Annotated in this window: 115 protein-coding genes, 1 tRNA gene, 7 pseudogenes and 1 other annotated feature (1 of these 124 only partly in view); of the genes and pseudogenes, 99 read left to right on the top strand and 24 right to left on the bottom strand. The window is 46.5% G+C overall.

Translation table 11 applies throughout. The annotated features are described in order from the left end of the window. From MKY41_RS08860 to MKY41_RS08795, 14 genes are all read left to right on the top strand, one after another. Positions 1-425 carry the 3' end of a phosphotransferase enzyme family protein gene (locus MKY41_RS08860; RefSeq protein ID WP_340744675.1) on the top strand. Its footprint begins 598 nt before the window's first position, so only the last 425 of its 1023 coding nucleotides appear in the window; the start codon falls outside the window, past its left edge; the stop codon is at positions 423-425. A gap of 97 nt (positions 426-522) precedes the next feature. Further along, a complete protein-coding gene (eat, locus tag MKY41_RS08855) occupies positions 523-1923 on the top strand; it encodes an ethanolamine permease (protein ID WP_340744674.1) in 1401 nt (466 codons plus the stop codon). Continuing rightward, positions 1920-2660: an HAD family hydrolase gene (locus MKY41_RS08850; RefSeq protein WP_340744673.1), complete on the top strand. Its 741-nt coding sequence runs from the start codon at positions 1920-1922 to the stop codon at positions 2658-2660. Before eat ends, MKY41_RS08850 begins: the two co-directional genes overlap by 4 nt. 12 nt (positions 2661-2672) lie before the next feature. After that, complete coding sequence (locus tag MKY41_RS08845) at positions 2673-2954, top strand: hypothetical protein (RefSeq protein WP_340744672.1); 282 nt, start codon at positions 2673-2675, stop codon at positions 2952-2954. A 52-nt stretch (positions 2955-3006) separates the two neighbouring features. Further along, positions 3007-4482, top strand: coding sequence for an aldehyde dehydrogenase family protein (locus tag MKY41_RS08840; RefSeq protein ID WP_445683329.1), 1476 nt, complete (start codon positions 3007-3009; stop codon positions 4480-4482). A 12-nt stretch (positions 4483-4494) separates the two neighbouring features. After that, positions 4495-4782 (top strand): BMC domain-containing protein, encoded by a 288-nt coding sequence (locus MKY41_RS08835; RefSeq protein ID WP_041073605.1) that lies wholly within the window; start codon positions 4495-4497, stop codon positions 4780-4782. Between the two features lie 32 nt (positions 4783-4814). Further along, on the top strand, positions 4815-5096 hold the full coding sequence (locus tag MKY41_RS08830) for a EutN/CcmL family microcompartment protein (RefSeq protein WP_340744671.1): 282 nt from the start codon (positions 4815-4817) through the stop codon (positions 5094-5096). Beyond that, entirely contained in the window at positions 5093-5368 is a 276-nt protein-coding gene (locus MKY41_RS08825; RefSeq protein ID WP_340744670.1) for a BMC domain-containing protein, read from the top strand. The genes MKY41_RS08830 and MKY41_RS08825 overlap by 4 nt, the downstream gene beginning before the upstream one ends. A 28-nt stretch (positions 5369-5396) precedes the next feature. After that, positions 5397-5678, top strand: a complete 282-nt coding sequence (gene eutM, locus MKY41_RS08820; RefSeq protein ID WP_340744669.1) for an ethanolamine utilization microcompartment protein EutM — start codon at positions 5397-5399, stop codon at positions 5676-5678. Between the two features lie 22 nt (positions 5679-5700). Beyond that, complete coding sequence (locus tag MKY41_RS08815) at positions 5701-6351, top strand: phosphate propanoyltransferase (RefSeq protein WP_340744668.1); 651 nt, start codon at positions 5701-5703, stop codon at positions 6349-6351. Further along, positions 6348-6953 carry a hypothetical protein gene (locus tag MKY41_RS08810; protein ID WP_340744667.1) on the top strand — a complete coding sequence of 202 codons (606 nt, stop codon included), beginning with the start codon at positions 6348-6350 and terminating at the stop codon, positions 6951-6953. Before MKY41_RS08815 ends, MKY41_RS08810 begins: the two co-directional genes overlap by 4 nt. A gap of 26 nt (positions 6954-6979) precedes the next feature. Beyond that, a complete protein-coding gene (locus tag MKY41_RS08805) occupies positions 6980-7387 on the top strand; it encodes a BMC domain-containing protein (protein WP_340744666.1) in 408 nt (135 codons plus the stop codon). 20 nt (positions 7388-7407) lie between these two features. Next, positions 7408-8343 carry a malate dehydrogenase gene (gene mdh / locus MKY41_RS08800; protein WP_340744665.1) on the top strand — a complete coding sequence of 312 codons (936 nt, stop codon included), beginning with the start codon at positions 7408-7410 and terminating at the stop codon, positions 8341-8343. Between the two features lie 567 nt (positions 8344-8910). Further along, positions 8911-9126 carry a hypothetical protein gene (locus MKY41_RS08795; RefSeq protein WP_340744664.1) on the top strand — a complete coding sequence of 72 codons (216 nt, stop codon included), beginning with the start codon at positions 8911-8913 and terminating at the stop codon, positions 9124-9126. A gap of 319 nt (positions 9127-9445) precedes the next feature. Here the strand turns inward: MKY41_RS08795 and MKY41_RS08790 are convergent. From MKY41_RS08790 to MKY41_RS08780, 3 genes and pseudogenes are all read right to left on the bottom strand, one after another. Beyond that, positions 9446-9732: pseudogene (locus MKY41_RS08790) on the bottom strand (transposase); the annotation flags it as partial. A gap of 449 nt (positions 9733-10181) precedes the next feature. Then, positions 10182-10490, bottom strand: coding sequence for an AzlD domain-containing protein (locus MKY41_RS08785; RefSeq protein WP_340744663.1), 309 nt, complete (start codon positions 10488-10490; stop codon positions 10182-10184). Then, on the bottom strand, positions 10490-11215 hold the full coding sequence (locus MKY41_RS08780; protein ID WP_340744662.1) for an AzlC family ABC transporter permease: 726 nt from the start codon (positions 11213-11215) through the stop codon (positions 10490-10492). The genes MKY41_RS08785 and MKY41_RS08780 overlap by 1 nt, the downstream gene beginning before the upstream one ends. Positions 11216-11346: 131 nt before the next feature. Here MKY41_RS08780 and MKY41_RS08775 point away from each other — a divergent pair, with 131 nt between their 5' ends. The 16 genes from MKY41_RS08775 (at position 11347) to MKY41_RS08700 (ending at position 32342) form a co-directional block, all read left to right on the top strand. Beyond that, on the top strand, positions 11347-11970 hold the full coding sequence (locus MKY41_RS08775) for a TVP38/TMEM64 family protein (protein WP_340744661.1): 624 nt from the start codon (positions 11347-11349) through the stop codon (positions 11968-11970). A 434-nt stretch (positions 11971-12404) separates the two neighbouring features. Continuing rightward, positions 12405-13613: a sialidase gene (locus MKY41_RS08770; RefSeq protein WP_340744660.1), complete on the top strand. Its 1209-nt coding sequence runs from the start codon at positions 12405-12407 to the stop codon at positions 13611-13613. 122 nt (positions 13614-13735) lie between these two features. Further along, positions 13736-14059: a PadR family transcriptional regulator gene (locus MKY41_RS08765; RefSeq protein ID WP_041076548.1), complete on the top strand. Its 324-nt coding sequence runs from the start codon at positions 13736-13738 to the stop codon at positions 14057-14059. Beyond that, positions 14056-14922: a permease prefix domain 1-containing protein gene (locus MKY41_RS08760; protein ID WP_340744659.1), complete on the top strand. Its 867-nt coding sequence runs from the start codon at positions 14056-14058 to the stop codon at positions 14920-14922. Before MKY41_RS08765 ends, MKY41_RS08760 begins: the two co-directional genes overlap by 4 nt. A 15-nt stretch (positions 14923-14937) precedes the next feature. Then, the gene (locus MKY41_RS08755; protein WP_340744658.1) at positions 14938-15954 is read left to right on the top strand and encodes a hypothetical protein; all 1017 of its coding nucleotides are present in this window, start codon (positions 14938-14940) and stop codon (positions 15952-15954) included. Between the two features lie 192 nt (positions 15955-16146). After that, positions 16147-17271 (top strand): GerAB/ArcD/ProY family transporter, encoded by a 1125-nt coding sequence (locus tag MKY41_RS08750; protein ID WP_041073627.1) that lies wholly within the window; start codon positions 16147-16149, stop codon positions 17269-17271. After that, a complete protein-coding gene (locus tag MKY41_RS08745; protein WP_052483954.1) occupies positions 17268-18722 on the top strand; it encodes a spore germination protein in 1455 nt (484 codons plus the stop codon). The genes MKY41_RS08750 and MKY41_RS08745 overlap by 4 nt, the downstream gene beginning before the upstream one ends. Beyond that, complete coding sequence (locus MKY41_RS08740) at positions 18712-19863, top strand: Ger(x)C family spore germination protein (RefSeq protein WP_340744657.1); 1152 nt, start codon at positions 18712-18714, stop codon at positions 19861-19863. The genes MKY41_RS08745 and MKY41_RS08740 overlap by 11 nt, the downstream gene beginning before the upstream one ends. Before the next feature lie 208 nt (positions 19864-20071). Then, positions 20072-23569: a helicase-exonuclease AddAB subunit AddB gene (addB, locus tag MKY41_RS08735; protein ID WP_340744656.1), complete on the top strand. Its 3498-nt coding sequence runs from the start codon at positions 20072-20074 to the stop codon at positions 23567-23569. Continuing rightward, positions 23547-27260 carry a helicase-exonuclease AddAB subunit AddA gene (gene addA, locus MKY41_RS08730; RefSeq protein ID WP_340744655.1) on the top strand — a complete coding sequence of 1238 codons (3714 nt, stop codon included), beginning with the start codon at positions 23547-23549 and terminating at the stop codon, positions 27258-27260. Before addB ends, addA begins: the two co-directional genes overlap by 23 nt. Beyond that, positions 27257-28435, top strand: a complete 1179-nt coding sequence (locus MKY41_RS08725; RefSeq protein ID WP_340744654.1) for a DUF418 domain-containing protein — start codon at positions 27257-27259, stop codon at positions 28433-28435. The genes addA and MKY41_RS08725 overlap by 4 nt, the downstream gene beginning before the upstream one ends. A gap of 110 nt (positions 28436-28545) precedes the next feature. Next, positions 28546-29445 carry a fumarylacetoacetate hydrolase family protein gene (locus MKY41_RS08720; protein WP_340744653.1) on the top strand — a complete coding sequence of 300 codons (900 nt, stop codon included), beginning with the start codon at positions 28546-28548 and terminating at the stop codon, positions 29443-29445. A gap of 77 nt (positions 29446-29522) precedes the next feature. Beyond that, on the top strand, positions 29523-29921 hold the full coding sequence (locus MKY41_RS08715; RefSeq protein ID WP_445683304.1) for a YisL family protein: 399 nt from the start codon (positions 29523-29525) through the stop codon (positions 29919-29921). Positions 29922-30194: 273 nt separating this feature from the next. Continuing rightward, positions 30195-30380 carry a hypothetical protein gene (locus MKY41_RS08710; RefSeq protein WP_340744651.1) on the top strand — a complete coding sequence of 62 codons (186 nt, stop codon included), beginning with the start codon at positions 30195-30197 and terminating at the stop codon, positions 30378-30380. 142 nt (positions 30381-30522) lie between these two features. Next, positions 30523-30708, top strand: a complete 186-nt coding sequence (locus tag MKY41_RS08705) for a hypothetical protein (RefSeq protein WP_340744650.1) — start codon at positions 30523-30525, stop codon at positions 30706-30708. Between the two features lie 194 nt (positions 30709-30902). Continuing rightward, positions 30903-32342: an alpha-amylase family glycosyl hydrolase gene (locus MKY41_RS08700; RefSeq protein ID WP_340745666.1), complete on the top strand. Its 1440-nt coding sequence runs from the start codon at positions 30903-30905 to the stop codon at positions 32340-32342. A 936-nt stretch (positions 32343-33278) separates the two neighbouring features. Here the strand turns inward: MKY41_RS08700 and MKY41_RS08695 are convergent. Genes MKY41_RS08695 through MKY41_RS08685 form a run of 3 tightly spaced genes read right to left on the bottom strand, consistent with a single transcriptional unit; the run spans position 33279 to position 36309 of the window. Next, entirely contained in the window at positions 33279-34601 is a 1323-nt protein-coding gene (locus MKY41_RS08695) for an FAD-dependent oxidoreductase (RefSeq protein WP_340744649.1), read from the bottom strand. An 18-nt stretch (positions 34602-34619) separates the two neighbouring features. Then, a complete protein-coding gene (locus MKY41_RS08690; RefSeq protein ID WP_340744648.1) occupies positions 34620-35477 on the bottom strand; it encodes a DegV family protein in 858 nt (285 codons plus the stop codon). Between the two features lie 22 nt (positions 35478-35499). Beyond that, positions 35500-36309: a Cof-type HAD-IIB family hydrolase gene (locus tag MKY41_RS08685; RefSeq protein WP_340744647.1), complete on the bottom strand. Its 810-nt coding sequence runs from the start codon at positions 36307-36309 to the stop codon at positions 35500-35502. A gap of 363 nt (positions 36310-36672) precedes the next feature. Between MKY41_RS08685 and MKY41_RS08680 the strand changes: the two genes are divergently transcribed. The 3 genes from MKY41_RS08680 (at position 36673) to MKY41_RS08670 (ending at position 38739) form a co-directional block, all read left to right on the top strand. Further along, positions 36673-37446 (top strand): prolyl oligopeptidase family serine peptidase, encoded by a 774-nt coding sequence (locus MKY41_RS08680; protein WP_340744646.1) that lies wholly within the window; start codon positions 36673-36675, stop codon positions 37444-37446. A 44-nt stretch (positions 37447-37490) separates the two neighbouring features. After that, complete coding sequence (locus MKY41_RS08675) at positions 37491-37799, top strand: metal-sulfur cluster assembly factor (protein WP_041073647.1); 309 nt, start codon at positions 37491-37493, stop codon at positions 37797-37799. Between the two features lie 226 nt (positions 37800-38025). Beyond that, positions 38026-38739 carry a helix-turn-helix transcriptional regulator gene (locus tag MKY41_RS08670; RefSeq protein WP_340744645.1) on the top strand — a complete coding sequence of 238 codons (714 nt, stop codon included), beginning with the start codon at positions 38026-38028 and terminating at the stop codon, positions 38737-38739. Positions 38740-38831: 92 nt separating this feature from the next. Here the strand turns inward: MKY41_RS08670 and MKY41_RS08665 are convergent, their stop codons facing one another. Then, positions 38832-39782 (bottom strand): carbon-nitrogen hydrolase family protein, encoded by a 951-nt coding sequence (locus MKY41_RS08665; RefSeq protein WP_340744644.1) that lies wholly within the window; start codon positions 39780-39782, stop codon positions 38832-38834. 300 nt (positions 39783-40082) lie between these two features. Between MKY41_RS08665 and MKY41_RS08660 the strand changes: the two genes are divergently transcribed. The 3 genes from MKY41_RS08660 (at position 40083) to MKY41_RS08650 (ending at position 43326) form a co-directional block, all read left to right on the top strand. After that, positions 40083-40415 carry a hypothetical protein gene (locus MKY41_RS08660; protein WP_340744643.1) on the top strand — a complete coding sequence of 111 codons (333 nt, stop codon included), beginning with the start codon at positions 40083-40085 and terminating at the stop codon, positions 40413-40415. A gap of 114 nt (positions 40416-40529) precedes the next feature. Next, positions 40530-41012, top strand: coding sequence for a ribonuclease E activity regulator RraA (gene rraA, locus MKY41_RS08655; RefSeq protein WP_340744642.1), 483 nt, complete (start codon positions 40530-40532; stop codon positions 41010-41012). Positions 41013-41190: 178 nt separating this feature from the next. Then, a complete protein-coding gene (locus tag MKY41_RS08650) occupies positions 41191-43326 on the top strand; it encodes an ATP-dependent Clp protease ATP-binding subunit (RefSeq protein WP_340745665.1) in 2136 nt (711 codons plus the stop codon). A 677-nt stretch (positions 43327-44003) separates the two neighbouring features. Here the strand turns inward: MKY41_RS08650 and MKY41_RS08645 are convergent. Continuing rightward, entirely contained in the window at positions 44004-44186 is a 183-nt protein-coding gene (locus MKY41_RS08645) for a DUF2929 family protein (protein WP_340744641.1), read from the bottom strand. 185 nt (positions 44187-44371) lie between these two features. Here MKY41_RS08645 and MKY41_RS08640 point away from each other — a divergent pair, with 185 nt between their 5' ends. Together MKY41_RS08640 and fabF are read left to right on the top strand one after the other, a co-directional pair. After that, on the top strand, positions 44372-45304 hold the full coding sequence (locus tag MKY41_RS08640) for a beta-ketoacyl-ACP synthase III (RefSeq protein ID WP_340744640.1): 933 nt from the start codon (positions 44372-44374) through the stop codon (positions 45302-45304). Between the two features lie 73 nt (positions 45305-45377). Further along, positions 45378-46619, top strand: coding sequence for a beta-ketoacyl-ACP synthase II (fabF, locus tag MKY41_RS08635; protein ID WP_340744639.1), 1242 nt, complete (start codon positions 45378-45380; stop codon positions 46617-46619). Positions 46620-47382: 763 nt separating this feature from the next. Here fabF and trpS read toward each other — a convergent pair. Then, complete coding sequence (gene trpS, locus MKY41_RS08630; protein WP_340744638.1) at positions 47383-48369, bottom strand: tryptophan--tRNA ligase; 987 nt, start codon at positions 48367-48369, stop codon at positions 47383-47385. A gap of 94 nt (positions 48370-48463) precedes the next feature. Continuing rightward, positions 48464-48678 (bottom strand) — a binding site (T-box leader). Between the two features lie 53 nt (positions 48679-48731). Then, on the bottom strand, positions 48732-49076 hold the full coding sequence (locus MKY41_RS08625) for a DUF3899 domain-containing protein (RefSeq protein WP_340744637.1): 345 nt from the start codon (positions 49074-49076) through the stop codon (positions 48732-48734). 191 nt (positions 49077-49267) lie between these two features. Between MKY41_RS08625 and MKY41_RS08620 the strand changes: the two genes are divergently transcribed. The 12 genes from MKY41_RS08620 (at position 49268) to MKY41_RS08565 (ending at position 64232) form a co-directional block, all read left to right on the top strand. Then, complete coding sequence (locus tag MKY41_RS08620; RefSeq protein ID WP_340744636.1) at positions 49268-50986, top strand: peptide ABC transporter substrate-binding protein; 1719 nt, start codon at positions 49268-49270, stop codon at positions 50984-50986. 148 nt (positions 50987-51134) lie between these two features. Beyond that, entirely contained in the window at positions 51135-52067 is a 933-nt protein-coding gene (opp3b, locus tag MKY41_RS08615) for an oligopeptide ABC transporter permease (protein WP_340744635.1), read from the top strand. Beyond that, positions 52064-53083, top strand: a complete 1020-nt coding sequence (gene opp3C, locus MKY41_RS08610) for an oligopeptide ABC transporter permease (RefSeq protein ID WP_340744634.1) — start codon at positions 52064-52066, stop codon at positions 53081-53083. The genes opp3b and opp3C overlap by 4 nt, the downstream gene beginning before the upstream one ends. A 15-nt stretch (positions 53084-53098) precedes the next feature. Continuing rightward, positions 53099-54163, top strand: coding sequence for an ABC transporter ATP-binding protein (locus tag MKY41_RS08605; RefSeq protein WP_340744633.1), 1065 nt, complete (start codon positions 53099-53101; stop codon positions 54161-54163). Beyond that, positions 54163-55092, top strand: coding sequence for an ABC transporter ATP-binding protein (locus MKY41_RS08600; protein ID WP_340744632.1), 930 nt, complete (start codon positions 54163-54165; stop codon positions 55090-55092). The genes MKY41_RS08605 and MKY41_RS08600 overlap by 1 nt, the downstream gene beginning before the upstream one ends. Positions 55093-55490: 398 nt before the next feature. Continuing rightward, positions 55491-56696, top strand: a complete 1206-nt coding sequence (locus tag MKY41_RS08595; RefSeq protein ID WP_340744631.1) for a putative glycoside hydrolase — start codon at positions 55491-55493, stop codon at positions 56694-56696. Between the two features lie 491 nt (positions 56697-57187). Beyond that, on the top strand, positions 57188-57583 hold the full coding sequence (gene spxA, locus MKY41_RS08590; protein ID WP_340745664.1) for a transcriptional regulator SpxA: 396 nt from the start codon (positions 57188-57190) through the stop codon (positions 57581-57583). A gap of 253 nt (positions 57584-57836) precedes the next feature. Next, positions 57837-58496 carry an adaptor protein MecA gene (gene mecA, locus MKY41_RS08585; protein WP_340744630.1) on the top strand — a complete coding sequence of 220 codons (660 nt, stop codon included), beginning with the start codon at positions 57837-57839 and terminating at the stop codon, positions 58494-58496. 250 nt (positions 58497-58746) lie between these two features. Then, entirely contained in the window at positions 58747-59901 is a 1155-nt protein-coding gene (locus tag MKY41_RS08580) for a competence protein CoiA (protein WP_340744629.1), read from the top strand. Between the two features lie 41 nt (positions 59902-59942). After that, entirely contained in the window at positions 59943-61760 is a 1818-nt protein-coding gene (gene pepF, locus MKY41_RS08575; protein ID WP_340744628.1) for an oligoendopeptidase F, read from the top strand. An 845-nt stretch (positions 61761-62605) separates the two neighbouring features. Next, the gene (locus MKY41_RS08570) at positions 62606-63544 is read left to right on the top strand and encodes a nuclease-related domain-containing protein (RefSeq protein ID WP_340744627.1); all 939 of its coding nucleotides are present in this window, start codon (positions 62606-62608) and stop codon (positions 63542-63544) included. A gap of 541 nt (positions 63545-64085) precedes the next feature. Next, positions 64086-64232 carry a hypothetical protein gene (locus MKY41_RS08565; RefSeq protein WP_340744626.1) on the top strand — a complete coding sequence of 49 codons (147 nt, stop codon included), beginning with the start codon at positions 64086-64088 and terminating at the stop codon, positions 64230-64232. A gap of 271 nt (positions 64233-64503) precedes the next feature. Here the strand turns inward: MKY41_RS08565 and MKY41_RS08560 are convergent, their stop codons facing one another. The 3 genes from MKY41_RS08560 to MKY41_RS08550 all read right to left on the bottom strand — a co-directional run bounded on the left by MKY41_RS08560 (position 64504) and on the right by MKY41_RS08550 (position 66547). Next, positions 64504-65319 (bottom strand): DsbA family protein, encoded by an 816-nt coding sequence (locus MKY41_RS08560; protein WP_340744625.1) that lies wholly within the window; start codon positions 65317-65319, stop codon positions 64504-64506. After that, on the bottom strand, positions 65316-65708 hold the full coding sequence (locus MKY41_RS08555; RefSeq protein WP_041073684.1) for a globin domain-containing protein: 393 nt from the start codon (positions 65706-65708) through the stop codon (positions 65316-65318). The genes MKY41_RS08560 and MKY41_RS08555 overlap by 4 nt, the downstream gene beginning before the upstream one ends. A 152-nt stretch (positions 65709-65860) precedes the next feature. Further along, positions 65861-66547 (bottom strand): lytic transglycosylase domain-containing protein, encoded by a 687-nt coding sequence (locus MKY41_RS08550; protein WP_340744624.1) that lies wholly within the window; start codon positions 66545-66547, stop codon positions 65861-65863. A gap of 141 nt (positions 66548-66688) precedes the next feature. Between MKY41_RS08550 and MKY41_RS08545 the strand changes: the two genes are divergently transcribed. The 4 genes from MKY41_RS08545 to MKY41_RS08530 are packed head-to-tail and all read left to right on the top strand — an operon-like array spanning position 66689 to position 69508. Then, positions 66689-67078 (top strand): UPF0738 family protein, encoded by a 390-nt coding sequence (locus tag MKY41_RS08545; RefSeq protein WP_340744623.1) that lies wholly within the window; start codon positions 66689-66691, stop codon positions 67076-67078. An 18-nt stretch (positions 67079-67096) separates the two neighbouring features. Continuing rightward, a complete protein-coding gene (locus tag MKY41_RS08540) occupies positions 67097-67774 on the top strand; it encodes a GTP pyrophosphokinase (protein WP_340744622.1) in 678 nt (225 codons plus the stop codon). Further along, entirely contained in the window at positions 67771-68580 is an 810-nt protein-coding gene (locus tag MKY41_RS08535) for an NAD kinase (RefSeq protein ID WP_340744621.1), read from the top strand. Before MKY41_RS08540 ends, MKY41_RS08535 begins: the two co-directional genes overlap by 4 nt. Next, positions 68573-69508 (top strand): RluA family pseudouridine synthase, encoded by a 936-nt coding sequence (locus tag MKY41_RS08530; RefSeq protein ID WP_340744620.1) that lies wholly within the window; start codon positions 68573-68575, stop codon positions 69506-69508. Before MKY41_RS08535 ends, MKY41_RS08530 begins: the two co-directional genes overlap by 8 nt. On the opposite strand, the gene prpE is transcribed toward MKY41_RS08530, so the two are convergent. Beyond that, positions 69492-70232, bottom strand: coding sequence for a bis(5'-nucleosyl)-tetraphosphatase PrpE (gene prpE, locus MKY41_RS08525; protein ID WP_340744619.1), 741 nt, complete (start codon positions 70230-70232; stop codon positions 69492-69494). The genes MKY41_RS08530 and prpE overlap by 17 nt on opposite strands. A gap of 91 nt (positions 70233-70323) precedes the next feature. On the opposite strand from prpE, the gene mgtE reads away from it, so the two are divergent. Next, positions 70324-71697, top strand: a complete 1374-nt coding sequence (gene mgtE, locus MKY41_RS08520) for a magnesium transporter (RefSeq protein WP_340745663.1) — start codon at positions 70324-70326, stop codon at positions 71695-71697. A 136-nt stretch (positions 71698-71833) separates the two neighbouring features. Next, positions 71834-72268, top strand: a complete 435-nt coding sequence (locus MKY41_RS08515) for a hypothetical protein (RefSeq protein ID WP_340744618.1) — start codon at positions 71834-71836, stop codon at positions 72266-72268. Between the two features lie 101 nt (positions 72269-72369). Here MKY41_RS08515 and MKY41_RS08510 read toward each other — a convergent pair whose 3' ends face one another. Beyond that, entirely contained in the window at positions 72370-72942 is a 573-nt protein-coding gene (locus tag MKY41_RS08510) for a CotY/CotZ family spore coat protein (protein ID WP_340744617.1), read from the bottom strand. Between the two features lie 106 nt (positions 72943-73048). Between MKY41_RS08510 and MKY41_RS08505 the strand changes: the two genes are divergently transcribed. The 7 genes from MKY41_RS08505 to MKY41_RS08475 all read left to right on the top strand — a co-directional run bounded on the left by MKY41_RS08505 (position 73049) and on the right by MKY41_RS08475 (position 76325). After that, complete coding sequence (locus tag MKY41_RS08505; protein ID WP_340744616.1) at positions 73049-73465, top strand: hypothetical protein; 417 nt, start codon at positions 73049-73051, stop codon at positions 73463-73465. After that, positions 73465-73920: a stage V sporulation protein AC gene (gene spoVAC / locus MKY41_RS08500; RefSeq protein WP_340744615.1), complete on the top strand. Its 456-nt coding sequence runs from the start codon at positions 73465-73467 to the stop codon at positions 73918-73920. The genes MKY41_RS08505 and spoVAC overlap by 1 nt, the downstream gene beginning before the upstream one ends. Next, a complete protein-coding gene (locus MKY41_RS08495) occupies positions 73914-74918 on the top strand; it encodes a stage V sporulation protein AD (protein ID WP_340744614.1) in 1005 nt (334 codons plus the stop codon). The genes spoVAC and MKY41_RS08495 overlap by 7 nt, the downstream gene beginning before the upstream one ends. Positions 74919-74927: 9 nt before the next feature. Next, the gene (gene spoVAE, locus MKY41_RS08490; protein ID WP_340744613.1) at positions 74928-75290 is read left to right on the top strand and encodes a stage V sporulation protein AE; all 363 of its coding nucleotides are present in this window, start codon (positions 74928-74930) and stop codon (positions 75288-75290) included. 117 nt (positions 75291-75407) lie between these two features. Continuing rightward, complete coding sequence (locus MKY41_RS08485; RefSeq protein WP_070098200.1) at positions 75408-75539, top strand: YjcZ family sporulation protein; 132 nt, start codon at positions 75408-75410, stop codon at positions 75537-75539. A gap of 116 nt (positions 75540-75655) precedes the next feature. Beyond that, positions 75656-75907, top strand: a complete 252-nt coding sequence (locus tag MKY41_RS08480; RefSeq protein ID WP_041073707.1) for a stage VI sporulation protein F — start codon at positions 75656-75658, stop codon at positions 75905-75907. Between the two features lie 118 nt (positions 75908-76025). After that, on the top strand, positions 76026-76325 hold the full coding sequence (locus MKY41_RS08475; RefSeq protein WP_340744612.1) for a hypothetical protein: 300 nt from the start codon (positions 76026-76028) through the stop codon (positions 76323-76325). Between the two features lie 277 nt (positions 76326-76602). Here the strand turns inward: MKY41_RS08475 and MKY41_RS08470 are convergent, their stop codons facing one another. From MKY41_RS08470 to MKY41_RS08460, 3 genes are all read right to left on the bottom strand, one after another. Continuing rightward, a complete protein-coding gene (locus MKY41_RS08470) occupies positions 76603-77079 on the bottom strand; it encodes a GNAT family N-acetyltransferase (protein ID WP_340744611.1) in 477 nt (158 codons plus the stop codon). Positions 77080-77081: 2 nt separating this feature from the next. Then, a complete protein-coding gene (locus tag MKY41_RS08465) occupies positions 77082-77597 on the bottom strand; it encodes a YjcG family protein (RefSeq protein ID WP_340744610.1) in 516 nt (171 codons plus the stop codon). 86 nt (positions 77598-77683) lie between these two features. After that, positions 77684-78406: an alpha/beta hydrolase gene (locus tag MKY41_RS08460; protein WP_340744609.1), complete on the bottom strand. Its 723-nt coding sequence runs from the start codon at positions 78404-78406 to the stop codon at positions 77684-77686. Between the two features lie 109 nt (positions 78407-78515). Here MKY41_RS08460 and MKY41_RS08455 point away from each other — a divergent pair, with 109 nt between their 5' ends. The 6 genes from MKY41_RS08455 to MKY41_RS08430 all read left to right on the top strand — a co-directional run bounded on the left by MKY41_RS08455 (position 78516) and on the right by MKY41_RS08430 (position 82578). Beyond that, a complete protein-coding gene (locus MKY41_RS08455) occupies positions 78516-79079 on the top strand; it encodes a phosphatidylglycerophosphatase A family protein (RefSeq protein ID WP_340744608.1) in 564 nt (187 codons plus the stop codon). A 224-nt stretch (positions 79080-79303) separates the two neighbouring features. Further along, on the top strand, positions 79304-80032 hold the full coding sequence (locus MKY41_RS08450; protein ID WP_340744607.1) for an amino acid ABC transporter ATP-binding protein: 729 nt from the start codon (positions 79304-79306) through the stop codon (positions 80030-80032). 21 nt (positions 80033-80053) lie between these two features. Next, positions 80054-80899: a transporter substrate-binding domain-containing protein gene (locus MKY41_RS08445; protein WP_340744606.1), complete on the top strand. Its 846-nt coding sequence runs from the start codon at positions 80054-80056 to the stop codon at positions 80897-80899. A gap of 89 nt (positions 80900-80988) precedes the next feature. Further along, on the top strand, positions 80989-81639 hold the full coding sequence (locus MKY41_RS08440; protein ID WP_340744605.1) for an amino acid ABC transporter permease: 651 nt from the start codon (positions 80989-80991) through the stop codon (positions 81637-81639). Positions 81640-81651: 12 nt separating this feature from the next. Beyond that, complete coding sequence (locus MKY41_RS08435; protein WP_340744604.1) at positions 81652-82302, top strand: amino acid ABC transporter permease; 651 nt, start codon at positions 81652-81654, stop codon at positions 82300-82302. 203 nt (positions 82303-82505) lie between these two features. Continuing rightward, positions 82506-82578: transfer RNA gene (locus MKY41_RS08430), tRNA-Val, on the top strand. A gap of 338 nt (positions 82579-82916) precedes the next feature. Here the strand turns inward: MKY41_RS08430 and MKY41_RS08425 are convergent. Beyond that, positions 82917-83579, bottom strand: a pseudogene (locus tag MKY41_RS08425) (phage integrase SAM-like domain-containing protein); the annotation flags it as partial. A gap of 521 nt (positions 83580-84100) precedes the next feature. Between MKY41_RS08425 and MKY41_RS08420 the strand changes: the two are divergent. From MKY41_RS08420 to MKY41_RS08405, 4 genes are all read left to right on the top strand, one after another. Continuing rightward, on the top strand, positions 84101-84277 hold the full coding sequence (locus tag MKY41_RS08420) for a DUF6877 family protein (RefSeq protein ID WP_340744603.1): 177 nt from the start codon (positions 84101-84103) through the stop codon (positions 84275-84277). Beyond that, positions 84270-84542 carry a hypothetical protein gene (locus MKY41_RS08415; RefSeq protein WP_340744602.1) on the top strand — a complete coding sequence of 91 codons (273 nt, stop codon included), beginning with the start codon at positions 84270-84272 and terminating at the stop codon, positions 84540-84542. The genes MKY41_RS08420 and MKY41_RS08415 overlap by 8 nt, the downstream gene beginning before the upstream one ends. Then, complete coding sequence (locus tag MKY41_RS08410; protein WP_340744601.1) at positions 84527-84745, top strand: hypothetical protein; 219 nt, start codon at positions 84527-84529, stop codon at positions 84743-84745. The genes MKY41_RS08415 and MKY41_RS08410 overlap by 16 nt, the downstream gene beginning before the upstream one ends. Positions 84746-84852: 107 nt before the next feature. Then, on the top strand, positions 84853-84975 hold the full coding sequence (locus MKY41_RS08405; RefSeq protein WP_340744600.1) for a hypothetical protein: 123 nt from the start codon (positions 84853-84855) through the stop codon (positions 84973-84975). Positions 84976-85056: 81 nt separating this feature from the next. Here MKY41_RS08405 and MKY41_RS08400 read toward each other — a convergent pair whose 3' ends face one another. Further along, the gene (locus MKY41_RS08400; protein WP_340744599.1) at positions 85057-85917 is read right to left on the bottom strand and encodes a manganese catalase family protein; all 861 of its coding nucleotides are present in this window, start codon (positions 85915-85917) and stop codon (positions 85057-85059) included. A 158-nt stretch (positions 85918-86075) separates the two neighbouring features. On the opposite strand from MKY41_RS08400, the gene MKY41_RS08395 reads away from it, so the two are divergent. The 3 genes from MKY41_RS08395 (at position 86076) to MKY41_RS08385 (ending at position 87128) form a co-directional block, all read left to right on the top strand. Then, on the top strand, positions 86076-86210 hold the full coding sequence (locus MKY41_RS08395) for a hypothetical protein (protein WP_340744598.1): 135 nt from the start codon (positions 86076-86078) through the stop codon (positions 86208-86210). A 5-nt stretch (positions 86211-86215) separates the two neighbouring features. After that, entirely contained in the window at positions 86216-86407 is a 192-nt protein-coding gene (locus tag MKY41_RS08390; RefSeq protein WP_340744597.1) for a hypothetical protein, read from the top strand. A gap of 247 nt (positions 86408-86654) precedes the next feature. Further along, the gene (locus MKY41_RS08385) at positions 86655-87128 is read left to right on the top strand and encodes a hypothetical protein (RefSeq protein WP_340744596.1); all 474 of its coding nucleotides are present in this window, start codon (positions 86655-86657) and stop codon (positions 87126-87128) included. A 185-nt stretch (positions 87129-87313) separates the two neighbouring features. Here MKY41_RS08385 and MKY41_RS08380 read toward each other — a convergent pair. Beyond that, positions 87314-87538 (bottom strand): annotated as a pseudogene (locus MKY41_RS08380) (IS110 family transposase); the annotation flags it as partial. A 15-nt stretch (positions 87539-87553) separates the two neighbouring features. Between MKY41_RS08380 and MKY41_RS08375 the strand changes: the two are divergent. Further along, a pseudogene (locus tag MKY41_RS08375) lies at positions 87554-87703 on the top strand (transposase); the annotation flags it as partial. A gap of 368 nt (positions 87704-88071) precedes the next feature. Here MKY41_RS08375 and MKY41_RS08370 read toward each other — a convergent pair. Continuing rightward, positions 88072-88875 carry a nucleotidyltransferase gene (locus MKY41_RS08370; protein WP_340744594.1) on the bottom strand — a complete coding sequence of 268 codons (804 nt, stop codon included), beginning with the start codon at positions 88873-88875 and terminating at the stop codon, positions 88072-88074. Between the two features lie 328 nt (positions 88876-89203). Between MKY41_RS08370 and MKY41_RS08365 the strand changes: the two are divergent. From MKY41_RS08365 to MKY41_RS08345, 5 genes and pseudogenes are all read left to right on the top strand, one after another. Next, positions 89204-89506: pseudogene (locus MKY41_RS08365) on the top strand (transposase); the annotation flags it as partial. Positions 89507-90067: 561 nt separating this feature from the next. After that, positions 90068-90598 carry a histidine phosphatase family protein gene (locus MKY41_RS08360; protein WP_340744593.1) on the top strand — a complete coding sequence of 177 codons (531 nt, stop codon included), beginning with the start codon at positions 90068-90070 and terminating at the stop codon, positions 90596-90598. Between the two features lie 45 nt (positions 90599-90643). Continuing rightward, positions 90644-91432 carry an alpha/beta fold hydrolase gene (locus MKY41_RS08355; RefSeq protein WP_340745662.1) on the top strand — a complete coding sequence of 263 codons (789 nt, stop codon included), beginning with the start codon at positions 90644-90646 and terminating at the stop codon, positions 91430-91432. A 452-nt stretch (positions 91433-91884) separates the two neighbouring features. After that, complete coding sequence (locus MKY41_RS08350) at positions 91885-92034, top strand: hypothetical protein (protein WP_340744592.1); 150 nt, start codon at positions 91885-91887, stop codon at positions 92032-92034. A gap of 864 nt (positions 92035-92898) precedes the next feature. Further along, positions 92899-94257, top strand: a complete 1359-nt coding sequence (locus MKY41_RS08345) for an IS1182 family transposase (protein WP_340745661.1) — start codon at positions 92899-92901, stop codon at positions 94255-94257. Here MKY41_RS08345 and MKY41_RS08340 read toward each other — a convergent pair. Further along, a pseudogene (locus tag MKY41_RS08340) lies at positions 94162-94452 on the bottom strand (hypothetical protein); the annotation flags it as partial. The gene MKY41_RS08345 and the pseudogene MKY41_RS08340 sit on opposite strands and share 96 nt — an antisense overlap. Between MKY41_RS08340 and MKY41_RS08335 the strand changes: the two are divergent. From MKY41_RS08335 to MKY41_RS08315, 5 genes and pseudogenes are all read left to right on the top strand, one after another. Beyond that, positions 94452-94904 (top strand): annotated as a pseudogene (locus MKY41_RS08335) (DMT family transporter); the annotation flags it as partial. The pseudogenes MKY41_RS08340 and MKY41_RS08335 overlap by 1 nt on opposite strands. 119 nt (positions 94905-95023) lie before the next feature. Further along, a complete protein-coding gene (locus MKY41_RS08330) occupies positions 95024-95794 on the top strand; it encodes a sulfite exporter TauE/SafE family protein (RefSeq protein ID WP_340744591.1) in 771 nt (256 codons plus the stop codon). Between the two features lie 656 nt (positions 95795-96450). Further along, a complete protein-coding gene (locus tag MKY41_RS08325; RefSeq protein ID WP_340744590.1) occupies positions 96451-96654 on the top strand; it encodes a hypothetical protein in 204 nt (67 codons plus the stop codon). Between the two features lie 75 nt (positions 96655-96729). Continuing rightward, positions 96730-97767, top strand: coding sequence for an AbrB family transcriptional regulator (locus tag MKY41_RS08320; RefSeq protein ID WP_340744589.1), 1038 nt, complete (start codon positions 96730-96732; stop codon positions 97765-97767). Between the two features lie 106 nt (positions 97768-97873). Then, on the top strand, positions 97874-98155 hold the full coding sequence (locus tag MKY41_RS08315; RefSeq protein ID WP_340745660.1) for an SDR family oxidoreductase: 282 nt from the start codon (positions 97874-97876) through the stop codon (positions 98153-98155). A 176-nt stretch (positions 98156-98331) separates the two neighbouring features. Here MKY41_RS08315 and MKY41_RS08310 read toward each other — a convergent pair whose 3' ends face one another. Next, a complete protein-coding gene (locus MKY41_RS08310) occupies positions 98332-100437 on the bottom strand; it encodes a sigma 54-interacting transcriptional regulator (protein WP_340744588.1) in 2106 nt (701 codons plus the stop codon). A 338-nt stretch (positions 100438-100775) separates the two neighbouring features. Between MKY41_RS08310 and MKY41_RS08305 the strand changes: the two genes are divergently transcribed. From MKY41_RS08305 to MKY41_RS08250, 12 genes are all read left to right on the top strand, one after another. Continuing rightward, positions 100776-100988 (top strand): acetyl-CoA carboxylase biotin carboxyl carrier protein subunit, encoded by a 213-nt coding sequence (locus tag MKY41_RS08305; protein WP_340745659.1) that lies wholly within the window; start codon positions 100776-100778, stop codon positions 100986-100988. 25 nt (positions 100989-101013) lie between these two features. Then, positions 101014-102582 carry an acyl-CoA carboxylase subunit beta gene (locus MKY41_RS08300; RefSeq protein WP_340744587.1) on the top strand — a complete coding sequence of 523 codons (1569 nt, stop codon included), beginning with the start codon at positions 101014-101016 and terminating at the stop codon, positions 102580-102582. 13 nt (positions 102583-102595) lie between these two features. Then, complete coding sequence (locus tag MKY41_RS08295; protein WP_340744586.1) at positions 102596-103396, top strand: SDR family oxidoreductase; 801 nt, start codon at positions 102596-102598, stop codon at positions 103394-103396. A 19-nt stretch (positions 103397-103415) separates the two neighbouring features. After that, on the top strand, positions 103416-103805 hold the full coding sequence (locus tag MKY41_RS08290) for an AtuA-related protein (RefSeq protein ID WP_340744585.1): 390 nt from the start codon (positions 103416-103418) through the stop codon (positions 103803-103805). A gap of 40 nt (positions 103806-103845) precedes the next feature. Then, complete coding sequence (locus MKY41_RS08285; RefSeq protein WP_340744584.1) at positions 103846-104631, top strand: enoyl-CoA hydratase/isomerase family protein; 786 nt, start codon at positions 103846-103848, stop codon at positions 104629-104631. 18 nt (positions 104632-104649) lie between these two features. Next, positions 104650-106047 (top strand): acyclic terpene utilization AtuA family protein, encoded by a 1398-nt coding sequence (locus MKY41_RS08280; RefSeq protein ID WP_340744583.1) that lies wholly within the window; start codon positions 104650-104652, stop codon positions 106045-106047. A 124-nt stretch (positions 106048-106171) separates the two neighbouring features. Further along, on the top strand, positions 106172-106948 hold the full coding sequence (locus MKY41_RS08275; RefSeq protein WP_340744582.1) for an enoyl-CoA hydratase/isomerase family protein: 777 nt from the start codon (positions 106172-106174) through the stop codon (positions 106946-106948). Positions 106949-106969: 21 nt separating this feature from the next. Then, complete coding sequence (locus MKY41_RS08270) at positions 106970-108127, top strand: acyl-CoA dehydrogenase family protein (RefSeq protein WP_340744581.1); 1158 nt, start codon at positions 106970-106972, stop codon at positions 108125-108127. Positions 108128-108242: 115 nt separating this feature from the next. Continuing rightward, on the top strand, positions 108243-109907 hold the full coding sequence (locus MKY41_RS08265) for an AMP-binding protein (protein WP_340744580.1): 1665 nt from the start codon (positions 108243-108245) through the stop codon (positions 109905-109907). 124 nt (positions 109908-110031) lie between these two features. Further along, a complete protein-coding gene (locus tag MKY41_RS08260) occupies positions 110032-111696 on the top strand; it encodes an AMP-binding protein (protein WP_340744579.1) in 1665 nt (554 codons plus the stop codon). A gap of 82 nt (positions 111697-111778) precedes the next feature. After that, complete coding sequence (locus tag MKY41_RS08255) at positions 111779-113305, top strand: class I adenylate-forming enzyme family protein (protein WP_340744578.1); 1527 nt, start codon at positions 111779-111781, stop codon at positions 113303-113305. 58 nt (positions 113306-113363) lie between these two features. Beyond that, positions 113364-114932, top strand: coding sequence for a long-chain-fatty-acid--CoA ligase (locus MKY41_RS08250; protein ID WP_340744577.1), 1569 nt, complete (start codon positions 113364-113366; stop codon positions 114930-114932). The last annotated feature ends 411 nt before the right edge of the window (positions 114933-115343 follow it).

Genomic DNA, 115343 nt, shown 5'->3' with positions numbered 1-115343 from the left:
TCTCCGATGTCATCAAGGAACGGTTGGAGAAATTCGGCAAGGGACGAGAACGTTTCGGTTTGATCCACGCGGATTTACGTCATGCGAATCTCCTGATAGACAACGAGAAGAAACTCGTCCAGGTCATCGATTTCGACGATAGCGGTTTTGGCTGGTACTTGTATGATCTCGCGGCGTCCCTGACGTTCATCGAGCACCGTTCCTACGTGCCAAAGTTGGTCGAGGCATGGCTGGAAGGATATCAGACTGTCCGCAAGCTGTCCGAAGACGAGTTGAATGAAATCCCGACATTCATCATAATGCGACGGATGCAGCTCATCGCCTGGGTAGGCAGCCGCGACAACGAAACGGCAGCAGAACTCGGGGCTGAGTATTCAGAACAGACTGATCAATTGGCGAAGGACTACTTAAATAAGTTCAAATAAAAAAGTAAGCGCTACCAAATGGGTTGCCATTAGAGAAAGAGGGTTCTCGGAAACTGATGTAAACATAACTAAATAAAACGTGAAAAGGAGCTTTGCCATGAGTGGAAAACAGAACTTGGAACTGAAAAAGACGCTCACGCCCTTTAACTTATGGGTCATCGGTGTAGGTATCGTAATATCCGGAAACTATTTTGGCTGGAATTTCGGTTTGAGCACTTCAGGCTATGTCGGCATGCTGATCGCAGTCGGGGTCATGGCAGTTATGTATACATTCATGGCATTCGGGATTTCTGAGCTGTCGACGGCCTTGCCATTTGCGGGCGGTCCCTATTCCTTCGCCAGGCGGGCGATGGGACCATTTGTCGGATTCATCACCGGGGTGGGCGTCGTCTTGCAATACGTCATTGCCGCACCGGTTGTCGCCATTGGAATCGGGGCCTATATCAACTTCCTGTTCCCTACGGTGAATCCAATCGTCTCCGCAGCTGTCATGTATGTTTTCTTCATGGTTATCCACATCATCGGGGTGAAAGAATACGCTCGATTGGAAGCGATTCTTGTATTCATCGCCCTTGCATTATTAGTCCTTATGTATTTTGTCGGTTTGCCTCAAATCCGGGTGGAGAACCTGTTTGGCGGAGAAGGGGAAGCGATGATCCCGGGGGGCATCAAAGGGATTTGGGCGGCGTTGCCGTTTGCGATGTGGCTCTTCCTCGCGATTGAGATGCTGCCGATGCTTTCGGAAGAAACCCGCGATGCGAAAAAAGACATGCCGAAAGGGATTTTATCCGGGATGTTCACGCTCGTCATTTTGTCTGTCTTGACGACGACAGTGGCGATCGGCCTTAGCGGTTTCAATCAACTGAGCACGGCGGAGGACCCTTTGCCGGCGGCGATCGCCGCAGCGTATGGAAATACGTACTGGTTGGCACAATTGCTTGCGTCCATTGGTCTTGTCGGGTTGATCGCCAGTTTCTCAGGTGTCATTCTCGCGTATTCCAGGCAAGTTTTCTCCTTATCACGTGCAGGGTATTTGCCGGCAGTCTTTTCGAAGCTTCACCCGACTCGGCGGACTCCGTATATGGCAATCATCATCCCAGGTTTCATCGGGTTAATCTTGGTGGCCACTTTCAATCCAGACGATTTGATTTTGATTGCGACGTTTGGTGCGTTGATTTCCTATATTTCCATGAATCTTTCTCTGATCATCCTGCGGAGAAAAGAGCCGAATCTAGCACGTCCTTATAGGGCACCGCTGTTTCCATTCATGCCGATTGTTTCCATGGTCTTGGCGTGTATCGCCTTGTTTGCGAGCTTCTTTGCGAATCTGCCATTCTTCTTTATCAGTATCACGGTGTTCGCAGTTGCCATCATCTATTACTTCGTCTGGGCTCGCCATAATATCAACACAGATGCTCCGGAAGAACAGTTCTCACATGTGGAAGAGTTGGAGATACCTGTGCCGGCACCGGAGCTAGGAAAGGAAATCGTCCGATGAATGTTTGGGAACAAGGCGTGGACACTGTCCTATTTGATAAAGATGGCACATTGATCGATTTTCCTTCCATCTGGATTCCTTGGGTGGAGGATTCAGTCCACTATTTGCGCGAGAGAATATCCGAGATTGAGATATCGCCTGCTGAAGTGAAGCAGGCGATCGGAGTAGACGTTACGGACGGAAGTGTCGATCCGAGAAGCCCGTTGGCGATTGCGTCCATCGAGGAGAGCATCACCATCTTTGCATTCTTGCTTTATCAAAAGGGGCTGTCTTGGGACTCGGCTGTCACTTATGCAAGAGAGTGCGTTGCCTATGCTGATAAAAGACAGAATGATTCGACGAGTCTTCAGGCAGTGGATCAAATATACGATTTGCTCGGCGAGATGAAGGAAAGAGGGATGCGGCTCGGGGTGCTGACAGCGGACGACACGGACAAGGCGAGGAAACAGCTGGAGGGGCTTCAGTTGGGGAGTTATTTCGATTTCGTAATCGGCAGCGACTTGGTTGAGAGAGGAAAGCCTTTTCCGGACATGGCGTACTTGGCCCGTGACCGCTATGGGGTTGATTTGAATAGGGCGGCCATGATCGGGGATACGAATGCGGATATCCAATTGGGTAAACGGGCAGGCGTCAAATTGACGATTGGTATTGCGAGTTACACGAAAGGAAAAACAGGACACTTACAAGAAGCGGATTATAAAATCTGCAAATACAGCGAGTTGTTCGGAAAAGAGTAAGGAGGCGACAAGATGAATCCTGAATTAGTAGCACAAATTACGAAGATGGTACTGGAAAGATTGGGAGGCGACGGAACGGGCCCGAGCACGTCCCTGACCGATGCAGAATTAAGGCGATGGGGCGAAATAAGCGCCTCCATGCAACGGTCGAATGTCGGCATGTCCGACAATGGAATGCGACCTTTACATGCGCAAGATATCGAGAGATGGAATGCCATTACGGAACGATTCGGCAATCCGAATCCGCAATCCATGGAGCCGGCAGGGCAAGTGAGGTTTTATTCACACAACTAAACACTCACAGGAGAAGCAGGAAGGAGTGTTTCCTATTAACGCAGTAGAAGAGATGGAGAAAGCCGTTCAACAGGTCAAGGCGGCTCAGGAAAAATTCAGCACATTCAATCAGAAACAGATCGACGCAATCGTGAAGCATATCGCGGAAACGGCCTTCGCACAAGCCGAGACACTTGCTAGGATGGCTGTCGAAGAAACGGGCATGGGCGTCGTGGAACATAAAAAAATTAAGAACGAGCTTGGATCAATGGGTGTTTATGAATCGATCAAAGATGAAAAGACGGTAGGCGTCATCCATAAGGATCATCGTCTGAAGATGACGGAAGTGGCCTATCCATTCGGAATCATTGCGGCCATTTGCCCGACGACGAATCCGACATCGACCGCTATTTTCAAGACGCTGATCGCCTTAAAGGCGCAAAACGGTATCGTCGTCAGTCCGCATCCGACGGCGAAGCGGTGTACTGTGGAGGCCCTGAAAATCTGTGCGCAGGCGGCAGTGGAAGCAGGAGCGCCGGACGGATTGATCGGCTGGATCACGGATCCGTCGATGGAAGCGACGACACGATTGATGCACCATCCGGCTGTCGATCTGATACTTGCAACGGGGGGCAGCGGACTGGTCAAGGCGGCTTACAGTTCCGGGAAGCCTGCCTACGGAGTCGGACCGGGCAATGGTCCGGTCTATATCGAGAAATCAGCGAATGTGAAAAAAGCGGCACAGCTGATTATGGACAGCAAGACGTTCGATAACGGGACGCTCTGTTCGACGGAGCAATCGATTGTCGTTCATAAGAATATTAAGGAAATGACGATGCGGGAACTGCGCAACAACGGCGCCTATTTCTTGAATGAAGAAGAAAAGATGAAATTAGGCAATGTCATCGCTCCGACGGAAGGGCAGTTGAACGCCAAAATTGTCGGTCGATCTGCGGAGACGATCGCCGGAATGGCGGGCATTGAAGTTCCGGTCGGGACCCGGGTTTTGATTGCCGAAGAAGATCGGATCGGGAAAGATGTACCGTTCTCATTGGAGAAATTGGCTCCGATCTTTCCGCTGTACACGGCGGAAAGCGATGAGGAAGCACTGCGTATTTGCGAAGGGCTATTGAACTTCATTGGACGCGGCCATAGTTGCTCCATCCATACGACGGATGAAGAAGCGGCACAACGGTACGGGCTTGCAATGCCGGTATCTCGAGTGATGGTGAACACGATGGCTTCGATTGGGGCAGCGGGTGCGACGACGGGGCTCATGCCATCGCTGACGCTGGGGTGCGGGGCGTACGGGGGGAATATCTCGTCGGATAATATTACAGCCCGTCATTTATTCAACACGAAGCGGATTGCGTCCGGGATTAAAGAAGTGACAGTTCCGAAGCCGGCGCCGCAAGGAGTTGAACCGGATATCGAGGCGATTATCGATCAGGTGATGCGGGAAGTTCAAGGGAACGGAAAGTCGATGGACTTGGAAGATGTTTCGACCACAGTCCGGCAAATCGTACAACAAATGAGCAAGACATTATAAGGAGGAATTCAAATGGCAGAGATTAACGGCGCACTCGGAATGATTGAAACAAAAGGATTGGTGGCAGCGTTGGAAGCGGCAGATGCGATGGTCAAGGCGGCGAACGTGCAAATTATCGGGAAAACGCATGTCGGAGGCGGCATTGTGACGGTTCTTGTGACGGGGGACGTCGGCGCAGTCAAAGCGGCTACGGACTCGGGAAGCGCCGCAGCACAGCGGGTAGGTGAATTGTTATCAGTGCACGTCATCCCGCGCCCGCATAACGAACTGATCGGCATTCTGCCACGGGCGAATGGATAACGATCAGATCGGTTGAAGGGCGGCGATAGAAGATGCTTGTTGGTAAAGTGATTGAAAATATATGGGCGACTCGTAAAGAGGATGGACTTACGGGTTTGACATTCCTCGTCATCCAGCCGATGGGAACGGAACGGGAAGGCGTGCCGGTGCAGTCTCCTTTGGTAGCCGTCGATCGAATCGGAGCGGGAATCGGGGACCGGGTCATCGTGACACAAGGGTCCCCCGCGTCCTTTATCAATCAGGATAAAAAAATGCCGATTGACGCTCTGGTGATCGGCATCGTCGATTCGGTGCCGGAACGTGATCGGCTATGACGAAGGCGATCGGCATGATCGAGACGTTCGGTCTGGCCTATTCACTTGTCGTCGCCGATGCGATGCTGAAAACGGCGGATATCCAAGTCGTAACCCGTGAAGATGTCAGCGAAGTTTATTACACGATCGTGATTGAAGGGGAAGTTAGCGCAGTCCAGATGGCGATCGACCGCGGCGTCGAAATTGCGTTACAAGGGAATGCGCTGATGTCCTATGAGGTCATCGCAAGACCGATGATTGATATGAAGCGCATCATCCCGATGAAAGGTTGATTCGGAGAAATGGAATGGAGGAACGAGGATGGCGAGCGAAGCATTAGGAATGATTGAAACAAAAGGATTGGTGGCGGCGATTGAAGCGGCGGATGCGATGGTCAAGGCAGCCAACGTGCAAGTCATCGGGAAGACGCATGTCGGGGGCGGCATCGTGACGGTCATGGTCCGCGGGGATGTCGGGGCGGTCAAGGCTGCGACTGAATCGGGAGCCGCGGCGGCACAACGGGTCGGTGAATTGCTGTCAGTGCATGTTATCCCGCGTCCACATAACGAGTTGGAAGCCATTTTGCCAGGCTCTATGAATTGATCGGGAATGGAGGGATTCTTCTATGAACGAGACGACGATCCAAGCGATTGTGGAAGACATTGTGACAGAACTGACGCAAACCCCTTCGTCACGAAATGAAATCCCGATTTCCGTATCGGCCAGGCATTGCCATTTGAGCCGGGAGGATGTCGAGGTTTTATTCGGCAAGGGGGTTGAATTGACGAAGAAGAGCGATCTGTCGCAGCCCGGGCAGTTTGCGGCGAATGAAACGGTGACGCTGATCGGTCCACGGGGCAGTATCGAATCGGTTCGGATTTTAGGGCCGCTTCGCAGCCGGTCGCAGGTTGAAATCAGCAAAACGGACGGCATCAAACTTGGCGTGACTCCGCCGCTGCGCGAATCTGGGGATATTAAAGGATCGGCTCCGATCACTCTCCTCGGTCCGAAAGGGAGCTTGTATTTGGAGGAGGGGTTGATTGTCGCGCAGGCGCATATCCACATGAGTCCCGATGATGCGAAGTCCTTGGGTGTCACGAATGGAGAATATGTGAAAGTGAAGGTCGGCAAGGATAGGCCGATCACGTTTGATAAAGTGCTTGTCCGAGTGTCGCCCAACTACATATTAGATATGCACGTTGATACGGATGAGGCCAATTCGGGGTTCATTACGACAGGCGAGCGGGGGACGTTATGCAAGGTGGAGAAGGGATGATGATTGATCCGAAGCTGATTGAGGAGATTGTTGGAAACGTGATCAAACAGTTGGGCGTGACGCCGTCGATTTCCGAAGTATCAGCTAAGCCATTGTTGCTCGTCCATAATGCTGAAAGGGAGACGATCAGCAGGCTGGAGGAGAAGTGGGAAATAATCAGCGAGCCGGTGGCGAAAGTCCAGGATGCCGTCATGCTGGAAGTATCCCAAAATGTTCTGGTGAAAGGAGCACTCGGCCTGACAGATGATCCGGACAGCGAGTTGCTGTCGGAACTGCTATTACAAGGGAAACAGGTCACGCTGATACCGATGGCAAAATTGGAATGGCTCGTTTCATCGGATGGCGGACAGTCGCCGTATCATCGTCATTTATTGACTTATAAAGAGAAACTGGAAAGCTTCGGCGTCCGGTTCACAACCTTGGAGGCATTCATCCGTGACGGGGAGAAGGTGGAACCGCCATCTCTCGATAAGTTGTTGACGGAACAGGGTGTACGGGACTGTGCAGACGATACGATCCGAATCGGAAAGGCGACGATTGTCACTCCTTTGGCACGCGATACGGCAAGAGAACTCGGTAAAACAATAAGCCGGGCTGAATGAAAGCTGACGAAAAAGAGGTGAATCGAATGGCAAAAGCACTTGGCATGATAGAGACACGCGGATTGATCGGTTCGATTGAAGCTGCCGATTCGATGTTAAAGTCGGCGGATGTCCGGCTGGTGAAACAGGAACAAGTGGACGCGGCGCTCGTCACCGTGATTGTCGAAGGTGATGTCGGTGCGGTGCAGGCAGCTGTTGAAGCTGGAGAAATGGCGGCGGCCCGGGTCGGGGAACTCATTTCAGCCCATGTGATTCCAAATCCGGATTCCGGCATATCAAAGCTGACACAACGGACGGAACCGGCCCAACAGGAAGGGAAGCCGCCGTCTTTGGAGGAGCCTGCGGAACAGGAAAGTGAGCCACTTGCGAAAGAGGACGGCAGACGAGCTCCCGCAAAAGGAAAAGCGGCAAAGTCCAAAACAGGGAATAAGTGAAATAGGGGAGGGGGGATTCAATGGTGTTCAAACGAAGGAAAATTGCCGTCATCGGAGCGGGACATACGGGGACGACAGCCGCCCTGATGCTCGCGCAAAAAGAACTGGGCGACATCGTTTTGGTCGATATCCCGGCGTTGGCCGATCCGACAAAGGGGAAGGCATTGGATATGCTACAGGCCGGCCCCGTCCAACAATTCAATGCAGAAATTGTCGGCACTTCCCGGTATGAAGACATCCAGGATGCCGACTTTGTTATCATTACGGCCGGAATCGCTCGGAAGCCGGGCATGAGCCGCGATGATCTCGTAGCGACCAATGCGAAAATTATGCGGGACGTCTCCGAACAAGTCGCACGATTCGCTCCGGAAAGCTATGTGCTCGTACTGAGCAATCCGGTGGACGCGATGACTTACGTTTGCTTCCGGACAACCGGGTTTCCGAAGAACCGGGTCATCGGCCAATCGGGTGTGCTTGACACGGCGCGGTTCAACACATTTGTCGCGCAGGAGCTGGATCTGTCGGTGGAAGACATATCCGGCTTCGTGCTAGGCGGACATGGGGATGATATGGTGCCGCTGATCCGCTACTCCTACGCAGGTGGTATCCCTTTAGAGAAACTGATTCCGGCGGCTCGACTTGAGGCGATTGTGGAGCGAACCCGGAAAGGTGGCGGCGAAATCGTCGGCCTGCTCGGACAAGGAAGCGCCTACTATGCACCGGCCGCCGCCCTAGTTGAGATGGCCGAAGCAATCATGCTCGATAAAAGGCGGATTCTTCCAGCGATCGCTTATTTGGAAGGGGAATACGGATACGACAACATTTACCTTGGAGTACCGACCGTCCTGGGAGGAAACGGCATCGAAAGCATTATTGAATTGCCATTGACCGAGGTGGAAAAGGCGGCATTGGACATCTCGGCAGCATCGGTGCGGAGTGTATTGGCAAAATTATAAGGCGGCGGGAGGAATGAAAACTCCTCGCCGCCTTTTTGGGGGGGATGGCGGAGTGGCGCAGGGTGTATTCGTTACTTTCGACGTGATATCCGTCAAGTTCACAGGTTTAATCTCAAACTTCATTTTCGCAACCCCTTTACGTTCGGCCTTCCAGATCGAAGTCCTTTATTTTAAGGCGAACCAAAAGAAAAAATATTATAAGTGAAAAACCAATTAAAAAACCCACTACAATTCCCTCCATTATTCTCTAATAATCTACACCTATTATGGAATACAAATCCACGTTAAAATTATTTTTTATCTAATTTATTGTTGTGTATTTTTATCGTAGGAACCAACAGATTAAATAATCTAAAATCGCAAAAAAAAAAGACTTATTGAGCAAATTGTAAGTCTTTTCTTATTTATCTTTACAATTTAATTAAGTCCTCCTTGCAGCAGTCCATCCCCCTGTTGCAGTTTAACAATCCCCTTTTCCAAAAATCCTAATTTATGGAATTTTTATGATACACTTAAATTAACACAATCTTCACTTCATTAATAGTAGTAAAAAAGGAGTGACGCATATTGAGTAAAATGAAATTAAGGATTATTTGGATTATTCCCAATGCCTTTATGTACTTAATGTTTATTGGAGCTTCAACATTTGTATTTATAAATGCTGAAGGTAATACCGAAATTGGAATGAAAACATTTTGGTTGTTTAACTTACTAATTTTATTATCAACTTCTATTTTTTGTAGTATCCAAATCTGGAGTTCAATAAAAAAAGGTAAGTTATAAATTCATTTCAAATTAATGAGCGGCTGTGGCTAGCTCATTTTTTCGTTGTTTTTAAAAAAAACGGTGCGCTAACGTATATTAAAACCGACAAAAATGATAATTAATAAATCTGATTAGTGTTAAGGTATACTTTGTAAAATGGGGAAAAGTGCGGCGCCTATTTTCAAAAGGGGGTTTAAGGCTTTGAAAGGTAAACTGAGGCTTTTCAATGAAGGCGAATAAAAAATTTGAAAATGGAAAACTGAACAGAGAGGGGGACTGTTCCGAGAGTACTGAAAAAATTACGTTTTTTAGATTCAGCAGTTTTTTACCTTTATATTCACTCTTTTTGGTCCACCAGTTTAATTATTCGTTTCAGATTGACGGCGAATATCGTGGTCGCAGCCTGGATTCCCATGCCAAACAAACCCGCTGATTGGGCCGTATCGTACTGGATTTTTCAACTCACTATTTTTTCTACTCGATTTTATAACGATTTCGTGCGAGCTTTTTACATTTCTCTGTTTCCAGAAAGGCGGCCTGTTCTTTATGTTCCGTGGACTTAATTATGACGGGATATATCTTACTTTTAGCACCTTCCTTGTAACAGCCTTCTCTCAATGGACAAGGTTGTATATAGGAAGCGAACCGTAATTTTTGGTGGAAAAGGACATTAATTTTGAAGGATTCATAGTGGGGTGGAGGAGAAGGCAGCGATTCCAGCGGGAACAGCGCGAGCTGAAAGCCCCGCAGGAACGCAGTGAAAGCCGTTACGGAGAACGGCTTTTGCGCCAAAAAGCGTAGCGTTTGGCAGCACAGGATGCCTTAATTTCCGCAAAATGCGCGGAAATACGGCAAATCGAACCCTACGCTGTTCGATTGATTGAAGCCGTGCCCGCGGAAAGCGTCTGCCTGCTCCTGTCGCTGCGCTTTCGTCGCAAACTAAATTTGGAACGGAAATCCACGGCTTCCAAGATGAAAAAAGTGGAAATAGAAAACGATAAGACGTTTCCATTCTCACGATGATGTGCCTAAGGGACTTTTTCAGTGCCCTTCGAAGCAGCGGCCCTTCATTCTTACATAAACAAACTGTACACCGCCAGCACTCCAATCGTACCGAGGACGACGGACATGACGCCGCCCCCGACGATGGCGATGAGGAAGGCGGTGGCTGCCCCGATGATGCCGAATAAAAGATTGCCTTCCTGGACAAACAGAATGGCGGGGAAAATGAGCGCTCCGAGCACCGCATACGGGATATTCCGCAAGATGCCGGTCACAAACGGCGGCAGTTCCTTGCCGTCCAGCCAGGTCAGTGGGATCATGCGCGGGATATACGTGACGAGGGCCATGCCGAACAGCATCCACCAATAGGTTGGTCCCATCAGACATCCCCCTTTCGATTGTATTGGACATCGGGCGTTTTCCCACGGCGGGTGTAAACCATTTCAATAGTGATCGACGACACGAGTGTGGCTACGAGGATTGCCCAACCTGTCGAAAGAAGTTCCGTGAAATAGAAGAAACTATGGATGACTGCTGCGAGTCCGGCAAGCATGATGACTTTCCGATTGCCTTTCATCGACGGGACCAAGAGGCCGACGAACATGGCGTAGAGCGCGATCGACATGGCCGCTTGTAGGAATAAAGGCAGATTGGCCCCGATGATGTGGCCGATTACTGTGAAAATGACCCAGCTGCCATAGGCGATTATGTTGACGCCGAATGCGAAGGAGGTTGTAATCTTGCCTTCCTTACCCGTAGCCAGCACCGAAAAGGATTCGTCCGTAATGCCGAACGCATAGATCGCTTTGACCCATTTCGGGGCGGGCTGCATCTTTTCATTCAGTGATGCCGTCATAAGAAAGTGTCGGATGTTGACGACAAATGTATTTAGGACGATTAAGATCGGATCGACCGCCTTGGCGATCAAACCGAGCGATATGTATTGGGCCGCGCCCGCATAGACGAACATGCTCATCGCTGTCGCTTCGATGATGGACAATCCGGCCGTCTTGGCAAGCAATCCGAACGTGAGGGCGACAGGGAAATAACCGATGGCGATGCTCAGGCCCGCTTTCAGGCCGTTGCCAAATTGATTTTTCTCCATATTGCCACATCTTTCTTAGTTGTTTGTGGTGATTATACACTATTTTCGTGTTTAAATGGAGATACCATCAGGAAAACTAGAAGTAATAAGAGGTTGGATTGAATGCCAACTGAAGTTTGAGGGTGTTGTCAATGGAAGAGTGGCTCGATGTAGATAAAATAGTAGAATTGGCGAAGCATTACAAGGCACTTGGACCTGTCATCGGGATTTTGCTGCCTTTTATCGAGTCCTTCCTACCGTTTTTACCGCTATTCGTCTTCGTCTTCGCGAACGCGAGCGCCTATGGTCTGTGGTATGGATTCATCCTCTCCTGGGCGGGGACGGTTGCCGGTTCTTACGCGGTGTTCCTGATCATACGGAAATACGGACGCAACCGGTTTTTGCGGTTCCTTACGAAAAGTGCGCGTATTCAGAAATTAATCAAATGGGTGGACCGCAACGGGTTTGCTCCCCTATTCCTGTTCCTCTGTTTCCCGTTCACCCCGTCGGCCCTCGTCAATTTGGTCGCGGGTCTGGCGGATATCAAGAAGCGATACTATTTGTTCACCTTGATGGCGGGCAAGCTCGTCATGATTTTCACCATCAGTTTCATCGGCTACGATCTGAAAGCCTTGCTCACGCAACCAATCCGAACAGCGGTCGTCGTTGCACTGATCGTCCTCTTATGGATCGTCGGCAAATGGCTCGAAAAGCGGGTCAATCGGAAAGTGGAGGCGGAATTCCGTTCGTTCTCGGTCCAACAGGAGAAGAAATGAAAAAATGCTTGGGATGCCACCAAGCATTTTTCTTTCGCCTTGATTACATAAAAAGTGTAAAAGGGTAGAAGATGTAATAATCGTCCACGTTATGGACCAACAGATACCAAACGCCATACGAAACTAGGCAGATGACAATGGAAATTACGACAGTACGACCATTTTTTTCGAGCATATTGAAAGACCTGGCCAACCCGAAAAATAAAAGCAGAATGGCCCCGAATAATACATACAATCCAATCGAGAAGCCGGTAATAAAAGAGAGAATGTAAACGAACAAAGCGCTCAAGTATAGCCGAATGGAAACCTTCAGCTTCCCCCGCCTCCTTCATAAGTCCTATTTCCAATCAAATCCATTATAACACCAATTCCCAGTCGGGACCTTCTCCGGGCAAAGCACATATACTACTCTATCGATTGGAGGAGGTATGTACATGTTTTATTATATGTATCAAGGGCCGACGTTTGGTCCGCCCCATTATTATGCTCAGAACGATCAGGAGAGGAGACGGCAGCAGTCGGCTCAACAGGTGTTGCAGCGAATACAGACGCAGCATCCAGAATTGTATACGGAGTTGGAAGCGTATGGGATGAACCGTGCAATCGCGGATTATGTATTCCTCCTGGTCATCGGCTTTACACTCAGCCAAGCCGGGACGGATCAGACTGCCACTCAGGTCTATAATCAGTTCCAGTCGCAGTTTCCTTGGCTGCCGCTCTTTTATGCACAGTTCCGGATTCCGCCGAACGTCATGAACCGGACTTTGATGCAAGTGATCCGGCTGACGTTGGCGGAGGCCGGGGATGGGCGTCCGCAACCTCAACCGGGGCGGGGCTGGATCGGCTGGGAGGATTTGGGCGGTGTCCTTACATCGGGCCCGGGCGTATCCTCTTGGCAACCGAACCGACTTGACGTCTTTGTCCGGGGCTCTGATCAGGCAATGTACCATAAATGGTGGGACGGCCGTCAATGGAGCGACTGGGAGAATCTTGGTGGCGTACTCACTTCCGCCCCGGCTGCCGTTTCTTGGGGTCCGAACCGGATTGATGTCTTTGTCCGGGGGACGGACAACGCGTTGTACCACAAATGGTGGGATGGCCAGCGATGGAACGATTGGGAGAGTCTGGGCGGTGTATTATCCAGCGCTCCGGCCGTCTCCTCGCAACGACCGAATCAGCTTGATGTCTTCGTCAGAGGAACAGATAACGCTCTTTACAAAAAGACATGGAACGGCACGCGCTGGCTTGACTGGGAGAACCTTGGCGGTACATTGACGTCCGCCCCAGCCGCCGTCTCTTGGGGTCCGAACCGCGTGGATGTATTTGCAAGAGGGCAGAATCAGGAGTTGATCCATAAATGGTGGGATGGTTCTTCGTGGAGCGGTTGGGAAAGTCTCGGCGGCTCGCTAACTGAAGCTCCCGCTGTCGCCTCCAAAAGGCCGAACCGCCTGCAAGTCTTCACCAGAGGGTCGAATCAAAACCTCTATCTCAGAGAATGGAACGGTTCTCGCTGGCTGAACTGGGAAAACCTTGGAGGAACCCTGACCTCCGCACCCGCTGCTGTTTCATGGGGCCCGAATCGGACAGATGTCTTTGCGAGGGGACGGGATCAGAGCCTTATCCATTTGTATCAGAATGAATAATAATGTTGAATCTGCCGGAGGCGCCCGCAATTTATGGGCGCCTCCTTTTTGAAAGCTTGAAATTCCGATACATTGCAATGCGATGTACAACGTGTTACGATGTCAGTAATGAGGTGAAATTTATGGACCAAGAGATGATGAAGGGGAGCATTGATTTACTATTATTGTCTTTGATTGCCCAACGGGATTTGTATGGATATGAAATTGTCAAGGTATTGAAAGAAATCAGTGATGGCACGTACGAGATGGGGGAAGGGACGCTTTATGCCGCATTGAAGCGCCTGGAAAGGAAGCAGTGGGTTTCGTCTTATTGGCAAGAGGGAGAGAGCGGCAGAAGAAAGTATTACCGGCTGACCGATGAAGGCAGGACCGCTTTGGCAAGTAAGCAGGAGAACTGGAAGTGGATGAACACCCTCATCCGTAGAAGTTCGGAAGGTTTGATATGAAAGCCCAGTTTCAGCGCTTTGTTGAAGGGATTGTCCGCCAGACGGATTGCAATCTGGCGGAGCGGGAGGATTTATACGAAGAACTGCTCTCGCATTTGGAAGATTCCTTTGCAGAGCATCGGAAACAAGGTTATTCGGGAGAGGAGGCCACGCGGATCGTGATGACAAACTTTGGTGATGGATCGGAGATCGGCAAGCAGCTTCAGCACGCTATGTATCCTTATCGACGGGAAATGCTGTTGGTCCTTTCGGTTGTCTCGTTGCTCTTTGCCTATGGCGTCTACTTAGGCCAATTGTTCTTAGCGGGCGATGCACATATTCCCTGGTTGGTGATGGCTGTCTTGAGCAGCTCTGCCCTGCTTTATGTGACCGTTCGCCCGGTTACTTCATTGAATCGGCGCTTGTGGATGAACGGCTTGTTAGTTATTCATCTATTTGTTTTCTTTTACGGTTTGTTGTTGGCCGCCTATTTGGAGCGTCCCTTTTCCACGATATTAACGTTCGTGGCGGCGTTGCTCATGCTGTTAACTATTATTCTTGTATATCGGACGACGATCTATGATTTTCCATCGGATCGCCAAGCATTGAAGAAAGATGCGAAACGACTGCATTTCATCAATATTACGACGGGTATTTTGATCGTGTTTCTTACTCTTTTCTTTTTATGGGCATTTTTGTTGTTTGCATCGGGATTATCGCCCGCATTTTTATGGTTCCTCCTTCCGATTGGAGTTTGGATCCTGTCGTATGCAATTCAAATGCATTTATTAGCCGAACAAAAGAGAAGATGGTCGTATGCGATTGCATTTATTCAAATTGGAGCGCTTTTGGCAGGCCTTGTCTTTTGGCTATGGAGCATGTAAAGGAGGAGAACATCGATGAAGAAATCATTCGGCTTTGTGTATGGTTTGATCGGCCTGGTAACCGGTGTTCTCATTGTCATGGGAGTTGTTTTCGATAAGGAGGACAATGAAAAACAGCAAGGACTGACCGATGTGTACGATGTATCGGTGGCCGGCATTATTGCCTACGTCGAATTTAAGAACGGGGAAGCTGGTCTATATTTCTCGGATGATAAGGAACAGCCGGCCGTGCAATTGCCGGTGGATCAGGCGATTGTCGATATCAGCTTCTCGGAAGATGGAAACACCCTGGCCTATATCGTATCGGATAAAGAGTTGGATTCCGCAAGCGGCAGTGCAGTGCGACTGTTTGATGTGAAAAGCCGTACGGATCAACTGGCGTTCACCGTTCCGGATTTGATTACCGAGGTGGTGTTTGATCCGAAAGATTCCAATCGGCTGTTTTATTTGCAATCGGGAGTGTATACGAATTATTCACCCATTGCCGGGAAACGGCCCCATGATTTTGATGTACATAGCTATCATTTGGTCGAGGAGACGCAAACGAAGTATACCGATCTGAAGAAATATCATATGCAATCGTTGCAAGTGTCGGCGACCGACGAAACCATCTTTGTCCAAATGGATGATGACGAAGAGGTAGAAACGGCGGAAGATGTCTTTGTGTCCAAACAGCGGATTTTCCAAATCCCGCTTGCCGCACCTGATGAGAAAATCATCATCAGCAATCCAACTGGGCAGGAGGATGTCTTTGATTTCCTCGTATTGCCGGAAAGGGATGAACTGATTTATCAAGCGGTTGGCGGCACAGGGGCGAATGGCGTCTTTGAATATGAATTATTCAGCTATAACTGGAAAACGCAAGAGACCAAGCAATTGACGAGGTTAAAGGAATATGCGGCAAAACCAATCCGGGGAGCCGACGACCAAATCTACTTCCTAGTGGATCGCCGATTCGGAGAACGGAATCCGGATTATCGACATTATCAAATGAATGTGGACGGAAAAGACGTTACAGAAATCCAAAAGTGACCGGTGCCGGGACAATATGAATTGTTCCGGCGCTAGTCACTTTTTTAATTGCTTGTGGCAAAATCCGAACAATTTCTAGATACATGATCAATGTGGGGACACGGGAAATGGAATCCCGACTTGTGACTACTTATAAACCACCTTCCATTTGTCCAAGCTGTTTGATATCAACGATGGTTGGTGAGGTACATCATGAAAACATCTGCTACCTTTAGCATTCTACATCTTATCCTTCTTTCGATGACCGCCATCGGATTGAAGAATCATGTGACGATCCTGCCTCCATTGCTCATCGGGGCGGGGCGAGATGGATGGGCGTCTGTCTTGCTGTCGGCTTTGGCAGCTCTACCATGGGGAGTGTTACTGATTTACATTGTCAATCGATCCAACCAAGCCTCGATGAGGGATTGGCTAACCGAGCAGCTTGGCCGAACTGCTTCAAAAATCGTCGTGTACGTCCTCATCTTCAGTCTTTTATTCCTTGCTGCCGTGACGATGCGGGAAACGTTGCAGTGGGTGAATACAACATTTTTACCAGAAACCCCGATTTTACCTTTGTTGATCCTGTATACGATTGTTTGCATCAGTCTTTCTGTCACGAACATTCAAACCATTATCATCTTAAATGCTATCGTGCTGTTCGGTGTCAATGTGTTGGGCTTCTTCGTTGCATTTACCAATATCCAGGTGAAGGAGTATGAGCTGCTGCTCCCTCTTTTTGAACATGGGGTGCAGCCTATTCTGAGAGGAATGGTCTACCCAGCGTCGGGATTCATCGAAATCCTTATTCTTTTCCTGTTTCTCCGCCATCGTCTTGACAGTCGTCCTCGGTATGTCCATTTCTTCATAATTCTCTTCATACTAACGGTGCTGACATTAGGTCCGTTAATTGGCGCGATTACTGAATTTGGTCCAGATGAGGCGGCCAAACAGCGCTATCCCGCCTATGAAGAATGGGGATTGGTTACGCTCGGCCGTTTCATCGAGCATTTAGATTTTTTATCGATATATCAATGGTTGACAGGTGCACTCGTCAGAGTGAGCGTTTTTCTTTTTATCATTGCCGACTTTTTACAAATCACTCGTCAGCCGGTGAAAATCTGGCAGCGTATCGCACCCGCCTTTTTCTTTGGCTGCCTGGCGTTGTTTTTGATTGATGATCATACGTTCATTGACTACCAAAAGAAGTATTTCATGCCATTTACACTAATCTTCTTTTTCGCTCTTTCTTTGTTCCTTGGGATTGTTGCATACATTTCAGGAAAATCGACTAGGAGGGGTACGTTTGGAAAGAGAACAGGCGAGGATGAGACATGAAGCAGAATAACGACGCCTTGAATGGGGACAGATTACGGCAATTATTTTCCAAATCTGCAGATGTCCGATTTCAAGAATTCACCTTTAGTGGTAAGACGGTTCTTTTTGTCACGTGTGAGGCGATGATCGATGAACATCTTTTATACGACGTTGTAGTGGAACGGGTGCGAGTCTGTATGGATTCCCTTGGGGAGGAGCCGATTGGGGAAGCAGAGATTGAAGCGTTGCCAATCCCTTCCTTGCAGAAAGTTGTCGAGGCGGCCGAAGCCCTTTCGGCTGTTTATACCGGGCAGGCCCTGTTGTATTTTGAGGAGCAGGAAGCCCTGTATTCGAGCAATATTGCCAAAAAGCCGAATCGGACACCGGAAGAGACGAACACGGAAGCGCTTATTAAAGGGCCACGGGATAATTTCATTGAGGATGTAGCAACTAATATTGCACTGATCCGGAAACGGCTGCCGACTAATTCGCTTTGCGTGGAAAAATTCGAATTGGGGGAGCGGACCAAAACGACAGTCGCCCTTCTGTACTTTGATGACATTGCCAATCCTCAAATCCGGGATGGGATTGTCCAGAAATTAAAAGCCATCGATACGGATATCGTCTATAGCGGCAATATCCTCATGGAACGAATTGACAAACGGTCCAAGTTGATTCCGAATCATGATTATACAGGACGGCCGGATTATGCGGTCCAGTCTTTGGCACGAGGACGCTTTGTTATTCTCATTGACGGTGTTGCCTATGGAGTCATCATCCCGATCAATTTGTTCCTGCTGTTCAAAACAGGAGAAGATAACGAGTATACGATGGTGTTCAGTTCATTCGAACGGCTTGTACGGGTGGCGAGCCTTTTGATCGGTTTGCTCCTGCCGGCATTTTGGCTCGCCCTGACGACATTTCACCAAAATCAGTTGCCACTTTTGTTTTTAGCGACCGTCATCCAGTCGCGGACAGGCTTGCCGCTTCCATCCGCGCTGGAGATGATCCTCATGGTCATCGTCTTCGAGTTGTTCCGGGAAGCCGGTTTGCGCCTGCCTGCTGCCATCGGTTCTACTATCAGTGTAGTTGGGGGGTTGATTATTGGAGATGCGGCGATTCGTGCGGGCGTGACAAGCCCTGCGATGATTGTCGTCATTGCGACCTCTACTATCGCAACATTTACACTCGTTAATCAATCTCTTGTGGCCGCAATTAGTATTTTACGAATATTTTTCATACTGGTAACTGCGTTTTTTGGGCTATTCGGCTTTTTCATGTCGATGTTCTTAACGCTTATCTATTTAGCAAATCTCCGATCGTTTGGTGTTCCTTATTTGAATATCGCAGAGCAGATCAACTGGTCGACTATTAAAAAGACGATCATGCGCCCTTCTCCTCGAGACTATGCAAAACGCCCGGAGATGCTTAATCCAAAAGACCAAACGAGGATGAAGAATGATGAAAAATAAAATCTTATGCGCAGTCGGTCTTCTATTGCTCGCTTTCCTTTCAGGATGTTGGAGTAATAACGAGCCGGAACGGATGTTATACGTGCATGGATTGGGTGTCGACTTTGAAGATGGGGAATATAAAGTATATGTGCAGATCATCAATTTCAGGAATGTGGCAAAATCTGAACAGCCTACTTCGGAGAGCAATCAGGCCGAGGTGGGTTTTGCAGCCGGAAAAACAGTGAGCGAAGCCATAATTAAGTTGTACCATTCGGCGGATGAAAAAGTGTACTGGGGGCATTTAACGTTCATCGTCCTTTCGAAAAACGTTTTAGATAACGGGAGGTTGAACTCCGTAATTGATGGATTCGTCCGGTATCGGGATACAAGATACCGGGTATGGCTGTACAGCACGGAAGATCCGGTGAAAGATATTTTGCTGACGATTCCCATTATCAATACCGCCATTACATTATCGACATTGGGGGATCCGTCCAATTCCTACGAGCAGGAGTCTTTTATCGAACCTGTTAATATGCGCAGAATGATCATTCAGATGGACGAGCCGAGTTACGAAGCGGTTATCCCGTACATCACCATAACACGGAATTGGGAAACGGTGGAGGGAAAGGATCCCATCGCAAAGCTTCAAGGGGTCGGTGTCGTGACGCCCAAAGAGTTTAAAGGATTCATCAGTGGAGAAAAGGCAGACGGCCTGCAATGGATGAACAAGGAGACAAAGCGGGGAGAGGTGACGATTCATCTGGACGGGGGAGAGGAAGATTATATAACAGTCATTCTCGAAAAACTGAAAGTGGACATCCGGCCGGTTACGGAAGGGGACACTGTGAAATTCGACATTGACGTGAAGATGACTGGGGGCATTGGTCTCCTTCACCGAAGCACCAATTACGATACAGTGAAAAAGAAAACGGAAGAAAAGATAGCCGATGATATCAAAAAAACTTACCGAGAAGCGCTCGACCGGGATATTGACATCTATCGTCTTTCGGAAGTGCTATATCGAAAAAATAACAAAGAATGGAAACGACTGCAGCAAAATGGAAAAGTTGAATTATCAGAGGACTCCATACGGTCCCTGAACGTGCAGGTGAACGTCAAATCGGGAAGGAAACAGTTGAAGGAAACAATTCAATAAGGAAATCGTATACGTTGAAGTGTCGTTCATCTTTCAAAATCTATCTCATTCAAATAGTTCCTGTCCACCTCATCTTTCTGTACAATAGAAAGAAAGGTTGGCAGGATTTTTTTGGGGTGACAGGCACCAATACAATTCAGACACTATTCGGAATTGTTCGGGATTTGACTTGGTGACTGTCACCTCTACAAAGAAGGGGGACGACGCTTTGTCATTGCGTTTTATTACCGGACGGTCGGGTTCTGGGAAGACGACGTTCATCGAGAGGGAGATCGCGGCGGAGCTGGCGGAGCGGCCGATTGGGGCGCCTATCATTGTCATCGTGCCCGACCAGATGTCCTTTTCCATGGAGCATAGCTTGTCGGTCGATTTCGGATTGAACGGGATTATACGAGCGCAAGTGCTGACGTTCAAGCGGCTCGCGTGGCGCGTGCTGCAGGAGACGGGCGGAATTGCACGCAAGGAAGTGGATGGCTTCGGCTATCGGATGCTCGTGCGCAGCGTTCTCGAAGAAAATCAGGATGAGTTCAAACTGTTCCGCCAGGCGGCGAATAAGCGCGGATTTACGGAAATGATCGGCGATTTGCTTAAGGAGTTCAGCCGCTACAGCTTGGATCATGCGAAGTTGCAGGAACTCCGCACAACGCTGTCCGGGCAGGAGGCGCCGCGGACTTTGCTCGATAAAGCGGATGATTTGTCCATTTTGCTGACGAAGATCGAGGACAAGCTCGGGACCGCTTACATCGATAGCGAAGGTCATTTGGCATTGCTCGCTTCGCAAATCAAACATTCCGACCTGCTTCGGGAGGCGGATATCTATATTGATGGGTTCGAAAATTTCCCGACCCGGGAATATGAAATCATCACCGAGCTGATGAAAGTGGCCAATCGGGTGACGGTCGCGCTGCCGATGGAAGGGGCAGATTCCGGGTTCGGCGATCATGAACTGTTTTACACGCCGGTCCGCACTTCATTCCGCTTGCGGGAGATTGCGCGGACGGAGTCGGTAGAAGTGGAAGACGATGTCTATATGGCGAAGGGGCAGCGGTTTAAAAGTGCCGACCTGCGCCATTTCGAGGCGGAATTCGACCATTATCCGGCACAGGTAAAAGAGGCGGAAGGCCATGTCCGCATTATCGAAGCGGCCGATCGCCGTGCCGAAATCCATGCCGTGGCACGGGCGGTCCGTGAGCGGGCCCGGGCCGGCAAGCGATATAAGGAAATCGCCATCTTGTATCGGCAGCCGGAAAAGTACGATGAGCTGATCGGGACGATTTTTCCCCAATACGATATCCCGGTGTTCATTAGCCGGAAAAAACCGATGCTGCACCATCCGCTCATCGAGTTCTCGCGTTCCGTCTTGGAGGCGGTAATTGCGGGCTGGTCGTATGAATCGGTCTTCCGCGCGGTGAAGACGGACCTCTTTTTCCCGCATAATGAAGAGAAGATCCTCTGGCGGGAGCGAGCGGATCGTTTGGAAAATTTCGTGTTGGCACGAGGAATTTACGGTTCCCGCTGGTTTGATGATACGCGTTGGCGGGTGAAGAAGTACCGGGGGCTTGAACTCCATACGGATGTACAAACCGATGAAGAGCGGGCGCTGGAACAGGAGTTGCATTTGGTCCGGGATGTCATCCGGGAACCGCTCGCTTCGTTCGAGGCTCGGCTAAAGCGTTCCCGAAATGGCCGGGATGTGGCGGAAGCGCTGTTTTTATTCATGGAAAAGCTTCATGTGTATGATAAGATCCTCGACCTTCGGATGGAAGAGGAGGAGGCGGGGCGGCTGCTCGGCGCGACGGAGCATGAGCAGGCGTGGAATAATTGGATCCATGTGCTGGACCAGTTCGTGCTCATGTTCGGCGATCGGGAGATGGATCCGGCGGAAGCGGCGCGCATCTTGGATGAAGGCTTCGATACGCTCGAGTTCTCCAGGATCCCGCCGTCCCTTGATCAAGTGACCGTGACGACGCTGGAAGTTTCCGCTTTGATGGAAATTTGCACGGTGTTCGTCATCGGGGTCAATGATGGGGTGCTGCCAAAGCGGATCGACAATGAAGGGCTCCTCTCCGATGCCGACCGGGAATGGTTCATGCAGGCGGGATTCGACATTGCCCCGACTTCGAAGATGAAATTGATGGATGAGACATTCATGGCGTATCGTGCCCTCACTGCGGCCAAGGAGGAACTGGTAGTGTCGTATCCGATTGCGGATGAAGAAGGGAAGGCGCTCATCCCGTCGCTTTACATTTCGAGGATCCAGCAATTGCTGCCGGGCACACCGTTGGAAGTTATCGTAAACGATCCTTCCGAACTGCCGCTGGAGGCGAATCAGTTCGACTATATCAGCCATCCGCGGGCTGCGCTCCCTTACGCGACCATTAAGGCGAAGGAGGCATTTCACTCCGAGGTTTTTGATGCGGAATGGCGGGCCGTTATGGCGTATTACGAAGAAGATCCGCTCTGGTCTTCCGTTCTGCGGCATATTATCCGCCCGATGAAGGAAGGCAAGGCGACGGAACGGCTCCGGCCGGAATTGACCGCGGGATTGTACGGCGAATCGTTCGTTTCCAGCGTGTCGAGGGTCGAGTCGTATTACAGCTGTCCGTTCCAGCATTACGCTTCCTATGGACTGCGTCTGGAAGAGCGGACGGAGTTCACATTGGAAGCCCCGGCAATCGGGGATCTGTTCCACGCTGCATTGAAATGGGTGTCCGACGAAGTGATGCGGCTCTCTAAATCATGGAGCGGGCTGTCGAGGGAGGAATGTTGGCGATTGGCGCGGGAAGCGGTCGACGATATTACGCCTTATTTCTTCAATCGGATTTTATTGTCGACACATCGCTATCAATATATCAAACGGAAGCTCATGCAAATTCTCCAACGTACGATCTATTCCCTAAGCCATCAGGCAAAGGCGACGGTGTTTAAGCCGGTCGCCATCGAAGCGGCATTCGGGCCGGGGGAGGAGTTGCCGCCGCTTGAAATCCCGCTTCGCCGGGGAAACACGATGAAACTCCGCGGAAGGATTGACCGGGTGGATGCGACGGAAATCGGCGGGAAAGAGTATGTGCGGATTATCGATTACAAATCATCCGCGCATTCCCTTGATCTTGCGGAAGTGTATTATGGATTATCCTTGCAGATGCTGACGTATTTGGACGTGGCACTGGAAAACGCGGACGAATGGCTCGGCATCCAAGCCCATCCGGCAGGCGTGCTCTATATGCATGTCCATAATCCGATGATCCGTCCAGATATGGAATTGACCGCCGAACAGCTCGACGCGGAAATCCGCAAGTCTTATAAGATGAGGGGTTACTTGCTCGAACATTCGGAAGTCGTTACAGGAATGGATGCGGATATTGGCCGTTCCTCGGCGATTGTCCCGGCGGCGCTCAAAAAGGATGGCGGCTTTACAGCAGCTTCGAAAGTGCTGGCGGCGGACGATTTGGACATGATGCGGTCATTCGTCCGGTCCCGCCACCGGAAAGCGGGCGATGCGATGCTCGCGGGAGATACACGGGTGTTCCCGTACAAACTGCGCGAAAAGATGCCATGCCAGTTTTGCTCGTATCGTTCCGTGTGCCAGTTCGATCCAACCGATCCGGACGAGAAATACCGGCCGTACGCAGAGTTGGCACCCGATATTACGTTGGAGAAAATGCGGAAGGAGGTGGCGGAGGATGAACATACCAGTGAAACCTGAAGGCGTGACGTTCACGGATGCCCAGTGGAAAGCGATCTGGGCATCGGGGAAGGACATCCTCGTTTCTGCTGCAGCCGGGTCGGGAAAAACGAAAGTGCTCATCACCCGGATGATTGAAAAGGTGTTGAATGAAAGCGATCCGACAGACGTTGATCAGTTGCTTGTCGTGACGTTCACAAACGCCTCCGCAGCGGAAATGCGCCACCGGATGGCGAAGGCGCTGGAGGAAGCGATTGCGGCGAGGCCGGATTCTGCCCATTTACGGAGGCAATTGAATTTATTGAATAAAGCCCAGATCTCCACATTGCACTCGTTTTGCCTGAATGTCGTGCGTCAGTATGCGTATTTGCTCGATATCGACCCGGGCTTTCGCATCGCGGACAGCACGGAAGCGGCACTTTTACGGGACGACACGATCGGGGAAGTGCTGGAAGAGGCGTATGGCGCGGAAAACCCGGATGCGATGTATCGCCTGGCGGACAGTTTCACATCGGACCGGAACGACCAGGCGATCGAGACGCTGATCGACCGGCTGTATGATTACTCGCGCGTCCATCCGTCACCGGAAGCATGGCTCCGCCGGATTCCGGAACAATATGAAATCGGCGGCATCGGTTCCGTTGATGAGCTGGATTTCATCCAACCGTTGAAGACTTCGATCCGTCATACGCTGGAGGAGGCTGCTGCGCTTGCGGAGGAGATGCGCCGCATCGCATTGTTGCCGGACGGCCCGGAACCGCTCGCAGCGACGGCAGAAGCTGATCTCCTATGGATCAACGAAGCGATCCGCCGGTTGAATGAAACGACGTGGGAAGAAACGTACGAGTTCTTCGCGACGTTGAAATGGGTGACGGCGGGCCGCATTAAGAAAGATTCCTGCGATGAGGAATTGGCGAAGCGGGCGAAGAAGCTTCGCGATGATGTGAAGAAGATGATGAACATTGTGAAGGATAGCTATTTTACACGGACGCCTGCTCGGTTATTGGAGGAAATCCGTTTGATGGCTCCCGCAATGCACACGCTCATCGATCTTGTCATTGATTTCGGACGGCGCTATGAGCGGGTGAAGCTCGATCGCGGCATCGTCGATTTCTCGGATCTTGAGCATTACGCATTGCGCATTTTATCCGAAGAGAGGGATGGGAAATTATATCCGTCCGCCATCTCGCAGGATTATCGGAATCGATTTAAGGAAGTGCTTGTTGACGAGTACCAGGACGTGAATAGATTGCAAGAGACGATCATCCAGTTGGTGAAGCGTGCCGGAGAGTCCGATGGCAATTTGTTCATGGTCGGCGACGTCAAGCAGTCCATTTACCGGTTCCGTTTGGCTGAGCCGATGCTATTTCTTGGGAAATATAATCGGTTTACTGAGGACGATGGCGATGAAGGCCTAAAGATTGATTTGAACGCGAACTTCCGGAGCCGGGAAGAAGTACTGGATGCGACAAATTTCGTCTTTCACCAAGTGATGGGGGAGCGGGTCGGCGAGATCGAATATGATGAGGCTGCCGCCTTGAAATATGGAGCCCAGTATCCGGAAAAGAGCGTTCCGACTCAGCTGTCGCTTCTTTACGCAGACGAAGAAGAGGACGATGATGAGGCTGAGGACGCGACGGAACTGGCGGGCCAAAGTTTGAAGAGTTCACAGGCCGAAGCGCGATATATGATCCGAAAAATACGGCAGCTGATGGCTTCCGGAGCGGAAGTGACAGATGCGTTCACCGAAGAGCGGCGACCGCTTGAGTATCGGGACATCGTCATTCTCATGCGCTCGATGACGTGGTCAGGTGAAATAGCGGAAGAGTTCAAGTTGGCGGGGATTCCCGTTTACACCGAACTGAAGCGTGGCTATTTCGACGCACTTGAAGTGATGATCATGCTGAACACATTGCGCGTCATCGACAATCCGTATCAGGACATTCCGCTCGCCTCCGTGCTGCGCGCCCCGTTTGTCGGGCTGACGGAGAACGAGTTGGCGCAAATCCGGCTGGCCAAAAAAAGTGTTCCTTTCTATGAAGCGCTCCAGACGTTCATTTCAATGGGCGGGTCGGGGGTGGCTCCGGAAACGCAGTTGAAGTTGCAGCGGTTCTTTGTCCAGTTCGAGGATTGGCGTAATCTGGCACGTCGCGGATCATTGTCCGAACTCATTTGGCAAGTGTATTCCGATACGCATTATTATGAGATGGTCGGCGCGATGCCGAACGGGAAACAACGCCAAGCGAATCTTCGCGCGCTGCATGACCGGGCTATCGATTATGAAAAGACGTCGTTCCGTGGATTGTTCCGCTTTTTGCGTTTTGTCGACCGGATGAGGCGGCGGGGGGATGATCTCGGAGCGGCCCGATCGCTGAGCGAGAAAGAGAACGTCGTCCGGATGATGACGATCCATTCTTCGAAAGGGCTGGAATTCCCGTATGTATTCATCGCGGGGGCCGGCCGGCAGTTCAATAAGATGGATTTCAATGAAACGTATTTATTCGACCAGCATTTCGGGCTCGCGGTGAAGGCGATCGATCCGGACAACCGGATCACGTATACATCGTTGCCGTATCTTGCGATGAAGGAGAAGAAGGAGCTGGAAATGCGCGCGGAGGAGATGCGCGTCCTGTACGTGGCGATGACACGCGCGAAGGAGCAGTTGGAAATTGTCGCTTCGGTAAAAGATATCGAAAAAGCGATTGTGAAATGGCAGGATGCCCAACTTGTGAACCCTGCGGAACGATTGCCGGAATATGTTCGATCCCGCGCCAATGGCTACCTCGACTGGATCGGGCCGGCCGTCGCGAGGCATTCCGCTTTCGAAAAGTTCGGCGTAATCCAAGGTGGAGAGCTGCTGGACGATCATTCGAAATGGGAAATCGATGCGCAGCCGGTCTCTTCATTCTTAGAGGAATTGGAATCTTCATCTGCCGAAACGGCAGCAGATACGGCACTGTTGGAGCCGATTCAGGTGGATGATGTCGCTTTGGCGGAAGTACACCGTCGGTTCGATTGGACCTATCCGCATTTGGCTTCGGTGTCCAAACGCTCCAAACAGACGGTAAGCGACGTGAAACGGCTCGCCATCCTGGAGCAGCAAACCGATGAAGATGATCCATTCACCGTCGAGGAAGATGAAGTGGGCACGCCGTACTTACATGACCGGCCGGAATTCATGCAGTCCCGCGCTTTGTCGGCTGCCGAAATCGGAACCGCGATGCACACGATTATGCAGCAGATTCCGCTTGAGCAGACCGTCACCATCCGTATGGTCGAAGAAGTTATTTCGGAACTGGTGGAGTGTCAATTGCTGACGATGGAGGAGGCCAATGCAGTGGATGCGAGTTCGGTCGCCCACTTTTTCACGACTCCTCTTGCTAAGCGGCTCCAGTCGGCAAACCGATTGTTCCGTGAATTGCCGTTTACGTACGCGTATGACGGGCAGGATGGGGACCGCCAGATTTTGCAAGGGATTGTGGACTGTCTTTTTGAAGAGAAAGACGGCTGGGTGCTTTTGGATTACAAAACGGACCGGGTCCGCGGACGATTCCGGACGGCGGAGGAAGCTGATGCTGAGATGCAGCGGCGCTATGGCATCCAGTTGAATTTATACCGGCAAGCGCTGGGAGAGATTTTGCACATACCTATTAAGGAAATGGTCCTGTATCTATTTGATGGAGAGAGGACCGTACCTATTCAGGAGGAATGATTTTGAAAGTAGAACCGACAGCCCTCGGGAATCGGATCGAAGCGTTGGACCTCATGCGGGGGTTTGCGCTGTTCGGGATTTTCATTGCCAATATGTTGTTTTTCCATACGCCGATTTTGTATATCGACCCGTATAGCTGGTTCAGTACGCCTTCGGATGAAGTGACATATAAAGGGATCGCGATTTTCATCCAAGGAAGTTTTTATCCGATTTTCGCCATCATGTTCGGGTATGGGCTGAATATGCAATTTGAGAAAGCGGTCGACAGCGGATCTCCGTTCGCTCGGGTATTGTCCCGACGGCTCGGCCTGTTGCTCGTATTTGGCCTGATTCACGGCCTGTTGATCTGGGCGGGGGATATTTTATTGTCCTACGCAGCGATGGGGTTCGTGCTTTTATTATTCATCCGGCTGCGGACAAAGTGGCTGCTGCCGATTGCATTTATCCTATACGCGTTGCCGATGGGCGGACTTCTTGCGTTGTTGAAGCTTGCAGAAAAATTGGATCCGGTATCGGTGGATCCGTCGTTCGTCGATATCCATCAAGTGGAATTATCCATTTCCGCATATGCTCATGGAAATTTTATGGATATCATGGCGCAAAGGTTCCATGACTGGCTCCAAGTCGGCTTGATGAGCGGCGTTTTGCTCGGATTATTCATGATCTTGCCGCTAATGATATTGGGTACCGTTTTGTCGAAATGGAAGCTATTTGAACGGGCAGGGGAACTAAAACGTTGGCTAGCGATGGGGGCAATCCTTTTTATTCCTACTGGCATTTGGCTGAAGTCTTTTCCGTTCCAATACGGAACTTCGGCTTCCAATCAATTTATTCAAGAGGCGTTCGGCGGTGTGATTCTCGCGTTGGGCTATATCGCGATCTTCTTGCTGTTGGCGCAAATCCGGCTGTTCCGGTCGATTTTCCGTCCGGTCGCCAAAGCGGGGCGGATGTCGTTGACGACGTATATTACCCAATCCATCGTAGCGACACTCATTTTTTACTCCTATGGATTCGGGCTTTACGGCAAGGTGGATCTCGAAACAGGGACATGGATTGCGGGCGGCATCTTTGTCATCCAAGTGATTTTTGCGGAAATCTGGTTGTCCAAATTCCGCATGGGTCCGCTCGAGTGGATATGGCGAAGAGGGACATACGGAAAAAAAATGTCGGATTGAGAAGAGAAATCCGGGGAAATGTTGTAACATGGAAGATAGGCTAAGGCTGGCAGAATGATAGAGCGCCAGCCAGTGCGGTAATTGATTTTGAGAAGGGATGGATAAAAAAGATGAAACTATTGTCGTTCCGTTACGAGAACAGGACTTCATTCGGTCCGAAAGTGAAAAAGGAAGATGCGGTGTGGGACGTGCTTGCCATTGCGGAAGCATACGGCGAAGCCGATTTTCCACAGACAATCACGGAAGGAGTGGCGGCTGGCCTCGATTTCGTGGAGAAGGTGAGACAGCTCGTGGAACGGGCGCGGGAAGATGAAAACCCGGAGCAATTCAAATATGCCTTCACAGACATCGAATGGCTGTCCCCGATTCCGAGAACCCCGAAAAATATTTTATGTGTCGGCAAGAACTATGCCGATCATGCGGCGGAAATGGGCTCAGATACGCCACCTGAAAAAGTGGTTGTCTTCACGAAATCACCAACGACGATCGCCGCGGACGAACAAAACTTGCCGATCCACAACGACGTAACGGATAGCTTGGACTATGAAGGAGAACTAGCGGTAGTCATCAGCAAAAAAGGGAAACAAATTCCGCGTCAGCTAGCATACGATTATGTCTTCGGCTACACGATCGCCAATGACGTGACAGCGCGAAATGTGCAGGAGGACCATCAACAATATTTCCTTGGCAAGAGTTTGGAAGGGTCCTGCCCGCTCGGCCCATATTTGGTGACAAAGGATGAGTTGCCGGATCCGCATAATCTATCCATCGTGACGAAAGTGAATGATGATGTGCGGCAGAACAGTAATACGTCGAAGATGATCTTCAAGATCGATGAATTGATTGCGGAAATTTCCCGTTATGTGACGCTGGAGCCAGGCGATGTCATTTTGACAGGCACGCCAGCAGGAGTTGGGAAAGGCATGACGCCGCCGACCTTCCTAAAAAAGGGTGACACGGTGAAAATCTCCGTTGAAGGGATCGGCACGCTCGTCAACCGGTTTAATTAATAGCTGGATGGACAGCGGGGAAGCCCATATTCTTTTATTTGGATTCCCCGTTATGATACCATTATTATGTATGAATAATGAATGAGGTGACGAGTTTGGACGCATTATCGAGCACGACTCATTTCCATGTGTTCACATGGGTGGTCGGCATCATTTTGTTCCTCGTGGCCGCCGTCATGGCGAACGGGACAAAAGGCAAGAAAATCACGCATATGATTGCAAGGCTGTTCTATGTACTAATTGTAATTTCCGGCGCATTGCTATTCTTCAAGTATTCTAGCGCGAATGCCGCGCTATACGGCGTCAAATTCTTGCTCGGTCTGTTGACGATCGGCATGATGGAAATGGTGCTGGTCCGCGGGGAGAAAGGGAAAAAGACGGGCATGTTCTGGATCTTGTTCTTCGTTTTCCTCCTGGCAACGATGTTTATCGGATTCTACCTTCCGGTTGGAGTTTCGTGGTTCGCTAACTTATAAACAGACGGATTGGAGAGGATATGGACAATGGGACCGATCGCATTTGGGATCATTTTGTTATTAATGGCGCTATTCGCCATATCTGTCTTCATTACGTACCGAAGAATGAGAGCCCCCGATGAGTTTGATGATTGACCGGACAACCCGCCAGCTGCGTGCTGGCGGGTTTTTACTTATGGGGCGGGAAACTGTAATGGCTCGGACGAACTGAAAGGGCGCTAGCTCGAACCGTAAGGACAATCTGGGAAACTGTCATGGGTCGGTTGAACTGTCATGGCAATTGGGCGAACTGTAAGGGCGCTGCCTCGAACTGTAAGGACAAGTGGTGAAACTGTCATGGGTCGGTTGAACTGTCATGGCAAATGGGCGAACTGTAAGGGCGGTACCTCAAACTGTAAGGACAACCTGGGAAACTGTCATGGCTCGGGCGAACTGTCATGGCAATTGGACGAACTGTAAGGGCGCTGCCTTGAACTGTAAGGACAACTGATGAAACTGTCATGGCGCGGTTGAACTGTCATGGCAAATGGGCGAACTGTAAGGGCGGTACCTCAAACTGTAAGGACAACCTGGGAAACTGTCATGGCTCGGGCGAACTGTCATGGCAATTGGACGAACTGTAAGGGCGCTGCCTCGAACTGTAAGGACAAGTGGTGAAACTGTCATGGCGCGGTTGAACTGTCATGGCAAATGGGCGAACTGTAAGGGCGGTACCTCAAACTGTCAGGACAACCTGGGAAACTGTTATGGCTCGGGCGAACTGTCATGGCAATTGGACGAACTGTAAGGGCGCTGCCTTGAACTGTAAGGACAATCTAGGAAACTGTCATGCCCCGCATCGACACCCCCTCTCCCATTTTCACAAAATCGACCTATTTCCAGCGCTAACCATCCAAATTGTATTGAAAGAATAGCGGGAAGGGGAGGCGTTTGGTAAAATAACGAGGGATAGTTTGTTGCGAGGAGGCAATTTTGTTGAAAGTGAATCGATGGTTCGGACTGCTAACAGTAGTGCTGCTCTCAGTATCGCTTGCTTTTCCGTCGCTTGCGGGGGCGGAAAAGACGCGCACGATAGCGGATGAAAGTATATATGACCTGCTGGTGGACCGTTTCAATAATGCCAATGGACAAAATGATTTGGATGCAAATACCCAGGATCCGCAGGCCTTTAACGGTGGCGATTTTGTTGGGGTCGTGGACCGTCTGCAACATATTTTGGATATGGGGTTCACCGTCATCTCCCTTGGCCCGGTTTTCGAAACGGCTACATATGATGGAAATGAAGTGCTGGATTACGTCAAACTCGATCCTCATTTTGGAACTGCGGAAGAGTTCAACTCGATGATTGAGGCAGTTCATGCTAAAGATCTGAAAGTCATTGCGGATTTTCCAATGAATGGAGTAAGTGCCAATCACGTGTGGGCGAATGAACTGGCCACACTTCCGGCTGCAGACGGAACGATGGATTGGGATTATGCCGATCCGGCTGTCCGGCAATCAATCCAGGATGCCATTGTCGGATTTCTTAATACCTATGATCTGGACGGCATCCGCCTGACGAAAATCGCCGGAATGGATACGGCCTATTTGAATGAATTGATCGCAGCCATCAAAGAGGAGAATTCGGATGCTTATGTTCTGGCCAATGAAGAAACGGACGCCGGATTTGATTTGGCGCCGAATACGGAGGAAATGAATGTCCTCCGTACATCCTTTGTTTCGTTCGATGCGGATACGTCACCACTCGGTATCTTTACGAATGAACATCGGGATCAGCTCATTCAACTGGATGATCTGACAGGTCCGCGTTATACGTATGACATTGTGGAAGCGCGTATGTTTCCGCCAACCCGCTGGAAATTGGCGGCTGCCGCATTATTCACCATGCCCGGTGTTCCGCTAATGCCTTATGGAACGGAAATTGCGGTGAATGGGGGTCAAGCGCCGGACATCCATCCGCTCATGAATTTCAAGACGGATATGGAGTTGAAGGATTATGTCGCAGATCTCAACAGCTTGCGCAATCAATCCGAAACGCTTCGGACCGGGGAATTTGAAATGCTGCATAATGAAGAAGGATTCATCGTCTACAAACTCTCGTCACCGGACGAAACGTGGATTGTCGCCTTAAACAATTCGGCGAAAACGGCCAATACGGCCATTTCGGCGGACGTGATTGGGGAGAATAAAGTTCTGCGCGGCTTGCTAGACGGAGATTTGATCCGTGAATCGGATGATGAAATGTTCCGGGTCGTCTTGGAACGAGAAATGGCGGAAATTTATATTGCGAGCGAAGATAAAGGATTCAACACCCCTTATTTGATCGCTTCCATTCTTGTATACGTCCTCTTCCTTGGTTTCCTGTTCTCGGTATGGCGAAAAGGGAGACAGAAGAAAAAAGAAGAAGGATCACGAAAATAAAATGGACTCCCCGCATGTCGATGGTGGCGTGCGGGGAGTTTTTGTGTGGATTTTCAGGACGTATCAGCGGTTGTGCCGAAGTATCAGCAGTCTCGCAAAGTTATCAGCGGTTGTGCAGAAGTATCAGCAGTTCCGCAAAGTTATCAGCGGTTGTGCCGAAGTATCAGCAGTTCCGCAAAGTTATCAGCGGTTGTGCCGAAGTATCAGCAGTCCGACGAAGTTATCGGCGGTTGTGTAGAAGTATCAGCAGTTCGGCATAGTTATCAGCGGTTGTGCCGAAGTATCAGCAGTCCCACGGAGTTATCAGCGGTTGTGTAGAAGTATCAGCAGTCCGATGAAGTTATCAGCGGTTGTGTAGAAGTATCAGCAGTCCGATGAAGTTATCAGCGGTTGTGTAGAAGTATCGGCAGTCCAACAAAGTTATCAGCGGTTGTGTAGAAGTATCGGCAGTCCGACAAAGTTATCAGCGGTTGTGCAGAAGTATCAGCAGTCTCGCAAAGTTATCAGCGGTTGTGTAGAAGTATCAGCAGTCCGACGAAGTTATCAGCGGTTGTGCAGAAGTATCAGCAGTCCCACGGAGTTATCAGCGGTTGTGTAGAAGTATCAGCAGTCCGACGAAGTTATCAGCGGTTGTGTAGAAGTATCGGCAGTCCGACGAAGTTATCAGCGGTTGTGCAGAAGTATCAGCAGTCGCACGAAGTTATCAGCGGTTGTGTAGAAGTATCGGCAGTCCGACAAAGTTATCAGCGGTTGTGCAGAAGTATCAGCAGTCTCACGGAGTTATCAGCGGTTGTGCAGAAGTACCAGCAGTCCCACGGAGTTATCAGCGGTTGTGTAGAAGTATCAGCAGTCCACCCAAGTTATCAGCGTGCAGCCCCCTCCATAAGATTTCATTCAAAAAAATCGCCCCACCGAGCGAGGCGGGGCGGCGGCTGATTAATCTGCCTTGTACCCAATCATGTTGACAGGGTCTTTTGGCGAAGAATAGGCAGGGGAGTAGCACAGCTCTAAAGCCGCGAGGTCGTCGACGGTCAGCTTACCCAAAATGGCGGTGGCGATGACGTCAATCCGCTTGTCGACTCCTTTGCTGCCGACTGCCTGGGCGCCGAGGATTCGGCGGGTTTCCCGATCGTAATGGACGCGCAGGTGAATCCAGCCATGGTCGAAGTAGTAGCCGGCGTTCGTACCGCCCTCGTAGACGGAAGTGGCAAAGGCCATGCCTTCGTCTTCCAGACTTTTGGCGGAATGGCCAGTCATCCCCGCCGTCAGAGAGAATAATTTCGTGATGGACGTCCCTAGGAAACCGTTGATCTCGAGTGGTTCCCCGGCGAGATGCTGGGCGGCGATATAAGATTCCCGGTGTGCATGCCAGGACAGCATGACCGTCCTCGGCTTGCCGGTGAACCAGTCGGTGCCTTCCGCCGCGTCGCCGACGACGTAAATATCCGGATCCGAACTTTGCATATATTGGTTGGTCGCAATGGCCTTTGTCGGACCGATTGCCAGCCCGGCCTCTTCCGCTAACTTTGTATCGAGTTCGATCCCAATTGTTGCGGCAAGAAAATCGACTTCCAACGTGGCTCCGCTTGTGAGGATCAACCGTTTTCCCTCAACCCGCTCGATTTCTTCTTCCTGATAAAGCGTGATCCCATTTTCCTGCATTTCCCTTTCGAGCCTCTCCGAAATTTCCGGGTCCAGCACGTCCATCACCCGATCGCCCCGCATGATGACGGATGTCTCGATTCCACGATGGACGAAGTTTTCCGCCAGTTCGATGCCGATGAACCCACCGCCGATGACGGCACAGGACTTCGGTTTTTTACGTGAGATGAAATTCAGAATCTCTTCCATTTGTCCATAGCTCTTCAATGTGAATAAAGGCAGCTCCCCGACATCCAACTTGGGGACCCGCGCCTGGCCGCCCGGGGACAGGATGAGCTTGTCATACGGTTCATGGAATGTGACCCCCGTAGTCATATTGCGGACGAAGACGATTTTCGCTTTCCGGTCGATGGACAGCACATCGTGCTCCAAGCGCACAACGACATCCCGCTTCTGGCCGAATTTCTCGGGGGACGGCCCGGCTATTTTTGATTTATCTTCAATCAACCCGCCAATGACATAGGGCATGCCGCATGTCCCATACCCGAATACAGGGTCCCGTCCGAACAGGGTGATATCCGAATCCGGCAATGCCCGTCTGATCTGGGAAGCGGCTGTCGAACCTCCCGCAATGCCTCCTATAATGACAATTTTCATGAGTGGGGTCCTCCTTTGTCAGTTTTCCGGCAGTTTATTCAAGAAAAATACGGCGATTGTTCCGGGACCGGCATGGGCGCCGACCGCAGACCCGATCATATGGATTTCGATGGACTTCGGGTGGAACTTCTCTTCGATGGTCGCCTTCACTTCATTGGCCATCGCCTCATCGTCTCCGTGGCTAATTGCCACGAGTTGTTTGTCTAGTCCGGTACCGCGCTCTGCGATAAGATCGACCATCCGGCGCAGCACTTTCTTGCGACCGCGGTGTTTTTCGATCGGTACAAGTTTGCCCCCTTCGACATGCAGGAGCGGCTTGATGTTCAATAATCCTCCGATGAACGCGCTCGCCTTTGAAACCCGGCCGCCTTTCGCCAAATAATCCAAGTCTTCCACGGTGAAGAGGTGTTCCATATGATTCGCCATGAACCGGATTTTCCGTTCGATCGTCCGGACGTCATCCCCGGCATCCCGTAAGCGGACCGCTTCTTTAACAAGAAGGCCGTATCCAAGGGAGGCGCATTTGGAGTCGATGATAACGAGGTTCATATTCGGATTGGTCGCCTTCACTTGGTCTTTCATCATGACGGCGGTATCATGGGTTCCGGATAATTCGGAGGAGAAGGCGATATAGATGCCGTCTTCGCCCGTTGCTGCGAACTCTTTCCACGTAGCGAGCAGCAGTTCCGGCGATGCTTGGGAAGTCTTCGGATGTTGACCTTCGCGGATCGCTTTATACACTTCTTTGGAATCAACGGAGACGATGTCGTCAAATTCCTGGTCGTTGACGAGAACACGCAACGGAATCAGGGTCACATCGTTTTCCTCGAAAAATGTTTTAGGTAAATCACAGGCGCTGTCAGCAAAAATTCTCATTCCCATTCCTCCCGATTGTTATTTAAGGTAGTTGCAGCCGTTCCTGTAAAATATGGGCGATGCCGTCTTCATTATTCGTCAATGTCACTTCGTCTGCGATCGTTTTCAAACGGTCGATCGCATTGCCCATGGCGACGCCGACTCCGGCATAGTCGATCATTTCGAGATCATTGTCCTCATCGCCGAACGCGATGATCCGGTCGCGTGGAATATCCATCCATTTCGCGACGTGCGAGATGCCGACCGCTTTGTTCAATCCGTGGCGCACGATTTCGATGACATCGAATGGGGCGCCCCACCGGCGATGGTCGATGACTTCTGCGTGGACCTCGGCAAGATGTCGACGGATTGGATCGACATCCTTGGAGTCCGCTTGGATGAGCAAACTCGTCGGTTCGACGCGTAAATATTTACGGATGTCGCCTGCTGTTATGCGAGGATCCCCGAAGCCGAAAATGTTAAGCAGCTTCTCATCATGGCGCTGCATATAGACGTCATCCAGCACTTCTGCCACAATATTTTGGAATGAAAAATCCTGCATGGCATCGATGACATCATTGACGACGGGAAGTGAGATCGTTTCATGGACCGGCTTCCACGACAAGTCACCCGGTCGGTGTACATAGGCACCGTTGAAATTGACGATCGGGGTGTGCAACCCAAGTTGCTTGTAATAAACTTCACTTGCACGATACGGGCGGCCGGTTGCAATCATGACCTGATGCCCGTTTTCTTCTGCTTTTTTCAAAGTGTTTGCTGTTTTTTCAGGGATGGTTTTTTCATCGGTGAGAAGTGTTCCATCCAAGTCGAGGACGATCAAATGCGGTTTCAAGAAAACTCCTCCTTTACAACTTCAGTCTATCGTTTCCCCGTATAATAAGTCAAAAAAACCCGATAGCCTTCTTTTCATTTTGTTTTATCTTTATTCAGCAAAGTTATTTGTGCCGAAAGCGGAGCGGCAGGCACAGAAGACTCCCACCTCTATAAGTGGTAAGATGAATGCGGTTTAATCTCCTGTTCAGCGGGTGTTCAAACTGCCGCTGAATAAAGATAAAGCCTCCGGCGGATGTCACGGATTTTTAAGGGGAGCTTTTCGAGCAAGCTCGAAAAAATCCGGACGCAATCACGCCGAGGCGTGATTGATTAGAAAAACTTTGGTACGCTCTTTTATATAGGAAAGGAAGGGGATGTCGGCGTGATTGTAACGGATGAAGAATGGGGAAATGTCCCTTTATTGCATATAGTGGAAAAAGAGTTGGAGACTCCGGATATGCCGGTCATGATCTTCCTGCATGGCTTTACAAGTGCGAAGGAACATAATTTGCACTACGCGTACCAGATGGCTAAAAGAGGGTTGCGAGTCTTGTTGCCGGATGCACATCTCCACGGCGTCCGGGCAGAGGATTTAGACGAAGTGCAACTGAGTTTGCGTTTTTGGGAAATTGTGTTGACGTCGCTTGAAGAAGTGGGCGTCTTGAAGGACGAATTGGCGAACCGGGGTCTGCCTGCTGCGAAGGTCGGGCTTGGAGGGACTTCCATGGGAGGGATCACGACATTGGGTTGCCTCACGCTCTATGATTGGATTGACGCGGCAGCGGTCATGATGGGTGCCCCGAATTACGTCCAACTGGCGAAGGCACAAATGGCCCAGTTCGAAAGGGGCGGCTTTAAACTGCCAATTACGGATGAGGAGCGGCGTAATTTGCTCGATACACTGGCTCGGTTCGATTTGACGAAGCATCGGCCGGCGCTGGCGAAACGTCCGATCTTTTTCTGGCATGGCCGGAATGATACGACTGTCCCTTATGAGCCGACGTTCAATTTCTACAATGCGGTGAAATCGGATTACGCGGATCATCCGGAGGATTTTGAATTCATGACAGATGAAACGGCGGGCCATGCCGTTTCCAGACCGGGGATGCTGCACGCCGCGGAATGGATGGCCTTCTATTTGAAGGGTCGGCCCTGACTCTGGTATGATGAGAGTATTATCGGATTGGAAGGGGTATGAAAATGGATCAGGACATGAAAGACAGCATCATGGGCGTTTTGGAAAACGTGATCGACCCGGAGTTGGGAGTCGATATTGTCAATCTGGGACTTGTCTATGACGCAGAGCTCGACGAAGCCGGAAAAGCGATTGTTACGATGACACTTACCTCGATGGGCTGTCCGATGGGCCCGCAAATCGTTGCCAATATTAAACAGGAATTGATGGAGTTGCCTGAAGTGAAAGATGTCGACGTCAACATCGTATGGAATCCGCCTTGGTCGCGTGATATGATGTCGCGTTACGCTAAAATGGCACTCGGAGTTCGCTAATCCAGTCCGCCTTGACTTTGAATTATGTTTTTACGATTCAAATCTGTGACATCTTTATTGGTATTCAGCGGTTATCTGGACGCCGGCTGAATAAGAGATAAGACCGAATTCATCTCACTACCTGCAAAGGTGGGAGTTTTTATCTGAATAAAGATAAAGCAATGGAAATCGCCGTCAAGAATCGTTGATGGCGATTTTTCTCTACATGGAAGTGGGGAGGGAACCGATGCAGACAGTCAAGCAGATTATGCGTCATATGGAATCGTTGGAAACAATGAAGGATTTCCGGAATGAAACCTTACGTATCTTCGACCGATATTTCGGATTGGAACGGTCCATTTTCTGGCTATGCGGGAAGGGTGGCGTAATCTATGACCCGGTCGTTCATAATATTAAGCCGGTTGTCCTGAAGAGTTACGTAGATTATGTGGAGGATGATTTTCTGCTGCCTGCCCGAGTGCAGGCCAAGCTTGATAAGGCAAGAGTGCTCCGATTGGAGGATGTCGTAACGGAGTCCGATTACGAGAGAAGTGCGTTCTATCAGGAGTTCATGGAACCGAACGGAAACTATCATGAAATGGGCGTCTATTTAGTATCGGGCAATCAGCTTGTCGGCGGTATTTCATTTACAGCAGGCAGGCGCAACCCGTTCGAGAATGAAGTGATCCTTGAGAGTGTCGAAGTGATTTCCTATTATGTATCGATGAAACTGCAAACGTTTTTACAGAGGGACCCGTTGGAACGACTTGTTCTGACTCCGGCTGAGAAGAAGGTCTGCCAGCTTTTGCAGAAAGGGTATACGAACCAAGAAATCGCCGATGTCCTATATGTCACCATCCATACCGTGAAAAAGCATTTACAAAATATATACGACAAAAACAATCTCGCCAACCGCACCGAACTGGTCGCGAGGCTTTATGAACGGAAACAGGCCCCCTGACAATGGTGGGGGCCTGCGTTTCTTTGTGTACATATCTTGCTATTTTTCCTAGGATACCCGGCGTAGAACCGTCAATCCTTCCCACCTATCAATCAAGAATACAATTCCACTTTCTTCTCATACTTTTTCAACTCGTCCGGTGTTTTCGGGTGAGGGAAGGAGAGATTTTTATAGACATCCGCGTTTTCAATGCCTGCCTGGTAGCATTCGTCGACGTTGCAACCGGCTTCTTTAAATTCTTTCAACATTTTCAGGAAGCCGAACATTCCGCAGGAACCCGCCTCTCTCACGCGCCGTACTTCATCCAGATTCAAGCTGACGAAAGTGAAGGATTCCGCAACACCAAGCTGTTCGATGATGCGTCCTTCCGGATCGACGACGACGGAGTCGCCCATGCCGATCGGTGATGGCTGGCCGACGCTGACGACGAAACATTGGTTTTCAATCGCCCGTGTGATGGCAACGGGCGTATGGTTGCGCAATCCACCGATCCATTCTCCTTGGAGAGTCGGTTTGATGATAACTTCCGCCCCTTTCAAGGCGAGGTTCCGCATCGCTTCCGGATAATGGCCGTCCGCACAGATGACGAAACCGATCTTGCCAATATTCGGGATTTCGAATACCGGGAATTCTTTGCCCGGATGGGAAGGTTCCAATGGATACGGGATGAACACTTTCCGATACTTCAACTCGATTTCACCTTCGGGGGAAATTAAAATAGCAGTATTGTACACATTGCCGTCGTCCCCTAATTCGAAATAGGACCCGGGTGCAATCCACTTCTTCACTTCCTTCGCCTTCTCCGTAAGCGCTTTCGTGGAAGGACCGCCTGGAATTGGTTCGGCCATTTGCCGCCAGTTGATCGGCTCGATGCCATTCAAGCAAAGTTCCGGGAAAGCGATCAGATCGACTGTCGGGTTCATGAAGGTGACTTGGTCGATATACGCCATCATCGCCTCCAGATTTTCTTTCTTCTTTTGCTCCGGATCCGGATGTCCGCTCGGCGAAGCCATTTGGATAATTGCCATGTTCAAGTAAGTCATTTATTCCAACCCCTTTCTTTAATTAATTCAAATTATACTGAACATTCATAGCGAATCCATTACTCGAAAGAATAATCTTTTGGGTCGGTTTATGGACGTTATTCGAGGGTAAAGAGGAAAGATGGATTACCCCTTCGAAAGGAGAGATGCTGTATTTTTGGCCTTTCCGATTTCGCACGGTTTGCGTTATCCCTTTTCATCCTTTTGCCGCTCGTATCGTTCGTCCACTCGATTGGTCATTCGTTTATGGCAGCTCTGTTCGGCGGCTGGGCGCGGTTTGCATTGGGGAGGGGGAAAGTATTGTTTCGCATCGGGGCCATCACGGTTCATCGGATCTATTTCCTCGATTCGAATGTCCGGTACTCGCGTTTGCGTTGGAGCAACCGGTTTACTCATTTCATGGTGCATGCAGGCGGCGTCCTGTTCAATATCGGTTCCGTGTTGCTGTTGAATTACCTGATTTCACATGGAATTATGAAAGACCGGAACTACCTTTTTCTCTATTCCTATTTTTCGATCTGGTTTGCGTTTATCTCACTCATCCCGGTCGACTACGGGAATGGCAGCTATAGCGACGGGCTGAATCTGTATTATATTTTGAAACATCGGGAGTTCCCTCAATTGTATAATTGAGCGAGTACCGGTGTTTTTTAATTAAAAGTGGGGGACGCGTAAGGAAGGGAAACATCGTCATATGTCGAATGTAAGCAAGTGGAAGTGATTTACATAATGGAAGGGGTCGGTCTTATGTCATTCAAAACAGCAGACCTATGCGATGAATTTGCAAATGAAGTGAAAGTTTGCATGATGGAGTTCAATTCGTATGGAAAGCATAAGCGGTTTTCCGGTCCGATTGAGACGGTTCGGGTGTTCGAAGACAATGTTCTAGTCAAAGAAGCGTTGCAGACTATCCCGGAAGGCAGCGTGCTCGTTGTCGATGGGGGCGGGTCGAAACGGTGCGCGCTTATGGGCGATCTGCTCGGTGATATTGCGCAAACGCGGAAACTGGCGGGCGTCATCATCAATGGATGCGCACGAGATACGGCGGATATCGGCCAACAGGAGATTGGCGTGTTCGCAATCGGAAGCCATCCGATGAAAAGCATTAAGCAAGGGAAGGGCGAACGTAATATTGCGTTGAATTTTGGCGATATCGATTGGGAGCCGGGGCATTATGTGTATGCGGATGAGGATGGGGTCATCGTCGCAGCCCGGAACTTGATCGGTTGAATTGGACATCCTTTGGGGAAGGCGTAGCCTTTTTCCGAAGGATGTTTTGTTATTTCCGCCGCCATTCGGGTAGGAGGAAATGGAAGGTGAATTTCTTTACTTTTAGAGAAATTCATATTATAATTTTAATTAATCAAAGATAGTCAAAGTCAAATAAAAGAGGTGAATTGGCATGAGAATGGATACTCAACAAGAAGATCAACGCACACCGCTTGAGCAGTTCGGGCGCAATCTTGTGGATGAAGTGAAAAACGGGAAAATGGATCCAGTCATCGGCCGGGATGAAGAAATCCGGAATGTCATTCGAATTTTATCAAGGAAGACGAAAAATAACCCAGTACTCATCGGAGAACCAGGGGTCGGGAAGACGGCAATCGTCGAAGGATTGGCCCAACGGATTGTCAAAGGGGATGTCCCGGAAGGATTGAAGGACCGTCAAATCTTCGAGCTGGATATGAGTGCTTTGATTGCGGGAGCCAAATATCGCGGGGAATTCGAGGAACGGTTGAAAGGCGTCTTGAAGCAGGTCAAGGACAGCGATGGGGAGATCATCCTTTTCATTGATGAAATCCATACAATTGTCGGTGCTGGGAAGACGGAAGGCGCGATGGACGCGGGCAATATGCTGAAGCCGATGCTCGCACGCGGCGAGTTGTACTGCATCGGCGCGACGACGCTGGATGAATATCGGATGTACATCGAGAAAGATCCGGCACTTGAGCGGCGGTTCCAACAAGTGATGGTGCGCGAACCGTCCGTCGAGGATACGGTGTCCATCTTGCGTGGGTTGAAAGAGCGCTTCGAGCTGCATCACGGAGTCCGCATCCATGACCGGGCGATCGTGGCGGCGGCTGCGTTATCGGATCGGTATTTAACGGAACGCTTTTTGCCGGATAAGGCGATTGACTTGATCGACGAAGCAAGCGCGATGATCCGAACGGAAATCGACTCCATGCCGAGCGAATTGGATGCGGTGACCCGGCGGATCATGCAGCTGGAGATCGAGGAACAGGCGCTTCGGAAAGAGAAGGACGCGGTGAGCCAAACACGGCTTGAAACGCTGAGCGAGGAATTGAAAGGATTGAAGGAGTCCTCCGCCGGCATGCGGGAGCAATGGGATCAAGAGAAAGAGGCGTTGCGCGGAATCCAAGAGAAGCGGGAGGAACTGGACCGCTACCGCCGCGATTTGGAAGATGCGCAAAACCGGTTTGATTTGAACCGGGCGGCCGAGCTCCAATACGGCAAGATCCCCGCTTTGGAGCAGGAGTTGCAGGAGCTGGAGCAGCCGTTGTTGGAGAGCCAGGAGAATCGGTTATTGCGGGAAGAAGTGACCGAAGAAGAGATTGCAGCGATCGTGGCACGCTGGACCGGAATCCCAGTCACCAAGTTGGTGGAAGGCGAGCGGGAAAAACTGTTGCGCCTCCGCGAAACGCTTGAGAAGCGGGTCATCGGCCAAGACGATGCCGTCCAACTCGTAACGGAAGCAGTATGGCGGGCACGTGCGGGCATCAAAGATCCGCATAAGCCGATCGGTTCGTTCCTGTTCCTCGGTCCGACGGGCGTCGGGAAAACCGAATTGGCGAAAACATTGGCCGCGACATTATTCGATTCGGAAGACCATTTCATTCGGATCGACATGTCCGAATACATGGAGAAGCACAGCGTTTCCAGACTCGTCGGGGCGCCTCCGGGGTATATCGGCTACGAAGAAGGCGGCCAGTTGACGGAAGCAGTCCGGCGCAATCCGTACTCTGTCGTCCTGCTCGATGAAATTGAAAAGGCGCATCCGGATGTCTCGAACATCCTGCTGCAAATTTTGGATGACGGCCGGATCACTGACAGCCAAGGCAGATTGGTCAACTTCACAAATACGGTCGTGATCATGACGTCCAACATCGGGTCCGCCTATTTGCTGAACGAACTGGATGACATGGAAAATCATGCAGCCGAAGATTTGGTAATGGCCGAGTTGAGACGCCATTTCAAACCGGAATTATTGAACCGGATGGACGATATTATTATTTTCCATTCCCTCAAAGCGGACGCATTCTCTCGAATTGCCCGGAAAATGTTGGTGGATCTAGTGAAACGACTTGAGGAACAGGAAGTCGTCTTGACTTATGACGATGCCGTCGTCGACTGGGTCGTCCGGGAAGGCACGGACGCCGACTTCGGGGCCCGTCCGCTGAAACGCTTCATCCAACGGAACGTCGAAACCGTCGTCGCCAAAGAAATCATCAAAGGCGAAATCCGCCCGGGCGAAGTGCTAGCATTGTCGATGGTGGATGGGAAATTGGATGTGCACAAAGGATGAAGACTGAAGAGCCGCATGGGGATTTTATTTCCTGTGTGGCTTTTTTCATGGTGGAGTGATTTCCGTGGATTAGATTGTATCCAACGGTGAGTTTGGTTGCATTCCTGTGCCGTTTGCTTGCACTTGGTCCAGGTTTTCTTGCGCTCACAGCATGGTTGCTCGCATTCGCTCTGGGCATTCTTGCAATTCGGCATCTGCCGTACGTTTGGTTGCGTTCGTATCTCATTTACTTGCGCCGCGTTCATGTTTTCTTGCATTCAGACGGCAGTAGTTAACTTCATTTTTCAATAAGCTGCCATGTAAAGGCAGCCGATTGTTGTAATTTTATTAATCCCGCAATTCATTTTTACTTTCTTTGTTCTTCCAAACCATAAATACTAATATTCCAAAAAGAGTAATAGATGCCAAACTGAGGATCTTAACAAACCATATACTGTGGCCGAATATTATTGCACAAAGAAAATAAGCAATCCATATAATTACTGCTAAAAACAGTAAACCCGGACGTCTTTCATTCATAATGTTCCCCTGCCCTTTTCAGTTAAAGAGTTTACCGTCATTAATGCTTGCATAGGCCCCCCGTTTCCTTGCACTCACCAAGCCGTTGCTTGCAAATCCTACCCTTTCAGCCCAACAAAAAAACCATCTCCCGAAAAGGAAATGGCTGTCTTTGTCAATCAATGATCGGAAACTGGTTCGTCCGGGCATGCACTGGAGATGACGAGGACGACGACCGATAGGATTACTGAAGCGACGATGCCCGGTACGAGGTCGAATGGAACGTTCGCGATCGAGCCGGTAACATAGTTCACCATGGTAACCAAAAGAAATGACCAAAGGAAAGTCACTACGAATTTCATCAAATTCACCTCTACATAAACGGATTCTTTCTAATCATAGCATAGCCGCAGCAGGGGAGGAACCTTTAATGCGCAAAAGCGAAATTAAATTTGGCAAAAGCGTGTCCGCGGGTTGAAAAGTATACCCGTTTCCCTTATGATTAATACCAGGTACTAATATTAGATGATAAGAACGGGGGATGAAAATGAACGCTGGTTTCATTGGAATCGGTAAATGCGTTCCAACACAAATCGTGACGAATGCAGATTTGGAAGAGCGGATGGATACATCGGATGAATGGATCCGCACACGGACAGGGATCGAACAACGGCATATTGCAGACGAGGATACGGATACATCGGATTTGGCGTACCAGGCTGCGGTGAACGCTATTGAAGATGCTGGGCTCCAGCCCGAGGACATCGGGTTGATCTTGGTAGCGACGGTGACTCCGGATCAGCCGTTCCCGTCGGTGTCTGCTATGATCCAAGACCGGTTGGGAGCGAAAAATGCTGCGGCGATGGACGTGTCCGCGGCTTGCGCTGGGTTTATGTACGGTATTGTGACGGCGAAACAGTTCGTTGAATCGGGTGCGTATCCGTATGTGCTCGTCGTTGGCGTAGAGAAATTATCGAAGATCATGGATTGGGAAGACCGCGGTACGGCCGTGCTGTTCGGTGACGGTGCAGGGGCAGCGGTCATCGGTAAAGTAAGCGAAGGACGCGGCATCCTGTCATTCGAACTCGGAGCGGATGGCAGCGGCGGCAAGCATCTGTTCCAAAAACGTTATATTCAAATGAACGGCCGAGAAGTATTCAAGTTCGCGGTAAGACAAATGGGCGAATCAGCTGAAAGTGTCATCGAAAAAGCAGGCTTGACGAAAGAGGACGTCGATTATCTGATTCCGCACCAAGCGAATATGCGGATCATGGAAGCCTCCCGGGAACGATTGGGTCTTCCGCCTGAGAAGATGTCGAAGACGATTCATAAATACGGCAACACTTCTGCGGCATCGATTCCGATTTCTTTAGTCGATGACGTGGCGGACGGGAAAGTGAAAGACGATGATGTCATCGTGCTTGTCGGGTTCGGTGGTGGGCTTACATGGGGCGGCCTTTGCGTCAAATGGGGAAGATGATTCCTTCTTTTCATGATAGAATAAGTGCTAGAAGTCGCGGAATTACTTAATTAGGGAAGGGAAGTTTGAGAACATGGAAAAACGTCGTGTCGTGGTTACAGGGGTCGGGGCGGTATCCCCAGTTGGGAATTCAGCGGAAGAATCTTGGCAGTCCGTATTAGAAGGCAAGTCGGGAATCGGCATGCTGACCCGGTTGGACCGAGAACAATTTCCGGTGAAAGTGGCGGCAGAAGTGAAAGACTTCGATATCGAAGAGTATCTTCCACGCAAAGACGCCCGGAAGATGGACCGATTCACGCATTTTGCGATCGCTTCCTCTGTTATGGCAATGAAAGACGCCAATCTGGAATTGGATGAAGAGCTTGGGCTGCGGACGGGCGTGTGGATCGGTTCGGGGATCGGCGGAATGGAAACACATGAACAGCAATTCAAGACATTCCTGGAAAAAGGGTACCGTCGGGTTAGTCCGTTTTTTGTCCCGATGATGATTCCGGATATGGCGTCTGGCCAGGTATCCATCCATTTGGGGGCGAAAGGCATCAACTCTTGTACCGTGACGGCCTGCGCTTCCGGAACGAACTCAATCGGGGATGCGTTTGAAGTCATTCGACGCGGGGATGCGGATATCATGATCACTGGCGGGACAGAAGCGCCGATCACGACGATGGCGGTTGCCGGTTTCTGTTCGAGTACCGCTCTTTCATTGAACCCGGACCCGGCGACGGCTTCCCGTCCGTTCGACGCAGAGCGCGATGGTTTTGTCATGGGAGAGGGCGCTGGGATCCTGATTCTTGAAGAATACGAGCATGCGAAAGCACGCGGCGCTAAAATCTATGCGGAAGTGATCGGCTATGGCTCCACGGGAGATGCCCATCATATTACGGCACCCGCTCCGGAAGGGGAAGGGGGCGCCCGCGCGATGGTGGAAGCAATCAAAAAAGGCGGCATTACGCCGGATCAAATCGATTACATCAATGCGCACGGTACGAGCACGCCGTACAATGACCTATATGAGACAATAGCCGCGAAAACGGTTTTCGGCGACCATGCCTATAAATTGGCGATGAGCTCGACGAAATCGATGACGGGCCATCTTCTAGGTGCAGCGGGCGGACTTGAGGCAATCTTCACCGTCAAGGCGCTCCACGAAGGCATTCTGCCGCCGACTGCAAATTACCAAAACCCGGATCCGGAATGTGATCTGGACTACGTGACAGAGGGCGCTCGTAAAGCAGACATCCGCTACGCAATGAGCAACTCACTCGGCTTCGGCGGACATAACGCTTCACTCGTGTTCAAGAAAATAGAAGATTAATCAGGACGCTCCACCAAAGTGAGGTGGGGCGTTTTTGGGATTAAATGAAGAATCGGTGGAGGCGGGCTGCATGGGACGTCCTTGTCAGTTGGGAGTTACCTCTAATAGTTTCAATTTCTCCGCGCCATGAGAGTTTGAGGCCGGGCCCTGACAGTTTGGGGGATTGCCCAAACAGTTATGCGATTTGCCCTTACAGTTTCTTCGCGCCATGAGAGTTTGAGGCCGGGCCCTGACAGTTTGGGGGATTGCCCTAACAGTTATTCTATTTGCCCTTACAGTTTCTCCGCGCCATGAGAGTTTGAGGCCGGGTCCTGACAATTTGAGGGATTGACCTGACAGTTATGCGATTTGCCCTTACAGTTTCTTCATGCCATGAGAGTTTGAGGCCGGGCCCTGACAGTTTGAGGGATTGGCCTGACAGTTATGCGATTTGCCCTTACAGTTTCCCCGCGCCATGAGAATTTGAAATCGGGCCCTGCCAGTTTAGAGAATGGACCTTCAGTTCCCAAACCAAAACGCCCCCTTCGTCTAACGGAGGGGGCGTCTTCATATACTCATAGAAAATCCAAAGGACGATGCCGAATGACACGTTTGTTCCTGTTCCTCATCAGCTACGGGCTCGTGGTGATAACGGTGTCCCATATGATCTTCTACTTCAATTATCGTTCGCTCGGATACGACTGGAACCAGATTTTCCAGTACATTTTCCGGACGGCTGATTTCGCGCTTTTTTTGATTGCGGCGGCCGTCCTGGTTTTAACGATTACCGTTTCCGTCCGAGCCCCATCGCGGCCTCCATCTTCCCGAGAGTGACCGATGCGATGGCGTTCGCTTTTTCGGCGCCTTGGTCCAAGATGTCATCCAAGATCGTAGAGTCGAGCAATTCATAGTACTTCTCCTGGATCGGGGTAAGATGTGCGACGACAGCTTCGGCGACGCCCGTCTTGAAGGCACCATAGCCGAGCCCTTCATATTTGGCGACGAGGTCGTCGATGGCGACATCACTTAACGCGGATTCGATTGTCAATAAATTCGAAACGCCCGGTTTTTCAGCCACGTCGAATCGGACGACTCCTTCCGAATCGGTAACGGCACTTTTGATCTTCTTCTCAATTTCTTTTGGCGTGTCCAATAAATACAATGTCCCCTTCTTATTCGGATCCGATTTGCTCATTTTTTTCACCGGATCTTGCAAGGACTTGACGCGGGCCCCGTTTTTCGGAATGCGCACTTCTGGAATTGTCAGGACTTCCCCATAGCGTCTGTTGAACCGTTCCGCCAAATCGCGGGTCAGTTCCAAATGCTGCTTTTGGTCTTCCCCGACTGGGACAACGTCGGTGTTATACAAGAGAATATCTGCGGCCATCAACGGTGGATAGGTCAATAGTGCCGCGGAAACCCCTTCTTGTCCTTCCGACTTATCCTTGAACTGGGTCATGCGCTCAAGTTCTCCGATATACGAAACACATTGCATGATCCAGCCGGCTTGGGCATGCGCCGGTACCTCCGACTGTATAAATAAAACGGATTTCTCCGGATCGATGCCGCTTGCGATATATGTCGCCGCCAATGAACGGATCGCTTTCTTCAATTCATCTGGTTCTTGCTGGACCGTGATTGCATGTTGGTCGACAATTGAAAAAATGCAGTCCGCCTCATGTTGAACTTCGACAAACTGCCGGAATGCTCCAATATAATTCCCCAATGTAATGATGCCTGTTGGCTGTACGCCTGAAAAAATGGTCGTCATTTCAATCTCCTCCTGTAAAAATTTAGTTTTAGCTCAACACAATTTAATATCCGCGCCGGATTTTAATCCAAATAAAAAACACCAATCATCCCATACTAGGGACGATTGATGTCATTCAACCGTGGTACCACCCGAATTGCCCGAAGGCCACTCCAATTCCGTAACGCGGAAAACGTGACAAGCTACAGCCGAAGCATTCACTTATCAGGCTCGGGACCCCATTCATCCAGATCAGCTTACCTGTTTCCACCAAGCACAGGCTCTCTATAAAGCTCGGAACTGAATTACTCTTTCCTTCACAGCCGTTCTTCATCATGTTTATCAAATTATAATATGGGGTATGAAAGAATGCAATAGCGCCGTCAAATGTAATAAAAGAGAAGCCCGATGCCCATCCCCGTTAAAATCAGCGTACCTCCCCCCAGCAACGGTGTGATGGATCCTGTAAATAGTTGAGACGGTGCCCGCATCGAGTCAATTTCCTCCACCCGATGTTTCGGCGTGAAAATCTTGCGGGACGTGATGAGAAAAACATCAAAGAATCCGGTAGAAAAAACAAAGAAGACAAGCCCGGTAAACAGCATGATACCGCCGACGGAAAATGACATATTTACATAGGCGAGAAGTGAAAATTCATTATGGAATAACAATACAAGGACAACGGTAATAAGTTGCCCTAAGAAGAAATATCGGATGGCTTTATTCATAGCGATGCCTCCTTTATTTCAGTATTTTAAAGATTTGATGAGATGAAATCAAAGAATGATTCTCCGTTCTCTAATATAAAGCATTCCACGTAACTAATGGTGAATTAAATTTACAGACTTCATTATATTAGGACAGTGATATGTGGACTTGGGCTATACAACATTTTAGAACTGAAAGGGAGGTCATTCATTTGAAGCATCGTTTAGTTTGGCTGTTGAGCCTATTGCTCATTGTGAGCGTTTTCCTAGCTGCTTGTGGCGGAAAGAATGAAACGGAGGAAGATACGTCCACTCCGACTGAGAATGGACAAGACAAGGAAGAAGGAAACACGGAAGAGGCAGGAGAGCCCGATGCGGAACAGGTGCTGCATTTGATCGAAGCTGCTGAAATCCCTTCGATGGACCTTTCCATTGCGGAGGACCAAGTCAGCTTCCTCGTCTTGAGCAATGTTATGGAAGGCCTTTACAGCCTTGACCAAGAAAGTATGCCGGTTCCGGCAATGGCGGAAGGCGAACCTGAAATTAGCGATGATGGTAAAACGTACACATTCAAAATCCGTGATGATGCCAAATGGTCTAATGGAGATCCCGTGACTGCCCATGATTTCGTCTATTCTTGGCAACGGGCGATCGATCCGGACACCGCGTCGCCGTACGGCCCTTACTTGATGGCCGGCATGGTGAAAAACGCAACGGAAATCGGAAAAGGGGAAGCGGAGATTACTGACCTCGGGATCCGGGCGGAAGATGACAAGACTCTCGTTATCGAACTTGAAAATCCAGTGGCGTACTTCTTATCCCTTATGGCGTTCCCGACATTTTTTCCATTGAATGAGGACTTTGTAACGGAACACGGGGACAAGTATGCAGCCAATTCAGATGCAATGTTATATAACGGTCCGTTCAAATTGACGGATTGGGATGGGACAGGCGACTGGAAGTATGTGAAGAATGATCAGTATTGGGATAAAGACACTGTGAAGCTTGATGAAATCACAGTCAATGTCGTAAAGGAAACTGCTACGGCAGTGAAACTATATGAACAGGGACAAATCGACCGAACCGTCCTATCTTCCGAATATGCGATGCAGTACACGGATAATCCGGAAGTGGTACATGAATTGGAAACGTCTGTGTTCTACTTTAAATTGAACCAAGAACGTAACGGGAAAGCGACCCCGCTCGCGAATGAGAACATTCGTAAAGCAATAGCTCGCGCGTTCAACAAACAGGAATTGACGGACGCTATTCTGGCAAACGGTTCCCTTCCGGCGAACTACCTGGTCCCGGTTGAGTTCACGTATGACGAAGATGGAAAAGACTTCCGTGATTATAGCGGCGAATATCTCGAATACAATGTGGACGAAGCGAAAAAATATTGGGAAAAAGGCTTGGAAGAGCTAGGTACTGATCAAGTGACACTGGAACTTCTTGGCGGCGATACAGAAAACGCGAAGAAGCAGCAAGAGTGGTTCAAATCCGAGTTTGAACGCAATCTCCCAGGACTTACGATCAATTTGAAAGAAGTGCCGTTCGCTGTCCGCCTGAAATTGGATAACAGCAGTGACTTCGATATTCAAAACGCAGGTTGGGGAGCGGATTTCTCGGATCCGATTTCCTTTATGGAACTGTTCACTACCGACAGTCCGCAAAACTTGACGGGCTACTCGAATCCGGAATTGGATCAATTGGTCGAAGCGACAAAAGTTGAACTTGCGGATGATCCGGTTGCCCGCTACGAAGCTTTTGCAAAAGCTGAAAAGATTCTTTTGGAAGATGATGCTGCTATTGCACCACAGTACCAACGCGGGCGTGCAGCTCTCATGAAACCGTATGTCAAAGGGCTTGTCACACACCCATTCGGTGGGGACTACTCCTTTAAATGGACGTACATTTCCGGAAAAGAGTAATGGGATGATATAGCCTGTAAAATCTCATACTAAAGAGAGTATATGGTGAGCACAACCATGTACTCTCTTTTTTAATAAAAAGGAATTTATGCCAGTTTTCATAATAAACGACGATCAGACAGGAGATAATTTGCAGGAGGTGCAAAAGATGGCGAAATATATAACGAAGCGAGTCGTTTACATGTTCATCTCCCTATTCCTCATAGCGACGTTTACTTTCATCTTGATGAAACTGCTGCCCGGTTCCCCGCTCGCCTCCGCAGCAAAATTATCACAAGAGCAGCGGGAAGTCGTTTATGAAAAATATGGGTTGAATGATCCGTTGCCTGTCCAGTACGTCCGGTATATGGGCAATTTGGCAAAAGGGGATTTTGGTGTGTCTTTCCAATATAAGAACGCCGACGTCATGACGTTGATTGTGAAAAAGTTGAAGTATTCAATGATACTTGGTGGTCAAGCACTGTTGTTCGGCACATTGGTCGGCATTGTCCTCGGAATGATTGCGGCATTGAAGCAAGATACGATATGGGACTACGGCAGTACGGTCATTGCGATTTTAGGAGTCTCCATCCCTTCTTTCGTATTCGCAGCCTTATTGCAATATGTATTTGCCGTGCATTGGCAATGGTTTGACGTCGGTCTTTGGAAAGGCTGGAAATCGAGCGTGCTTCCATCAATTGCGCTTGCGATGGGGCCGATTGCGATGGCAGCCCGTTTCATTCGAACGGAAATGATTGAAGTATTGAATTCGGATTATATCTTGCTCGCTAAAGCGAAAGGCGCCAACTGGTTTGAAATAGCATTCAAGCATGCTTTCCGGAATGCCTTGATTCCCCTCATTACCGTATTGGGGCCAGTGGCGGCCAGTCTGTTGACAGGCTCCCTTGTCGTGGAACAGATCTTTGCTATCCCTGGAATCGGTGAACAATTCGTCAAATCGATCAACTCAAATGATTATTCCGTCATTATGGGAACTACGATGTTCTTCTCTGTATTCTTGATCGTCATTATTCTAATCGTCGATATTTTATACGGCGTCATTGATCCGCGGATCCGTTTGTCTGGAGGTGCCAAATCATGACCCAACCCATAGAAGAATTACCGAAGGAATCATTTGAACGAATCATCGTGGATAGCCATCAGGCTGAGAAGATTTCCAAGCCGAGTTTGAGCTTCTGGCAAGACGCCTGGCTGCGTATCCGGAAAAATAAAGCCGCTATTTTCAGTGTGTTCATCCTGTTATTTCTCATCTTCATGGCATTCGTCGGTCCGTCCATGGTGCCGCATGACCCCGAAAACGTCCGGGTCACTCACGCCAATCTGCCGCCGAAGATCCCGGGTCTTGAAAATCTTGGCATTGCGGATGGGGAAGGAAAGCTCGGATCCAAAGTCGTCAATCTTTATGAAATGAAAAAAGTCGAAGAGTATTATTGGTTCGGGACGGACAGCTTGGGACGCGATTTGTTCAGCCGTCTGTGGAAAGGAACGCAAATCTCCCTGTACATCGCTTTTGTGGCGGCCGTCATCGATATGCTGATCGGTGTCATCTACGGCGGGATTTCCGGCTATTATGGCGGCCGCGTTGATGATATTATGCAGCGGATTGCGGAAATCCTAATTGGGATTCCGACGCTCGTCATCGTCATTTTGATGATCATGGTCATGAAGCCGGGCATTTGGTCCATCATTATCGCCATATCCATTACGGGCTGGATCGGGATGTCGCGGATCGTTCGAGGACAAGTGCTGAAATTCAAAAACCAGGAATTCGTCCTGGCGGCGAAAACACTCGGTGCCAGTGACGGGCGGATCATCAAAAAACATTTGTTGCCGAATATTATGGCGATCGTCATCATCAATATGATGTTCACGATTCCGACGGCGATCTTCTTCGAAGCGTTCCTCAGCTTCATCGGTCTCGGGTTGCAGGCACCAAAAGCTTCGCTTGGAACATTGATCAATGACGGTTATAGGTTTCTGGAATACCAGCCGCATATGTTGTTCTTTCCGGCCGTCGTATTGAGTATCTTGATGATCGCATTCAACTTGATCGGCGATGGATTGCGTGATGCACTTGATCCGAAGATGAAAGATTAAAAGGAGGAAAGCGGAATGGAAAAGATTGTGGAAGTACGGGATCTGGAGCTTTCCTTCCATACGTTTGCAGGTGAAGTGAAAGCGATCCGAGGCGTCAATTTTGAAGTGTTCAAAGGGGAGACGCTCGCCATCGTCGGGGAATCGGGTTCCGGTAAATCCGTCACGACGAAAGCGATCATGCGACTGCTCCCTGAATCAAGCACTGAATATAAAAACGGGGCGATCTGGTTTGGCGGAAGGGATTTGCTCGCGGTTTCTGAAAAAGAAATGCAGAAAGTGCGGGGCAAGGACATATCGATGATCTTCCAAGATCCGATGACCTCCCTCAATCCGACGATGACAATCGGCAAGCAAATTATGGAACCACTTTTGAAACACCAAAATATGAACAAAAAAGAAGCATGGAAAAAGTCGGTCGAATTGCTCGGACTTGTCGGGATGCCCCAACCGGAAATCCGGATGAAGCAATACCCGCACCAATTTTCGGGCGGGCAACGGCAACGGATTGTCATCGCGGTAGCGTTAGCTTGCAACCCGAAGTTGCTCATCGCGGATGAACCGACAACCGCTTTGGACGTCACGATTCAGGCACAGATTTTGGAACTGATGAAAAAACTGCAAAAGCAGATCGATACGGCCATTATTTTCATCACCCATGATCTAGGGGTAGTCGCCAATGTCGCGGACCGTGTCGCCGTCATGTATGGCGGACAGATCGTGGAGGTCGGGACTGTCGACGAGATTTTCTATAACCCGCAACATCCGTACACATGGGGCTTGCTCAGTTCGATGCCGTCCTTGGATACGGAGGAAGAGCAATTATATGCAATTCCCGGTTCGCCGCCTGATTTATTGGAACCGCCGACGGGGGATGCGTTCGCTCTTCGAAGTGAGTATGCAATGAAGATTGATTTGGAGAAAAGGCCGCCGCTTTTCAAAGTGAGCGACACTCATTATGCCGCCACATGGCTGCTCCATCCGGAAGCGCCGCGAGTGGATCCTCCGGCTGCCATCGTGGAACGGATGAAGGAATTCCCGGGCAGCCGATACTATGAAGGACAGGCGGGAGGTGCGAGATGATGGCTGAGAAATTGCTAGAAATCAAAAACTTGAAACAATACTTTAATGTAGGTAAAAAAAATGAAGTGCGTGCAGTCGATGATATTTCCTTTGATATTTACCGTGGAGAGACACTCGGTCTGGTCGGTGAATCGGGTTGTGGAAAATCAACGACAGGCCGTACGATCATACGTCTTTACGAAGCGACGGGCGGTGAGGTCATCTATGATGGTGTTGATGTCCACGCCAAAAAGTCGAAAAAGGAACTGAAGCGTTTTAACCAGAAAATGCAGATGATCTTCCAGGACCCGTACGCCTCACTGAACCCGAGGATGAAAGTGCTCGACATCATTGCGGAAGGGCTGGATATCCACGGATTGGCCAAAAACTCGAAGGAACGGACAGCGCGTGTGTATGAACTACTAGAAACGGTCGGCTTGAATCGCGAACATGCGAACCGCTATCCGCATGAATTCTCCGGCGGCCAGCGCCAACGTCTCGGAATTGCCCGCGCACTTGCGGTCGAGCCGGAATTCATCATCGCGGACGAGCCGATTTCCGCCTTGGACGTTTCCATCCAGGCGCAAGTCGTCAATCTGCTAAAGGAACTGCAAGAGGAAAAAGGGTTGACGTATTTGTTCATCGCCCATGACCTTTCGATGGTGAAATATATATCGGACCGGATCGGTGTCATGTACTTCGGGAAGCTGGTCGAACTGGGACCGGCGGATGATATTTATAAATCGCCGCTCCACCCGTATACCCGATCATTGCTCTCCGCCATCCCATTGCCTGACCCCGAATACGAACGGACCCGGTTGCGGAAAACCTACAACCCTGCCTCCCACCAATATGGAGAGGGAGAAGAGGTAAAGATGCGGGAAGTGAACCCCGGCCATTATGTCCTTTGTTCAGAGCGGGAATATCGGGAAATGACAGCTGGAAAATGAGACGAAGGATCCGTTTATCTTTAATCAGCACAAGTCTCCCACTTCTATAGGTGGTGAGATGAATGCGGTTTGATCTCCTGTTCAGCGGGTGTTCAAACTCCCGCTGAACAGGGGAACTCAGACTAAAACCGCCGCTTCCTGAAAGATGCCTTGATTTCTGCAAAGATCGCAGAAATACGGCCAATCGAACCCTTCGCTGCTCAATTGGCAATGTCTGAGTGACAACATCCTGTTGGCCCAAAGCCTCCGAAGCACAGGACGTGCTAGTGCCGGCAATACCACAGGATGTGGCGTTTTTGTCGGCCGGCGGATGTCACGGATTTTTAAGGGGTGAAACCGATCCCTCTGCATATTCTGGAAACTTTTGATAGGATGTTTTAATAAGGGAGGTTGTCTGTATGAAAATATGGGCTTGGGTGCTAGTGTCATTCCTTGCGCTATCATTTTGGAATCCGCAGTCTAGCCATGCGGAAGAAGATGACAGAGTCCAAGAGTTTGCCGAACGTACATATGGATTTACAGCAATTGATGAAGCGGTGATCGCTTCGTCGGAACTATTCCGATTTCAGTCGGGCTTGATATTTGAATATCCGGATGCGGTTCGCGGCGTTTACGTGACCGGCCATTCCGCAGGCGGGGCGCGATTTAACCAATTGGTGAATTTAATTGAAACTACCGATTTGAATTCAATGGTCATCGATATTAAAGATGATCATGGGTATCTCACGTATATACCGGCCGAAGGTTCCGAGCTGGCTACCATGGACATTGGTCAACCGTATATCAAAGATCCTCGTGCTCTATTAAAAACATTGGAAGAGAAGAAGATTTATCCGATTGCACGGGTCGTTGTCTTCAAAGATAGCGTCCTAGCTGAAAAGCGTCCCGATCTTTCATTCACGGACGGTGGGGCTGTCTGGAAAAACGGCCGGGGTGAATCATTCGTGAACCCTTTCCTGCAAGAGGTGTGGGACCATAACGTCGCCATCGCGAAAGAAGCCGCCGAAATGGGCTTCCAGGAAATTCAGTTCGACTATGTGCGCTTTCCGGAAGGATTTGAAAAACGACATGAGACGTTGAAGTACGGCATGGGCGACTATGCGGAATCCGAATTGGACCCGGTGCAGCGTCGGGTGGAAGCGGTGACCGATTTCGTTGTCTATGCGAGAGAGCAGTTGCAGCCATATGATGTGGATGTCTCCGTTGATATTTTCGGATATGCCGCGACCTTGCCGGAAGCACCGGGGATCGGGCAAAACTTCTCCAAGATCTCTGACAACGTCGATGTCATTTCGTCGATGATTTACCCGAGTCATTGGACCTCCTATTTTGGCATCGCGAAACCGGATACGGAGCCTTATCGGTTAGTGACAGAATATGCCAAAGTGGAAAATGAAGTCCTGTCCAAACTCGAAGACCCACCCGTATCGCGCCCATGGCTCCAAGATTTCACGGCATCCTGGCTAGGCACAGGCAATTATAAACGATATGGAAAAGCTGAAGTCGAAGCGCAAATCAAGGCGCTAAAGGAAAACGGCATCGATGAATTCCTTCTATGGAACGCCGGAAACCGTTATACGGCAGGCGTCAACTATATCCCGTAACTAGAAAGCTAACCGGAAACCTGATTGTTTCCGGTTTTTTCTTGTCTTTTCATGCCCAATCTATACTTAATTTCATTCCGGGTGCATAAAAAATAGTTGATGCGGGTATACTATGCCGGATGGCGGTTATTGACAATTTTAATGAAACCTTTCCGTCTATTCAAACGTATTATATAGTGTGAAGGATAAAATTTCTTTTTTCAGCAAGGGGATTCTAATTGAGAAAGCAAAAGAATTGACATAGTGATGTTTAAAAGAATTTCTAACCGGGTATAACAGATAAGAACCATTGAATCAGAACAGAAAATTACGTGGAAAGTCATTAATATTGCGGAATTGTGAAGCAGTATCCAAATTTTTTTGAAAAAGTGTATTCATTGGTATCAATTACGTGTATAATAAGTATAGAAAAGTTCATTTTACAATCATTCTAATTTAAACATGAATTTAAATATCCAAACAAGCCGACTGAAAGGAAGTGTCAATGTATGATGGTTACATTATTCACATCACCTAGCTGTACGTCATGCAGAAAAGCGAAAGCATGGTTGGAGGAACATGAAATTCCATATACAGAGCGCAATATTTTTTCAGAGCCATTGAATATCGATGAAATCAAAGAGATCTTGCGAATGACAGAAGACGGGACAGACGAAATTATTTCCACCCGTTCGAAAATCTTCCAGAAGTTGAACATCGACGTAGAGAGCCTTCCGCTCCAACGGCTATATGAATTGATTCAGGAGCATCCAGGTCTTCTTAGACGACCGATCATTCTAGATGAAAAGAGATTGCAGGTAGGGTACAATGAAGATGAAATCCGTCGTTTCCTACCGAGAAAAGTGAGGGCCTATCAGCTGCAAGAAGCAAGGCGAATGGTCAATTAATTAAACACTCTAAAACGCTGATGGGAATGACATTGAAAAATGCCGTATGCCTATCAGCATTTTCGATTTTCCTTGCTTTCCCGGCGGATGTTATCTACAATGCTAGTATTATCAGAATTATAACGCTATCGCCGTGACGGAAACCTTTCACCTTATGGCGAATGTTCATATACTAGTACTAAGCATTGCAGGTGCTCTACACAATATGGAGGAACTGGCGCGGACCGGTTCCGGAGGAAGGGAGAGAAAAGGGATGGAAATAGAACGCATCAATGAGAATACTGTTAAGTTTTTCCTATCATATATTGATATTGAAGAGCGCGGGTTCACCCGCGAAGAAGTATGGTATAACCGTGATAAAAGCGAGGAGCTATTCTGGGAAATGATGGACGAAATCAATGATGAAGGCGATTTTGAGATCGAAGGGCCTTTATGGATCCAAGTCCATGCGATGAGCGGCGGCATCGAAGTAACGGTGACGAGAGCGCAAATGCCTGCCGATGGGCAGCAACTGGAACCCCCGTTTGATATGGATGACCCTCGGAAGATGTTCCAACCGGACGGTGACGAGTTTGATGAAATGACAGATCTGGTGAACGAGGAAGATGAAAACGGATTTGATTGGATCGATAATATGTTCGTCTTTAAAGACTTCGAAGAGTTGATTCAACTGGCAAGCCGCATGTCGGGATATGAGAAGGCCAAGACCGCGTTATACTCGTTTGAAGATAAGTATTACTTGTATCTGACTTATGATCCGGATTCTGCGCAAGACTTCCGGAAAACTGATTTGTTCAGCGTTATTTCCGAGTTTGGTAACGCATCGAACGTAACCATCCATCGACTCCAAGAATACGGCACTCTCGTAATAGAATCTGACGTTTTTCAAACGTTTGAAAAATACTTTTCATAAAGGAATTTAAACGCCTGGGCGTAGTTGTGTCCGGATTTTGAAAAGAGTTTCCTAACTCTTTTCAAATCCTGTGCGTCGGAGGCTTTATCTTTATTCAGCGGGCATTTAGATCCCCTGGACAATTTCCCTTACCGCCTATTGAGGTGGGAGGCATTTGTTGAATAAGTAGAAAACAGCTGCTGCAGAGTGGCTGTTTTTTTGTTTCATTTGATTACTTGACTGAAAGTTTGTACAATTGGAGTGGAAAGGAGTGTTGTTTTTGTTAACTGCTCTTGATCAAGAGGGCAATTGGATTGTGTTGCTTCCTTCGATGGAACGGGAACGATTACGCCAGTCGAGAAACACGCAGCGGTTTTATTGCCCGCAATGTAAAAATCCAGTTCTCCTGAAAGTGGGCGATATCGTCATTCCCCATTTTGCCCATCAGCAAACGTCGTCATGTTCCGGCGCTTTTTCCGAAGGGGAATCCTTGGCGCACTTACTTGGAAAGCAACAGTTATTCACCTTTTTTCAGAAGCACGCCGAGCATGTGGAACTGGAGCCATTTGTCCAACGGATTTCCCAGCGCCCTGATCTTCTCGTAACACTTCATTCCGAACAATTTCCGATTGAATTCCAATGCAGTCCCATTTCCAACTCCCGATTGGAAGAGAGGACAGCCGGTTATCGTCGAGCCGGTCTGGAACCGTTTTGGTTGTTGCACACACCGGACAAGCACCGCCAGCATCATCTCGGAATCGATGTGTTTCAATTTTCCCGCTTTCATGAGCTATTCTTCACTCACCATCCCCCTGAAGGATCCGTATTAATCACCTACCATCCCGAAACCGAGTCTTTCCATTATTTCAGCAACCTGATTCATATTGCCGGCAGACGATACATTGGCAACCACCGGAAGCTGGCCATTTCCCACCAGACTATCCCATTTGCACGCCCCAAGGCACCAATGGAGGAAGAAATCCAAAGGTACGCTGATTTGTACCGGGCGGCCCGCGCCTCTTTCCTGAAAAACCGCATCCGGATGAATCGCAAAGGCCTGAACGACGCTTTTTTGCGGGCATGCTATGAGATTCGTTTCATTCCATCCGAATTGCCTGCTTGGATTGGCGTGCCCGTTCACGGTTCGGAAGCTTTCCGGGAACATGACTGTGAATGGCAAACGGCGTTCATCCATGATGCCTGGAAACAGAAGCTGCAGATTGAGCAACTTTTTGATTGTTCCATACTGAAATTCATCAGTCGCTATGATGGGAACAAAAAGAGCATGGAGAAAGCTTGCGTTGCCTATCGTGATTTTCTGATCCGGTCCCGTGTCGATATTCTCAAGAATCACGATGACCTCGTCGAAGACTGTCTAATCAAGGTTCTAGCAGGAAGATTCCTTGCAATACCAAGCGAATATTGAGAAAATGAAATCTACTCTTTGCTTGGAATGGAGGACTTTGGATGACAAGTGAATCAAAGAACAAAGTATTGACCCGAGAGGAAGTCAAGGAGGATGAGACATGGCGCCTCGAGGATATTTTCGAAACGGACGAGGCTTGGGAGCAGGAATACAAAGCGATTGAAGAATTTGTGAAAAAAGCGGATTCTTATAAAGGCACGCTCCGTAATGGCGCGGAAGCCCTATATGATGCGTTGACATACCGGGATAAATTATCCGAAAAATTGCGGCGGCTTTATACGTATGCACATTTGAAGGCGGATCAGGATACGACGAACAGCTTCTATCAAGCGCTGGATAGCCGGGCAAAAACGCTGTACGTGAAAGTTTCGACGGCGCTCTCCTTCTTCTTGCCGGAGCTCCTTTCTATCGATGAGGAAGAGCTGGACCGCTTAGTGGATTCCCATAAAGGACTTCAACTGTATAAGCAGGAATTCCGGGAAATCAACACACAACGGCCGCATGTGCTTCCTGCTGAACAGGAGTCGCTCATTGCCCAATTGGCAGAGGTGACAGGAAACCCGGCCGAAACATTCAATATGCTGAACAACGCCGATTTGACGTTCCCAATGGTCAAGGACGAGAGTGGGGAAGAGGCCGAATTATCCCATGGCCGCTATATCCGATTTTTGGAAAGCGACGACCCTAGCGTCCGAGAAGGGGCCTTCAAGGCGATGTTCTCGAAGTATAAAGAGTTCCAGAATACCTTTGCCTCGACATTATCCGGTGCGGTGAAAAGCCATAATGTCAACGCCCGGATTCGCAACTACGGTTCCGCCCGTGAAGCCGCCATGTCGAATAACCATATCCCTGAAACGGTTTATGAAAACTTGGTATCGACTATTAATAAAAACGTCCATCTGTTGCAACGCTACGTAGCATTGCGGAAAAAGGTGTATGGACTGGATGAACTGCATATGTGGGATCTATATGCGCCGCTCATCAAGGAAGCCAATACAAAAATCACCTACCCGGAAGCGGAAGAGACGATGCTGAAAAGTTTCCAGCCGCTCGGCGAGGATTATGTGTCGATTGTCAAGGAAGGGTTGGAGAACCGCTGGGTCGATGTCCGAGAGAATAAAGGGAAGCGGTCGGGTGCCTACTCTTCAGGCTCATTCGGCACGAATCCATACATTCTGATGAACTGGCAAGACAATATTAATAATTTGTTCACGTTAGCTCATGAATTCGGGCATAGCGTTCACAGCTATTACTCCCGGAACAACCAGCCGTTCATCTACAGCGGCTATTCCATTTTCGTCGCAGAAGTCGCCTCCACAGTGAATGAAGCGATTCTGAATGATTATTTATTAAAAACGACTGAGGACGAACAGAAACGGATCTATCTACTCAATTACTGGCTCGACGGATTCCGGGGAACGGTTTTCCGTCAGACGATGTTTGCTGAATTTGAGCATATGATCCACCAATTGGATCAGCAAGGCGTCGCATTGACGTCGGAGAAGCTGACGGAAGAGTACTATGCGTTGAACAAAAAGTATTTTGGCGATGACTTGGTCGTAGATGAGGAAATCGGCTTGGAATGGGCCCGGATTCCTCACTTCTATTATAATTATTATGTGTATCAATACGCGACAGGTTACAGCGCGGCCGTGGCCCTCAGCCATCAGATTCTGACAGAAGGGGAGCCGGCGGTCGAGCGGTACATCAATAATTTCTTGAAAGCAGGATCCTCCGATTACCCAATCGAAGTCCTGAAAAAGGCAGGCGTCGACATGACAAGCGCCGCCCCAATCGAAGAAGCATGCCGGGTCTTCGAAGAAAGACTGAACGAACTGGAATCTTTATTACTGAAGTAAAACGAGGAAACCCCTTAATCCGTGGACTGCTAGCGGAAAAGGGGTTTTTCTGTATAACAGATGTGAACGGAAATTGGGTGTTAAATGTTACAAATTCGTGAACTTTATTGTGAAATGTTGATGTTACTATTATTTTATGATAAATTAAGGATGTGAAATAAATCACAATCCCAAACATACACCCCTTTTGTTTGAACGTGAACATTTCTCCCATTCCCTTTGTAAAAGAGCATCCACTTCCCCCCAGGAGTGGGTGCTCTTTTCGTTTTGTTTGAGATTCCGCTTGCCACGATTATTCGGTTTCTTGGTCCTATTGAAAACTGTCATGGGGCGGCGGAACTGTCATGGCAAACTGTGAAACTGTAAGGGCAATCCTTTGACCTGTCATGGCCCGAATGAAAACTATCATGGTGCGGCCGAACTGTCATGGCAAATTGTGTAACTGTAAGGGCAATCCTTTGACCTGTCATGGCTCGAGCGAAAACTGTCATGGGGCGGCGGAACTGTCATGGCAAACTGTCGAACTGTAAGGGCAATCCTCTGAACTGTCATGGCCCTAGCGAAAACTGTCATGGGGCGGCGGAACTGTCATGGCAAATTGTGAAACTGTAAGGGCAATCCTTTGAACTGTCATGGCTCGAGTGAAAACTATCATGGTGCGGCGGAACTGTCATGGCAAACTGTGAAACTGTAAGGACAACTTCACAAACTGTCATGGCTCGACAATTTTTTCTCCCGAATTATTGAATAGCGAGTAGAACTTATGTATGCTAGAGCTGAATAGTCAGAAAAAGGAGAGGAGCTGAAAGGCGATACGAAAGGGAATACAGAGGAAGCCACCCGTTTTGCTCGACGGGCTACCACGCTTATTGGCCCGGTTGCCTTTAAACCATCGAAAAGTCCCGGAGATAAAATCGCAACTGTATCGGATAAATATGGGGTATTCAGGAGAATGCAATGCTGATCAGTATTTAGAGCGTTATCAATTTTCCAAGTCGACGCAAATATTGACGAATGTTCACTTAAGAACCTCATCCGGTTTTACATTTGAAGTAGATACTTTGATTTTATCTGAGAAATTTGTATTAATAGTAGAAGTCAAAAACCTCAAAGGTATTATTCGGTTTGTTCAAAATCCTCCACATCTTAGACAAGTACTTGAAACAGGCGAGGAAACCATATTAAATTGTCCTTATTCCCAAATTGAAACGAATAAATCAAATTTAAATGAATGGTTCCGCCAGCAAGGTATCCAACTGAAATCCATTGGGCTACTTGTTCTTTCCAACCCAAACACCATAGTTAAAGAAGCCCCGCCATTCTTTCCAATCGTGTACAAAAAACAAATCCCGCATCATCTTCAGAAACTAGAGTCCTATGAAACGATTTTGAAGCCATCGCAAATTCACGAAATATCCAGGAAAATATTAGCGAATCAAGCCAGCTTTAACCCCTATCCATTATGTTCTTACTATAGTATAGATGTCAAAGAGCTTCGGAGAGGATTACTTTGCCGATATTGCAATAACCTGCTTAACCGGAAAAACCGGGAAACCTGGCTTTGTACGATCTGTGGAAAGGTGGCAGAGGATCCCTATAATGAAGGGATTTCCGATTGGATAAAGCTTGTGAAAAATACAATAACCAATGAAGAGTGCAAGGTGTTTCTAGGATTAAAAGATTCAAATGCGGCCCGCTATGCCCTTTCTAAATCTTCTTTAATTAAAAAAGGAAAATCGACCGCTACTTTTTATATACCGGGAGTCAAAAGTGGGAATAAATGATTAAAGATAGTTGTTATACAGATTCTCCTTGTTATAGTGAGTAGGTTCGAACAGGATAAGGCCTGAAGGAAAATATGATGGCTTTGGCAAGCTACCAAGATAATCCGCTGCATTGAAAAACCAGTGTTGCAGTCTTGATTTACCGATTATATCCCCATAGTTCTAATAAACTTGACAGCATGGTCGAACCGTCATGACAAACTGCGAAACTGTGAGGGGGACTCCTTGAACTGTAAGGGCAATCCCCCGAACTGTCATGGCTCGAGCAGAAACTGTCATGGGGCGGCGGAACTGTCATGGCGAACTGTGAAACTGTAAGGGCAATCCTCCGAACTGTCATGGCTCGAGCGGAAACTGTCATGGGGCGGTTGAACTGTCATGGCAAACAGTGAAACTGTAAGGGCAATCCCCCGAATTGTCATGGCTCGAGCAGAAACTGTCATGGGCGGTTGAACTGTCATGGCAAACAGTGAAACTGTAAGGGCAATCCCCCGAATTGTCATGGCTCGAGCAGAAACTGTCATGGGGCGGTGGAACTGTCATGGCAAACAGTGAAACTGTAAGGGCAATCCCCCGAACTGTCATGGCTCGAGCAGAAACTGTCATGGGGCGGTGGAACTGTCATGGCAAACTGTGCTGTAAGGGCAATCCTCCGAACTGTCAGCGGAAACTGTCATGGGGCGGTTGAACTGTCATGGCAAACTGTGAAACTGTAAGGGCAATCCCCCGAATTGTCATGGCTCGAGCAGAAACTGTCATGGGGCGGCCGAACTGTCATGGCAAACAGTGAAACTGTAAGGGCGATCAGCCAAACTGTCATGTCCCGGTCGATCCGTCCCGGCTAGGTCAAACTTATCCTAGCAAACAGCAAGGCCCATCCCTCCCAACCCACCACCCCACGCAATAAGAACAAAAAAGCCCCACGCCAGAAATCCCAGCAGTGAGGCCTTTCCAAAAACTTATAAAGTCGTAGGCTTTCTACGCCAAAGCGTAGTGTCTTGGACGAGGAGACGTTCCACATGTTGTTGCAGGAGACGTTTTTTGAGTTCGCGTTCTGCGGATTTTTCGGATATCCGGTAGATGTCGGCGATCTCTTCCGTCGTCAAGGTGTCGAAACGATGAAGCAGGTCATCGAGCGTCGGAGGCAGGTCAGGGAATAGCGATTCCCCGAGGAGCTCTTCGAGAATTTGTTCATACACGGCAAAGGTGTAGAGACCGCTCACTTTCAACCCTTCATCTTCGATATTTTCATTAAAATAAACAAAGGTCGGGGCTGTTTCAACTTCCATTTCGCTTGCTAAATATAAATCCACTTGTAAAGCGCGCAGGACGTTTTTGGATGAAAAGTCACGGATGAACTCGTCGACGTCCAGATTGACCTTTTTCGCAATCTCCACAAGAACCGAAAAGGAGGAGACATTGCGGGATTTTAAAAATGAATATTCCAACATTTTGGAGAGAAACCGGAACCCGGCTCGCTTTCCTTGAAACTCGGCGGCTTTGACAGCAATGCTTGGAAAGGAAGGGTGTAGTTTACTACAAGCCTTCGGATCCTCATTCGTTTCGAGACATTTCATGTTCATCGCCGGCATGGATGTCCGAAGAGCAATCCGAAGTGTGAAATAGCGCTCGTACTGGATTTGCAATTTACGCAAAATCGGCTGCAGCAACCAGCAGTCGGTACAAAGCGGATCGATGAAAACATACAATTCGATCGGCCGGGTCGTTGCTGACGACGGACTGATCGGATTGTCCAAAAGGATTCGCCGATTCACGGACGATCCTCCCCGATACGATTGACCATATGATGTGCAGTCATGACGAGGCGCTTGTAGTACATTTCCCGAAAGGGCCCTTCGAGTCCCACTTCATCCATCGCTTCAGACATACAAGAAAGCCATGCCTCCGCCCGCACCGGCGTGATGGGAAAAGGCATATGGCGTGCTTTCATCATCGGATGGCCGTGTTCTTCCGTATATAAATTAGGTCCACCTAAATATTGGGTTTGAAATTGTTTTTGTTTCCGTGCTGTTTCCGTCAGGTCATCTGGGAAAATCGGGTACAAGTCCGGGTGCTTTGCAACTTTCTCATAAAATCTATCGATTAGGTCCGACAACTTTTCCGCACCGATCTCCTCATAAGGGATCAAAGGTTTTCGAGTCATATATGTCAATCTCCTTTGCTCTGACTGTATTGACATTCTATCAATCCCACAGATCTTTCACAAATAAAACAGCTTAGGTGACAAATGCGATAGGCCTCGCAAACAGGGCCGTTCAAGGATTACGCCCATTCCAGAGGTTGGCCATTTCCTGTTCACCCCTGAAAATAGCCAAGCACTTTCTTGACATATTGTTGGGTTTCTTTGAACGGAGGAATCCCGCCATGCTTTTTCACATTTCCAGGTCCCGCATTATAAGCGGCGAGCGCATGCTCGATATTGCCGCCGAATTGATCCAGCATTTGGCGCAAATATTTCGTGCCCCCCATAATATTCTGGACGGGGTCAAAACTATTAGTCACTCCAAGAAATCTCGCCGTGCCTGGCATGAGCTGCATCAGCCCTTGGGCACCTGCCCGGCTCACCACTGTATTGTTGAAATTGGATTCTTGCCGGATGACCGAAGCAATCAGCTTTTCGGGTATATTATATTTCTCAGCTGCCTGTTTAATGATAGTTGCATATGCACCTTCACTCGCATCAGTCTGTCGCGTAGCCGGAAGGTTTACTATATTGTTAGCTTGTACGGGAGAGAACATATCAGGAATGAAAACCGGGTTCATCCCACCGTACCGCAATGGGTCTGGTGACGTTGCGGATTCAATTGTCATGGTCGATACGGATGACAAGGAGTCCGTCATGGAAGTACTTTGGATCATATCCTCGAGCATCATTTGAAACAGGGCGGGTGAGGAATTGGATAGGTCCGCATACGATTGGACGCTTCCAAGGGATTGCAGTGAATTGATTTCCATCAATGTACGGATTGAACGTACATCCATCCTTCTCATTCCTTTCGACATCATGGACTGGCCTTCTTCTCTATTATACCAATTAAAGGTGAAAAACACATCATCTGAACTGCACCACCGCCTCCTATATGGTAGACTGAACGTAAAGACATGTGAAGGGAAGAAGAGAGTGTGGCTATTCAAAATATTGTAGAACGCGGATTCGAATCAGATGGAAAAATCCATTTTGTAATGAATGATACCGCTAGCCGTCCTACGGGTGAACCAGCCGGAAAAATGATCACGGATTCAGATGGGCTGGCATTCGTTTATTTATTTGAACAAGAAGAAGGGTATGGGCAGCTCCGTTTTCCGGAGAACGTCTGGCCGCACATGGTGGACGCTTTAGAAACAGGCGTCGATCCCGTCCTCTCCTGGCAAGATGACATCATTCCGCTCGTCGGATTCAAGGAAGAACTGACGATGCTAGTTTATAACATAGAGGGTAACGATAATTATGGGGAGGCCTTTTCCACATCTGTCGAGCACGCTTTCGGTTCGATTTTGCAGGATGCGGAATAAGGGCAAGGGGGGATCCATTTGAAAGAGTGGAATGAATTTCTACAACCGTATAAACAAGCGGTCTCCGAATTGAAGGTAAAGCTGAAAGGGTTGCGCGCCCAATATGAATTGGAGGAAGTCCACACGCCGGTCGAATTCGTGACTGGACGGGTCAAACCGCTTCCGAGTATTTACGACAAAACGTTGGAAAAAGGAATCCCTTTTATACCGTCGAGTGAACTTGCTGCAGAGATCCCGGATATCGCGGGTCTCCGTATTATGTGCCAGTTTGTCGATGATATCCGGACGGTCGTGGATGCCTTGCGGGAACGGAAAGATATACGGGTGGTTGAGGAGCGGGATTACATCGCCCGGAAAAAGCCGAGCGGTTATCGGTCGTACCATATGATCATCGAATATCCGGTACAGACGATTCATGGGGAGAAGACAATCTTCGCCGAAATCCAGATCCGTACGTTATCGATGAATTTCTGGGCATCTATCGAACACTCCTTGAACTATAAATACGAGGGCGAAATGCCTGAAAAGATTCGGCAACGGTTGGAGCGCGCTGCAGAAGCGGCCTTTCAGCTGGATGAAGAAATGTCGCAAATTCGCGATGAAATCCAAGAGGCACAGCAATATTTCACGGCCTATAAAGAAACGGCCAATCGGAGTTATTCGAATAAGAAAAAGAAGGGAGGGCGAAAGGGATGAAATTCGCAATCCAGTCAAGAAATGATAAATTATCGAACGAGCTAATGGAGCAGGCTAAAAAATATTTGACGGAGTTTGGCTTGGTTTTTGATGAAGAAGAGCCAGAAATCGTCCTTTCGATCGGCGGTGATGGCACGCTTCTCCATGCGTTCCATAAATATATCCATCGATTGGAGGATACGTCGTTTGTCGGAATTCATACAGGCCATCTTGGATTCTATGCGGATTGGAAACCTTCTGAAATTGAAAAACTTGTCATTGCCATTGCGCGAAAAGAATATGAAGCGGCGGATTATCCGCTGCTCGAAGTGACGATTAATTATCAGCATTACCAGAAGAGCACTAAATATTTGGCGCTGAATGAATCGACGGTCAAGTCCCCGGAAGTGACGTTCGTCATGGATGTCGAGTTAAATGGGGAGCATTTTGAGCGATTCCGGGGCGACGGCTTATGTATTTCCACGCCATCCGGCTCCACCGCTTATAATAAAGCGCTTGGAGGAGCCATCATCCATCCGGCCATCCCGGCACTTCAATTGACGGAAATGGCATCCATCAATAACCGGGTCTTCCGGACGGTCGGATCGCCACTCGTTTTGCCGAAACACCATAGCTTGATGCTCGTTCCGGTGAATGGGCCGGATTTCATGTTGACGATCGATCATCTACAATTGCTTCATAAAGATGTGAAATCGATTGAATACAAGGTAGCGGAGGAAAAGGTCCGGTTTGCCAGATTCCGACCATTCCCCTTCTGGAAACGGGTCTCCGACTCATTCGTCGCGAGTGAAGTGGAAAATGAATAAGCCCGATTTCCGGTTTCGACTTCAATTCGAGGTGGAAGAACAAAATATCCTACTGCGGGAATTCCTTCATTCCAAAGGGATCTCAAAAAGGACGTTGACTGCGTTGAAGTATGAAGGCGGGGCCCTCCAAGTGAACGGCACGGAACGTACGGTACGGCATCCGCTCGTGTCTGGCGACCGGGTGACAGTGGTTTTTCCGGAGGAGCGTCCAAGTGAAGGGCTTCGACCTGAAGACGGAGCCCTTTCCGTCATTTATGAAGATGAAGCTTTGCTCATTTTAGACAAGCCTGCAAACCGGAGCACAATTCCGTCGAGGGATCACCCGGACGGTTCCCTTGCCAATTGGGTGGCAGGGAAATTTAAAAAGGAAGGGGTTCCGGCGACGGTCCACATTGTCACGCGCTTGGACCGGGACACGTCGGGATTGCTTTGCATTGCAAAAAATCGTCATATTCATCATTTATTGAGCGAGCAGTTTAAAGTGCGGGGTATTTACCGGAATTATTTGGCGATTGCGGAAGGGCATCTTCCATCCGGCCGATTCACAATCGAGCAGCCGATCGGACGGAAAGAGGGAAGTATTATTGAAAGGGAAGTTCGGGAAGATGGGAAATATGCGAGGACGGATGTCGAGTTGCTTTCCCATCACAGGGTGAATGGGGAAGAACTCTCTTTCATTTCCCTTGTCCTGCATACAGGAAGGACGCATCAGATCCGGGTCCATTTGCAATGGTCCGGGCACCCATTGGCGGGGGATGACCTATATGGGGGGGCGAGAAAGTTGATCGAGCGGCAGGCATTGCACTGCGGGGTGCTGGGATTCGTTCATCCATTAACTGGAGAAGAAATGATGTTCCGAAGTGAAATCCCCGCAGACATGCTGCAACTTATCAGTAAGGATCATGGCGTCATCAGTCGAAAACTGTAAATCGGTCGGGCATATAAGGCTGCAGGGATGGTGTATCGACAATTACCATCTCGGGATAGCGGAGGGCGGTCAAGGTGCCGCCGAAAACACAACCGGTGTCGATGTTCACCGTATTATTCAGGAAACGGGCCTTCCGGACAGGTGTATGGCCATAGACGATGAAAGGAGAGCCTTTATACGTTTTGGCCCAATCCCTCCTGACTGGCCGCCCATCCGGATGTCGTTCACCGGTGACATCGCCATACGTTACGAACACTCGGATTTTTTTTGATTCCGGTTCGCCGATCATGCTTTCCCGTATGCCGGCATGTGCGATGACCAGTTTCCCATCGTCCAATATTTGATAGAGTTCCAAGGCTTCGTAAAATTTCCGATACCGTTTTAGAAAATCAAGACGCTTGCCGCTCGGGAGTCCATTCAACTCGGCGACCGTCGTTTCAAGGCCGTGAACTTGTTCGACATGATTCCCTTTTGCGAAGCGGTAAAATTTATTACAATGATTTCCCGGGGAATAATGTAGAATTCTGTCGTCCTGCATGCGGAATAATAGTTCTAATGTTTCCAGTGAATTCGGACCGCGGTCCATTGCGTCCCCGACGAATGCAAGCTTCCGGCCATCTGGATGGATCGGTACATCATGTTTCATTTCATAGCCCAGTTTGTCAATCAATGCTAATAGTTCGTCGTAACAACCGTGGATATCGCCTATAATATCAAATTTCATTTTTTGCTCACCCTTTTTAATTCTATAACTTAGTATATAGTATCCCCTACTGAAAGCAATCACTCCCGCGCATCGAGAGGAAGGTGTGATGATGACAATGCATGAAGAATATAAAGAAGAAATTATTTATGATGAGGAAAAGTTACAGGAATTGTTGGAAGGGCGGAATATCCGGGAATTCCGTGAAGAGTATTTCATGCTTCACCCGTATGATCGGGCAAAGTTTTATGAGAAGGTAGGCCCCGAACTGCGCCGGACGATTTACCAATATTTATCTCCGAAAGAGCTCGCGGAAATTTTCGAGACGAGTGAGATTGCAGAAGACGAATATCGGAATTTCCTTCAGGAGATGGACACGACCTATGCGGCTGACATGATTTCCTATATGTTCGTCGATAACGCGGTCGATGTCCTGAATGAATTGGACAAATCACAAGTCGTCAGCTACCTGACTTTGATGAATAAAGAAGCCGCTGCCGAGATTAAGGCCTTGCTGCATTACGAAGAATATACTGCCGGTTCCATCATGACGACGGAGTATGTCACGGTGCCGGAAAACTCCACTGTCCGTTCGGCTATGACCATTTTGCGCAATGAAGCACCGGGTGCGGAGACGATTTATTATGTATTCGTTGTGGATGACGACAACCACTTGACCGGAGTTGTCTCGCTTCGGGACCTGATCATTGCCGATGAGGATACGCTCATCCGTTCTATCATGAGCGAACGTGTCGTCAATGTTCTCGTGTCTGAAGACCAGGAAGAAGTCGCCCGGATGATCAAAGACTATAACTTGCTCGCCATGCCGGTTGTTGATTTCCAAAACCATATACTGGGTATTATTACAGTCGATGATATTATCGACGTCTTAGATGAAGAAGCGTCCGATGACTATTCCAAACTCGCGGCCGTTTCCAATATGGATACATTTGACCGTAATTCCATTTCGGCAGCGAAAAAGAGGTTGCCGTGGCTTCTCATCCTGCTTGTACTCGGGATGTTGACGGCAAACCTCATCGATTTATTTACGGAAACAATATCCAAAGTGGCTTTGCTTGCCGCATTTATCCCATTGATCGCCGGGACTGCAGGAAATAGTGGAACGCAAGCGCTTGCCGTAGCGGTACGCGGAATTGCAACACGGGATGTGGAAGACGAAAGCAAATTCAAACTGCTCCTCCGGGAAGCTGGAACCGGGTTGATCACGGGCTTGCTTTGCGCGATTTTCGTCGTCGCGCTCATCTATGTGTGGAAACATGAATTTCTCATCGGCCTTCTCGTTGGCGCGGCGATTCTCGTCTCCATATTCGTCGCGACTATTTCCGGTTCATTCATCCCATTATTCATGCATAGACTGAAAATCGACCCAGCTGTCGCATCCGGTCCATTCATCACCACACTGAATGACGTCATCAGTATTATTATTTATCTAGGTCTTGCCACACTTTTCCTCAGCGATCTTTGAACGCTGAGGGAAAGTTTTTTTGTTGGAGGATATTAAATTTGGGTTAAACTTTCCAATCGGGCTCCCTTCCCCCTTAGGAGAACCACTCCGAAACCGGGCGCATATACTACTTTTAAAAAAGGATGTGCTGACGATCTTGCATAATGAGCCATTGCTGTTTATCCAGACACCACCGGTTTATGTCAGAATCACCTTTACCGAAGAGCCAGCCCCGCTAGAGGAAGAAAGTACGTCCATTTTCGCTCCCCGGTCGGGGCAGGAGATTGAAAAAAGTTCCGTCCAGTTGGAAGTGGCCCGCCATGACGAAGAGCAGGAGACAGTGTCCGGAGAAAAGGCAATCGATCCGTCCGTAATCCGACGTATTATGTACTTGGCCTCCTCGTTTCCTCGGCAGATCTATAAGCCGCTGCAATTTGTGTTAAGTGAAGAAGCCATGACTGGAACCATTGCAAGGGTTGAAGGGGAATCGGTTTTCATTGAGTTGGAGGATGAAGAGCAAACTGTCGTCGCCATCGATTTAGTAGAAATTGAAGAGATTCTTTGGAGAGGCACCCCTTTTCAAGAGCGGTGACCGAATAGGCAGAGCGGAATCCTCCGTTCTGCTATTTATGCGTACAGAAAAAGTGCCCGCCGGCTAAGCCGGACGGGCAGTTACGCATTGCAGGCTGGCTTTTAAAAATCGTCGCAATCAATGAAAATGTCTTTAATACACTGAATTCCACAGAAGCATTTCAAGTCTACAGTAATACAAGATCCTGTCGGTGCAAAGTTTTCGACTCGGCAGATTTCCTCCAGGTCGATCTTACCGTGTTTCGTGATATCTACTGGACGACGGTCCCGATCGAGTGGCTCGAGCACTTGCAATGTGGCGCAACAATTGTCAAAGATGTTCTGTACTCTGAAGAAAACAGAGATACAGTTATTGTGATGGTGATGGTGCCCTTCTGATTCGCCACCTACATGACCATCGCTGTGCCTATGGTGATGTCTACGTTGTTCCCGTTTGAACAAAGCCTTGAACAAATCACCTTTGTCATTTGAAAGGGTGAATACCCGCGTGTTGGCCCGTTGACGTGCCGGGCTTACAATGCTGCCAAGCGGACTTGTAAAGCAGTCAGATGCGCAGTCGTCACAATCCCGATCATCGCGCAAGTCTTGCACGCGCTTGATCGCCCGCACCACTTCACAGATGCAGTTATCGTGTCCGCGAACGCCTCCGACATCCTCAGTTTTTCCACAACCCATTCTTAACACCTCCTTTTTTCAATTCCCTATACCTTATGCGACGTTTTTTCATGCGTAAGGGCAGACATACCGGTTTTGAATAAAGTTTCGGCGAAAAAGGCATACTGTGAAAAAAGTGGAGGGGACGCCTATCCGAAAGCTCGTTATCGTAATTTTTCTGCTCGTCCTCCTAGCGGGGTGCACAGGAAACGGCATCCGGATTTTTAACGCAACGGATGAAGACAGTTCGCAGGCGGAAGAGTTATTCAAGAAAGACGAACGGCTGAAGTCGGTCAGCGCAGTGTTCCACGAGGAACAGTTGCTGACGGGCGTAAGGGTCGAAACATTTTCCCGTTTTCGCAAAGGGAAAATCGAGAAGGAATTGAAAAAAAAGTTGGAAAAGCTCTATCCGGATTTGGATATCACCGTTTCGGCCGATAGTAAAATTTTGTACGAAGCGACGAAATTGATGAATGAAAGTGACACGAAGGATGTCGGGAAGAAAATCGACGACTTAAAATCTTTACTAAAGGAAGAGACCTGATGAATGAAAATAAGTATGCGAAACTGGAAAAAGAGAAGTCACCCCAGACTCCTTTACTAAAAAATCTGTTCAAGGCGTTTCTGACAGGCGGCATCATTTGTTTGGTCGGCCAGCTTGTCTCACTCTTTTATATCATGTTCTTCGATTTCACCGAACGGACCGCCAGCAATCCGACTGTCGCGACGATGATTTTCTTCGCCATGCTGCTAACCGGATTCGGCCAATATAAGAAGATCGGACAATTCGGCGGTGCGGGAGCCTCTGTCCCGATCACCGGTTTTGGCAACGCGGTCATCTCCTCGGCAATTGAACATAAAACGGAAGGATATGTTCTCGGAGTAGGCGGGAATATGTTCAAGCTGGCGGGCTCGGTCATCTTGTTCGGCGTATTTTCCGCCTTCCTTGTCGCATTGATCAAGACCATTCTCGTGAAGTTGGGGGTCGCTTCATGGTGAAACGTGGGCTCCTGACATTCCAGACATCTCCTTGCCTAGCTGCGACTGGTGTAACAGCGGGCCCTTTGGAAATGAAAAAAAGCCCCTTTGCCGCATTATTCGACAAAGGGTACGACGATGAACGTTGTGGGCTGAAGACGAATGAGCACGCCCACGCCAAAATGCTGGAAGACGCAGTGATGATTGCTTTGAGCAAGCTAGAACAAATCCCGGCCGATGCCGATTTCCTGTTCACCGGAGATTTAGTAAACCAGATGACCCCGTCGAATTTTGGTGCAACCACATTGGGGATCCCCTATCTCGGGTTGTTCTCCGCCTGCGCCACCTCCGTCTCATCCATCATTGCGGCTGCCATGGTGACTGAACTGGGCATGTCAAACTGTTCGTTAGCGGGGTCTTCCAGTCAACATAACGCGATTGAAAGGCAATTCCGCTATCCAATCGAATATGGCGTCCAAAAGTCAGAAACAGCGCAATGGACGGTGACTGCGGCTGGTGTCACAGCGATCACGCCGAAGAGGGAAGGGTATCCGATTGTAGAGAAAGCAACCATCGGCTGTGCAATTGATCTTGGTATGACAGATCCATTAAACATGGGCGCCGCGATGGCACCGGCAGCATCCGATACACTCGTCCGCCATCTCGAGGGACATGGAATGCAAGCCGCTGATTATGATCTGATTATGACAGGAGACTTGGGGAAGACTGGTTTTGAACTATATAAGACGCTGGCGGAAAATCATGATATTGAGATAACGCCGAATTTTAGGGATGCGGGATCGGAATTTTACGGGAATGACTCGTCATTCCTGGCGGGGGCTAGCGGAGCCGGTTGCTCCGCGGCCGTTTATTTTTCTGACGTCTATGGAAGTATGATGAAAGGGGAATTGAAACGGGTTCTCCTTATCGCGACGGGTGCCCTCTTATCCCCGCTGTCTTTTCAGCAAGGAGATACGATCCCGTGTATTGCACACGCAGTCGAATTAACGATGAAATGAGTGGGTCAGATGCTTTCAATATATGTCACTGCATTTATCGTCGGAGGATTGGTTTGCGTCATTGGACAACTGCTGTTTGATGTGGCAAAACTGACACCGGCGCATACACTATGTCTACTTGTCGTAATCGGGTCGGTCCTGGATGGATTCGGTCTCTACGAACCGTTCATCGACTTTGCCGGGGCGGGCGCCACGATCCCGATCACTTCTTTCGGTAACTCCTTGACGCATGGAGCGATGGCGGAGGCGGAAAAGCATGGCTTGATCGGTGTGGTGACGGGAATGTTCGAAGTGACGAGTTCCGGAATCAGTGCAGCTATCATCTTCGGTCTCATCGCCGCGTTACTATTTAAGCCGAAAGGGAAAGTATGACGGGAGACAAAGAATAAACAGAAAAAATTATATCGGGTGATTGAATCCATTGTGTCTTCGCCCCCTCCTTTCTTATCGCCTCTGCATAGTATAGGTGGAAGGGAAGGAGGGATTTTCATGTTTGGATGCAATCCGTATGGCGGCGTACAGGGCGCGTATGGAGGAGGAGGCTCTTATGGCGGTTCCACTTTCGTCCTTATCGTTGTTCTCTTTATCCTGCTGATTATTGTGGGCAGGAGTTTCTGTTAAGGGAATAACTGACGCGGCCAGCTAACAGAAAATCGGAACCGTATGCCGGCATATTGTCGGCAACGGTCCGTTTCCAACTCCTCTAGTAATGGATATAGAAGAAGGGAGTTTACAAGATGAACGATTCGTTTTTTAAGAAAATCGAATCCAAGACGGGTGTGCCGATGGAAGAAGTGTTTGCTTTGGCAAATGCCATCCAATATGCAGATTTCAGCGATGAGCGTCAAGTGAGGAAGATTGTCAGGAAAGTTGGAAAAATGGCTAAAAAAGATGTCCCACCACATGTAGAAGACGAGCTTGTTAAGTCGATTCTCACGAATGGAAAGTCTGTCAATCTGTCAGATATTCAAAATATGCTCGGTAATTAGTAACAAGTCGATCTCATTTTTTAGGTCAATTGAACGAATAATCACACAATAAGTTTCATAAGTTAAAAAAGAGGGTACAACAAAGAGGATCAATAAAAATGGGGAAGAGGTGTGCGACATGGGGTATATCATACCATATCAGCCAATTCAATCGCAGCTGTATGCCAATCGAATGGATAACGAAGAAAAGCGGTACACGTATATCGATCGAGTGGAAAAAACCGAGCTCGAGCCGGATTTTTCGGAACAATTGACAGAAAAAATTGTACAGGATGAAGAATTGAAAGAAGAGGCGGAACCAGTGAAACGATCTGCCCCACCGCCGTACCAAGGCTTCATCCATCCGAATCCGATCAACCTGTCACCAGCCATATCACAGATTGTTGGAAAAGGGATATCCGTCAATGTATATGTATAACTTAATTCAGCAGAAGTATTCGATTCAGTAGGGGTTGTGAATGAAGTAAATCCTTCGGCGGATGCTACAGAGTTTGAAGAGAGTTAATCGAAGAAGCTCTATACAAAATTTGGATGGAAGTACTTGATCCCACAATTAGGACACCAGCCTAGTTCCCTGAAACGTTCACGGGACTAAGCAGGTGCCCTCCGATCAACACAAAAAGGCCCGAATGCCATTTCTAGAGCATCCGGGCCTTTTTCTCCGTTCAAGCCGTTCCTAGCAAACTCTCTACCAATCAATTCGAAGGAACAGAAGCATGGACAGGGTCCGTTCCTTCGTGTCCGACGATGGATTTCTCCATCGCTCGGTGAGGGATATCTGCGTCCATGAATTCCGGGGAAGTGATGACATAGCCCAGTTTTTCATAAAAAGGAATGGCGTATGATTGTGCGTTCAGGACGATTTTTTTCATACCTGTTGCTCCGGCATGCTGTTCGAGGGCATCCATCACGAGAACTCCGAGATGCTTTCCCCGATGTTCAGCCAGAACACAAACACGTTCGACTTTACCGGTGGATTCCCCGATTTCCCGAATGCGGCCGGCGCCGATCGCCGTCTTACCTTCATAGACGACGAAGTGGCTTGCCGTTTCATCAAATTCATCCAGTTCCAAGTTGAGTGGTACACCTTGTTCTTCCACAAAAACTTTCCTTCTTACAAAAAAAGCGTCCTCCCGCTCATTCCTCGAAGTGGCAATTTTGACTGTCACCAATATCACTCATCCTCATCCAGACGGAATGTTTCATACACCGTCCAAGAGCCGTCTTCCAGTTGGTAGAGAAGGTGGAGGCGGTCGATGACTTCGCTATGATCCACTCCGACCATCTTCAATTGTCCGATGATGTCATCGTGTTCTCCGGAAGAAAGTTTTTGGGCGATGGTAATATGCGGAACAAATTTATATTCAGGTTCCTCTCCGAAGAAATTGTAGTTCAAGTCTTTATGCAACGCAAGCAGTTCTTCATTCGGTTCAGCTTTGAAGTAGATTGTATTCGTGACCGGGGCGAATGTGCTGACTTTCGAAACATTCAATTCAAAGGGACGGTGCTTGTTCGTCACTTTCTTCAACGACTTCGCGACCTCATCGATTTCATGATCTTCAGCATCGAACACTTCTTTCAGCGTCAGATGGGGAGTAATCAGCGCATAATGCGGGTCGTACCGTTTCCGATAAGCGTTAGCAAGATCTTGGAGTTTTTTTGAAGGAAACGCTACAATTCCATATTTCATAATGAAGACCTCCTTGTGGGAATGTTTAGTATAGCCAATCTAATTTCAATTATAACAGAAATGCAAATGAATGTCTGTTCATACCATCATTCGCCGAAAGCCATTTGGACTGCGCGCCTGACATCGGGCTGCCAATGCTTCCATGTATGGTCCCCGTCGAATTCCTCATAGTAATGAGGAATCCCTTTCCTCCCGATGACTTCTTTCAACTCCCGATTCGGTGTCAAAAAGTCTTGGATTCCGTCCACTGTCGTCTTCACTTCGGTTTCACCTTTCCCGATGACGTGATAGATGAAATAACAGGAAGGATCGTTCACCTCTTCCACGGATTGCAGGACAGTTTGGTCGACATAGGGGGAATGAAGGAGCACTTTTCCGAATATATTGGGATACTTCAACGCGGTCAAAAGTGAAATGGTCGCAGCGAGGGAATCCCCGATCAGCCCGCGGCAACCGCCGATTTGGTCGGTCGGATAGTTGGCATCTATATAAGGCACCAATTCATGCGCAAGAAACCGGATATAGGCCTGATGGCGATCGCCTTCCGGATGATACATGCGTCGCCGCTCCGAAACGCTCTTATAAGGCACGCCGACAACAATGACATTTTCAATCTCGCCTTCATCCAGCAATTCATCCACGACACGCCCAATTCGGCCATATTGGAAATAGTCTTTCCCGTCCGAGGCGATCAATACGGAATAGGTGAAAAGCGGTGTGTAATTATGCGGCAAGTGAATGAGCAATTGCATTTCCTCATCCAATTCTTTACTGTATAATGAAATATCTTCAATCTTGCCATAATTCATGTTCCATTCCTCCTAGTGAAAGCGATTCTATCGGAATTGTATCATAAAGGATGGAGCAGGCATAATGGTTGTATTGTGAGACGCATGACAAATAAAGGGGTTGACTACTATGTTTGACACATCGAAGATCGTCCATTCAAAAGTGGTGACAGAAGCGACAAAACAGGCGTTGCTCCGCCGTGGGGTAACAGTGAAAGATATTGCAATGATCGTGTATGAAATGCAAATTCCTTACAATGCGGATTTGAAAATGGATGATTGCATCAATGCCGTAGAAAGCGTGCTACGGAAACGGGAACTCCAACACGCGATCTTAGTCGGCATCGAACTGGATGAGCTAGCGGAAAAAGGAATGCTCTCCGCGCCGCTCCAGCAAATCGTCGAAGCCGATGAAGGGCTTTTCGGGGTGGATGAAACGATTGCGCTAGGCGCCGTGTTTACATATGGCTCCATTGCCGTGACGACTTTCGGACACCTGGATAAGAATAAAATCGGGATTATCAACGAATTGGATACGAATAAAGGAAACGGCATCCACACATTCCTGGATGATTTGATAGCAAGTGTGGCGGCATGCGCCGCCTCCCGGACCGCCCATCGGACACGAGATTTACAGGAGGCGGAAGCGATACTGCAAGATGTGGAGCAGGAAGAAAAGGAAAAAGCGGATTGAAAATTAGAAGTCTGAAAAAGGGTAGAACGACTCCCTTTTCAGGCTTTTTTTGTGATTGCTAATAAAAGAAATAAAAAATAGTAGATTTTTATTAAGTTAAATGGCAAAATCAATCAGACAATTGTTCTATTTAAAAGATATAATTGCTTATCTCCAATGTTACAATTATAATAAAGTTACTTGGAATTGCATGGATTCCGAAACGCTTAGAAAGGAGAATGACCATGATTTCATTTGCAAATGTAAATAAGTATTATGGAGATTTCCATGTACTTAAAGATATCAATTTAGAGATAAAAGATGGCGAAGTGGTTGTTGTCATTGGCCCATCCGGTTCCGGAAAAAGTACGTTGCTCCGCTGCATCAACAAATTGGAAGCGGTTACAGACGGGGCTCTTTCTGTCAATGGAACGGTAGTCAACGCGAAAAGTACGGATATCAATAAATTGCGACGCAACATCGGAATGGTATTCCAGCATTTCAACCTATACCCGCATAAGACGGTCCTAGAAAACATCACACTCGCACCGGTCAATGTTTTGAAACAATCATCGGCAGAAGCGAAGAAAACGGCGATGTACTACTTGGAAAAAGTCGGGATTCCGGATAAAGCATCTTCTTTCCCGTCACAGTTATCTGGAGGACAGCAACAGCGCGTAGCGATTGCAAGAGGATTGGCCATGAAACCGGAAATCATGCTGTTTGACGAACCGACTTCTGCATTGGACCCTGAAATGGTCGGTGAAGTGTTGGATGTTATGAAAACGCTTGCACGGGAAGGGATGACGATGGTCGTCGTCACGCATGAAATGGGATTCGCTAAGGAAGTGGGCGATCGCATAGTCTTCATGGACCAAGGACGCATCTTGGAAGAGGCAACACCGGCTGACTTTTTCGCAAGCCCGAAAGAAGAACGGGCACGATTATTCCTCAGCCGTATTTTAAACCACTAAAAGGAAAAGGAGATGTTGAAAATGTTGAAATCTAAAAAACTGTTTATGCTTGCATTGACCGCCATTTTGTCAATCATTCTATTGGCAGCTTGCGGGACGAAGAAGAACGAGGAAGGCAGTACTAGCGGCAGTGGCGGAGGGGATTCAAGCGGCTCCCAAACGTCAAGCAATGCCTTAGAAGCGATTAAAGAGCGAGACAAGTTAGTTGTCGGGGTTAAATTTGACACAAAACTGTTCGGCTTGAAAAACCCATCCTCCGGTGAAGTGGAAGGGTTCGATATCGATATCGCAAAACAATTGGCAAAGTCAATCCTTGGGGATGAAAGCAAAATTGAATTGGTCGAAGTTACATCCAAAACGAGAATGCCTCTTTTGAATAAAGGGGATATCGATATGATCGTCGCAACGATGACAATCACGGAAGAGCGTAAGAAAGAAGTTGACTTCACAGACGTTTATTTCGAAGCGGGGCAATCCCTCCTTGTTAAAAAGGGAAGCCCGATCCAAAGTATTGAAGATTTGAACTCCAAAACGACTGTTCTGGCAGTAAAAGGCTCAACATCTACAGATAACATTCGCGAAAAAGCACCAGAAGCACCAGTACTGGAATTTGAGAACTATGCGGAAGCATTCACTGCGCTGAAAGCAGGTCAAGGGGATACGTTGACAACAGATAACTCAATCCTTCTCGGAATGGCTTCAGAAGATAATAACTATGAATTGGTTGGCGGCACCTTCACAGATGAGCCATACGGAATCGCTGTGAAAAAAGGTGAAACGGAATTGCTGGATGCTTTGAATGCAGCACTAAAGGAATTGCATGAGAGCGGCGAATTCGACAATATTTATAACAATTGGTTTGATTGAATCTGTTAAGCCGTCAGCAAGTATAAATGATGATCAGGGTGAGCAGCTAATGCGCTCATCCTGATTCAGGTAAGTGAGGTGGAATACGAATGGACTTTTCGATTCTGACAAATTATTTTGATATGTTCTTGGATGGGTTCAAAGTGACACTCATCGCCAGTCTGATTGCGCTCGTGGCAAGCTTCGTCATCGGAGTCATCATCGCTGTCATGAGGATTACGACAATTGCGCCGTTACGCTGGTTCGGCACAGCCTATACAGAGTTTTTCCGGAATATTCCGCTCGTCATTATTGCATTTTTCTTTTTTGTCGGGACACCTACATTAGGCATCCGATTTTCCGGTCTGACAGCAGGAACGATTGCTCTTTCCATCTATACGTCGGCCTTTATTGCAGAAGCGATACGATCGGGAATCTTATCGGTTCCAAAAGGGCAGATGGAAGCGGCCCGCTCGTCCGGTTTGACATATGTCCAGACGATGCGAATGATCATCTTGCCGCAAGCGATCAAGATCGTTATTCCGCCGATTGGCAATCAGTTCATCAATCTGGTGAAAAACTCCTCCATTTTGGCACTAATTGCAGGGGGAGACCTGATGTATCAGGGGGATTTGATTTCAGCAAAGACGTATATCGTGTTTGACGTGTATATTTTCGTAGCTTTGTTTTATTTAGTAATTACGATTCCATTGAGTTTAGGCGTGAACTATTTAGAGAAGCGCCTGGCCAATAGCCATTAAGGAGGTGTCATGATGGATTTCGTCGGAGCGTTTTCTCCTGATAACTTGAAGTTTTTGATGGAAGGCTTCATGGTGACGCTAAAAGTGGCGTTTATCTCCATATTCTTCAGTTTTCTTATTGGAGGATTGGTCGGCACGTTACGTTTTTCGAAAATGCCGGTCGTTTCACAAGTGTTGGCCGTGCTCGTTGAGATGATCCGGAACTTGCCGCTTCTTCTCATCATTCTATTTACGTATTTCGCGCTTCCTGAATTGGGGATCAACTTAGGTATCACCGTTTCGGCTATCGTGGCACTTACGGTTTTCGAATCGGCCATGCTTGCAGAAATTGTCCGAGGCGGTTTGAATTCAATCGAAAAGGGCCAAATGGAAGCGGCGCGCTCATCAGGCCTTTCATACGTCCAGTCGTTGCGGTTGATTATATTACCACAGGCTTTGCGTCGAATGGTTCCAAACTTGGTGAGCCAGTTTATCTCCTTATTAAAGGATACATCGCTTGCCATTATCATTGCATTGCCGGAACTGCTGCACCATGCGAAGATCATCCAAGGACAAAGCACGAAATACGTCATTCCGATTTTCCTGCTCATTTCCCTGATGTATTTCGTCGTCAACTACGCCCTTTCCATCTTGGCTAAACGCCTTGAACTCAAGCGGGCTTAGCACTAAAAAACCTGAAATCTCCAAAAGAGATTCAGGTTTTTTGTTTGGGATGAATGAAGGTCAACTTTACCCCTCTTCCGGGATCAACAGGTATTTTCCTCAGTAAAAAAGATTCTTAATAAACTTTTACAAAAGGTGTTGACTTCCCTTGCAGACTTGCTATAATAGTAATTGTCCAACAGAGACATTAAGCATATTCTCCCGATTCCGTAGCTCAGCTGGGAGAGCGCTACCTTGACAGGGTAGAGGTCGCTGGTTCGAGCCCAGTCGGAATCATTAGGTGCCAAACCTATGAGAAGACCGTCGGAACAACGGTTTATCTCGCGAAACAGACCTATTAGGCCGGATGCCTAGGGTCTGTTTTTATTTTTATAGGCAGCTTTGCCGACATTTTGACGGCGAAATCGAAAAACATATTGTTTCGTGATGATTCCTAATGCGCTTTTTTGCTTTTCAGAGCATCGCTTAATTTTTTTATCGCCATCTCATCGACGGTTTGAATTTTGTGTCCATAAATGTCATTGGTGATACCGATACCGGAATGGCCAGATCGATCAAAAGATTAATCATTGTCTGACACAAGGCGTGAATCGACACATAACTTTTGTGACGTTTCAAGAATCGCACCCACCAATTTTTAATTGATGTTGGATGGTAAGGTTCACATTTTCGTGACACAGTAACAAAAAGTGTTCTCCATTCTTCCACAAATCCTCTTTTTTGAATTCGAACCTTTCTTTTTTTCGTTGCTTGATCAAGCGTTCGATGTCTTTGATCAAATCCTCTGGCAATGAAATGTCTCTTCGTTTTGACCTTCTGCTTCCTTTTTTAATTTCGTTAATTTGGTAACCGTTTCTTTTCGTATAAGTCAAAGCATCTCTAACCTTAACAACGTTCCTGTCCAATTTTAACGTGATCTGCCAATGCAGCAACTCGCCTTCGAGAGCGCTAATTACGTCACTCGCTTCGTCGAGTGAATACGGCACAACTTCTTTATATTCTTCTAGCGGCTTCTTGACGCCGTCTAACGGAGATTCTTTCAAGTATTTGATTTCCACGGCTAAGTTAAAAATATTGTTCAAGATACGATAATGGTAGCGGATTGTGCTACTGGATAGCTTACCTTCTTTTCCGTCTGCCCACATACCATCTTCACCTAGATTGTCTAAAAAATCGATAATATGAAGCGGCTTCACCTCTTCGATACGGAAATATTGAAATGCTGGTAAAATACGCAATTCCAGATGATCAACGTATATTTCTAAAGTTGTATCAGCTAGACGTTTTTTTGCGCACTTGGGTAACTAAATGTTATTCACAAATTCGATGAACCCAATTTTTTTGTCTTCGACGTATCCTTTGTCAGTCAGCTTGGCCACAAATTTAGCAAGTTGAATATCTGCTTCACTTTGGTTTTTTGCAGATACTGTTCTGTATCTCCAATTTCTGCTCTTACCCCCAATTCTCGCCTAAATCTACTTCTAATTGATATTTACCTTTTCCACGCGGTCGTGCATGTCCTTTAGCCATGGCTGTAACTCCTTTCAGTTAAAATTCATGTGGTTGTAATCCGCTTATACTCATGGTGGAAAGTGGATCTTTCTAGTGATTTCATCTAATTTATCTCCTTTCAAGAATGTACGTTTGGGTTGTTGGTTAAAAGAAAAGCCCTGGTAGGGCAGGGGAGTGAAAGTCCCAACAGTGGTAAATACCTCCTTTTGGACAAGCTTCAAATAACTTTGGAAAGGGGAGGGTTTAAGAAAAAAGAGCAGAGTATGCGCATGAGGGGTGGATGATCATGAACCAGATACAGGAAATATCAAAACTATCAGATCGAATTCCAATTGAAGCATTGCAAAACATCCACAGCCGAGTAACGGATTGGCTAGCCGGTGTTGGTAATCATGACGATCCATATATTCATCAGCAATTGCGATATGCACAAAATCTCGCGAGGAGTGAGGGGAATGGGTGAGGAATTCTTCAGATGTATGATGAAAGCGGCGTTGCTACAACAAATGCAAATAAATCACGCCGACTCCCGAAAGCTAGGGCCAGGGATGTTTAGCGGCACCAATGAGCATCGATGGTATTTGGAGCACCATCCCAGCATCGGGACGGCTTTCACGGATCAGGACATGCTCCTGATTCGGATTAATGCACTGGATGCAAGGGACGAGGAATTGTTCGTGCAGCTGAAGGATCAACTAAGAGAGGTGGAGGTATGGTCAGAAAAATAACGGATCAGATTCATTTGCTGTTTGACGGTGATAGCAACAAGTGGAAGTGGTCGGACTTCCATAAAATGTGGGACGAGGGTGAGCTTATCAGCGACATAGCCAAAGCTTGCGGGACCAATCAGAAGGGTGTTGCCTTGCTGCTCATTGACCAGGACTACAAAGGGGAAAATAAACCGAGGAGGAACGGGGTTTTCGGGCATTAAAAAGACAGGGATCCCTCCCCGTCTTCGCTGACATCATTGTAACACATTGGAGGGGATCCAGGTGGGCGTAATTCAAGAAGATGTATTCGTAAAAAGAGCTGAAATTTGTGGAAGTGAAAGATGCTACGTTGGTAAGTCTTGGGGAAAATGCGGTTTATCGAGTAATTGATAATTCTATTGACGAGGTGGACAAGCCTGGTGAAGGTTTCGGCAAACAAATCATCACCTGACAGGATGATAAGTCGTTGTTTTATGAGGTTAGTTACACGGAGAGATAAAAAATCAGTCCCTTGTAAAGGGACTGAACTATTTTAGTTATTCATGTCCTGAATACCTGGACTATGTTCATTTGGCATTTGAGGCATTAAAGGAACCGGAAACCCTTTTGGAGGATCCGTTACTGAAAGTGTTTCATTGTTCCTGCTAGGAGTTTGACCTTGAAAAATTTCGCCTATGCGAGTAGGGTCTAATCTAAAATTGAATTGTGCATTATGATATCCTAACTCCACATATTTTCGGCATTCAGGATATTTATTGATATCGTAATTCGGGACAGGGAAAAGCTTACCCCATTCAACACCAAGCGTTTCCAGTGCTTTTGCAAAAGCATTTTGGTGTGCGTTATCTCGAACAATGAGAAATGCTAATGTTTCACGAAATGTTTTGTTGGAACTCATTTCATATATACGTGATTTTTGAAGGACTCCAGTGGATTCAAGCACTAAGTTATCAAGAAGATCACCTATAAGGTTTCCGTGTGAATAAACCCAAGAACCGTTCCAAGGATTTCCCGCAGCATCTACAGGAAGAGAAGCTTGAGCACCCATAATGTAATGATGGGGATTTGCATGTCTAACGGCATCATCAAGAGGTGCCTGATCGGCTCCGGCATTACCAGGGATAGCCGATTCACCTGAATCATTTAATAATTGGTTAATGGTATTCTGCACAAGCTCGACATGAGCGATTTCTTCCAAAAATACACCACGAAGTAAATCGCGATATTGTGTTTCCTTACCTCTGAAATTGGAACTTTGGAAAAAGTACTGCATCATGGTGCGCATTTCTCCAAAGTGACCACCAAGGATTTCCTGCATTACTTTAGCGGCTTCAGGGTCAGGTTTGTCGGGTGGAGTGACGGGGTTGATCAATTCTTCTTTGTAGTAATACACATTTAGCACCTCATTTATATATTAATGCTAAGTAGTATCAAGTAAAATGAAAAAAATATACCAAATCAAAAAATCGTCTATCGGAACATCCGAGGACACTGAGCAACGGCATTTCCGCTGTTGTTTGGTGTCATTTTTTATTGGAGAGGGGTGAGGGGATGAGGACGTTGCAAGAACAATTGGTCGAGAAAGGGCTCGTAAAGCCCGCAGAACGGGTGGGAGGTAATCGGAATGCCAAGGGGCGAGGGCCAAGCATCCAGAACGGCTGTCCGACCGGAAACTGCAGGAATTGATGGAGATGTGTACTGGAGAGGGCCGGGCGGGCGTTTCGGAGAAGAGAAGGGGAGGAGAAGTGCTTCATTGGCTGTTGGAAGGTAAAAGCATGAGGAGGATCGGATTGCATATGGGATTATCAGATAGACATATCGGCCGGATTAAAGACACTGTAGTACGGAAGATGTCGCAAATGTCGGATAGGTCGGATGTGTGAAGAAGGTATAATCCGGATGATACCGTGGAACGCAGGTCGGGGAGGCGGGTAGGTGCGGGGAATCCTCGTTGTCCTACGCCACACAAAATGCGTGCTGTCTCCCTATCTTTGCGCCCGAAGAAACCATATTGATCGCGTGCGGAAACACGCTGCAATGTGTTGTGTTATGTCTTTGGGCGTTTTTACATAAAGAGGGATTTTCACCTTACTTGGCGTATTGTGTCAGTAGGAGGGGGGAAGAATACAAATGAATAAATTAGACGATTTAGTTAAGGAATTCATTGAACGGAATAAAGAAGATGCAAGCTTGCTTGATAAGCTTGAGTTGAAACAGAAAGAACTGATTGTCGAACAGGAAGAAAAAACTAGACAAACTGCTATTAAGTTAATGCCGGTGATGCAGCTGATAGCTTCGATGGGTTATCGATTCAAAGGAAAAGATACAGATTATATGAGTTCTCGTGGACCGATACTTAAGCATGACTTAAGAGCAAATAGGTTGTATATTTTTTCTTTGGAGCGAAAGGGGCCTATCACTGTGGACCTTCGTGATAACGAAGTGAAGCCTATCACGTATCGGAAACTCTTAGAAGAAGTTGAATTTACTCAAGTAATGGACAGTTTGTTGATGACATTACAGTTTAATGATGATTTGATAGAGTTATACGAAAAAAGTAATTCGGAGTTAGAAGCTCAATTGAAAAAGTTTGACGATATCTAAACTTCAGCATCCTTCGGAGTGCGTTCTTATTTCAAGTGGTTTTACGCACTTTATTTGTGAATAGAAAATATATAGACTCGGGCGAGTAGAAATCTAGTGATATTAGCTTTTTTGCGTATACTAAATAAACCTGTTGAATTTGAATTTTTTCACTAGGTGTGTGCGTATTCTAAAATGTTGATGTACTATGAGTTGGCGGCTAACCTGTATTCATAGTTCAGATTATGTGTAACGAGAAAGAAGATCGTCTTCAACAACTTGTTTACACATGCGTTGGAAGCGACCATATGGCATTTGTTATAGGGTTGCTTTTTCAATTTGTCATAATAGTCAACGATGTGGTTTTGCCCAAAACGTCTTAACCTAATCATATTTTGAATGACAATATAAAGTAATTTTCTTAGGTGTTTAGTAAGCCCGTAATGAAAATGAAGGATGCCAAAGGAGCAGCCAAATACATGGGTAGGTACTTGGCGAGACCAGCCATCGCCGAATATCGCATTGTTGAATATGATGGCAAGGAGGTCAAGTTCTGGTACGAAGATTATAAGACAGGGAAACGGGTGAACGTGAAGCAAGTAAAAATTACAAGGAGAATTGGTTGAAAAATATTATTTTGTAGTAGAAGTGAAGGAAAGTCGAACAGTCCTGGGAAGGGGCTGTCCAGCAAGTCAGTGAAAACTGACTTGCTGTGACAGCCTTTTTCTCATCATATGGAGCGAAACCAGGTGAACCCTGCGTACCGTTGCTTTCTTTTCCAGGCTGACGCTTTCAGCGGGCATGGCTTCGGGAGGATCAAAGAATTAAAGGATATTCAATCAAGCTTCACTTCCGGTTGTAATTGAAAACATAATAATAGCTGGGTAACTGGAAATAAAGATAACAATGGTATAGAAAGAAGTACACTGCTCAGTTCTCAAAACAGTGTACTTTAATGCAACTTTTATTTATCCAGATAGTTGTAAAGCTTTCTAATGAAAGTATCGTCAACATCTGTCACGTAGGAAACAACTAATGTATTATATAATCCTTGGACTACGTTTAAGGCATTCGTATAAGCATTCCGCAGTTCGTTCACTTCAAGTTTTGATGTGATTGAAACGAAATCACGATAAGATTCGCAACTTATATCTGACTCTACATTCTTTGTGCTATTTACCCAACGTTCCACAGATTCTTCTTTTACTCTGATCAATTGCAATACATATTTTTGTACTTGGGTTAAAACCTCTAGCGAACGAGCCAACTCGCCTCTTCTCATCACATTCAGACCTAGTACCCATGCATTCACAAAGTTATTGAAAGTGAAGTTTACATTTTCATCCGTCATCCGATCTGGCCCTGGTCCTTCTAGCTGCTCTAGCAAGGACTTTAAACGACCTGTTGAGTCATACAAAAACATAGACTCGGTATCCGGAAAAACGCCTGTCGGTTTAAAACTTTTGACAATATCCATTTCAGACACAGTGAGAAAATGAAATTCACCACGGATCATATTTGAAAATATGGCTACCTGGGTTCCATATTCATTGAAAAATAGTAAGTCCACAGGATGTACTTCAGAAATCCATTGTCTTGAATTGAAATGATTCATGGATTCATTATCAATGAACAGATAAAACTCGACATCTGAAAAAGGGTCTCCTTCATTCTTGGTGAATGATCCATACATCATACAGGCGGAGACCGCATGATCTTGAAGGCATTTATTTTTAACATCCTGAATGATTTTCTTTTGAATTAACAAATTGAACACTCCTTATCTATAGTTCTTCCTCAGATAAGAAATGAATCGACTACCGGACAACATGTGCAACACATATGGAATGCTCCTTCCATTCGTAAGTTACAATGATTATAGCATAAACCACAAGAGTTATTAAAATGCAATTAGTTGATTTGGTCACTAGGTGTCTACAATAGAACTAAATAGTAGGATTGTCTTATATACATCAGAAGGTAAGTAATTGGAATGATAATGAATAAGACATACAAGACATAGATAGGCTATACTTTGTTGCACAGTAAAATTAAGGTCTTGTAGAATACAGCTAACAGAAATGAAGAGAACTGCAATGACCGAAAAAAGACCAAGAAGAACCTATACCCTAGAGTTCAAAAAAAAATGGTTCAGCTTTATGAAAATGGTAAACTCAGAGCGGATATTATCCGTGAATACGAGTTGACGGCTTCAGCATTTGATAAATGGGTAAAACAGTCGCAAAGCACGGGTTCTTTCCACGAGAGGGTAATCGAACACCCGAAGAGGAGGAGCTGCTCCGACTCCGAAAAGAAAATCAGCAGCTTCGGATGAAGAACGATATTTTAAAGCAAGCAGCGCTGATCACGGGACGAAAATAGACGTGATCCGTAATAATGTTGATAATACAGAAATTAAATAGACAGGACTACAAAGGTGTTAACAGTGGTGGTTAAATCCTCTCCAAAAGACAACGCATTATCCGCGAAGGTTTTGAAAATCGCTAAAGAAATTAGAGATTGGATTTCAGGTTATTAATAGTTACGAAAAAGCATCTCATTCGAGGTGCTTTTTTTTTGAAAGGAGAATTATCAAATGAGCAAACCAAAGCTAGCAAAAGTCGAAAACGTGGCACAGCTAGACACCCGCAATAAAATATGTGAAGACCATTGAAACAATGAATGAGGTACTGCCGTATGCCATTCAGGAGTGGGATCTGAAGGCGACCTTTTTGCCCAATTGATTCTTCAAATCACTAAAAGAGTTAGATACAGAGGGAAAAGGTATAGATTTAATTGACGAAGGAGAGATTAACAAGGAATCCTTAACGGCGTAGGAAAATTTTAAAAATGGACCTATATGTAAAACGGTCTGAACCCGAAGAATTTTTCGTTAAAACTTATAGTGAAAACGAAAAAAATAGTAACGTTATCTGCAAAGGTAACTAGGAGAGAAACAAATGGGCAAAACAGTATATATGGTCAGGCATTGTCAAGCTACGGGACAAGAGCTGCAGGCAGAACTGACTGATAAGGGAATAGAACAAGCGAAAGAACTGATGCGCTTTTTTGAGAAGCGGAATATTAAGCACATTATTTCTAGCCCTTTTACGAGGACGATTCAATCCATCCAGCCAACAGCAGACAGCCTAGGCTTGCAAGTGGAAATTGACGACCGGCTTACTGAGCACAGGCTGCTTTCAAAAAACCTAAAAGACTGGCTAGAACGCCTTGAAGAATCTGTTCGGGACAGGGATTTGAAAATGGCAGGCGGAGAATCAAGCCAAGAAGTAGCAAAAAGAGGAATGGAAGTGCTTGAAGCAGCGACTGACGGCACCGTGCTGGTTACTCATCGTAATACGATGGGGCTATTATTGTTTCAAATTGATGGCATTCAGGGGCTCAAAAAATGGACAGTCTTATCACACCCAGATGTCTACGAAGTGAATGTGAAAAATAATAACTATTACGTGAGGAGAATCTGGGGTTGAAAAAATCGTCAAAAAATAACTCCCTGATATCGGAGGTGTATTATGTTGCCAGTTACAAAGATAGATGGGGTAGACCTGTATTATCACGTTCAAGGCAAAGGAATACCTGTGGTGTTTATCCATCCTCCCTTACTCACAAGTATGAATTTTATCTACCAAGTGAATGAATTATCAAATCGTTTCAAAGTTATTGTCTTTGACATTCGTGGCCATGGAAACAGCTCTTTTTCAGAAAAAGCATTGACTTATCCATTAATTTCACATGATATCAGCCAATTATTGGACCACTTAAAAATAGATCAAGCTTTCATATGCGGCTACTCAACTGGAGGGTCCATTGCTCTTGATTTTTTGCTGACGTACCCCGAGCGCTCTTTAGGGGGCATTCTTATAGGAGCCCTGTCAGAAGTAAAGGATTCATCATTAAAAAATAAAATTAATTTAGGGGTAAAGCTAGCGGAATGGAAGGCACATAAAGCTCTTGCTGTATCCGTTTCCTTTACTAACTCCAATACTAGACAATTGTTTAAAGACTTATATATCAACGCAAAAAAAGGAAAAGCCCAAAATATTGAACAATATTATCGATACAGTTTGCACTATAACTGTACGGACCGTTTAGATCAAATCATTCTCCCTGTTTTGTTGCTGTATGGGGAAAAAGATAAGGCGTTTCATCGCTATGCCCACTTATTACATGAGAAGCTCCCAGTCAACGAGTGCATCCTCATAGGAGACAAAAAACATCAGCTTCCTACAAAGGCGGCTGTGGCGGTGAACAATTTCATTAAGCAGTTTGTATCTATTCATGGAGCTCAGAACGGAGAAAATTGAATGGTCGCTCCCTGTTTTTTAAACATAGATATCCAGAGGGTTCTTAATCTAAACACTTTGCTCAATCAAGAAGAGACCCTAACGTCTGTACTAGGGCTCTTCTTACTCTAGTTAATGTTCGGGAAAAGCATCGGTTGTTAATAATATAGAGGCATAATGATGAAATTAAAGGCTTAAATGAGATTACTATAATTTAAAAAGTTTGTAAGAGAATTTGAATTTAAACCTCATTCTACAAAAAATCCTGATTATAAAAGGTTTAGAAAAGTGCCCTTCTGCTGATTTACTTCCTGACCTTTCCGACTATTTTTTTGAATGTATGGAAGTGTATAAATTAGCAATTCCAGCGAAAGCAGATTAATGGAAAAAAATCACTTGATTATTTCAGAAAGTAGTACACAAGCTATAAATGTTTAAGGAAAAAAACAATCAAGGAAAGGGGTGGGTTCAAAATGAAGAATAACATTCAGGTATTACCAATTGTAGCGGCCATTGGAATTGGGGCTGCTGCCTATAGCCTAATGACCGGGCGTGGCGGACAATTACAAAATATGATACCGCAGTTATCTAACATGAGCAATCAAGGCACAACAAATCAGTAAAAGTAATCAACAGCTAGAACAATTTCTCAATAAGTTTAAGCAACGAAATACTGACAGTTAGCTATCATTCTTAGCTAACTGTCATTTAATACAATTTAAAAATTCAACACATTAAAAGATCGGTTATTTGCTTCCAATTCAATAAGAGATGAAAGAGGGAGTAAGGGGATATTCCAAGTCTCCAAAAAATCTCGAAATTGATGAGGGAAATGTTGTTTCATATCGAAAAAAACATTTCCCTATGAGTACCTCACCAAGTGGATAATTAATTTTTAGTTTTTCATATACAACTTATTCACCATACTGACGCTTTTTCTGTCTGTAGTGATCTATGGTTTCAACGCTCCCGAGGATGAATACAATCGGTGTATAGATTCGTGCGAACTGTAAATGCACTTTGTCTTTTAAAATCAAAGGGTAGTACCTTCGATATTGAATAGTATGGGATTCAAGAAGCGTCCAAAACCTTTGTGGTTCCGGGCTCTTTTAACAATTAGAGATTCTACAAATTCCAAATTTAAAAGAACAAAAAATAACGGGTTCGGTTGATGAGTTGAAAAACATTGAATAACAACAAAAAAGGAGATACCGATTCATATGTGAATCGGTATCTCCTTTTTTGTTCAGACTGTAGACAAACTCCAGAAATTTTGGAGTTTGCCTACAGTCTTTTTTCTTTTACAATGGAAGTAATCTTAGGAAATGTTGATTTCCGCTGCGGATGGACGCTTTCCGCGGGCACGGCTTCAGCCGCTTCCCTCGCTGCGCTCAGTCCAGGGTCTTCCGCTCGTGCTGTTCCCGCTGGAGTCGCCATCCTCCGCTCCAATCAACAGTTTTTCCTTCAAACTTACAGAGGTGATGGATATGATGACGAAGAATCAAATGAACCAACGAGAACAGTTGGAAATGCTGACTATTGAACAGTTGGTGCCCCAGGATCATTTGGTACGTAAACTGGATGCAGCCATTGACTTCGCGTTCATCTATCCATTGGTGGAAGACCTGTACTCGACAATCGGGAGACCCAGTATCGACCCGGTGGTACTGATCAAAATGACATTCATCCAATATACCTTCGGCATACGATCCATGCGCCAAACGATCAAAGAAATTGAAACGAATATGGCATACCGCTGGTTTCTCGGCTTTGGCTTTCATACAGAGGTGCCCCATTTTTCCACATTCGGGAAGAACTACATTCGCCGTTTTACAGATACGGATCTATTTGAACAGATCTTCTATCGGGTGCTGAAGGAGGTCGCAGATCGTGGGCTTCTTAGCCCGGATCATGTCTTTATCGACTCCACCCATGTGAAAGCGAGTGCGAACAAGCGCAAGTTTCAAAAGAAAGTGGTTCGGAAAGAGACCCGGGCATATGAGAAGAAGCTCCAGGAGGAGCTCAACATGGACCGAGAAGAGAATGGGAAGAAACCGTTCCCTCCGGAGAAGTTCGAAAAGGAAGAACATAAAGAGATCAAGGAGTCAACGACAGACCCGGAGAGTGGCTACTATGTAAAGGACGAACGGACCAAGCAGTTCGCCTATTCCTTCCATGCAGCTACGGATGAAAAGGGATTTGTTCTCGCAAACATCGTCACTCCAGGTAATGTCCATGACAGCCATATGCTTGAGCCGCTGGTACAGAAGATCATCGACAAAGTGAAGCGGCCAATTGCCGTTGCCGCCGATGCAGCCTACAAGACGCCCGCGATTGCGAACTTCCTGATTGAACATCAGATCCTTCCTGCACTTCCTTACAAACGGCCGATGACCAAGGAGGGTTTCTTCCGAAAACACGAGTATGTCTATGACGAGCACTATGACTGCTATCTCTGTCCGGAAGGACAAGTCTTACCGTATAGGACGACCACAAGGGAGGGATACCGTCAGTATGCCTCGGCACCATCCATTTGTGCATCGTGCCCGGTGATCAGTCAATGCACTCAAAGTAAGAATCAGCAGAAGATCATTCAACGTCATATCTGGCAGGATTACCTGGATGTAGCGGAGGATTTGAGACATCATCATGAGATCAAAGAGATATACGGGAGGCGTAAAGAGACGATTGAACGTGTCTTTGCCGACGCCAAAGAAAAGCATGGCATGCGATGGACAACCCTACGAGGGCTAAAAAAATTGTCCATGCAAGCGATGCTTACGTTTGCTGCCTTGAATCTTAAGAAGTTGGCCAGCTGGACGTGGAAAGCGCCAGCCACGGCGTAATAGAAAGAAAAATAGAAGAGTGGTAGGGCTCATTTCCGTAAAAAAACACTTAAAACAGGAAAAGGGTTGGAAATCAAATCGATTTCCAACCCTTTTTTGTTTTTGAATTCGATAATCGGTTACATAGTTTAAAGGGGTTATCTTTAAAGTCCGTTTGAAGTATCGACAGCATTCCGATCGGCTTAATTGCCCCGCCAACCCCTGCCATCGTTTGGGGTGTTTTATCTGGTATAGCTTTAGCTTTTTATACTCTATATGTCGTTCCTTTACTGAAACAATTCGACTCACTTGTCATTGTCGGCTGGGCAATGATTATCGGTGGTTTTGCATTAAGTTTTATTCAACCACCTTGGGATATGGACTTTACAAGATTACCAATAGAAGCCTATTTATACTTAATATTCGTTATACTATTTGGTACAATGATTGCGTTCTGGTTTTATATAGAAAGTTTACAAAGTCTTTCACCTAAAGAAACAAGCCTTTTAGGCAGTTTAGAACCATAAGCAGCTGTTCTAACAACAGTCTTTTGGTTAAGAGAACCTTTTGGTTTTTTTCAATGGGTTGGTACTACTTGTATTATTGCGATGATTTTATTTGTGGCATTGAAAAAGTCTCCTTCAAATAATCAAACTTTAAAAAATTGAATACCAGTCAAAGTGATGTTAACGGGCCTTGATAGTTGGGAAATAGTGGACCCTTCACTGTTCTTCTTTTTAATAAAGTTATAGGAGCTCAGTGAACAAAATAGTGAAGGGAGATTTTTATGATAATTTTAGTTGTTTTTGGAGTCTTATGTGGAATGATTGCTAGTATAGTTGGGGCAGGTAGTTCCATGATGATGACGCCTTTGCTGTTATATTTATATCCCTTACTTACCGGGACGCAATTTACTATTCAAACGATCACATCCGCAACGCTTGCACTTACTCTTTTTTCTACAGCAACGGCTTCGATCCGGTATCATCAGGCAAAACTCATACCGTATCGTTATGCTCTAATACTCGCAGCTAGTGGTTCGTTCGGGTCATTTATCTCTGGAAGTTACATTGCGCAATATGTAAACCATTTATTTGTTTTGATCCTTTTTGGTATTATTGCTGTTTTGTCGTTCGTCTTTAATTTAATTCCCATTAAAGAAAATAAGGTTGAGAAACCGGAGACAATACTTTTAGTAATAGGAATTATTCTTATCTTTTTCTTAGGTATCACTACAGGCATTATTGGAATTGGAGGTATGGTTCTGTTTATGCCATACCTAGTCTATGTGTTGCATTTTCCAATTCGCAAAGCAATCGGAACTACCACACTTTCTGGAGCTATGATTGCTCTTTTCGGGATTATCGGAAAATCTGTCGCAGGCATGATGTACTGGAAAATCGCCCTAATTGTTGCTATTGGTGGGATGGTTGGGGGTTATATTGGGCCTAGTTTAGGCAAATTCTTCCCTGAGCGTATACTGCGTTATGGTCTGGGGGGCATTCTGCTTTCGATTATAGCAATGGTCGTAATAGATATTATCCAATTAGTCAGGTAATGTGTTTGATAATAAAAGGGAACAACTTTTCAATTTTTGTTGCGGTTTTATATGACTTGATCGTTACGCATGGCAAACGCAAAACGACTGTATTGCAATGTAGCTACCGCACCCAATGGTTGTCGGAACAATAATCTTCTTTGAATTAAGACTCTTAACAGGCCAGATGGCTAAGGGTCTTTTTTGTTGTCTATTTTCATGGATGCCGAGATGGAAGGGATGGTTTGGTCCCTTGCGGCAGCATTGACTTAATTAATGGAAAACGATGCGAAATTTTAATTTAAATTATCGGCTGGGCTTATTATAGTTACCGGTGCTGAGAAATATGTAATGAAAAAGTTAAGAATTGGGCGCATTTATGCTACAATGAATTCCGTTCAATCGAATCTCTATGCTTTCGTTCAAAAGATTGCGCTTGTCAATTTCATGTATGAAGGCTTGATTTATAAGAGCAGTTGAAACGGGAGTTCCTGTTCCTATCTTAGGCTCTAATGTGAGCAGGTTAGAAATCGTGATTGCTCAAGGTCTGCATATTGCATTGATTGCAACGATTTAAGCAACAGGTCCGACTACCGCAAACATTCTCAATGAACTAGCCGGACGAAAAAATAAACCGTTCTGATTAATACCCTTGTGATTTCTGAAGTATCCCAGCTTTGGAAATTGGCAAAGCTTTGTTCCATGACCAATGGATCCACCAAAACATCTTAGAAAATAATAATGCCGATGTGAGATTATTCGCCAAATTTTCAATGACTTGTGCTTTTGGAAATTTAAACTATGCTTTAGCGGTTCCACCTGTCAGTGCACGGGCTATCCTTGAAAAAGCAAGATATCATAGAGCTCCGACAGATAATTAACAGGAACGATAAGTAGTTAATATTTAATTTCGGAGTATGACCTCGCATGGCAATAGAAACAGAAAGGATTTTTTTATGGTCATACAAAAAAGTATTTACTTAGTTGCAGCTGTATTCGTAGGCTTCCTTTTTAATATGCTGAATATCCCTGCCGGATGGCTGATCGGTTCGATACTGACCGGGATCATTTGTGGCGTGTTCATTACACGTTTCCAATTTCATCGAAACCTTTTTAAACTAGTGTTGGCTTTTGTAGGTGCCAATATTAGCCTGTTAATACATATTGATAGCTTGAAGCTAATCTCCCATCTTTTTCTCCCGTTGCTGGCCACCATCCTTGTTCTGATTGCAACTGGATATTTACTTGGGCTTCTTTTGCATAAAAAAACAAATATTGATCGGAACACGGCCTTTTTCTGCTGTATTCCAGGTGGTGCTTCTGAAATTATCGGAATTAGTGGTCAATATGGCGCAGATGATCGGTTGGTTGCTGCGTTCCATACGATTCGAATTACTTTTTTTACAATTTCCATCCCATTGCTTATAGGTTATTTTCATCCCATAACAGTTGAACCGACCGTGCAACACTCGATTACTCTTCTAAGTCCTTCGCAAATCTTGTTCTTTCTCATTGTCATCTTGATCACCCTTTTTCTTGATAAAAAATTAAAGTTTCCAGGCGGTACTTTAATCTTCTCTATCGTAACGGGTTTTCTATTGACGACATTATTCATGGAGATCGAGCCAGTGCCACGAACGACCTCGGGAATAGGCCAAGCATTGATCGGTGCTTTTGTAGGGATTCGATTTGATCGGGAGGTCCTTAAAAGCGTGTGGAAAGTAGGTCCCACCACAGTACTAATCATTTCAACCCTTTTTTGTATCACGTTAGGAACCTCCTTCATTTTTATGCTAATTACGGGTCTTCCTTATGCAACGAGTTTGATCAGCACGGTACCTGCCGGAGCTGCGGAAATGACGGTTACCGCTGTTGCCTTGGAGGTTAATCCGACGATTGTAGCGAGCTTGCACATTATCCGGGTCATCACCCTGTTCTTACTGTTATCTTTTTTATTGAAGTTTTTGAAAATAAAAACGAGTAATGAGGTTTGAGGATAGAAGGACGGAGCGAGTTATATGAAACAAAAAATAACCTAGTTCGATGGGAATCTTGAAATAGCCGGCAATCTCGAAAGCCGGCTATTTCATCTTTTTGTGCATGGTCATCAGAAGGGGAAGCGTAATCGGAATGACCAAAACATGGGCTAAAGAGCTTGGTAAATACGGCATACGTGTAAATGCTGTAGCACCTGGATTTATCAAGACAGAAATGACGGATTCTCTGCCTCAAAAAGTTCAAGAGACTATGATGAACAAATCCCCATTAAATGACTTTGGTACTGTAGAGGATGTGGCGAATGGCTACGCATTTCTGGCGTCTGATGAGGCGCGTTTTATTACAGGGGCTATCTTGAGTATTGATGGTGGCTTGGTTATCTAATTACATTTTGTCTGAAGGAAATAGAGCGAGTTGATCATATTGATATATGGTCAATTCGCTCTTTTGTTGTGATGATCTATTGGCTAGGAAGAGCCAGCGAAATTTAATATAGTTTTCAACATGTTTTGAGGGGAAGTACCGATGTATTTCTGTATTTTAAATATATGGATTATCAATTACTTATGTAACCCATACTTTCGCATTTTCGAATAAAGAGTCGATCGACCAATCCCAAGTATAAGCGCGGCTTGAGAGCGATTGTTGTTTGCCTTGGCAAGGGCTTGTACGATGGATTGTTTTTCAGTTGTTTCAAGTGTCCAGCTATCATGGTTTTTTTCCGGTTGACTCATCAAGCGTGTACTCTGGACGATTGGGAGAGGGATGAGTGAATCGGGTAAATGAACGGGCTCGATCCATTTAGTAATTCCAAGGTTGTACGCGCGTTCCAGTATATTTTCTAATTGCCTTACATTTCCTGGCCAGTCATAATTCTGTAAGATGGAAACTGCTGCACTTGTGAGGCCCATCACGTTTTTCTCCATTTTTTCATTTAATTTTTTGATTAGATAGTCACATAGGAACGTCAGATCATCGATCCTTTCCCTTACTGGTGGGATATGAATATTGACAACATCGATACGATAGTATAAATCTTCACGAAATGTTCCTTCCCTCACCATCTTCTTCAAATCTTTATTCGTTGCAGCAATAATACGGACATCCGCATCACGGACGACTGTATCCCCAATTCGTTCGAATGTTTGTTCTTGTAATACTCTCAGTAATTTAGCTTGAAGCGGGAGTGGCATATCGCCAATCTCATCAAGAAATAATGTTCCTTGATGGGCTAATTCGAATTTGCCAGGTTTTCCTCCTTTTTTTGCACCAGTAAATGCGCCTTCTGTGTACCCGAAAAATTCAGATTCCATCAGGTCTGCTGGGATTGCTGCACAATTCACTTCGATAAACCGACCGGTTCGTCTGGATTCCTCATGGATTGCCTCCGCAAATAATTCCTTTCCGGTTCCACTTTCTCCCGTTATTAAAATAGTGGAACTTCCTCCTGCGGCTAACAACGCTTCATTTTTAATTTTAACCATTTTAGTATTGTAACCAATGATTCGTTCGAAGGCGGAATCTTGTTTAGTGATGCGCTGTAGTTCGCCTTTATAGAAATTCAGCTCATTGTGTAAATGTTCGAGACGCAGAAATACATCCTTCCATTCATCTATATTTCGAAAGATCACTTTTGTAATAGTTCCTAATAAGCGATCATCTTGCATAATGGGGTCTTGGGAAATGAAACATGGATTTTTTAATATGGTTCGAACATCTCCCTCCACTCGATTACCAGCCAACACTTGTTCGAACGTAATTTCAGGGATCACGGTTGTCCAATGCTGGTTGAGTGTTTCAGCTTCAGTTATTTTAAAAAGATCATAAAACGCATCATTCACAACGGTAATGATTCCTTCTGCGTCTGTAATGATAATGGCATCAAAATTCTTAGCCAGTGCGTGGTGCAAAGTATGTTGAAGCCGTTTTGTAGACTCGAGTTCTGTTGCGATTGTTTCTAATTTCGTTATGTCTTGTAGAACAACCATTGCGCCACTTATTGTGTGTTGAAATTGGATGGGAATAAAGGAGGCTATTAATATATGTTCCCCAATTTCAACCTGTTGAGGCTTACTAGGAGAATGTTGTTGCAGTGTTTCGTTGAAATGGTCCAGTAATTGTGGAAATAGATTTTGAATGGGCTGATATTGGACTTCCTCTTTTTTCATGTTAAACATTTTTTCCGATTTTTTATTGAAAGTTAAAATCTGTTGTTCTGTATTTATTGAAATGACTGCGTCTTCCAGGTTCTCAATCAAAGCACTTAATTGGTTTACGAGCAATTCTTTTTCATGTAAGAAGCCAGTTATAATATCGGATTTTGTGACAATCCCATGTACTCGACGATGTTCGTCGATGACAATTCCATGAGCAACTTTGTGTTGAAGTAAGGTGTTCCGAGCAATATCAAAATTATCATTGCGATTTAGCGTAACGACATCGTGCGTAATAATAGAAGAAATCGGTAAGCGGATATCCGTTCCTTTAAGCATTTCACGGAACAAGGAATATTTACTAACAATACCAATCAACTTTTCATCTTCATCGACAACACATGTTACATCCGTACGTTTATGTAATAAAACTTGTATGACATCTGCAATTTGACTCGTAGGTTTCAGGGTGATGACATTTTTAGCACAGTAATCACTGATACTTAATTGCAATTATATTTCCCCCTATCGATTCAAAACGTCAAAGTTTGTTGGAGTATCTATTCATATCAATAATAGACTTACCTCATGAATTTCCTATCACAACTGATATACATGTATTGTACCATTTTAGTGCAAAAATCTAAAGGTTCGGTCAATTTTATGTGCCATAATCTGTGCAAAAACGATACAACTGTACTGTGCGGGATTTGCACATGTTACACCTAAAAAGATTTTTCTTTAACTGGAATGGTTAGTTATCGTCGTTTTCAAGTTTGGCATGATAATTGCAATAACTAATAGTGAAGGGGCAAATCATAATTGCTATTTACATTTGGAGGTGCAAGATGATGTTTGTTAAATCGGAAATGAGCGGAAGTCTGTGGAAGTTGTTAGTGAAAGAAGGGGATAGAATTACAGCAGACCAAGAAGTGGCTATTTTAGAGTCCATGAAAATGGAAATACCGATCACTTCCTCCATAGAAGGAACGGTTGCCAAGGTGAATAAGGCAGAAGGCGATTTTGTTCAAGAAGATGAAGTTATTTTGGAACTGAAAGCTTAACACGATTTCAAGGGGAGGTATTGCAATGACGATCAAGTTACCTGAACATCGAAAAATTGTTTCAAATCAGGAGAAGGAAGATGTGCTTCTACAAGAAAGGAAACGAATTGAGCAAGGTGGAGCGGAAAAGTACCGGCAACGAGTGCTTGAACAAAACAAACTTCCAGTCAGGGAACGCTTGGAACGATTATTCGATCCAAATTCCTTGAAAGAAGACGGACTATTCGCTGAAGCGCTACGATCGGATTTAGCCGCGGATGCAATGATTTCAGGGCTAGGAAAGATCAACGGTCAGCGTGTTTCATTCTTCGCTTCAGATCCAACAGTCAAAGCCGGATCATGGGGAGAGAAATCAGTAGAAAAAATGTTGCGTGCTCAAGAAATGGCTATGAAGTTGAAAATCCCCATGTTGTATATGATTGATTCAGCAGGAGGACGAATAACCGATCAAATTAAAATATTCCCTGGGAGAAGAAATAGCGGCAAGATTTTTTATAACCAAGTGAAGATGTCCGGGATGGTTCCTCAAATTTGTATTAATTTTGGACCGTCTCCAGCGGGTTCGGCATATATACCTGCCTTTGCAGATGTCGTAATCATGGTCGATAAAAATGCTAGTGCTTACTTAGGCTCCACACGAATGGTCGAAAAAGCGATTGGTGAAAAGGTGACGATGGAAGAGATGGGTGGTGCCCGCTTACATTGTTCTAAGAGTGGACTCGGAGATATTTTAGCTAAAGATGAAGACGATGCCATTCATAAAATCAAACAATACCTTTCTTATATGCCGGGAAATTACAAGGAGCAACCAAAGGTCATTGCACCGGCTGCACCGAAAACTGGCCGTTACCTTAAAGAAATTATTCCAGAAGATATGTATCGCCCATACGATATGTATGAGCTAATTGATAGAGTTGTCGACGAAGATAGCTTTTTTGAAATTAAGAAACTATTTGCCTCGGAGTTGATCGTCGGCTTTGCCAGATTTGATGGGAAAGTTGTCGGGATTGTTGCGAATCAACCGAAAGTGAAGGGGGGGACGCTATTCGTCGACTCTGCAGATAAAGGAGCCCGTTTCATTACATTATGTAATGCTTTCAATATACCACTCCTATTTTTATCAGATGTTCCGGGATATATGGTTGGATCAGCGGTGGAGAAGCAAGGGATTATTCGTCACGGTGCTAAGTTGATCACAGCAGTAAGTGAGGCAACCGTTCCTAAAATTTCAGTGATTGTTCGAAAATGTTACGGTGCGGGTCTCTATGCAATGTGTGGACCTGCATTCGATCCTGAAACGGTGATTGCTCTGCCTTCCGCTTCCATAGCGATTATGGGACCAGAGGCTGCAATAAACGCAGTTTATTATAATAAAATTCAAGAATTACCGGAAGAAGAACGTGCAGCTTATGTGGAGTTAAAAATAACGGAATATTCCAAAGATGTGGATAAATATGCACTTGCTTCGGAGTTGATAATTGATGAAATTATTCCATATGAACAGTTGCGTGAAGAAGTCATTGAACGCTTCGATTATTACGCATCAAAAGATATAACGTTTGGTGAAAAGAAAGTACCAGTACATCCTGTCTGAGGAGGAAGAGTATATGTCCATTTTTTCCAAGGAATTATTAAAAGGTCAAGTCGCAATTATTACAGGGGGCGGTACAGGGATTGGAAAACAAATTGCAACTGAGCTCGGAAAAGCAGGGGCGACGTTAGCGATTGCTGGACGAAGAGAAGATGTTCTAATAGAAACTGAAAAAGAGTTCAAGGAGCAAGGATTTCCGGTTATTTCTGTTGTCACCGATATCCGGGAACCGGAACAAGTTCAGCAGTTAGTCGATCAAACCGTTGAAGCCTTCGGTCAAGTAAATATTCTGGTCAATAATGCAGGTGGGCAATTTCCAAAGAGTTCTCTGGAACTGACGCCGAATGGCTGGAATGCAGTGATCGACACAAATTTAAATGGAACATTTTATATGACCCAAGCTGTAGCAAAGCAAATGGTAAAGCAAGAGAGTGGCGGTTCGATTACGAATATTTTAGTTAGCTTTTTACATCGAGGTGCGCCAGGAATTGCCCATTCTGTTGCAGCTAGAAATGGCGTTTACGGGATGATGCGTACTCTTGCGCTAGAATGGGCGAAACACAATATCCGCATTAACTCCATTGGACCGGGAGTCTTTGTGACGGAAGCGATGCAAAAAAATATGGCAAGTGCAGATGAAACAATGCTGAAAAATATGATTGATGCTGTTCCAATGAAACGCGGCGGTAAATTGGAAGAGTTAGGATGGCTCGTCACTTATTTATCAAGTCCAGCCGCTGAGTATATGACGGGAGAATTTATCGTCATTGATGGTGGAAATTCATTAGGTCATGGGATTACGTTTGAAGCTTACTAATAATATAGAGGTGATCAAATTGAAAACATTTCTTGCTACTATTGCGCAAGCCCGTTCAGGGGATAAAGGGAATACAGCCGATGTTTCTCTATTTGCAGATAGTCCAAAGATTTACGAGCTGCTAAAAAAAGAAGTGACGGTTGAGAAAGTAAAAGCATATTTTCATGGTATATGCAAAGGAGAGGTTGAACGCTTTGAAGTGCCGAATGTCTATGCTTTGAAATTTATTTTGCATGAATCATTAGGTGGTGGAGCCCCTCGGTCTATTCGCATTGATAACCTCGGAAAAGCTTTGGGTGCTGCGATTCTTAGAATGGAAATTGATGTACCTGAAGAGTTGATGAGCAATTTGAAAAGTAAACAACCTCCAAAAGAGCTTTCAGCTGTTAGCTCGGAATGGTCCTTTTAGATAGCTGAAATTGAATTTTATTAAGAAAGAAGGTATCGATATGCCTGATGAAATGGTTCGTGTTGAGGTGAAAGATCATATCGCCATTATGACGTTAAACCAGCCTGAAAAGCGTAACCCTTTATCTGAAAAGTTATGTTGGGCATTAATCAATAAATTGAATGAAGCAGTAGAGAATGATGAGGTGCATGTCATTTTACTTACAGGTGCAGGCAATGCCTTTTGTGCTGGAGGAGATTTAAAAGAGTTTACCAACTATCAGAGGAAATCCGCGAGCGCTGTTTATCAGGAAGGAAAAGGAACATCCGAATTGTTTAAAGCACTTTCTAGTTTAACGAAACCAGTTATTGGGGCCATTAACGGGCATGCGCTCGGTGGTGGTTTCGGATTGGCAGCGGCTTGCCATTATAGCATTGCGGCCGATACCGCTAAATTCGGCACAACGGAAATAAAATTAGGGTTGTTTCCCCTTGTTATCATGCCTGCAATCATTGAAGCCGTCGGTTCGAAAAAAGCATTGGAGTTAGGCTTTTCGGGAGAAATATTTTCTGCAGAAAAAGCATGTAAGTTAGGCGTTGTTAATAAAGTCGTTGCGAGCTCCGAACTGCTGGAAGAAGCATTTGCTTTTGCAAAACAATTGGCCTCGGCCAGTCCATTAGCCCTCAGTATCGGGCTTGATTATTACAATAAAGCCAGGGATATGGAGTGGAATAAAAAAATAGATTATGCGAATGCATTACGAGTCATGGCTTTTTTAAGTGACGATGTAAAAGAAGGCGCTACAGCTTTTTTGGAAAAACGTGAACCGGTATGGTCCGGAAAATAAGGAAAGGAGAAGTGAATAATGGAGAAAACAGTACGAATTGGCGCCGGGATGGGATTCTATGGAGATACAATACGTCCTGCCCTAGAGGTAGCCAAAAAAGGTGATGTCCAATATATTTGCTTCGATGCACTCGCAGAGCTGACGATGGCAATTTTGGAAAAAGCACGAAAAAAAGACCCTTCAAAAGGATTTACGAATGATATTACCTTGACAATGAAAACCTTGTTGCCCGAATGTTATCCGAAAGGGATAAAGTTAATTACAAACGCGGGCGGCATTAATCCAAAAGGAGCCGCACAGGAAGTCATCCGGGTAGCCGAAGAATTAGGTTTTCATGATTTGAAAGTGGGTGTCGTCACTGGAGATGATATTCATAATCGTATTGGTGAACTTCAGGAAAAAGGTATCGATTTTGTTGAGATGGGAACGGGAGAACTGTTGGAGAAGTACAAGGACAGGATGTTATTTGCATCTGTTTACTTAGGGGCGCAGCCGATTGTCGAGGCGTTGCGACAAGGTGCAGATGTTATTGTAACGGGAAGGACAACCGATACGGCGCAGTTTGCAGCTCCATTGATCTATGAGTTCGGTTGGGATTTTGATGAGTGGAATAAAATTGGAGCGGCCATTTTACTCGGCCATCTCTTAGAATGTTCCGGTCAAGCATCAGGGGGGAATTTCAGTGGAGATTGGTGGAATATCGAAGGGATCGATCAAATCGGCTATCCAATAGGCGAAGTCCATGAAGATGGTACCTTTTATATAACAAAAGCGCCAGGTACGGGTGGAAAAATAAATGTCGATACGGTGAAAGAGCAATTCTTGTATGAAATTCACGACCCGTCCAATTACATTACACCCGATGCAATTGTAGATTTTACGACAGCTATTCTTGAAGATGTTGGTCCGGACCGAGTGAAAGTTTCAAATGTTACGGGAAAGCCTGCTCCACCAACATTAAAGGCACTCATCGGGTATGAAAATGGTTGGTCTGGAGAAGGGATGCTCGGTTATACTTGGCCACATGCTTTAGAAAAAGCACGGAAAGCGGAGCAGATTTTGCGGACACAAATCGAAAAGCATGGTATTCAAGCTAATGCTATCCACACTAGTTTTTTAGGGTATAACTCGATGCACGGACCGATGGCGAAACAAGTCCAGACTGATGAGTTGAATGAAGTGTACTTAAGAATCGCGATTCAAACAGATGAAAAAGGAGAGGCAGCCAAACTAGGAAGATTACTTCCTCCTCTTGCGATCAATGGGCCACCATTTGGGGGGGGTGGACTTGGTGGCATGCAACGTCCGCGTCAATTACTTGGCTTGTTTTCTTGTTTAATTGATCGACATGTAATTGAAAATACAGTCCAAGTTAGGATTTACGAAGCGAAAAAAGGTGTTACGATTCAATCTTAATGGAATACTTTTTAAGCTTGTGAGATTGGACAATCCGGATGATGATGACTCTTATTGAAGGGTTGTTCATTTTCACTTATTAAAAATTCAATTGTGCCATGAATTGATAGGGGCGGAGATGAAGATGGAAAAGAAAATCATTCTTACGGTAAATACACCCTACGCGACTATTACGATGAATCATCCAGCAACTATGAATGCGGTTACAAATGAGTTTGCGGTTCAGTTTTTGCAAGCTTTGGATGAAATAGAAGCATCGCCAGAAATTCGTGCAGTTATTTTGACAGGTAGCGGAAAAAATTTTTGTTCAGGTGCAGACCTTGCGTTTATTCAAAATGAAGATTTAAGTGATATACATGAAAATGTGGCGTTCATGGAAAGATTGCAACAAATGGTGCTCCGTATGGAAGCGTTGAAATTGCCGATCATCGCAGCGGTAGATGGGTACTGTGTTGGCGGAGGATTTAGTTTAGCGCTAGCTGCTGATTATATGATTGCTACTCGGAATGCAAAATTTTCAATGATATTTACTAAAGTCGGCTTAGTACCTGACTTGGGATCATTCTATTTTCTTCCGAAGATTGTAGGGCGGGCGAAAGCGAAACAATTAATTTACACAGCTGAAGTGATTGATGCGGAAGAAGCGTACCGGATCGGGATCATAGGAAAACTTGTGGAGTCAGAGAATCTAATAGAAACGGCAATTTCAGATGCACAACTTATTGCTTCCAGAGCACCGAAAGCAGTTGAATTAGCGAAGCGGACTTTGAATGACAGTTCCGCTATTGATCTAGAAAGTTTGTTATTCAAAGAGGCTTTGCTCCAAGCGTCTCTATTTTTAACGGATGATTTCAAAGAAGCAATACAAGCATTTGTAGAAAAGAGGAGTCTTTCATTATAGAGGAAAAGGACGTGAACACCAGTGGGATATACAGTGGAGTATACGGAAGAAATCGAGATGTTGCGAAAAACGGTACAGCAATTTGTTGAAAATGAAATTGCTCCCATTGCAGAGGAAATGGACAGGACGGATGAATTTCCTATGCACTTATGGGGACACATGGGCGAGTTGGGGATGCTCGGTGCGATGATTCCCGAAGCGTATGGCGGAAGTGGTTTGGGAGCCGTTGAACAAGCCGTGATTACAGAGGAAATTGCCAAGTATAGTGCTGCTGTTGCAGTTTCCTATGCGGCCCATTCAAATTTATGTATGTACAACTTGTATAAAAACGGGAACGAAAAACAGCGTAAAAAGTACTTGCCGAAGCTGTGTGAAGGAACCAAAATTGGGGCGCTTGGATTGACAGAACCTGGTTCGGGATCCGATGCGGTAAATATGGGAACGACGGCACGGCAGGATGGTGATTATTATTATTTAAATGGAAGTAAAACGTTTATTACGAATGGACCGATAGCAGATGTTCTGATCGTGTACGCCAAAACGAAAAAAGAAAATGGGGAGTATGGGATTACGGCGTTCATTGTAGAGAAGGAGTTTGCAGGCTTTTCAGTTTCTAAACGGTTAGAAAAAATGGGGAATCGTGGGTCGGTAACGGGTGAGTTGATTTTTGATGATTGTCGGGTGCCAGCGGAAAACGTATTGGGAGAAGTAAATCGAGGTACTAAAGTAATGATGTCAGGTCTTGATATTGAAAGAGTGATCGTCTCGGCACTCGCTCTCGGAATTGGAAAGGGATCGTATCGAGAGGCGGTTAAATACTCGAAAGAACGTAGCCAATTCGGAAAAACGATTGAGAACTTCCAGTTGATTCAAGCAAAAATTGCCGATATGTATACAAATTTGGAAGCTGCCACATTAATGACGTACGATGCGGCTGAACGGTCTGATAAAGGCGAACGGATTACCTTGAAAGCGGCGTCAGCAATTCTATTTACTGCCGAAGCTGCAACAAAAGCTGCATTGGAGGCTGTCCAGATTCATGGTGGCTATGGGTATATGCTTGACTATCCTGTCAATCGTTATTTAAGGGATGCCAAACTTTATGAAATCGGTGCAGGGACATCCGAGGTGAGAAGGCTACTCATTGCAAGGGAATTATTGGGCGTTGAAACGTTTTAGCATAGCCACTAAAACTGGATGACCTACATCGAGAAAGACGCAAGTGCATTTATGATCTGTATGGAATACAGCCGAAGCGAAATGGCTCTACTGAATCAGTATGAGGAGGAATCACATGAAAATCGATGTCCATTCACTTTATGGTAGAAGGAATGTCAATCGATGGGAAAGAATGAGTGTTGGAGATATGTTAGAGCGCATTACGTATAGTTTTCCGGATAAAGAAGCTTTTGTCGCTTGGGAAGGAGCGTATGCACATCCTTCTAATAAACGGATCACTTACTTGGAGGCTGATCGGAAAGCAAACCAGTTTGCAAACGCATTGTTAGAAAAGGGATTGCAACGTGGTGATCGCATTTTATTACTTTGTGATAATTCAGTTGAAGCTTTTTTAACAAAGATTGCAATTGCGAAAGCTGGTTTAGTTGCAGTACCTGTGAATACAATGATGGCCCCTGATGTTATTTCTTATTTAATTACCTACGTAGAACCTGAAATGTTAATCATCGATGCAGAACACTGGGAGAACGTCGGTAGTATTTTCGAGGAACATCAATTGATGCCTGCGGTTACAATACCGATTGGCGGAGAAGTGATTGCCGGAAGTCAATCGTTCGAAGCGTTTATCGAAGGGAAATCGACTGAAGCCCCGGAAGTGGAAATCCATGGAGATGATATTTGGGAAATGCTTTTCACTTCCGGCACGACATCCATGCCTAAATGTGTCATGATTTCGCACACGTATACGTATATGGCAGCCTATAGCTTTGCTTTATCTTTGACGCGTGGTGTGCTGAATGAAAGTCAGGTGAAATTATGCGGATTCCTTCCTGTTATTTACCATATTGCAGATGTGGCATTTGTATTTTCAGTTTTTCTATCAGGTGGGACATTTATAATTGGTCGAAAGCTGGATAAGAAAAGAATTGCAGAAGCGATCAGTGAAGAGAAAGTCACCGCACTTTACGGTGGATCGACCACTTTCTTAAAAGAGTTTACAGATTATTTATATGAAAATCGAAACAAGTATGATGCAACTAGTTTGAAAGTTATTTTGTATGCTTGGGCGTCATTTAGTCCGGAGTATGCTGAACGCTTACAAAAACTATGCGGAGATTCCTTGTCCTTTTTTGAGATGTTAGGACAAACGGAATCCATTGCAAGTTTTCGCTTTTGGCATGATCTGTGGCCGGAAACGTATAAAGATAATGCACCAGCAGTGAATTATGTAGGTGTTCCGGCACCAATACTTTCTGCCGCACTGATTGATGCCAATGGGCAGCAAATTCAGGAGGCGAGAGTTCCGGGAGAGGCAGTGTATCGCTCCCCGGCGATGATGTCTGGCTATTACAAAGATGAAGAAGCGACGAAAGAAGCGTTTAAAACAGGTTGGTTTCATTCGGGTGACAGCTGCATATATGACGAGAATGGTCTTGCCATTATGTTGGATCGCTTTAAAGATGTGATCAAAACAGGTGGAGAAAATGTTTCAAGTTTAAGAGTTGAAGCTGTTATTGGCCAACATCCAGCTGTAGAGAGGGCGGCTGTAATTGGCGTACCAGATGAAAAATGGAACGAACGAGTAGTAGGCATTGTTGTGTTAAAGGAACAAAAAGAGGCTTCCGAGGAAGAAATTCTAACGTATTGTCGTAAAAAACTTGCTGGCTATGAAACACCAAAGGAAATTATTTTTGTGAAAAAGCTTCCTTCGACAGTTGGTGGGAAAATATTAAAACATCAACTGAGAAAACAGTTTGCTGAAACTATTGTAAAAGGCTAATCGACGAGAGACGGAAGTCGATTATAGGGATGCCGAAAAACTTTTTCAATTGTTAGGTCAAAGCAAACATATTTTGCTAGGACAAGATTTTGCAGTGCTATCATTCCGAAAGGGAGAGTTCCTTATGAGAATCGATGTAACCTCTTTATTTGGGAGAAGAAATGTTAATCGTTGGGAAAGAATGAGTGTTGGGGACATGTTGGAAAGAGTGACATATAGTTTTCCTGATAAAGAAGCAATCATTGGATGGGAAGGGGCGTATGCGGATCAATCCAATGCCCGATTAACGTATCGGCAAGCGAATGAAAAAGTTAATCAATTTGCGAATGGACTATTGGAGAAGGGGTTAAAGCGCGGAGATAAAATATTGCTGTTTTGTGATAACTCAGTTGAGGCGTTAATTGGAAAAATAGGAATCGCTAAAGCCGGGTTGGTTGCCGTTCCTATGAATACCATGATGGCTCCTGACGTCATCGATTATTTAATAAAATTTGTCGAGCCGCAAATGTTAATGGTTGATGCGGAACATTGGGAGAAAGTCGGACCTGTCTGTGAGGAAAACAAATTATTGCCATCCATCACGATACCAATCGGAGGGGAAGTAATTCCGGGAAGTCGTTCATTTGAGCATTTTATTGCAAATCGTTCGAAGGAAGAGCCTGATGTAGAAATTCATGGAGATGATATTTGGGAATTGCTTTTCACGTCTGGAACGACTTCCATGCCGAAAGCTGTGATGATTTCCCACACAAATACGTATTTAGCCAGTTATAATTTTTCATTATCTTTAACACGGGGGATTATAAACGAAAGTCAGTTAAAGATTTGTAGCTTCTTGCCGGTCATTTATCACGTTGGGGATCAGCCATTCGCATTTTCAAATTTCCTGGCAGGCGGGACAATGGTCATCGGACGGAAGGTAGAGCAAGGTTCGATTGCTGAAGCGGTGACAAAAGAAAAAGTGACGGCTCTTTGGGCAGGCTCGCCAGCATTTTTATCAAGCTGGACGGACTTCATCTTGGCAAGACAAGATAAATATAATATAAGCAGTTTAACTGTCATCGTCTACGGTTGGTCGTCTTTATCGCCGAAATATAATAAACATCTCAAAACTTTATGTGGCGATGATTTAGTGCTATTTGAAATTTTTGGACAGACAGAATCCATTACTTGTTATCGTTTTTGGCATGATATGTGGCCAGAAACTTATGAAAAGTATGCGCCTCATGTAAATTATGTAGGTGTGCCAAGCGCTATACTAGCTTCTGTCATTATGGATGAAGAAGGTAATGTCATCCAAGAACATGGACTAGCGGGCGAGGCTGTTTATCGTTCACCGGCGATAATGTCCGGTTACTATAAAGATGAAGAGGCGACACGAAACGCATTAAGGCATGGCTGGTTTCATTCAGGTGATAGCTGCATGTATGACGAAGAAGGATTAGCCGTAATGGTTGATCGTTATAAAGATATTGTCAAATCGGGCGGCGAAAACGTTTCGAGCATCCGGGTTGAAACTGTGTTAATGCAACATCCTGCTGTTGAAAGGGCAGCTGCGATTGGATTGCCTGACGAGAGATGGGGAGAAGTTGTTACGGGTATCGTCGTTATGAAACAGGATGTACAAGTAACAGAAGATGAGTTGATCCATTACTGCCGTGAATCATTGGCAGGGTTTGAAACACCTAAACAAATTTTCTTTGTTGATAAATTACCCGAGACGGTAGGCGGGAAAGTATTGAAATACCGTTTGCGAAAACAATTTTCTCATGAACAACAAATTACTTAACAAGTTAGTATAACTGTCACTCTAAAAATCTAACTCTTCAGTCTATATTATTTGTTATAAAAATATATAGGGGTGAGAATAGTTGAATATTGCCAGTTATATTGACCGTTCTGTTCGGGAGCATCCAGAGAAAATTGCGATCAGAATGGATAACATGGAACTTACCTATCGGGCATTTTATCAAAGAGCCTGTTCATTGGCACAATTTTTGTTGGAAAATGGCATTAAGAAAGGCGATAAACTTGGAGTATATATGTCAAATTGTCCGGATTATCTAGTTGCTTTGTATGCAACGTGGATGGTTGCAGGCGTTGCGGTTCCAATTAATTATCGTTTTCATGCAGAGGAATTACAATTTGTTATTGAAGATTCAGAGATTAAGATGCTTGTTATTAACGTTAATGATATAAATCGACTTGAGGCCATGTTTCAAAAATTCCCCAACCTTCTGTTAATTACGCAAGGTGAAGTCAAAACAATTCCTTCTTTGGAAAAAATCTATGCAAATAAAGTCTTCAGCATGAAAACTACGCCTTGTTTAGATACAGATGATGCGCTGCTAATGTATACAAGTGGGACAACAGGTAAACCAAAGGGAGTGAGGCAAACGCATCGAACAAATACTGCGTCTGTAGAAATGGTTATCGATACATGGCAATTAACATCAAAGGATCATTTGTTGGGGACTTTTCCCATGTTCCATGTAGGTGGGCTACAATGTACGACACTTCCGGTTTTTTTTACCGGTGGAACTGTAACTTTAATAGCCCGTTGGAGTGCAAAGGAATGGGTAGATCTTACTCGTAAACTTCTGCCAACTTGGACTGGTGTGATTTCAACAATGTTGGTGGATATCGTAAATTATGCAAAGCGAAATCCATTAGAGAAAAAATGGTTTGAACCACTTCGTTTTAGCTTTTTTGGTGGATCTCCAACGCCAAGTATCATTTGTGATTACTTTGAGGAAAATATTATATCCCCTTTGTATGAAATCTATGGTCAGACAGAATTATCTGGTCTCATGATAACTTATTCTATTGGTGATAAAAGAAGGAAGGGAGCTATGGGGCAAGCGCGAAGTCAAGTTGTAGAAGCAAAGATCGTTTCACAAGACGGTACAAGATCGATCCTTCCTGGTGATGAAGAAAGTGGCGAACTTTTCTTGAAAGGAGACGTTGTTACGCCGGGTTATTGGAAGCGGGAAGATTTAAATGTAGAACGTTTTGTAGGAGGCTGGATCAAAACTGGTGACGTGGTACGTTGGGATGCAGATGGCTATTTATATTACACAGACCGATTTGATGACTTGATTGTTACGGGCGGGGAAAACGTTTATCCGAAAGAAGTGGAAAATATTATCGCAGAGCATCCGGGTGTTGCAGAAGTTGCGGTTATCGGTACACCCCACGACAGGTGGATTGAACAAGTGACAGCGATCATCGTTCCTATTGATCAAAGTCTGACTAAGCAACAAATTATTGAGCATTGTGAAAATCATCCAAATCTTGCAGGCTATAAAAAACCTCGAAGAATTGAAATCGTTCAAGAACTTCCTAAGACGGGAAGTGGAAAGTTAAGTAAACATATATTGAAGGAACGATATAGTTAAAAGGAGCAAGAAGCTTAGAAGATAAAAAATTGCAGATACAGAATGGAGGAAAACGATAGTGATTGCAGGAAACCTGATTCACCGAGTAAATGTTGGTGACATCTTACGACGGACATCGAGTAGATATCCGAATCATATTGCGGTTCAGGAAGGGGAGCGGCAGTATACGTATAGAGAATTTAATGAGATTGTGAATCAAGCAGCAAACGGCTTGAAATCTATTGGGCTAAAACGAGGAGACAGATTAGCCCTTATTTCAAGTAATTCAATTGAATTTTTACAAATATATTTTGCGTGTGCAAAGACGGGTATTACCATTATTCCGATTAATCTTTCGTTATTAACACATGAAGTAGCGTATATACTAGAAGATTCAAGTGCCAAAGCGCTAATCATTGAGGATACTCAGGCGTATCAATTAGAAGAGCTTTCGCAAATTGCCACATTGCAAACAGCAATTGTTATAGGCAACGTGTGTTCAAATGAAAATCAATACGCTGATTGGTTTTCATTATATAGCAATCAAAAAGGCACTGAAGTTATAAGTGAAGTAACAGACCGTGATCTGATGCAATGTTTGTATACGAGTGGGACAACATCCAATCCAAAGGGTGTCATGAGCAGTCATTTAGCAGTTTATATGAATACTTTGGGCACTGCATTTGATTTGCAGTTTACGTCAAATGACATTTCAATCGCGATGCTCCCAATGCATCATGTTGCGCAATTAAATGCTATTACAACTCCAGTCATGATGGCCGGCGGTACCGTCGTGATTATGAAAAAGTTTGAACCGATTGAATTAATGGTCTTGATTGAAAAAGTAGGGGCTACTCAGATTTTTGGATTGCCAATGATGTATCGGACCTTACTCGATCATCCAGAACGTTCGAATTATGATTTATCCACGTTGCGACTTTGCGTTTATGCAATGGCAGTCATGCCCGACCATGAGATAAAACGAGCAATCGAAACTTTTCAATGTGATTTTGCATTGCTTTTTGGACAGACAGAAATGGCTCCAGTGGCCACTGTTTTTCGACCAGAACACCAACTAACAAAATCCGGTTCGGTAGGCTTGTCGGGTGTAAATGTGGATGTTGCCATTATGGATGAAAATGGCCGGGTCTTGCCGACAGGAGAAATTGGGGAAATTGTCTATAGAAGCCCGCAAGTGATGGAAGGTTATTTGAATGATCAAGCCAAAACGGAAGAGGCTTTTCAACATGAGTGGTTCCATAGTGGTGACTATGGATATCTCGATGAAGATGCAATTCTATGGTTCATCGACCGTAAAAAGGATATGGTGAAAACAGGTGGAGTCAACGTTGCTTCTATGGAAGTAGAGAAAGTGATTTTTCAAAATCCACGTGTTGATAATGTTGCGGTAGTTGGCATGCCTCATACTCATTGGACGGAAGCACTTACAGCATTTGTAATCCCGAAAGAAGGGGAGACGGTGACGGAAGAAGAAATTATTGCATTGTGCAAAAAACAGTTGGGCGGTTATAAAGTTCCAAAAAAAGTATTGATAGTTGACGAGTTTCCTGTAACATCTACAGGTAAGATTCAAAAGCATGCTTTGAGAAAAATGTACAGTGAGTTATATGTAGAGATTCAAAATTAATTTTTTAGATAGCTATTCTGACGAATCAAGTAAGCTCTGAAATGGCAAGTTAAATTCATGATTGCTACTCTCATCTTCCAGAGGACGCTCGAATAGCCTCAACAGGCACTAAAGAACTTACCACAAAAGCTTATTTGCTTTTTGGTAAGTTCGAAGTGCCTGAGAGACTAGACTCCCTTCCAGAATCAACGCCACCTATAGTAATAACCCTTATTTTTTAACTACCAGTAATCTCCTCAGCAGCTACGAAAAAAATGAAAAACCATCCCACAAAACAACACATACATCTACCACCTTTATTATTCTAAAAATAACAAATACACCCATTCTATTAATCTTCACGGAATTGGAAAATCCTCTCCAAACCGGTTTGGAATGCGGTTTACATGCTGATCATTTAAGGTGTATGAT

The organism is Sporosarcina sp. FSL W7-1349, from assembly GCF_038003045.1.
Lineage (GTDB): Bacteria > Bacillota > Bacilli > Bacillales_A > Planococcaceae > Sporosarcina.
Note: the sequence above shows the minus strand (reverse complement) of the source record. Positions and strands in the feature narration are given on the sequence as shown.

Coding starts and splice junctions, on each gene's coding strand:
- addA (WP_340744655.1), top strand. CDS start 23,547: ATGAACATACCAGTGAAACCTGAAGGCGTGACGTTCACGGATGCCCAG.
- MKY41_RS08845 (WP_340744672.1), top strand. CDS start 2,673: ATGAATCCTGAATTAGTAGCACAAATTACGAAGATGGTACTGGAAAGA.
- MKY41_RS08690 (WP_340744648.1), bottom strand. CDS start 35,477: ATGAGAATTTTTGCTGACAGCGCCTGTGATTTACCTAAAACATTTTTC.
- mgtE (WP_340745663.1), top strand. CDS start 70,324: ATGACAATGCATGAAGAATATAAAGAAGAAATTATTTATGATGAGGAA.
- MKY41_RS08465 (WP_340744610.1), bottom strand. CDS start 77,597: ATGAAATATGGAATTGTAGCGTTTCCTTCAAAAAAACTCCAAGATCTT.
- MKY41_RS08330 (WP_340744591.1), top strand. CDS start 95,024: ATGATAATTTTAGTTGTTTTTGGAGTCTTATGTGGAATGATTGCTAGT.
- MKY41_RS08710 (WP_340744651.1), top strand. CDS start 30,195: ATGGCAATTGGGCGAACTGTAAGGGCGCTGCCTCGAACTGTAAGGACA.
- MKY41_RS08420 (WP_340744603.1), top strand. CDS start 84,101: ATGAACCAGATACAGGAAATATCAAAACTATCAGATCGAATTCCAATT.
- MKY41_RS08555 (WP_041073684.1), bottom strand. CDS start 65,708: ATGACTCGAAAACCTTTGATCCCTTATGAGGAGATCGGTGCGGAAAAG.
- MKY41_RS08640 (WP_340744640.1), top strand. CDS start 44,372: ATGAACGCTGGTTTCATTGGAATCGGTAAATGCGTTCCAACACAAATC.
- spoVAC (WP_340744615.1), top strand. CDS start 73,465: ATGAATGAAAATAAGTATGCGAAACTGGAAAAAGAGAAGTCACCCCAG.
- MKY41_RS08715 (WP_445683304.1), top strand. CDS start 29,523: ATGAATGAGGTGACGAGTTTGGACGCATTATCGAGCACGACTCATTTC.
- MKY41_RS08695 (WP_340744649.1), bottom strand. CDS start 34,601: ATGAAAATTGTCATTATAGGAGGCATTGCGGGAGGTTCGACAGCCGCT.
- MKY41_RS08535 (WP_340744621.1), top strand. CDS start 67,771: ATGAAATTCGCAATCCAGTCAAGAAATGATAAATTATCGAACGAGCTA.
- MKY41_RS08565 (WP_340744626.1), top strand. CDS start 64,086: ATGGCAAACAGTGAAACTGTAAGGGCAATCCCCCGAACTGTCATGGCT.
- MKY41_RS08650 (WP_340745665.1), top strand. CDS start 41,191: ATGGATACTCAACAAGAAGATCAACGCACACCGCTTGAGCAGTTCGGG.
- spxA (WP_340745664.1), top strand. CDS start 57,188: ATGGTTACATTATTCACATCACCTAGCTGTACGTCATGCAGAAAAGCG.
- MKY41_RS08705 (WP_340744650.1), top strand. CDS start 30,523: ATGGCAATTGGACGAACTGTAAGGGCGCTGCCTCGAACTGTAAGGACA.
- MKY41_RS08390 (WP_340744597.1), top strand. CDS start 86,216: ATGTGTACTGGAGAGGGCCGGGCGGGCGTTTCGGAGAAGAGAAGGGGA.
- MKY41_RS08350 (WP_340744592.1), top strand. CDS start 91,885: ATGAAGAATAACATTCAGGTATTACCAATTGTAGCGGCCATTGGAATT.
- opp3b (WP_340744635.1), top strand. CDS start 51,135: ATGGCGAAATATATAACGAAGCGAGTCGTTTACATGTTCATCTCCCTA.
- MKY41_RS08455 (WP_340744608.1), top strand. CDS start 78,516: ATGTTTGACACATCGAAGATCGTCCATTCAAAAGTGGTGACAGAAGCG.
- MKY41_RS08280 (WP_340744583.1), top strand. CDS start 104,650: ATGGAGAAAACAGTACGAATTGGCGCCGGGATGGGATTCTATGGAGAT.
- MKY41_RS08850 (WP_340744673.1), top strand. CDS start 1,920: ATGAATGTTTGGGAACAAGGCGTGGACACTGTCCTATTTGATAAAGAT.
- MKY41_RS08810 (WP_340744667.1), top strand. CDS start 6,348: ATGATGATTGATCCGAAGCTGATTGAGGAGATTGTTGGAAACGTGATC.
- MKY41_RS08495 (WP_340744614.1), top strand. CDS start 73,914: ATGGTGAAACGTGGGCTCCTGACATTCCAGACATCTCCTTGCCTAGCT.
- MKY41_RS08445 (WP_340744606.1), top strand. CDS start 80,054: ATGTTGAAATCTAAAAAACTGTTTATGCTTGCATTGACCGCCATTTTG.
- mecA (WP_340744630.1), top strand. CDS start 57,837: ATGGAAATAGAACGCATCAATGAGAATACTGTTAAGTTTTTCCTATCA.
- fabF (WP_340744639.1), top strand. CDS start 45,378: ATGGAAAAACGTCGTGTCGTGGTTACAGGGGTCGGGGCGGTATCCCCA.
- prpE (WP_340744619.1), bottom strand. CDS start 70,232: ATGAAATTTGATATTATAGGCGATATCCACGGTTGTTACGACGAACTA.
- MKY41_RS08530 (WP_340744620.1), top strand. CDS start 68,573: ATGAATAAGCCCGATTTCCGGTTTCGACTTCAATTCGAGGTGGAAGAA.
- MKY41_RS08760 (WP_340744659.1), top strand. CDS start 14,056: ATGAAAGCCCAGTTTCAGCGCTTTGTTGAAGGGATTGTCCGCCAGACG.
- MKY41_RS08550 (WP_340744624.1), bottom strand. CDS start 66,547: ATGGATGTACGTTCAATCCGTACATTGATGGAAATCAATTCACTGCAA.
- mdh (WP_340744665.1), top strand. CDS start 7,408: ATGGTGTTCAAACGAAGGAAAATTGCCGTCATCGGAGCGGGACATACG.
- MKY41_RS08750 (WP_041073627.1), top strand. CDS start 16,147: ATGAAAACATCTGCTACCTTTAGCATTCTACATCTTATCCTTCTTTCG.
- MKY41_RS08670 (WP_340744645.1), top strand. CDS start 38,026: ATGCAGACAGTCAAGCAGATTATGCGTCATATGGAATCGTTGGAAACA.
- MKY41_RS08745 (WP_052483954.1), top strand. CDS start 17,268: ATGAAGCAGAATAACGACGCCTTGAATGGGGACAGATTACGGCAATTA.
- MKY41_RS08780 (WP_340744662.1), bottom strand. CDS start 11,215: ATGGAGAAAAATCAATTTGGCAACGGCCTGAAAGCGGGCCTGAGCATC.
- MKY41_RS08460 (WP_340744609.1), bottom strand. CDS start 78,406: ATGAATTATGGCAAGATTGAAGATATTTCATTATACAGTAAAGAATTG.
- MKY41_RS08360 (WP_340744593.1), top strand. CDS start 90,068: ATGGGCAAAACAGTATATATGGTCAGGCATTGTCAAGCTACGGGACAA.
- MKY41_RS08835 (WP_041073605.1), top strand. CDS start 4,495: ATGGCAGAGATTAACGGCGCACTCGGAATGATTGAAACAAAAGGATTG.
- MKY41_RS08740 (WP_340744657.1), top strand. CDS start 18,712: ATGAAAAATAAAATCTTATGCGCAGTCGGTCTTCTATTGCTCGCTTTC.
- MKY41_RS08300 (WP_340744587.1), top strand. CDS start 101,014: ATGACGATCAAGTTACCTGAACATCGAAAAATTGTTTCAAATCAGGAG.
- MKY41_RS08765 (WP_041076548.1), top strand. CDS start 13,736: ATGGACCAAGAGATGATGAAGGGGAGCATTGATTTACTATTATTGTCT.
- MKY41_RS08295 (WP_340744586.1), top strand. CDS start 102,596: ATGTCCATTTTTTCCAAGGAATTATTAAAAGGTCAAGTCGCAATTATT.
- MKY41_RS08440 (WP_340744605.1), top strand. CDS start 80,989: ATGGACTTTTCGATTCTGACAAATTATTTTGATATGTTCTTGGATGGG.
- MKY41_RS08595 (WP_340744631.1), top strand. CDS start 55,491: ATGAAAATATGGGCTTGGGTGCTAGTGTCATTCCTTGCGCTATCATTT.
- opp3C (WP_340744634.1), top strand. CDS start 52,064: ATGACCCAACCCATAGAAGAATTACCGAAGGAATCATTTGAACGAATC.
- pepF (WP_340744628.1), top strand. CDS start 59,943: ATGACAAGTGAATCAAAGAACAAAGTATTGACCCGAGAGGAAGTCAAG.
- MKY41_RS08485 (WP_070098200.1), top strand. CDS start 75,408: ATGTTTGGATGCAATCCGTATGGCGGCGTACAGGGCGCGTATGGAGGA.
- MKY41_RS08815 (WP_340744668.1), top strand. CDS start 5,701: ATGAACGAGACGACGATCCAAGCGATTGTGGAAGACATTGTGACAGAA.
- MKY41_RS08260 (WP_340744579.1), top strand. CDS start 110,032: ATGAGAATCGATGTAACCTCTTTATTTGGGAGAAGAAATGTTAATCGT.
- MKY41_RS08345 (WP_340745661.1), top strand. CDS start 92,899: ATGATGACGAAGAATCAAATGAACCAACGAGAACAGTTGGAAATGCTG.
- MKY41_RS08395 (WP_340744598.1), top strand. CDS start 86,076: ATGAGGACGTTGCAAGAACAATTGGTCGAGAAAGGGCTCGTAAAGCCC.
- rraA (WP_340744642.1), top strand. CDS start 40,530: ATGTCATTCAAAACAGCAGACCTATGCGATGAATTTGCAAATGAAGTG.
- MKY41_RS08475 (WP_340744612.1), top strand. CDS start 76,026: ATGGGGTATATCATACCATATCAGCCAATTCAATCGCAGCTGTATGCC.
- MKY41_RS08770 (WP_340744660.1), top strand. CDS start 12,405: ATGTTTTATTATATGTATCAAGGGCCGACGTTTGGTCCGCCCCATTAT.
- eutM (WP_340744669.1), top strand. CDS start 5,397: ATGGCGAGCGAAGCATTAGGAATGATTGAAACAAAAGGATTGGTGGCG.
- MKY41_RS08285 (WP_340744584.1), top strand. CDS start 103,846: ATGCCTGATGAAATGGTTCGTGTTGAGGTGAAAGATCATATCGCCATT.
- MKY41_RS08605 (WP_340744633.1), top strand. CDS start 53,099: ATGGAAAAGATTGTGGAAGTACGGGATCTGGAGCTTTCCTTCCATACG.
- MKY41_RS08675 (WP_041073647.1), top strand. CDS start 37,491: ATGGATCAGGACATGAAAGACAGCATCATGGGCGTTTTGGAAAACGTG.
- MKY41_RS08645 (WP_340744641.1), bottom strand. CDS start 44,186: ATGAAATTCGTAGTGACTTTCCTTTGGTCATTTCTTTTGGTTACCATG.
- MKY41_RS08840 (WP_445683329.1), top strand. CDS start 3,007: ATGGAGAAAGCCGTTCAACAGGTCAAGGCGGCTCAGGAAAAATTCAGC.
- MKY41_RS08275 (WP_340744582.1), top strand. CDS start 106,172: ATGGAAAAGAAAATCATTCTTACGGTAAATACACCCTACGCGACTATT.
- MKY41_RS08825 (WP_340744670.1), top strand. CDS start 5,093: ATGACGAAGGCGATCGGCATGATCGAGACGTTCGGTCTGGCCTATTCA.
- MKY41_RS08315 (WP_340745660.1), top strand. CDS start 97,874: ATGGTCATCAGAAGGGGAAGCGTAATCGGAATGACCAAAACATGGGCT.
- MKY41_RS08410 (WP_340744601.1), top strand. CDS start 84,527: ATGGTCAGAAAAATAACGGATCAGATTCATTTGCTGTTTGACGGTGAT.
- MKY41_RS08305 (WP_340745659.1), top strand. CDS start 100,776: ATGTTTGTTAAATCGGAAATGAGCGGAAGTCTGTGGAAGTTGTTAGTG.
- MKY41_RS08785 (WP_340744663.1), bottom strand. CDS start 10,490: ATGGGACCAACCTATTGGTGGATGCTGTTCGGCATGGCCCTCGTCACG.
- MKY41_RS08385 (WP_340744596.1), top strand. CDS start 86,655: ATGAATAAATTAGACGATTTAGTTAAGGAATTCATTGAACGGAATAAA.
- MKY41_RS08625 (WP_340744637.1), bottom strand. CDS start 49,076: ATGAATAAAGCCATCCGATATTTCTTCTTAGGGCAACTTATTACCGTT.
- MKY41_RS08265 (WP_340744580.1), top strand. CDS start 108,243: ATGAAAATCGATGTCCATTCACTTTATGGTAGAAGGAATGTCAATCGA.
- MKY41_RS08600 (WP_340744632.1), top strand. CDS start 54,163: ATGGCTGAGAAATTGCTAGAAATCAAAAACTTGAAACAATACTTTAAT.
- MKY41_RS08830 (WP_340744671.1), top strand. CDS start 4,815: ATGCTTGTTGGTAAAGTGATTGAAAATATATGGGCGACTCGTAAAGAG.
- MKY41_RS08480 (WP_041073707.1), top strand. CDS start 75,656: ATGAACGATTCGTTTTTTAAGAAAATCGAATCCAAGACGGGTGTGCCG.
- MKY41_RS08725 (WP_340744654.1), top strand. CDS start 27,257: ATGATTTTGAAAGTAGAACCGACAGCCCTCGGGAATCGGATCGAAGCG.
- spoVAE (WP_340744613.1), top strand. CDS start 74,928: ATGCTTTCAATATATGTCACTGCATTTATCGTCGGAGGATTGGTTTGC.
- MKY41_RS08320 (WP_340744589.1), top strand. CDS start 96,730: ATGGTCATACAAAAAAGTATTTACTTAGTTGCAGCTGTATTCGTAGGC.
- MKY41_RS08755 (WP_340744658.1), top strand. CDS start 14,938: ATGAAGAAATCATTCGGCTTTGTGTATGGTTTGATCGGCCTGGTAACC.
- MKY41_RS08415 (WP_340744602.1), top strand. CDS start 84,270: ATGGGTGAGGAATTCTTCAGATGTATGATGAAAGCGGCGTTGCTACAA.
- MKY41_RS08775 (WP_340744661.1), top strand. CDS start 11,347: ATGGAAGAGTGGCTCGATGTAGATAAAATAGTAGAATTGGCGAAGCAT.
- MKY41_RS08510 (WP_340744617.1), bottom strand. CDS start 72,942: ATGGGTTGTGGAAAAACTGAGGATGTCGGAGGCGTTCGCGGACACGAT.
- MKY41_RS08435 (WP_340744604.1), top strand. CDS start 81,652: ATGGATTTCGTCGGAGCGTTTTCTCCTGATAACTTGAAGTTTTTGATG.
- MKY41_RS08720 (WP_340744653.1), top strand. CDS start 28,546: ATGAAACTATTGTCGTTCCGTTACGAGAACAGGACTTCATTCGGTCCG.
- trpS (WP_340744638.1), bottom strand. CDS start 48,369: ATGACGACCATTTTTTCAGGCGTACAGCCAACAGGCATCATTACATTG.
- MKY41_RS08450 (WP_340744607.1), top strand. CDS start 79,304: ATGATTTCATTTGCAAATGTAAATAAGTATTATGGAGATTTCCATGTA.
- MKY41_RS08805 (WP_340744666.1), top strand. CDS start 6,980: ATGGCAAAAGCACTTGGCATGATAGAGACACGCGGATTGATCGGTTCG.
- MKY41_RS08665 (WP_340744644.1), bottom strand. CDS start 39,782: ATGACTTACTTGAACATGGCAATTATCCAAATGGCTTCGCCGAGCGGA.
- eat (WP_340744674.1), top strand. CDS start 523: ATGAGTGGAAAACAGAACTTGGAACTGAAAAAGACGCTCACGCCCTTT.